The 115,343-nt window shown below is 39.4% G+C and carries 106 protein-coding genes, 1 other RNA gene, 1 pseudogene, 1 riboswitch and 1 other annotated feature (2 of these 110 cut by a window edge); of the genes and pseudogenes, 83 read left to right on the top strand and 25 right to left on the bottom strand.

Features of this window, described 5'->3' with window-relative positions; genetic code table 11:
• Positions 1-1,986 carry the 3' portion of a RelA/SpoT family protein gene (locus QUF78_RS19075; protein WP_289325891.1) on the top strand. The gene continues 213 nt to the left of window position 1, outside the view, so 1,986 of the gene's 2,199 nt are visible here — the last part of the coding sequence; the start codon falls outside the window, past its left edge; it ends in the stop codon at positions 1,984-1,986.
• Positions 1,987-2,001: 15 nt separating this feature from the next.
• On the top strand, positions 2,002-2,445 hold the full coding sequence (dtd, locus tag QUF78_RS19070; RefSeq protein ID WP_289325890.1) for a D-aminoacyl-tRNA deacylase: 444 nt from the start codon (positions 2,002-2,004) through the stop codon (positions 2,443-2,445).
• Positions 2,446-2,532: 87 nt separating this feature from the next.
• Here the strand turns inward: dtd and QUF78_RS19065 are convergent, their stop codons facing one another.
• A complete protein-coding gene (locus tag QUF78_RS19065) occupies positions 2,533-4,302 on the bottom strand; it encodes an N-acetylmuramoyl-L-alanine amidase family protein (protein WP_289325889.1) in 1,770 nt (589 codons plus the stop codon).
• A gap of 129 nt (positions 4,303-4,431) precedes the next feature.
• Here QUF78_RS19065 and QUF78_RS19060 point away from each other — a divergent pair, with 129 nt between their 5' ends.
• The 4 genes from QUF78_RS19060 (at position 4,432) to ssrS (ending at position 8,343) form a co-directional block, all read left to right on the top strand.
• On the top strand, positions 4,432-4,605 hold the full coding sequence (locus QUF78_RS19060) for a hypothetical protein (protein ID WP_289315514.1): 174 nt from the start codon (positions 4,432-4,434) through the stop codon (positions 4,603-4,605).
• Between the two features lie 78 nt (positions 4,606-4,683).
• Positions 4,684-4,922, top strand: a binding site (T-box leader).
• A 94-nt stretch (positions 4,923-5,016) separates the two neighbouring features.
• A complete protein-coding gene (gene hisS, locus QUF78_RS19055; RefSeq protein WP_289325888.1) occupies positions 5,017-6,288 on the top strand; it encodes a histidine--tRNA ligase in 1,272 nt (423 codons plus the stop codon).
• Between the two features lie 12 nt (positions 6,289-6,300).
• On the top strand, positions 6,301-8,070 hold the full coding sequence (gene aspS / locus QUF78_RS19050; RefSeq protein WP_289325887.1) for an aspartate--tRNA ligase: 1,770 nt from the start codon (positions 6,301-6,303) through the stop codon (positions 8,068-8,070).
• 87 nt (positions 8,071-8,157) lie between these two features.
• A non-coding RNA gene (gene ssrS, locus QUF78_RS19045) (6S RNA) lies at positions 8,158-8,343 on the top strand.
• Between the two features lie 63 nt (positions 8,344-8,406).
• Here the strand turns inward: ssrS and QUF78_RS19040 are convergent.
• Positions 8,407-8,535 (bottom strand): hypothetical protein, encoded by a 129-nt coding sequence (locus QUF78_RS19040; protein ID WP_289325886.1) that lies wholly within the window; start codon positions 8,533-8,535, stop codon positions 8,407-8,409.
• A gap of 161 nt (positions 8,536-8,696) precedes the next feature.
• Between QUF78_RS19040 and QUF78_RS19035 the strand changes: the two genes are divergently transcribed.
• From QUF78_RS19035 to QUF78_RS18975, 13 genes are all read left to right on the top strand, one after another.
• Positions 8,697-9,803, top strand: a complete 1,107-nt coding sequence (locus QUF78_RS19035; RefSeq protein ID WP_289325885.1) for a M20 family metallopeptidase — start codon at positions 8,697-8,699, stop codon at positions 9,801-9,803.
• 111 nt (positions 9,804-9,914) lie between these two features.
• A complete protein-coding gene (locus QUF78_RS19030; protein ID WP_230155021.1) occupies positions 9,915-10,676 on the top strand; it encodes a tRNA threonylcarbamoyladenosine dehydratase in 762 nt (253 codons plus the stop codon).
• 185 nt (positions 10,677-10,861) lie between these two features.
• Positions 10,862-12,049, top strand: a complete 1,188-nt coding sequence (locus tag QUF78_RS19025) for an ABC transporter substrate-binding protein (protein ID WP_289325884.1) — start codon at positions 10,862-10,864, stop codon at positions 12,047-12,049.
• A 76-nt stretch (positions 12,050-12,125) separates the two neighbouring features.
• Positions 12,126-13,004 (top strand): branched-chain amino acid ABC transporter permease, encoded by an 879-nt coding sequence (locus QUF78_RS19020; RefSeq protein ID WP_098369668.1) that lies wholly within the window; start codon positions 12,126-12,128, stop codon positions 13,002-13,004.
• A 13-nt stretch (positions 13,005-13,017) separates the two neighbouring features.
• The gene (locus QUF78_RS19015; protein ID WP_289325883.1) at positions 13,018-13,989 is read left to right on the top strand and encodes a branched-chain amino acid ABC transporter permease; all 972 of its coding nucleotides are present in this window, start codon (positions 13,018-13,020) and stop codon (positions 13,987-13,989) included.
• Positions 13,964-14,743 (top strand): ABC transporter ATP-binding protein, encoded by a 780-nt coding sequence (locus tag QUF78_RS19010; protein WP_289325882.1) that lies wholly within the window; start codon positions 13,964-13,966, stop codon positions 14,741-14,743. Before QUF78_RS19015 ends, QUF78_RS19010 begins: the two co-directional genes overlap by 26 nt.
• The gene (locus QUF78_RS19005) at positions 14,743-15,450 is read left to right on the top strand and encodes an ABC transporter ATP-binding protein (RefSeq protein ID WP_289315525.1); all 708 of its coding nucleotides are present in this window, start codon (positions 14,743-14,745) and stop codon (positions 15,448-15,450) included. The genes QUF78_RS19010 and QUF78_RS19005 overlap by 1 nt, the downstream gene beginning before the upstream one ends.
• 554 nt (positions 15,451-16,004) lie before the next feature.
• A complete protein-coding gene (locus QUF78_RS19000; RefSeq protein ID WP_289325881.1) occupies positions 16,005-17,183 on the top strand; it encodes an ABC transporter substrate-binding protein in 1,179 nt (392 codons plus the stop codon).
• A gap of 164 nt (positions 17,184-17,347) precedes the next feature.
• On the top strand, positions 17,348-18,226 hold the full coding sequence (locus QUF78_RS18995; protein ID WP_289315527.1) for a branched-chain amino acid ABC transporter permease: 879 nt from the start codon (positions 17,348-17,350) through the stop codon (positions 18,224-18,226).
• A gap of 13 nt (positions 18,227-18,239) precedes the next feature.
• Positions 18,240-19,202, top strand: a complete 963-nt coding sequence (locus tag QUF78_RS18990) for a branched-chain amino acid ABC transporter permease (RefSeq protein WP_289325880.1) — start codon at positions 18,240-18,242, stop codon at positions 19,200-19,202.
• Complete coding sequence (locus QUF78_RS18985) at positions 19,177-19,956, top strand: ABC transporter ATP-binding protein (protein ID WP_289315529.1); 780 nt, start codon at positions 19,177-19,179, stop codon at positions 19,954-19,956. The genes QUF78_RS18990 and QUF78_RS18985 overlap by 26 nt, the downstream gene beginning before the upstream one ends.
• Positions 19,956-20,663: an ABC transporter ATP-binding protein gene (locus QUF78_RS18980; RefSeq protein WP_063232914.1), complete on the top strand. Its 708-nt coding sequence runs from the start codon at positions 19,956-19,958 to the stop codon at positions 20,661-20,663. Before QUF78_RS18985 ends, QUF78_RS18980 begins: the two co-directional genes overlap by 1 nt.
• A gap of 603 nt (positions 20,664-21,266) precedes the next feature.
• Complete coding sequence (locus QUF78_RS18975; RefSeq protein ID WP_289325879.1) at positions 21,267-23,150, top strand: S8 family serine peptidase; 1,884 nt, start codon at positions 21,267-21,269, stop codon at positions 23,148-23,150.
• Positions 23,151-23,286: 136 nt separating this feature from the next.
• Here QUF78_RS18975 and QUF78_RS18970 read toward each other — a convergent pair whose 3' ends face one another.
• Positions 23,287-23,673 carry a helix-turn-helix domain-containing protein gene (locus tag QUF78_RS18970; RefSeq protein ID WP_289325878.1) on the bottom strand — a complete coding sequence of 129 codons (387 nt, stop codon included), beginning with the start codon at positions 23,671-23,673 and terminating at the stop codon, positions 23,287-23,289.
• A gap of 766 nt (positions 23,674-24,439) precedes the next feature.
• Here QUF78_RS18970 and QUF78_RS18965 point away from each other — a divergent pair.
• Genes QUF78_RS18965 through QUF78_RS18955 form a run of 3 tightly spaced genes read left to right on the top strand, consistent with a single transcriptional unit; the run spans position 24,440 to position 29,144 of the window.
• Positions 24,440-26,305, top strand: a complete 1,866-nt coding sequence (locus QUF78_RS18965; RefSeq protein ID WP_289325877.1) for a BglG family transcription antiterminator — start codon at positions 24,440-24,442, stop codon at positions 26,303-26,305.
• Between the two features lie 17 nt (positions 26,306-26,322).
• Positions 26,323-27,201 (top strand): ketose-bisphosphate aldolase, encoded by an 879-nt coding sequence (locus QUF78_RS18960; RefSeq protein ID WP_289325876.1) that lies wholly within the window; start codon positions 26,323-26,325, stop codon positions 27,199-27,201.
• Between the two features lie 14 nt (positions 27,202-27,215).
• Positions 27,216-29,144: a PTS fructose transporter subunit IIABC gene (locus QUF78_RS18955; RefSeq protein ID WP_289325875.1), complete on the top strand. Its 1,929-nt coding sequence runs from the start codon at positions 27,216-27,218 to the stop codon at positions 29,142-29,144.
• A gap of 422 nt (positions 29,145-29,566) precedes the next feature.
• Here the strand turns inward: QUF78_RS18955 and QUF78_RS18950 are convergent, their stop codons facing one another.
• Positions 29,567-29,758 carry a hypothetical protein gene (locus tag QUF78_RS18950; protein ID WP_095678497.1) on the bottom strand — a complete coding sequence of 64 codons (192 nt, stop codon included), beginning with the start codon at positions 29,756-29,758 and terminating at the stop codon, positions 29,567-29,569.
• Between the two features lie 1,143 nt (positions 29,759-30,901).
• Here QUF78_RS18950 and QUF78_RS18945 point away from each other — a divergent pair.
• Both QUF78_RS18945 and QUF78_RS18940 read left to right on the top strand, forming a co-directional pair.
• Complete coding sequence (locus tag QUF78_RS18945) at positions 30,902-32,491, top strand: hypothetical protein (protein WP_289325874.1); 1,590 nt, start codon at positions 30,902-30,904, stop codon at positions 32,489-32,491.
• Between the two features lie 128 nt (positions 32,492-32,619).
• A complete protein-coding gene (locus QUF78_RS18940; protein WP_289325873.1) occupies positions 32,620-33,792 on the top strand; it encodes an acyltransferase family protein in 1,173 nt (390 codons plus the stop codon).
• Positions 33,793-34,546: 754 nt separating this feature from the next.
• On the opposite strand, the gene QUF78_RS18935 is transcribed toward QUF78_RS18940, so the two are convergent.
• A complete protein-coding gene (locus QUF78_RS18935; protein ID WP_289325872.1) occupies positions 34,547-34,870 on the bottom strand; it encodes a helix-turn-helix domain-containing protein in 324 nt (107 codons plus the stop codon).
• A 470-nt stretch (positions 34,871-35,340) separates the two neighbouring features.
• Between QUF78_RS18935 and QUF78_RS18930 the strand changes: the two genes are divergently transcribed.
• The 17 genes from QUF78_RS18930 to QUF78_RS18850 all read left to right on the top strand — a co-directional run bounded on the left by QUF78_RS18930 (position 35,341) and on the right by QUF78_RS18850 (position 55,368).
• Positions 35,341-36,021: a YveK family protein gene (locus tag QUF78_RS18930; protein WP_289325871.1), complete on the top strand. Its 681-nt coding sequence runs from the start codon at positions 35,341-35,343 to the stop codon at positions 36,019-36,021.
• Positions 36,022-36,059: 38 nt separating this feature from the next.
• A complete protein-coding gene (locus tag QUF78_RS18925) occupies positions 36,060-36,737 on the top strand; it encodes a CpsD/CapB family tyrosine-protein kinase (protein ID WP_289325870.1) in 678 nt (225 codons plus the stop codon).
• Positions 36,738-36,875: 138 nt separating this feature from the next.
• Positions 36,876-37,640, top strand: a complete 765-nt coding sequence (locus QUF78_RS18920; protein WP_289325869.1) for a tyrosine-protein phosphatase — start codon at positions 36,876-36,878, stop codon at positions 37,638-37,640.
• Positions 37,641-37,935: 295 nt separating this feature from the next.
• Complete coding sequence (locus QUF78_RS18915; RefSeq protein ID WP_289325868.1) at positions 37,936-39,756, top strand: polysaccharide biosynthesis protein; 1,821 nt, start codon at positions 37,936-37,938, stop codon at positions 39,754-39,756.
• A 19-nt stretch (positions 39,757-39,775) separates the two neighbouring features.
• A complete protein-coding gene (gene galU / locus QUF78_RS18910) occupies positions 39,776-40,669 on the top strand; it encodes a UTP--glucose-1-phosphate uridylyltransferase GalU (protein WP_289325867.1) in 894 nt (297 codons plus the stop codon).
• Between the two features lie 135 nt (positions 40,670-40,804).
• Positions 40,805-42,058, top strand: coding sequence for a DegT/DnrJ/EryC1/StrS family aminotransferase (locus QUF78_RS18905; protein ID WP_289325866.1), 1,254 nt, complete (start codon positions 40,805-40,807; stop codon positions 42,056-42,058).
• On the top strand, positions 42,051-42,641 hold the full coding sequence (locus tag QUF78_RS18900; protein WP_289325865.1) for a sugar transferase: 591 nt from the start codon (positions 42,051-42,053) through the stop codon (positions 42,639-42,641). Before QUF78_RS18905 ends, QUF78_RS18900 begins: the two co-directional genes overlap by 8 nt.
• 123 nt (positions 42,642-42,764) lie before the next feature.
• Positions 42,765-43,421, top strand: a complete 657-nt coding sequence (locus tag QUF78_RS18895; protein WP_289325864.1) for a PglD-related sugar-binding protein — start codon at positions 42,765-42,767, stop codon at positions 43,419-43,421.
• A 34-nt stretch (positions 43,422-43,455) separates the two neighbouring features.
• Complete coding sequence (locus QUF78_RS18890) at positions 43,456-44,631, top strand: ATP-grasp domain-containing protein (RefSeq protein WP_289325863.1); 1,176 nt, start codon at positions 43,456-43,458, stop codon at positions 44,629-44,631.
• A gap of 29 nt (positions 44,632-44,660) precedes the next feature.
• Positions 44,661-45,830, top strand: coding sequence for a glycosyltransferase family 4 protein (locus QUF78_RS18885; RefSeq protein ID WP_289325862.1), 1,170 nt, complete (start codon positions 44,661-44,663; stop codon positions 45,828-45,830).
• Between the two features lie 109 nt (positions 45,831-45,939).
• Entirely contained in the window at positions 45,940-47,001 is a 1,062-nt protein-coding gene (locus QUF78_RS18880; RefSeq protein WP_289325861.1) for a glycosyltransferase, read from the top strand.
• A 3-nt stretch (positions 47,002-47,004) separates the two neighbouring features.
• The gene (locus tag QUF78_RS18875; RefSeq protein WP_289325860.1) at positions 47,005-48,342 is read left to right on the top strand and encodes an O-antigen ligase family protein; all 1,338 of its coding nucleotides are present in this window, start codon (positions 47,005-47,007) and stop codon (positions 48,340-48,342) included.
• Between the two features lie 400 nt (positions 48,343-48,742).
• Positions 48,743-49,918 (top strand): glycosyltransferase, encoded by a 1,176-nt coding sequence (locus QUF78_RS18870; RefSeq protein ID WP_289325859.1) that lies wholly within the window; start codon positions 48,743-48,745, stop codon positions 49,916-49,918.
• Between the two features lie 47 nt (positions 49,919-49,965).
• The gene (locus QUF78_RS18865; protein WP_289325858.1) at positions 49,966-51,450 is read left to right on the top strand and encodes a lipopolysaccharide biosynthesis protein; all 1,485 of its coding nucleotides are present in this window, start codon (positions 49,966-49,968) and stop codon (positions 51,448-51,450) included.
• Between the two features lie 246 nt (positions 51,451-51,696).
• Positions 51,697-53,073, top strand: coding sequence for a UDP-glucose dehydrogenase family protein (locus QUF78_RS18860; RefSeq protein WP_289325857.1), 1,377 nt, complete (start codon positions 51,697-51,699; stop codon positions 53,071-53,073).
• Positions 53,048-54,079: a GDP-mannose 4,6-dehydratase gene (locus tag QUF78_RS18855; RefSeq protein ID WP_289325856.1), complete on the top strand. Its 1,032-nt coding sequence runs from the start codon at positions 53,048-53,050 to the stop codon at positions 54,077-54,079. Before QUF78_RS18860 ends, QUF78_RS18855 begins: the two co-directional genes overlap by 26 nt.
• A gap of 365 nt (positions 54,080-54,444) precedes the next feature.
• Positions 54,445-55,368, top strand: a complete 924-nt coding sequence (locus QUF78_RS18850) for a hypothetical protein (protein ID WP_483313854.1) — start codon at positions 54,445-54,447, stop codon at positions 55,366-55,368.
• Between the two features lie 191 nt (positions 55,369-55,559).
• On the opposite strand, the gene QUF78_RS18845 is transcribed toward QUF78_RS18850, so the two are convergent.
• The 10 genes from QUF78_RS18845 to QUF78_RS18800 form a co-directional block, all read right to left on the bottom strand.
• Positions 55,560-57,101, bottom strand: a complete 1,542-nt coding sequence (locus QUF78_RS18845) for a glycoside hydrolase family protein (protein ID WP_289327358.1) — start codon at positions 57,099-57,101, stop codon at positions 55,560-55,562.
• A gap of 104 nt (positions 57,102-57,205) precedes the next feature.
• The gene (locus QUF78_RS18840) at positions 57,206-58,252 is read right to left on the bottom strand and encodes a glycosyltransferase family 4 protein (protein WP_289325854.1); all 1,047 of its coding nucleotides are present in this window, start codon (positions 58,250-58,252) and stop codon (positions 57,206-57,208) included.
• Positions 58,253-58,257: 5 nt separating this feature from the next.
• The gene (locus tag QUF78_RS18835; protein ID WP_289325853.1) at positions 58,258-59,061 is read right to left on the bottom strand and encodes a glycosyltransferase family 2 protein; all 804 of its coding nucleotides are present in this window, start codon (positions 59,059-59,061) and stop codon (positions 58,258-58,260) included.
• Complete coding sequence (locus QUF78_RS18830; RefSeq protein WP_289325852.1) at positions 59,003-60,259, bottom strand: O-antigen ligase family protein; 1,257 nt, start codon at positions 60,257-60,259, stop codon at positions 59,003-59,005. Before QUF78_RS18830 ends, QUF78_RS18835 begins: the two co-directional genes overlap by 59 nt.
• Entirely contained in the window at positions 60,240-61,706 is a 1,467-nt protein-coding gene (locus QUF78_RS18825; protein ID WP_289325851.1) for an oligosaccharide flippase family protein, read from the bottom strand. Before QUF78_RS18825 ends, QUF78_RS18830 begins: the two co-directional genes overlap by 20 nt.
• Before the next feature lie 17 nt (positions 61,707-61,723).
• Positions 61,724-62,716 (bottom strand): NAD-dependent epimerase/dehydratase family protein, encoded by a 993-nt coding sequence (locus tag QUF78_RS18820; protein WP_289325850.1) that lies wholly within the window; start codon positions 62,714-62,716, stop codon positions 61,724-61,726.
• A 22-nt stretch (positions 62,717-62,738) separates the two neighbouring features.
• A complete protein-coding gene (locus QUF78_RS18815) occupies positions 62,739-63,290 on the bottom strand; it encodes a sugar transferase (RefSeq protein ID WP_289327357.1) in 552 nt (183 codons plus the stop codon).
• Positions 63,291-63,394: 104 nt separating this feature from the next.
• Positions 63,395-64,018: a CpsD/CapB family tyrosine-protein kinase gene (locus QUF78_RS18810; RefSeq protein WP_289325849.1), complete on the bottom strand. Its 624-nt coding sequence runs from the start codon at positions 64,016-64,018 to the stop codon at positions 63,395-63,397.
• The gene (locus QUF78_RS18805; protein ID WP_289325848.1) at positions 64,008-64,751 is read right to left on the bottom strand and encodes a YveK family protein; all 744 of its coding nucleotides are present in this window, start codon (positions 64,749-64,751) and stop codon (positions 64,008-64,010) included. Before QUF78_RS18805 ends, QUF78_RS18810 begins: the two co-directional genes overlap by 11 nt.
• A 76-nt stretch (positions 64,752-64,827) precedes the next feature.
• On the bottom strand, positions 64,828-66,003 hold the full coding sequence (locus QUF78_RS18800; RefSeq protein ID WP_289325847.1) for an acyltransferase family protein: 1,176 nt from the start codon (positions 66,001-66,003) through the stop codon (positions 64,828-64,830).
• Between the two features lie 1,096 nt (positions 66,004-67,099).
• Here QUF78_RS18800 and QUF78_RS18795 point away from each other — a divergent pair.
• Positions 67,100-67,246 carry an anti-repressor SinI family protein gene (locus tag QUF78_RS18795; RefSeq protein WP_289327356.1) on the top strand — a complete coding sequence of 49 codons (147 nt, stop codon included), beginning with the start codon at positions 67,100-67,102 and terminating at the stop codon, positions 67,244-67,246.
• A 678-nt stretch (positions 67,247-67,924) separates the two neighbouring features.
• On the opposite strand, the gene purF is transcribed toward QUF78_RS18795, so the two are convergent.
• The gene (gene purF, locus QUF78_RS18790) at positions 67,925-69,295 is read right to left on the bottom strand and encodes an amidophosphoribosyltransferase (protein WP_289325846.1); all 1,371 of its coding nucleotides are present in this window, start codon (positions 69,293-69,295) and stop codon (positions 67,925-67,927) included.
• A gap of 791 nt (positions 69,296-70,086) precedes the next feature.
• Between purF and QUF78_RS18785 the strand changes: the two are divergent.
• The 4 genes and pseudogenes from QUF78_RS18785 to QUF78_RS18770 all read left to right on the top strand — a co-directional run.
• A pseudogene (locus QUF78_RS18785) lies at positions 70,087-70,422 on the top strand (ATP-binding cassette domain-containing protein); the annotation flags it as partial.
• 429 nt (positions 70,423-70,851) lie between these two features.
• A riboswitch (cyclic di-GMP riboswitch) is annotated at positions 70,852-70,935 on the top strand.
• 17 nt (positions 70,936-70,952) lie between these two features.
• Positions 70,953-71,057, top strand: coding sequence for a DNA-binding anti-repressor SinI (sinI, locus tag QUF78_RS18780; RefSeq protein ID WP_289325845.1), 105 nt, complete (start codon positions 70,953-70,955; stop codon positions 71,055-71,057).
• Between the two features lie 939 nt (positions 71,058-71,996).
• Entirely contained in the window at positions 71,997-72,128 is a 132-nt protein-coding gene (locus tag QUF78_RS18775; RefSeq protein ID WP_289325844.1) for a YwzD family small protein, read from the top strand.
• A gap of 300 nt (positions 72,129-72,428) precedes the next feature.
• On the top strand, positions 72,429-72,677 hold the full coding sequence (locus QUF78_RS18770; RefSeq protein ID WP_289325843.1) for a hypothetical protein: 249 nt from the start codon (positions 72,429-72,431) through the stop codon (positions 72,675-72,677).
• Positions 72,678-73,144: 467 nt separating this feature from the next.
• Here the strand turns inward: QUF78_RS18770 and tagU are convergent, their stop codons facing one another.
• Positions 73,145-74,074 carry a polyisoprenyl-teichoic acid--peptidoglycan teichoic acid transferase TagU gene (gene tagU, locus QUF78_RS18765; RefSeq protein WP_289315569.1) on the bottom strand — a complete coding sequence of 310 codons (930 nt, stop codon included), beginning with the start codon at positions 74,072-74,074 and terminating at the stop codon, positions 73,145-73,147.
• Positions 74,075-74,228: 154 nt separating this feature from the next.
• On the opposite strand from tagU, the gene QUF78_RS18760 reads away from it, so the two are divergent.
• The 4 genes from QUF78_RS18760 to QUF78_RS18745 all read left to right on the top strand — a co-directional run bounded on the left by QUF78_RS18760 (position 74,229) and on the right by QUF78_RS18745 (position 76,973).
• Complete coding sequence (locus QUF78_RS18760) at positions 74,229-75,017, top strand: hypothetical protein (RefSeq protein ID WP_289325842.1); 789 nt, start codon at positions 74,229-74,231, stop codon at positions 75,015-75,017.
• A gap of 3 nt (positions 75,018-75,020) precedes the next feature.
• On the top strand, positions 75,021-75,398 hold the full coding sequence (locus tag QUF78_RS18755; protein WP_289325841.1) for a GntR family transcriptional regulator: 378 nt from the start codon (positions 75,021-75,023) through the stop codon (positions 75,396-75,398).
• A complete protein-coding gene (locus QUF78_RS18750; RefSeq protein WP_289325840.1) occupies positions 75,395-76,087 on the top strand; it encodes an ABC transporter ATP-binding protein in 693 nt (230 codons plus the stop codon). The genes QUF78_RS18755 and QUF78_RS18750 overlap by 4 nt, the downstream gene beginning before the upstream one ends.
• A 238-nt stretch (positions 76,088-76,325) precedes the next feature.
• A complete protein-coding gene (locus tag QUF78_RS18745) occupies positions 76,326-76,973 on the top strand; it encodes a hypothetical protein (RefSeq protein WP_289325839.1) in 648 nt (215 codons plus the stop codon).
• Between the two features lie 505 nt (positions 76,974-77,478).
• Here the strand turns inward: QUF78_RS18745 and QUF78_RS18740 are convergent.
• The 3 genes from QUF78_RS18740 to QUF78_RS27900 all read right to left on the bottom strand — a co-directional run bounded on the left by QUF78_RS18740 (position 77,479) and on the right by QUF78_RS27900 (position 79,948).
• Positions 77,479-78,750, bottom strand: coding sequence for a replication-associated recombination protein A (locus tag QUF78_RS18740; RefSeq protein WP_289325838.1), 1,272 nt, complete (start codon positions 78,748-78,750; stop codon positions 77,479-77,481).
• Positions 78,751-79,031: 281 nt separating this feature from the next.
• Positions 79,032-79,718, bottom strand: coding sequence for a hypothetical protein (locus tag QUF78_RS18735; RefSeq protein WP_289325837.1), 687 nt, complete (start codon positions 79,716-79,718; stop codon positions 79,032-79,034).
• On the bottom strand, positions 79,619-79,948 hold the full coding sequence (locus tag QUF78_RS27900; protein WP_353957948.1) for a nuclease-related domain-containing protein: 330 nt from the start codon (positions 79,946-79,948) through the stop codon (positions 79,619-79,621). The genes QUF78_RS18735 and QUF78_RS27900 overlap by 100 nt, the downstream gene beginning before the upstream one ends.
• 604 nt (positions 79,949-80,552) lie before the next feature.
• On the opposite strand from QUF78_RS27900, the gene cymR reads away from it, so the two are divergent.
• The 14 genes from cymR (at position 80,553) to QUF78_RS18665 (ending at position 94,129) form a co-directional block, all read left to right on the top strand.
• Positions 80,553-80,972: a cysteine metabolism transcriptional regulator CymR gene (gene cymR / locus QUF78_RS18730; RefSeq protein WP_034308657.1), complete on the top strand. Its 420-nt coding sequence runs from the start codon at positions 80,553-80,555 to the stop codon at positions 80,970-80,972.
• Positions 80,973-81,033: 61 nt separating this feature from the next.
• Complete coding sequence (locus QUF78_RS18725) at positions 81,034-82,179, top strand: cysteine desulfurase family protein (RefSeq protein WP_289325836.1); 1,146 nt, start codon at positions 81,034-81,036, stop codon at positions 82,177-82,179.
• A gap of 29 nt (positions 82,180-82,208) precedes the next feature.
• The gene (gene mnmA / locus QUF78_RS18720) at positions 82,209-83,324 is read left to right on the top strand and encodes a tRNA 2-thiouridine(34) synthase MnmA (protein ID WP_289315576.1); all 1,116 of its coding nucleotides are present in this window, start codon (positions 82,209-82,211) and stop codon (positions 83,322-83,324) included.
• A 121-nt stretch (positions 83,325-83,445) separates the two neighbouring features.
• A complete protein-coding gene (locus QUF78_RS18715) occupies positions 83,446-84,111 on the top strand; it encodes a tetratricopeptide repeat protein (protein WP_289325835.1) in 666 nt (221 codons plus the stop codon).
• Between the two features lie 36 nt (positions 84,112-84,147).
• Entirely contained in the window at positions 84,148-86,556 is a 2,409-nt protein-coding gene (gene recD2, locus QUF78_RS18710; protein WP_289325834.1) for an SF1B family DNA helicase RecD2, read from the top strand.
• 108 nt (positions 86,557-86,664) lie between these two features.
• Complete coding sequence (locus QUF78_RS18705) at positions 86,665-87,234, top strand: LemA family protein (protein ID WP_370017084.1); 570 nt, start codon at positions 86,665-86,667, stop codon at positions 87,232-87,234.
• Complete coding sequence (locus QUF78_RS18700) at positions 87,234-88,007, top strand: TPM domain-containing protein (RefSeq protein ID WP_289325832.1); 774 nt, start codon at positions 87,234-87,236, stop codon at positions 88,005-88,007. Before QUF78_RS18705 ends, QUF78_RS18700 begins: the two co-directional genes overlap by 1 nt.
• Positions 88,008-88,154: 147 nt before the next feature.
• A complete protein-coding gene (locus tag QUF78_RS18695) occupies positions 88,155-88,613 on the top strand; it encodes a PRC-barrel domain-containing protein (RefSeq protein ID WP_370015894.1) in 459 nt (152 codons plus the stop codon).
• Positions 88,603-88,818, top strand: a complete 216-nt coding sequence (locus tag QUF78_RS18690; protein ID WP_063233024.1) for a hypothetical protein — start codon at positions 88,603-88,605, stop codon at positions 88,816-88,818. Before QUF78_RS18695 ends, QUF78_RS18690 begins: the two co-directional genes overlap by 11 nt.
• A 227-nt stretch (positions 88,819-89,045) precedes the next feature.
• Complete coding sequence (locus tag QUF78_RS18685) at positions 89,046-90,122, top strand: AI-2E family transporter (protein WP_289325830.1); 1,077 nt, start codon at positions 89,046-89,048, stop codon at positions 90,120-90,122.
• 307 nt (positions 90,123-90,429) lie between these two features.
• The gene (gene alaS, locus QUF78_RS18680) at positions 90,430-93,066 is read left to right on the top strand and encodes an alanine--tRNA ligase (protein ID WP_289325829.1); all 2,637 of its coding nucleotides are present in this window, start codon (positions 90,430-90,432) and stop codon (positions 93,064-93,066) included.
• A gap of 66 nt (positions 93,067-93,132) precedes the next feature.
• Positions 93,133-93,402 (top strand): IreB family regulatory phosphoprotein, encoded by a 270-nt coding sequence (locus QUF78_RS18675; protein WP_034311358.1) that lies wholly within the window; start codon positions 93,133-93,135, stop codon positions 93,400-93,402.
• Positions 93,402-93,827, top strand: coding sequence for a Holliday junction resolvase RuvX (ruvX, locus tag QUF78_RS18670; protein ID WP_064463555.1), 426 nt, complete (start codon positions 93,402-93,404; stop codon positions 93,825-93,827). The genes QUF78_RS18675 and ruvX overlap by 1 nt, the downstream gene beginning before the upstream one ends.
• An 11-nt stretch (positions 93,828-93,838) precedes the next feature.
• Complete coding sequence (locus QUF78_RS18665; protein WP_034308630.1) at positions 93,839-94,129, top strand: DUF1292 domain-containing protein; 291 nt, start codon at positions 93,839-93,841, stop codon at positions 94,127-94,129.
• A gap of 59 nt (positions 94,130-94,188) precedes the next feature.
• Here QUF78_RS18665 and QUF78_RS18660 read toward each other — a convergent pair whose 3' ends face one another.
• Positions 94,189-94,365, bottom strand: coding sequence for a hypothetical protein (locus tag QUF78_RS18660; protein ID WP_289327422.1), 177 nt, complete (start codon positions 94,363-94,365; stop codon positions 94,189-94,191).
• Between the two features lie 283 nt (positions 94,366-94,648).
• On the opposite strand from QUF78_RS18660, the gene mltG reads away from it, so the two are divergent.
• From mltG to QUF78_RS18620, 8 genes are all read left to right on the top strand, one after another.
• A complete protein-coding gene (gene mltG / locus QUF78_RS18655; protein ID WP_289325828.1) occupies positions 94,649-95,785 on the top strand; it encodes an endolytic transglycosylase MltG in 1,137 nt (378 codons plus the stop codon).
• Between the two features lie 270 nt (positions 95,786-96,055).
• Entirely contained in the window at positions 96,056-96,721 is a 666-nt protein-coding gene (locus tag QUF78_RS18650) for an O-methyltransferase (RefSeq protein WP_289325827.1), read from the top strand.
• The gene (locus QUF78_RS18645) at positions 96,708-97,637 is read left to right on the top strand and encodes a peptidase U32 family protein (protein ID WP_289325826.1); all 930 of its coding nucleotides are present in this window, start codon (positions 96,708-96,710) and stop codon (positions 97,635-97,637) included. The genes QUF78_RS18650 and QUF78_RS18645 overlap by 14 nt, the downstream gene beginning before the upstream one ends.
• A 32-nt stretch (positions 97,638-97,669) precedes the next feature.
• Positions 97,670-98,941, top strand: coding sequence for a peptidase U32 family protein (locus QUF78_RS18640; protein ID WP_289325825.1), 1,272 nt, complete (start codon positions 97,670-97,672; stop codon positions 98,939-98,941).
• A 1-nt stretch (position 98,942) separates the two neighbouring features.
• Positions 98,943-99,581 carry a uridine kinase gene (gene udk, locus QUF78_RS18635; protein WP_144479404.1) on the top strand — a complete coding sequence of 213 codons (639 nt, stop codon included), beginning with the start codon at positions 98,943-98,945 and terminating at the stop codon, positions 99,579-99,581.
• Positions 99,582-99,885: 304 nt separating this feature from the next.
• A complete protein-coding gene (gene greA / locus QUF78_RS18630) occupies positions 99,886-100,362 on the top strand; it encodes a transcription elongation factor GreA (RefSeq protein ID WP_289325824.1) in 477 nt (158 codons plus the stop codon).
• A 124-nt stretch (positions 100,363-100,486) separates the two neighbouring features.
• Complete coding sequence (locus tag QUF78_RS18625; protein WP_289325823.1) at positions 100,487-102,238, top strand: peptidoglycan D,D-transpeptidase FtsI family protein; 1,752 nt, start codon at positions 100,487-100,489, stop codon at positions 102,236-102,238.
• A gap of 87 nt (positions 102,239-102,325) precedes the next feature.
• The gene (locus QUF78_RS18620; protein ID WP_289325822.1) at positions 102,326-103,051 is read left to right on the top strand and encodes a YrrS family protein; all 726 of its coding nucleotides are present in this window, start codon (positions 102,326-102,328) and stop codon (positions 103,049-103,051) included.
• A gap of 64 nt (positions 103,052-103,115) precedes the next feature.
• On the opposite strand, the gene QUF78_RS18615 is transcribed toward QUF78_RS18620, so the two are convergent.
• On the bottom strand, positions 103,116-103,328 hold the full coding sequence (locus QUF78_RS18615) for a DUF2536 family protein (RefSeq protein ID WP_289315592.1): 213 nt from the start codon (positions 103,326-103,328) through the stop codon (positions 103,116-103,118).
• 160 nt (positions 103,329-103,488) lie between these two features.
• Here QUF78_RS18615 and QUF78_RS18610 point away from each other — a divergent pair, with 160 nt between their 5' ends.
• From QUF78_RS18610 to QUF78_RS18585, 6 genes are all read left to right on the top strand, one after another.
• The gene (locus QUF78_RS18610) at positions 103,489-104,127 is read left to right on the top strand and encodes a class I SAM-dependent DNA methyltransferase (RefSeq protein WP_289325821.1); all 639 of its coding nucleotides are present in this window, start codon (positions 103,489-103,491) and stop codon (positions 104,125-104,127) included.
• A gap of 16 nt (positions 104,128-104,143) precedes the next feature.
• Complete coding sequence (gene mtnN, locus QUF78_RS18605; protein ID WP_289325820.1) at positions 104,144-104,839, top strand: 5'-methylthioadenosine/S-adenosylhomocysteine nucleosidase; 696 nt, start codon at positions 104,144-104,146, stop codon at positions 104,837-104,839.
• A gap of 95 nt (positions 104,840-104,934) precedes the next feature.
• Positions 104,935-105,858: a PLP-dependent cysteine synthase family protein gene (locus QUF78_RS18600; protein WP_289325819.1), complete on the top strand. Its 924-nt coding sequence runs from the start codon at positions 104,935-104,937 to the stop codon at positions 105,856-105,858.
• Between the two features lies 1 nt (position 105,859).
• The gene (locus tag QUF78_RS18595; RefSeq protein WP_289315596.1) at positions 105,860-106,996 is read left to right on the top strand and encodes a bifunctional cystathionine gamma-lyase/homocysteine desulfhydrase; all 1,137 of its coding nucleotides are present in this window, start codon (positions 105,860-105,862) and stop codon (positions 106,994-106,996) included.
• Between the two features lie 115 nt (positions 106,997-107,111).
• Positions 107,112-107,378, top strand: coding sequence for a YrhC family protein (locus QUF78_RS18590; RefSeq protein ID WP_289315597.1), 267 nt, complete (start codon positions 107,112-107,114; stop codon positions 107,376-107,378).
• Positions 107,379-107,876: 498 nt separating this feature from the next.
• Complete coding sequence (locus QUF78_RS18585; RefSeq protein ID WP_072273247.1) at positions 107,877-108,017, top strand: YrzI family small protein; 141 nt, start codon at positions 107,877-107,879, stop codon at positions 108,015-108,017.
• 232 nt (positions 108,018-108,249) lie between these two features.
• Here the strand turns inward: QUF78_RS18585 and QUF78_RS18580 are convergent, their stop codons facing one another.
• Positions 108,250-108,438 (bottom strand): hypothetical protein, encoded by a 189-nt coding sequence (locus QUF78_RS18580; RefSeq protein WP_289325818.1) that lies wholly within the window; start codon positions 108,436-108,438, stop codon positions 108,250-108,252.
• 193 nt (positions 108,439-108,631) lie between these two features.
• On the opposite strand from QUF78_RS18580, the gene sigK reads away from it, so the two are divergent.
• Complete coding sequence (gene sigK / locus QUF78_RS18575; RefSeq protein ID WP_289315599.1) at positions 108,632-109,363, top strand: RNA polymerase sporulation sigma factor SigK; 732 nt, start codon at positions 108,632-108,634, stop codon at positions 109,361-109,363.
• A 647-nt stretch (positions 109,364-110,010) separates the two neighbouring features.
• A complete protein-coding gene (locus QUF78_RS18570; RefSeq protein WP_289325817.1) occupies positions 110,011-111,801 on the top strand; it encodes a M3 family oligoendopeptidase in 1,791 nt (596 codons plus the stop codon).
• 65 nt (positions 111,802-111,866) lie between these two features.
• Here QUF78_RS18570 and pssA read toward each other — a convergent pair whose 3' ends face one another.
• Entirely contained in the window at positions 111,867-112,406 is a 540-nt protein-coding gene (pssA, locus tag QUF78_RS18565; protein WP_289325816.1) for a CDP-diacylglycerol--serine O-phosphatidyltransferase, read from the bottom strand.
• Positions 112,407-112,541: 135 nt separating this feature from the next.
• On the opposite strand from pssA, the gene QUF78_RS18560 reads away from it, so the two are divergent.
• Entirely contained in the window at positions 112,542-113,327 is a 786-nt protein-coding gene (locus QUF78_RS18560) for a phosphatidylserine decarboxylase (RefSeq protein WP_289325815.1), read from the top strand.
• Between the two features lie 53 nt (positions 113,328-113,380).
• Here the strand turns inward: QUF78_RS18560 and QUF78_RS18555 are convergent, their stop codons facing one another.
• Positions 113,381-113,521, bottom strand: coding sequence for a sporulation histidine kinase inhibitor Sda (locus tag QUF78_RS18555; protein WP_034311351.1), 141 nt, complete (start codon positions 113,519-113,521; stop codon positions 113,381-113,383).
• A gap of 465 nt (positions 113,522-113,986) precedes the next feature.
• Between QUF78_RS18555 and QUF78_RS18550 the strand changes: the two genes are divergently transcribed.
• Positions 113,987-114,508: a YqeG family HAD IIIA-type phosphatase gene (locus QUF78_RS18550; protein ID WP_289325814.1), complete on the top strand. Its 522-nt coding sequence runs from the start codon at positions 113,987-113,989 to the stop codon at positions 114,506-114,508.
• On the top strand, positions 114,505-115,343 hold the 5' portion of the coding sequence (gene yqeH / locus QUF78_RS18545; RefSeq protein ID WP_483313853.1) for a ribosome biogenesis GTPase YqeH. It continues 271 nt past the right edge of the window; the window shows 839 of its 1,110 coding nt (coding positions 1-839); it begins with the start codon at positions 114,505-114,507; the stop codon falls past the right edge of the window. The genes QUF78_RS18550 and yqeH overlap by 4 nt, the downstream gene beginning before the upstream one ends.

Genomic DNA, 115,343 nt, shown 5'->3' with positions numbered 1-115,343 from the left:
GCGGCAGGTTTTTTACATGATGTTGTTGAAGATACGGAGATCACTCTGAAGGATATTGAAGAAAATTTCAGTCCTGAAGTCGCCATGCTCGTGGATGGCGTGACCAAATTAGGGAAAATCAAGTATAAATCACAGCAAGAGCAGCAGGCGGAAAACCATCGGAAAATGTTCGTGGCGATGGCCCAGGATATCCGGGTAATCTTGATAAAGCTTGCCGACAGACTGCACAATATGCGGACATTGAAGCATCTGCCGCAGGAGAAGCAGAGAAGGATATCGAACGAGACGTTGGAAATCTTTGCACCGCTTGCCCATCGTCTTGGTATCAGCACGATTAAATGGGAACTTGAAGATACTGCACTAAGGTATTTGAATCCTCAGCAGTATTACCGAATCGTTAACCTGATGAAGAAAAAGCGTGCAGAACGTGAAGAGTATCTGGAAGAAGTCATTGATGAAGTGCGGAAAAACGTTGAGGAAGTCAACATTAAGGCTGACCTTTCCGGCAGGCCGAAACATATATACAGCATTTATCGCAAAATGGCTTTGCAGAATAAGCAGTTCAGTGAAATTTATGATTTGCTTGCAGTTCGGATCGTCGTCAATAGCATAAAAGATTGCTATGCGGTTTTAGGGATCATCCACACATGCTGGAAGCCGATGCCTGGCCGATTTAAAGACTATATCGCGATGCCGAAGCCGAATATGTATCAATCGCTCCATACGACGGTAATCGGTCCGAAAGGCGATCCGCTCGAAGTGCAGATCCGTACTTCCGATATGCATCGCATTGCCGAGTTCGGGGTTGCCGCGCACTGGGCTTATAAAGAAGGAAAAGATGTCGGTGAACAGCCTTCATTAGAAGAAAAATTGACTTGGTTCCGGGAAATTCTTGAATTCCAGGATGACGCGACTAATGCCGAGGAATTCATGGAATCCCTTAAAATAGATCTTTTTTCTGATATGGTATTCATTTTCACACCTAAAGGCGATGTCATCGAACTCCCATCAGGTTCCAACCCGATTGATTTCGCTTACCGGATCCATTCGGAAATTGGAAACAAAACGATTGGTGCCAAAGTGAACGGGAAAATGGTACCGCTGGATTATAAACTGAAAACAGGCGACATCATTGAAATCTTAACATCGAAGCATTCATATGGTCCAAGTCAGGACTGGCTAAAACTCACGCAAACATCTCAAGCTAAAAATAAAATCCGCCAATTTTTCAAGAAGCAGCGCCGAGAAGAAAATATCGAAAAAGGCAAAGAGCTTGTTGAAAAAGAAATCAAGGATATGGAGTTTGACCTGAAGGAAATCCTGACTCCCGAGAACATCAGGCGTGTTGCAGATAAATTCAACTTCCTGAATGAAGAAGATATGTATGCAGCAGTCGGGTATAACGGAATAACTGCCCTTCAGGTAGCTAACCGCCTTACCGAAAAATGGCGAAAGCAGAAAATGGTCGAGCAGGAAGCAGATATTTCAGAAGCGGTAGCCGATCTGAAAACCTTCTCCAATTCAACTAAAAAACGTGACTCAGGTGTACAGGTGCCGGGGATTGATAACCTGCTTATCCGTTTATCACGCTGTTGTAACCCAGTTCCTGGAGATGAAATCGTTGGTTATATAACCAAAGGCCGTGGAGTTTCAGTCCATAGACAAGACTGCCCGAACCTGGAAAGCGGGGATTCCGATCATCGCCTGGTACCGGTTGAATGGGAAAGTACAATTAATGAACGCAAGGAATACATCGTTGAAATTGAAATCAGCGGGTATGACCGTCGCGGCTTATTAAACGAAGTGCTGCAGGCAGTCAATGAAACCAAGACCAACATTTCAGCGGTCTCTGGTAAATCCGACAGGAATAAGGTTGCGACCATCCACATGTCGATTTACATTCATAACATTGCCCATTTACAAAAGGTCGTCGACCGTATAAAACAAATTTCAGATGTTTATTCCGTCAGAAGGATAATGAACTAAGGAGTTTTTATTACCATGCGTGTTGTTTTACAACGTTCCAAAGCGGCAAAAGTCGTTGTTGCAGACCAAGTAATCGGGCAAATCGACAGCGGACTCGTTCTGCTGGTTGGTATCACCCATGGGGATACCATCGATGACGCCGTATATTTGGCCGATAAGATTGTCAATCTCAGGATATTTGAAGATGAAAATGAAAAGATGAACCACTCACTATTGGATGTAGGAGGTTCTATTTTATCAGTTTCGCAATTTACCCTGTACGGCGATTGCCGTAAAGGCCGTCGACCGAACTTCATGGACGCCGCCCGTCCTGAAGAGGCGAATGAATTATATGAAGCATTTAACGAGGAACTCCGCAAGAAAGGCGTCCATACGGAAACAGGTCAATTTGGTGCCATGATGGACGTTCAGCTTACTAATGATGGTCCCGTTACATTAATACTTGAAAGCAAAAAATAACCTGCTGCTGCAGGTTTTTTTGTTTGGGTAAATAAATGCCGACGAATGGACAAGCCAGCTTCGACGGGAAGCTGGCTTGTCTTGTCTTTATTTGAAATACCGCGCCAATCCATTATAGATAGCCGATGTGATCTTTTCTTGATACTCATTCGATGTTAACGTCAATTCTTCAACCGGATTACTTAAATAACCAAGTTCAATAAGTGTAGCTACACGTTTGTTTTCACGGGTAACATGAAAATTCCCGTAACGTGATCCGCGGTTGGGCACCTGCATGGTGGAACCGAGTGAATTGGCCAGTGTAGTGGCCAATGAACGTTGGTAGTCATGATAGTAGTATGTAGTTATCCCGCTCGTGATCTGGTCCTTGGTGCTATCATAATGGAGACTGATGAAAGCATCCGCGTTATGGATATGTGAAGTGCCGACCCGGGAAGGAAGTGGAACATAGGTATTGCCGCTTCTGGTCAGGATAACTTTTGCTCCTGCCGCCTGAAGTTTGTCCCGCAGCAACTCAGCCGTCCGGATCGTCAGATTTTTCTCAAGAGTGCCACCGACCCCTACTGTACCACTATCCCTGCCGCCATGGCCGGGATCGATAACGATGGTTTTATCCTTTAAATATTTTTCAACGCCAGGTCGTTGGATCTGTTCGGAATTCCCTTCGATCGTCACGATCCATCCAGCCACATAAGCGGTTTTTCCGCTCTTTAGTTTAATGGAATACCAGTCGCCTTCCTTACCTGATGCGGAGAACGTTTCACCTTCATTGACCTGCTCTACGATTTCCGAGTCACCATCAGGCTCACTTCTAAGGATCGTTCCGTCATGAATGATGGTTATCTTGTTTCCTTTTACATCAATCTTCTTTTCCTTAGTCGTTTGTTCAACATTCTCTTTTTCCAAGTACCAACTCACTACCCAGCCCTTTTTTGAACCGGAAAGCTGGATCTGCGTCATTTTCCCCTTTGTTTGCAAGATGGCGTATGTCTCATCCTTGTTCACCGAACCGATGACCTTGCTGCTGAGAGAGGCATCTTTCCTGACATTTAACCCTTCAGCGGTCACCCTTGCAGTCGCGCCTGCCATACTAATTTTCGTATCATCTTCATCTTCGCTAATTTGTATGTAAGGTTCAGCTACCCAACCCCGGACTCCTTGGAAATCAATTTCAGCCCATTCATTTTCAACCCTGTAAACGGTCACTGCCGTATTTTTATTCAGCTTTCCGAGCGCGGCACTGCTTTTCGATGGTTCCGAACGGACATTGAGCCGGTCCACCAAAGTGACTCCGGTTTTTACGGATTGATTCGTTTCTTTTACCTTAGTAGAATCTTTCTTCGCTGCATTCCCGGATGAGGCGGGAAGCTTAAGGTAGTCAGAAGAGACCCAACCTTCGATATCCGCCGTTTTGACCTTTATCCAATTTTCATTCTTTTCAATAATGTCAACAGCTGTTCCTTTACTCAAGGAACCAACCGTTTGAAATGTAGTTCCGGGACCTGTACGGACGCGGACGGAGCTACCGGATATCATACCTTGTCCGGATTCCTTTTTGACCTGATTGGTATCCGACTCCGATTTTCTCTCCACTAACCAATTGGCGACCCATCCTGTTTTGCCGACGCCAATCCGGATTTCAATCCAGTCGCCATCTTCTTTCAGAATTGGATACGATTCCCCTTTTGCCAGTTTTTTTACGATAGGGAAACTGAGACCTGCACCTTCACGGACATTGACCACTTTGGACGTCACGATAATTTCCCCTTCTTCTTTTCCAAAAGCATGATTGACGGGGAACATTGCTGAGATCATCAGCATCAGGATCAGGCAGAATAAACCCGATTTCTTCTTCATAAGTTGTCTCTCCCTTTTAATGTCTATATGTATGTATTCTCGTTCAATAAAAATTTCCCTCTTTCCCAGTGCAAAAAACATTTTTTTTTGGGAAGAATAAAGCTTATATAACTCGAGGAGGGAACCTACATGAAATTCAGCGAAAAAGATCAAACGAGCTTAAGCGGAGGCAATCAAGTATTAGGTGTCGATTTCCACGATTTCATCCAGAAGGAACAAAGCGCAAACCTGGTTGAATTGGCATCCGAATTCGGAGTCAATGTCCGGACGGTCAAAAATTTGAAAAAACATTTGAACCAATAAAATGCGACAAAATCCTCAGCCTGCCTTGACATTTGATGTTAACGTCCGTATGATTATAAAATATCAGACTTATTACTGCAATAACCAATGATGGAGAAGAGTAATTAAGAAACACATGAAAAGAGAGGAAATGCCGAGGCTGAAAGCATTCCACATGATGACTTAATGAAAGAACCCTCCGTAGGCTTCACTCCGAACGGTATTACTTAATAGGAGATGGACGTAAAACAGGCGTTAACTGTTTTTAAGCGGGGGCACTTATTTTTTGTGCTTCAACTAGGGTGGCACCACGGGATATCCAAACTCTCGTCCCTTGTAACGGATAAGTTACAAGGGGCGGGAGTTTTTTGTTTGGAAAAAATCAGTATAGCGCTGGATAAAGGGCGTTTTGCTTTAAAGGAGGAAACATATATGTCTATTCAGATTCCTAGAGGAACCCAGGATTTATTGCCTAGCCAAACGGAAATTTGGCAGTATATCGAAAAGACAGCGCGTGATATTTGTCACCGTTATCAATATAAAGAAATCCGCACACCGATTTTTGAACACACCGAATTATTTTTACGTGGTGTAGGTGATACAACCGATATCGTACAAAAAGAGATGTATTCATTTCAAGATCGCGGTGAAAGGAATTTAACCCTTCGTCCGGAAGGCACCGCATCAGTTGTTCGGTCATATATCGAGAACAAAATGTTCGGGTGGGCTAATCAACCGGTCAAGCTTTATTATATCGGCCCGATGTTCCGTTACGAACGTCCACAAGCAGGCCGCTTCCGCCAGTTCGTTCAATTCGGCATCGAAGCTTTAGGTAGTAAGGATCCCGGAATCGATGCAGAGGTTCTTTCACTTGCGATGAACCTATACAAAGAACTTGGATTGAAAAAGCTGAAACTTGTGATCAACAGCCTTGGTGATAAGGAAAGCAGGACAGCGCATCGCAATGCTTTAATCAAACATTTCGAACCTCGGATTGGAGAGTTTTGCGGCGATTGTCAGAACCGTCTGGAAAAAAATCCATTGCGTATCCTGGATTGCAAAAAAGATCACGATCATGAATTGATGAACACCGCGCCATCCATCATTGAATATTTAAATGATGAATCCCGTATTTATTTCGAAAAAGTGAAACAGCATCTTACGGATTTGGAAATAGAATTCGTCGAAGATCCTACACTTGTGCGGGGCTTGGATTACTATAATCATACCGCTTTTGAAATCATGAGTGATGCAGAAGGCTTTGGCGCCATTACTACACTTTGCGGAGGCGGCAGATATAACGGGCTGTCTGAAGAACTTGGCGGACCGGAAACACCTGGTATCGGATTTGCTCTTAGCATTGAACGCCTGATTGCAGCATTGCAAGCAGAAAACATCGAGCTTCCGATCAAAAAGGGAATTGACTGCTATCTTGTTTCATTAGGTGAAACAGCCAAGGATTATAATGTCAAACTTGCCCATCAATTGCGGAATGCCGGTTTTACTGTCGAAAAAGATTATCAAGACCGAAAAGTGAAAGCGCAATTCAAATCAGCCGACCGCCTGGAAGCGAGATATGTGGCGACACTCGGGGAAGATGAATTGGCAAATAATAAAATCAATGTAAAGTTCATGGAAACTGGTGAACAAGTCCAAATGGACCTTGCCACATTCGTTGAACAATTCAAAAAGCTACAGGCTTAAGGGGGAAATACCATGTTTGGCAGAACATACTTCAATGGTGAAGTGACAGAAGCAGCTATTGGTGAAAAAGTAACATTAAAAGGATGGGTACAAAAACGTCGGGATTTGGGCGGAGTAATCTTCATCGACCTGCGTGACAGAAGCGGAATCGTCCAAGTCGTTTTCAATCCGGACATTTCGGCAGACGCATTGGCCACAGCTGAAAAGATTCGTAATGAATACGTCCTTGATATCCAAGGGATAGTCATCAAACGTGATGAAGCCAACTTCAACCCGAATGTAACAACAGGTACCATCGAAGTTCAAGCAGAAAACGTTACAATTTTAAACGAGGCTAAAACCCCTCCATTCATCATTGATGAAAGAACGGATGTATCAGAAGATATCCGTTTGAAATACCGTTATTTGGACTTGCGTCGTCCGGCGATGTTCGAAACGTTGAAAATGCGTAACCAAGCAACAAAAGCAATCCGTGATTACTTGGACGGTGAAGGCTTCCTTGATATCGAAACACCTATCTTAACGAAAAGTACACCTGAAGGAGCACGAGATTATTTAGTGCCAAGCCGTGTACACGAAGGTGAGTTCTATGCACTTCCGCAATCACCGCAAATCTTCAAGCAGCTATTGATGGTATCCGGTTTCGAACGTTATTATCAAATTGCCCGCTGTTTCCGTGATGAAGATTTACGTGCTGACAGACAGCCTGAATTCACGCAAATCGATATTGAAACAAGCTTCATGAGCCAAGAAGATATCATTAACACCGCAGAAAACATGATGGCTAAAGTGATGAAGGATGTTAAAGGACTTGACGTAACACTCCCATTCCCTAGAATGACATACAATGAAGCGATGAGCCGTTACGGTTCCGACAAACCGGATACGCGTTTCGGAATGGAACTTAAAGATGTTTCGGAAATCGTGAAAGACAGTGATTTCAAAGTGTTCACCGGCGCTGTTGCAAACGGCGGACAAGTTAAAGCGATCGTCGTTAAGGACGGAAATGCGGATTATTCCCGTAAAGATATTGACGGATTGGCTGAATTTGCAGCGATTTACGGTGCAAAAGGCCTTGCATGGCTGAAAGTTGAAGAAGACGGAGTAAAAGGGCCAATCGCTAAATTCTTCGCAGAAGATCAACAGCAATTAGTATCCGTATTGGAAGCCGAAGTGGGCGATCTAATCTTGTTCGTGGCGGATAAAAAAGGCATAGTCGCCGATGCACTAGGAGCACTTCGTAACAAGCTTGGTAAAGAAAGAGGCTTGATCGATCAAAGCAAATTCAACTTCCTATGGGTGACGGACTGGCCATTATTTGAATACGACGAAGAAGAAGGACGCTACTATGCAGCACACCATCCATTCACAATGCCATTCCGTGAAGACATGGACAAACTGGAATCAGACCCAGCAAGCGTCCGAGCACAAGCGTATGACCTTGTCTTGAACGGCTACGAACTTGGCGGTGGATCACTGCGGATTTTCGAACGCGACGTTCAGGAAAAAATGTTCAAAGTCCTTGGATTCTCGAAAGAAGAAGCAAACGCACAATTCGGCTTCCTAATGGATGCATTCGAATACGGAACGCCACCACACGGCGGAATCGCCCTTGGATTGGACCGTATGGTCATGCTGCTTGCAGGCCGCACGAACCTTCGCGATACCATCGCATTCCCGAAAACAGCAAGCGCAAGCGACCTGCTCGTTGACGCACCGAGTGCTGTAAGTGACAAGCAATTGGCCGAACTTAACCTAAGGCTTGCTGCACTAAAAAAGTAATAAAACTGGGAAAAAATACGAAAAAATACCTAGATGCTTTCTCTTGAAACGGAGTTAAGCATTATGATATGATATCTTCAACAAGTAAGAGTCCTGATGTGTTCGTTCTTTAACCTATAAGTTTTGACCGAACACTTATAGTTACCGGGAGCACTAGTTTCCTGGCCGCGTAAATGCCTCCCTCGAAGAGGACTTACAAACGCGAGGAACCGAGCACCCACCTGCGGAGAGCGGGTTCAAAACAAAGGCGTAAACGGCACAATTGGGACTCTTACACATTACAAAGCAACTCATGTTAAATAACATGGGTTTTTTTGTGCGTTAAAATAGCGTAACTTACGAGTGAAAGCATGATATTGCGAGCGAATGGCGTGGATTCACGAGTAAATGCCGCAAACTCACGAGTAAACGAGCCGAATTCACGAGTAAAAAGCCTAACCTCACGAGTAAATAGCCCAAACCCACGAGTAAACCCCAAAAACTCTCGAATAAACTTCAAATCTCCCCATTTAAGTAACATTCCGCAATATAGATTCGTAAATTATAGTAAGGTTGGAATTATAATCAGCCAATGATAGAAAGTAGTGAGGGCTTTGAAAGATTTATTGAATGTAAAGAGGAACGAAATGCTTCAATTAGTGGAGCAGCTAGTGAATATAGATAGTGGTTCTCATACAAAAAAGGGTATTGATGAAATTGGTTCGATTTTAAAAGCGAAATTTGAAAGCCTGGATTTTATTGTGAATACCGTCGAGCAGCAGAATTATGGAAATCAGCTGGTCATCCAGCATCGTGAGGCGCATCAACCGCATATTCTGGTCGTCGCCCATATGGATACGGTTTTTCCAGAAGGGACAGCGCAAAAACGTCCTTTTAGTGTGAAGGGAAATCGGGCATACGGTCCTGGTATAGCTGATATGAAGGCTAGTTTAGTTGAGCTTTTTTATGCAGTCCTTTGCTTGAAACAGACGGGGCAGACAGGCTATAAGCATATTCAAATCATTCTCAATAGTGATGAAGAGATCGGGTCTCCGTCTTCCGCTTCACTCATATCTGAAAAAGGTGCCAATAAGAAGTTCGCGTTAATTCTTGAACCGGCAAGGACGGATGGTTCACTTGTCACGGCAAGAAGGGGATGCGGTCAATTTAAAGTGGATATAGTGGGGGTGGCAGCCCATTCAGGGATCGAACCGGAAAAGGGTCGGAGTGCAATTGAAGAATTGGCTAATAAGATCATTGCCTTACACCGATTGAATGATCAAAAGAAAGGTATCAGCGTTAATGTCGGCATGATTGAAGGAGGTTCTGCTGTCAATGCCATCGCTGCCCATGCGGCTGCTTTTGTGGATGTACGGATCTCGGAAAAAAAGCAAGAAGCTATCATTCTTAAACAACTGAAAAAAATCTGCGCTGAAACTTATATTCCAGGGACGAAAACGACATTAAGCGGGAAAATGGACCGGTCTCCCATGGAAAAGAACGAGAAAACGAACTTGCTTTTAGAGACTATCCGTCAGGCGGGGGAGGAAATCGGCATAAAAATAACAGATACGGCCACGGGTGGAGGTTCGGATGCATCTATTACTTCTGTATTGGGGATAGCGACGGTAGATGGACTCGGGCCCATTGGAGGGAATGCACATAGTGAAGAGGAGTATTTGGAAATTCCCAGCCTGACAGAACGGACTCTCCTGCTGGCGACCGTCCTTCAGAAATTAGCAAAAATGACCTAGTACACTAATTCCGATTAGACTGCTTATATTTCGCTTGTCATAAATGATGTTTATGATATATTGTTAATTGGGAAGCTAAATAAGAACAGAATTTATTGGAGTTGAATATATATGCTGCATCAGTTTTCACGAAATGAATTAGCAATAGGCAAGGAAGGCATCGATATCCTGAAAAACACGACCGTTGCTGTCCTGGGGGTAGGAGGCGTAGGTTCTTTTTCGGCTGAAGCATTGGCACGCACGGGGGTCGGCCGTATTATTCTTGTGGATAAAGACGATGTCGACATCACAAATGTAAACAGACAGATTCATGCACTATTATCAACAGTCGGTCAACCGAAAGCGGAATTGATGAAAAATCGCATTCAGGACATCAATCCCGACTGCGAAGTGATTTCCCTTAAAATGTTCTATACAGAAGAAACGTTTGAAGAATTCTTCAGTTATGGACTGGACTATGTCATTGATGCATCCGATACGGTCATTTATAAGATGCATGTGATGAAGGAATGCCTGAAACGGAATATCAAGGTGATTTCAAGCATGGGGGCCGCTAATAAAATGGACCCGACACGTTTTCAAATTGCCGATATCTCCAAAACGCATACCGACCCGCTTGCCAAGGTCATTCGTACTAGATTGCGTAAAGAGGGCATAACAAAGGGAATTCCCGTTGTCTTCTCCGACGAAAGTCCAATTGTCATTCGTGAGGATGTCCGAAAAGAAGTCGGCAATGATGAGGCAAAAATCCGTAAGGCCCAAATGCCGCCATCTTCGAATGCTTTCGTACCATCTGTAGCAGGCTTAATTGCAGCAAGCTGGGTGATCAATGATATTTTAAAAGATATTGAAGTACGCCGTGTAAATGATTGATAAGTTGACTGACTCTATACAGGGTCAGTTTTTTTTGTCTAATAGGAGATATTCCCTTTAAATAACTTTTTTATCCATATCATATAGACGGGGTCGAAAGAATGAGATAAACTATTTTCAGAATATTATTTTTTATTCAAATATTCTATTTATTAAAAAGAACATACAAAACAAGGGGGTTTCAAATGAAGAAGAAAAAGCTAGCAGGAGTGTTCCTATCACTTTCTTTGGTTGCAGGGACGCTGGCAGGTTGTAGCGGCGACTCGAAAACTAGCAGTTCAGGCGGGGGTTCATCCAAATCGGGTGACACGATCAAAATTGGGGCCAACCTTGAACTGTCCGGAGGTACGGCATCATTCGGCCAATCGGCTGCCGATGGTTTGAAGCTGGCCATCGATGAAATTAATAAAGAGGGCATCGACGGTAAAAAACTGGAAATCGTCAAGGTTGATAATAAATCAGATGCAGCAGAAGCTACAAGCGGTTCGATCAAGTTAGTCAGCCAGGACAAGGTTGTGGCTGTAGTCGGATCAGCGACAAGCACAAATACATTGGCACAGGTTCAGGTCGCACAGGATAATAAAGTTCCTCTTCTCACACCAACTGCAACAAATCCCGACATCACCAACAAAGCTGGAAAATTAAACGATTATGTGTTCAGAACTTGCTTTATCGATCCATTCCAAGGTACGGTGGCAGCCAATTTCGCATCTGACGAAATAGGGGCGAAGACAGCTGCGATCTATGTGGATAGCGCAAGTGATTATTCTAAAGGATTGGCCGCCGCTTTTAAAGAAGCGTTCACTGCCAAGGGTGGTAAAATCGTGGCGGAAGAAGCTTATGTTACAAAAGATACTGATTTCCGCTCTACATTGACACGTATCAAATCCGCCAAACCAGAGTTCGTTTTCCTTCCTGGTTATTATGAAGAAGTCGGATTGATCTTAAAGCAGGCCCGTGAAGACGGCATAGACCTTCCATTCATGGGTGGAGACGGCTGGGATTCCCCGAAAGTCGTTGAAATTGCCGGAGCGGAGGCTTTAAAAAATACCTATATCACGAATCACTATTCCCCTGAAGATGAAGATGCAAAAATCCAGGATTTCGTTGCAGCCTTCGAAAAGGAATACGATAAAACACCGGATGCCTTTGCAGCACTTGGCTATGATACTGGTTACTACCTGGCTGATGCCATCAAGAGATCTGGAGATGCTTCCCCCGAAAAAATCAGACAAGCGTTGGAAGAAGTCAAAGATCTTCAATTAGTTTCCGGAACGCTTAACCTTGATGAAAACCATGATCCGATCAAATCGGCGACCATCTTGGAATATGTAGATGGCAAACAAACATTCAAGACGAAAATCAATCCATAATACCTTACGTGGATAGGGGGCAAGTCCCCCCTATTCTATATTCACTTAAAAAACACCTTATCGGGGAGAGTGCAATATGGAACTGATTCAACAATTGGTAAATGGCATTTCACTCGGCAGCATTTATGCATTGATCGCGCTTGGTTATACGATGGTATATGGAATCGTCAAACTGATAAACTTTGCCCATGGCGACGTATTCATGGTTGGTTCATTTGTAGGGTTTTACGCCATTACCGTAATGGACTTATCTTTCATCCCGGCTTTATTGATTTCGATGGTCACTTGTGCCATCTTTGGCGTTTTAATTGAACGGATCGCTTATAAACCCCTTCGTAATGCAACACGGATTGCGGCCTTGATAACGGCCATCGGTGTTTCCCTTCTAATAGAAAATGGGCTGATTTACATCCGGGGCGCCCAGCCGGAAGCCTATCCAAATAATGTCCTTCCGATGGATAAACTCGATATATTGGGAGTTTCCATCAGCAGTCAATCGATATTGATCTTATCTGTATCCATCATTTTAATGATCATCCTACAATTCGTTGTCCATAAAACCAAAATCGGCAAAGCGATGCGTGCCGTTTCATTCGATTCCGAAGCCGCTAAGCTTATGGGAATCAATGTGAATAATACGATTTCAGCTACCTTCGCCATAGGCTCGGCTTTGGCAGGGGCTGCCGGCGTCATTTTTGGAATCTACTATATTAAAATCGAGCCGTTGATGGGTGTCCTTCCTGGCCTTAAAGCGTTTGTTGCAGCAGTCTTGGGCGGCATCGGCATCATTCCGGGAGCGATGGTCGGCGGTCTTCTGCTTGGAGTGATCGAGGCTTTGGTCAGTGCTGCCGGTTACTCATTATGGCGCGATGGTGTGGCTTTCGTCGTTCTTATCTTGATTTTGATTTTCTTGCCTCAGGGACTATTCGGTAAAAATAAAAGAGAAAAAGTATAGGGGAGACAAGGCGATGACTACTTTAAAGAATTCAAAGGGTTTTTGGCTCTCAATCGTGCTCGCACTTATTTTTTTCGGAATCATGCAGTACACCATTACAAACGGTATGCTTAATCCATTTTATATCAACACACTCATGTTCATAGGCATCAATATCATGCTGGCAACGAGCCTTCATTTAATCATTGGAATAACCGGGCAGTTCTCGATCGGACATGCAGGGTTTTTAGCGGTAGGGGCCTATGCTTCGGCAGTCATGACAATGAAACTGGAACTTCCTTTCATCATGGCAGTATTGACTGGGGGCATCATCGCCGCAGCTGCCGGCATGGTGATCGGGATACCCAGCTTGCGTCTGAAGGGGGATTACTTGGCGATAGCTACACTAGGTTTTGGGGAAATTGTCCGGATAGTCCTCTTGAATATTGAATATGTAGGCGGGGCAAGCGGGATGCAGGTTTCCCATCTGACTACATGGCCATGGGTATTTGCCTGTGTCATGATCACCGTCATAGTCATCCGGAATTTCACCAATTCGACTCATGGACGTGCATGCATATCCGTAAGGGAGGATGAAACGGCGGCTGATGCGATGGGAATCAATACGACCTATTATAAAGTGGCGGCCTTTGTCATCGGAGCTTTCTTTGCGGGAATTGCCGGATCGCTTTATGCCCATAATTTCTATATTATCCAGCCATCGAATTTCGGTTTCCTAAAATCCTTCGATATACTGATTTTCGTCGTACTTGGCGGTCTTGGAAGTCTTTCAGGTTCGGTTTTGGCTGCCATTTTACTGACGATCGTGACGACATTCCTTCAGGATTATCCGGAAACGAGGATGATCATATACAGTCTTGTCCTGATCTTGATGATGATCTTCCGCCCGCAGGGTTTAATGGGAACAAGAGAAATCACGACATTGTTCACACATAAAAAAACGAAAGGGGGCCCAAAGGATGGAAGCCACAATACCGTTGCTTAAAGTAGATTCGGTGGGTATCCGTTTTGGCGGATTGAAAGCCGTGTCCGATGTGAACATGGAATTATTTCCGGGGGAACTTGTAGGCCTGATCGGACCGAATGGAGCTGGAAAAACGACCTTCTTCAATTTGTTGACGGGTGTGTATGTCCCTACAGAAGGGACGATTGCCTTGAACGGGGAAAATCTAAAAAAGCAGCAGCCTTATAAAATTACCCGAAAAGGGATTTCGAGGACCTTTCAAAATATCCGCCTCTTCAGTGAGTTATCTGTGATCGATAATGTGAAGGTTGCTTACCACTCGCTTGCCAAGCATATGATCCCAAGCTCCATATTCAGGCTACCGGGACATTTTTCCGGTGAAAAGGAAATGGATGAAAAGGCGTTGGAATTCTTGAGGATTTTCAAGCTTGACCATTTTAAGGATGAAAAAGCGAAGAATCTTCCATACGGACAGCAAAGGCGACTGGAAATTGCACGTGCTCTCGCGGCAAACCCCAAACTGCTTTTACTGGACGAACCCGCAGCAGGTATGAACCCACATGAAACGAAAGAATTAATGAATCTCATCGCTTTTATCAGGAAGGAATTCAACCTTACCGTATTGCTCATCGAACATGATATGTCACTGGTCATGGGGGTATGCGAACGGATTTACGTACTTGATCATGGACAGCTTATCGCTCATGGAAAGCCGGAAGAAATCCGCAACGATCCTAAAGTTATCGAGGCGTATCTAGGCGAGGAGGTTTCATGATGCTGAAAATAGAAGACATCAATGTATATTACGGCAATATCCAAGCGTTAAAAGGTGTTTCCATGGAGATTAACGAAGGGGAGATCGTGACTCTGATTGGAGCGAATGGAGCCGGAAAAAGCACGTTGCTCAAAACGATATCCGGGCTGTTAAAACCAAAGCAGGGAAAAGTTCTGTTCGAAGGTGATCCGATTGGAGGAAAAGCTGCACAGTCCATCGTGAAAATGGGCATATCCCATGTACCTGAAGGCCGCCGTGTCTTTGCGAACATGACGGTTGCCGAAAACCTGGAGCTTGGTGCCTATTTGAGAAACGACAAAGAGGGCATCAAAAAGGATATGGAAAAGGTCCATGAGTTATTTCCGAGGCTGCTGGAGAGAATCAAACAGCAGGCCGGCACGCTTTCAGGTGGTGAACAGCAGATGCTTGCTATGGGCCGGGCTTTAATGGCGAAGCCACGTTTATTACTGCTCGATGAACCTTCGATGGGCCTTGCACCGCTGCTGGTAAAGCAAATATTCAACATCATACAGGAAATCAGTGAAGCGGGGACAACGATCCTTTTGGTCGAGCAAAATGCCAACCTTGCTTTATCCATTGCAGATCGGGCTTATGTCGTTGAAACGGGCCGAATCGTCCTTTCGGGCAATGCCGAGGAACTCACTTCAAGTGAAGAAATTAAAATGGCCTATTTAGGAGGCCACTGAACCGCCGTTTGGCGGTTTTTTTGTGGGGAAATGAGGATTGGGATATAAAAAATATACGAAGAAGCTTAAAAATGGGGTGAAGGTTCATGCAGGATTTTATACATTCAAATAGTATTATTCAATTTTGATATAGGAATTAAGACTAAAAAAGAGCAAAGGAACTGGGTTTAATTCCCTATCAAGATGCTTGTATTTTGGTAAAAATGTAATTAATAGGATGATATAAATGAAAGAATGAATAAATTTTTTTGAGTAGTAATAAAGGATTTTACAATATTAATATAGTTAAATTATCAGTTTTTTCTGATTATAACCACTGTTTTCGCAATATTTAAAATATATAAAAATAAAAACGACCTGTACATGCTGTGAAAAATATCCTATTAAGCGGAATCTTCTCGCAATTATTGTATAGACGGAATGAAAATTATGCGGTAAACTATTTTTCGAAATATTAATTTAATTTGAAACATTTCATCTAATCAATTTTTTCTGAAGCATCATGAATAAATATTCATGCATCAGAGCTTGATTACAAAATGGGGGGATTATTTATGAAAAAGAAAAAATTAGCAAGTGCATTCCTTTCTCTAACACTTGCTGCAGGAGTGCTAGCGGGTTGTTCCGGCTCTGGTTCATCAGATAAATCAAGTGGGGACGGTGATACGATCAAGATCGGTGTCAACCTTGAATTATCAGGTGGTGTAGCTTCATATGGTCAATCGATTGCGGAAGGCCTGGAACTTGCGACTGCAGAAATCAATAAAGAAGGCATTGACGGAAAAAAAATCAAACTAATTAAAGTCGATAATAAATCTGAAGCGTCCGAAGCGACAAGCGGAGCGATCAAGCTGACATCACAAGATCAGGTTGCAGCGATCGTAGGTGCAGCGACAAGCACGAACTCGATTGCACAAGTACAGATTGCACAAGATAATAAAGTGCCGGTCATCTCACCTTCTGGTACAAGCCCTGAAATCACTTTCAGCAAGGATAAATTGAACGATTACATTTTCAGGACAAGCTTCATCGATCCTTTCCAAGGGACGGTAGCTGCGAACTTTGCCACTAAAGAAATCAAAGCGAAAAGTGCAGCCATCTATATTGACAGTTCAAGTGATTATTCAAAAGGGTTAGCCGCAGCCTTTAAAGAACAATTCGAAAAAAATGGCGGAAAGATTGTTGCTGAGGAAGCTTACATTGCGAAGGATACTGATTTCCGTTCCACATTGACTCGTTTGAAATCGGCAAAACCTGATTTCATTTTCCTTCCTGGTTACTATGAGGAAGCTGGTCTGATCGTGAAGCAGGCACGGGAAACTGGACTTGACGTTCCATTCATGGGCGGCGACGGCTGGGATTCTCCTAAGCTAGTTGAAATTGCCGGTGCAAAAGCTCTAAATAATACGTTCATCACGAACCATTATTCTTCAGGTGATCCTGATGAGAAAATTCAGAATTTTGTGTCAGCGTTTAAAGCGAAGTACAAAGATAAATCCCCGGATGCATTTAACGCTCTAGGATATGACACAGGATACTTCCTTGCAGATGCAATTAAACGTGCTGGTTCAGCGGATTCAGAAAAAATCAAAGAAGCGCTGGAAAAAACGGCTGATCTTGAGCTTGTAACGGGTACATTCACATTGGATGAAAAGCATAATCCAATCAAATCTGCTACCATCCTTGAATTTAAAGAGGGAAAACAAGTATTTAACACAAAAATCAATCCTTAATTTCGGAGAACAACTCCAACCCTTTCGCCGGCCCTTCATCAATCAGAAGGTGCTGGCGAATTCTCATTTTTCAAGCATACCAGCTCGCTGAACATCCCCTAAGAGGAATGCAAAGAGCCTGGACTTATCACTTATAAAATATAGATTTTCAAGGAGAGTCGAACATGGAATTGATACAACAGTTAATAAACGGGGTTTCACTAGGAAGTATTTATGCCCTTATCGCTCTCGGATATACGATGGTTTACGGGATTGTTAAATTGATAAACTTTGCACATGGGGATGTCTTCATGGTTGGCTCATTCGTTGGATTTTACTCGATAACGGTTCTGGATCTATCATTCGTGCCCGCTCTATTAATCTCGATGACGGTCTGTGCGCTCTTTGGGGTATTGATCGAGCGAATCGCGTACAAGCCATTGCGTAACGCAACGCGTATTGCCGCACTTATCACGGCCATCGGGGTTTCCCTTTTGATCGAATACGGATTCATTTACGTCCGCGGTGCACAGCCGGAAGCTTATCCGAATGATGTATTGCCTGCAGACAAGTTCAATATTTTTGGAGTTTCCATCAATAGTCAATCGGTCTTGATTTTTGGAGTGGCTGTAGTCCTGATGATCATTCTTCAAATCATCGTTCATAGAACAAAAATAGGAAAAGCAATGCGTGCCGTTTCCTTCGACGCGGATGCAGCTAAACTGATGGGAATTAATGTTGACAACACGATTTCTGCCACCTTTGCAATCGGTTCCGCATTAGCTGGGGCAGCGGGCGTCATTTTCGGTATTTACTATATTAAGATCGAGCCGCTTATGGGAGTGCTTCCGGGATTGAAGGCATTTGTTGCCGCCGTACTTGGAGGGATCGGAATCATACCGGGCGCGATGGTCGGTGGCTTATTGCTTGGTGTCATCGAGGCATTGGTCAGCGCCGCCGGTTACTCATTATGGCGTGATGCCGTAGCCTTCGTCGTACTGATTCTTATCTTGATTTTCTTGCCACAAGGCTTATTCGGTAAAAACAAAAAAGAAAAAGTATAGGGGAGACAAAGCAATGACTACAATTAAGCGAGCAAAAGGTTTTTGGCTCTCGATTTTACTATCATTGATCTTTTTCGCCGCAATTCAAGTGTTAATCGGCGGCGGATCGCTAAATCCTTTTTATCAAAATACGCTCATGTTCATCGGGATCAATATCATTTTGGCAGCGAGCCTTCATTTGATCATCGGGATAACCGGGCAGTTTTCCATCGGACATGCAGGATTCCTTGCAGTCGGTGCCTATGCTTCAGCCGTTTTGACCATGAAGCTGCAAATGCCATTTGCTCTAGCGTTGATTGTGGGCGGTTTGGCGGCAGCGTTGGCAGGATTGATCATCGGAATTCCAAGCTTACGCTTAAAAGGCGATTACCTGGCGATTGCAACCCTGGGATTTGGGGAAATCGTCCGGATCATGCTTTTGAATATCGATTATGTTGGCGGGGCGAGCGGCATGCAGGTTTCCCATTTGACCACTTGGCCGTGGGTATTCGCTTCCGTTATCGTTACGATCGTCGTCATCAGGAACTTCACAAGTTCTACCCATGGAAGAGCGTGCATATCAATCCGTGAGGACGAGACGGCTGCCGATTCGATGGGGATCAATACGACCTATTACAAAGTTGTCGCGTTTGCGATCGGTGCTTTTTTCGCCGGAATTGCTGGAGGGCTATACGCTCATAACTTCTACATCATCCAGCCATCGAACTTCGGATTCCTGAAGTCATTCGATATCCTGATCTTAGTCGTACTGGGCGGCCTTGGAAGTCTGTCAGGAGCCGTATTGGCTGCCATATTACTGACTGTGGTCACGACATTCCTCCAGGATTATCCCGAAACCCGTATGATCATCTACAGCCTAGTGCTTATCGTCATGATGATCTATCGTCCACAAGGTTTAATGGGGACAAAAGAAATAACTTCCATGTTCAAACGTAAAGGAGGCAGCAGCCATGAAAATAAAAACACCGCTGCTTAAAGTCGATTCGGTCGGCATCCAGTTCGGAGGGCTTAAAGCCGTTTCCGATGTTAACGTCGAGCTGTACCCTGGGGAATTGGTTGGCTTGATTGGTCCAAACGGAGCCGGGAAAACCACTTTTTTCAACTTGCTGACAGGGGTTTACGTCCCTACGGAGGGAACGATTTCTTTAGAAGGGGAGGACTTGAGAAAAAAGCCTCCATATAAAATTACGCAAAAAGGAATCAGCCGGACATTCCAGAACATCCGCTTATTCAGCGAACTATCCGTGATCGATAATGTAAAGGTGGCCTATCATTCCCTTTCGAAGCATAGCATTTTAAGTTCGATCTTCCGGATGCCGATCCATTTTAAAGGCGAAAAGGAAATGGATGAAAAAGCGATTGAGTTCCTGAAGATTTTCAACCTGGATCAATATAAGGATGAAAAGGCGAAGAACCTGCCATATGGTAAACAAAGACGTTTGGAGATCGCCCGTGCGCTTGCAGCCAATCCGAAACTGCTATTGCTGGATGAACCGGCAGCGGGGATGAACCCCCAGGAGACTCACGAGCTCATGAACCTGATTGCCCTCATCCGTGAGAAATTTGATTTGACCGTATTATTGATCGAACATGATATGCCGCTGGTCATGGGTGTTTGCGAACGCATATATGTACTCGATCACGGACAACTGATCGCTCAAGGAAAGCCAGAGGAAATCCGTAACAATCCAAAAGTCATCGAGGCCTATCTGGGCGAGGAGGTTTCATAATGTTAAAAATAGAGGACATCAACGTCTATTACGGAAACATTCAAGCCTTGAAAGGAATCTCGCTTTCTATTAACGAAGGCGAAATCGTAACCCTGATCGGGGCGAACGGAGCCGGAAAAAGCACGATGCTGAAAACCATTTCCGGCCTATTAAAACCAAAACAAGGGAAAATCATATACGAAGGGCAATCAATCGGCGGAAAGGCAGCACAATCCATCGTGAAAATGGGCATTTCCCATGTGCCTGAAGGACGGCGGGTCTTCGCTAACATGACGGTTGAAGAAAACCTTCAGCTTGGAGCTTATTTACGCAAAGATAAGGCAGGCATCAAGCAGGATATGGAGAAAGTCTATGAATTATTCCCGCGTTTGCTTGAGCGCCTGAAACAGCAATCCGGAACGCTTTCCGGCGGGGAACAGCAAATGCTTGCAATGGGCAGGGCACTCATGGCCAAGCCCCGGCTTCTATTATTGGACGAGCCATCCATGGGACTCGCCCCATTATTGGTGAAGCAAATCTTTCATATCATCGAAGAAATCAATAAAACCGGTACAACCATTCTGCTGGTCGAACAAAATGCCAACTTAGCCCTATCCATCGCGGACAGAGCCTATGTTGTCGAAACCGGCCGAATTGTCCTATCAGGCAAATCAGAGGAACTGACCGCAAGCGAAGAAATCAAGAATGCCTATTTAGGAGGACATTAAACCGCATATGGCGGTTTCGGACTGTAGACAAACTCGAAGAAAAGCGAGTTTGCCTGCAGTTTTTTTAGTTTGTAAAAATCGAACGTTAATTTCCGCTCCAGGCACTCGCTTTCCGCGGGCGGTCCGCCCTCGACGCTTCGCGCCTGCGGGGTCTCCCTTGGACGCGTTTTCCCGCAGGAGTCTCGCACCTTCCGTTCCAATCACCTTTGTTTTAAAATTCAGATAGAACTCCATGTTGCCTGCAGTTTTTTTGTTTGTAAAACTCGAACGTTGATTTCCACTCCAGGCACTCGCTTTCCGCGGGCGGTCCGCCCTCGGCTTGCGCCTGCGGGGTCTCCCTTGGACGTGTTTTCCCGCAGGAGTCTCGCACCTTCCGTTCCAATCACCTTTGTTTTAAAAATTAGATAGAACTCATTTTGTCGACAAACCGCGACCGTTTTATAGCGGTTTTTTTGTTTTTTAAATAAGTTATTTTAACTAGTTAAAAAGGTTAGTAAAACCAAATCACGCGGTATACAATCTAGTTAGGGATAATAGTAGAATGGGTTCATGATCAAACCTCATCCGTAGCTATTGTTAATATTATTTTTTTGGAGTGATTTCATGCACAAACATATTCAGGCCTTACTGCCGGTATTATTGCTGTTTATGATTCTGCCAATCTGCCAGCCGGATGCTGCATCTGCAGAAGAGACCCCGCAATCAGATGGTGTCATCGTCAAATATAAAGAGACGAACGATGAGCCGATCAACGACTTGATAGAAAAGGTGGAGGTTCCTAAAGGGGAAACGACCGACAACCTGATCAAGGAACTTGAAGAACGGAAGAATGTGGAATATGCAGAGCCAAACTATCTTTTCAAGAAGATGGAAAGCCCGAACGATCCAGCCTACAATGACCAGTGGCATCATAAAAAGCTTGGTACGAATGCAGCATGGACAAAATCCATGGGTTCCAAGGAATTGATCGTGGCCATCATTGACGACGGTATCGATCGCAACCACGATGATTTAAAAGGGAAAATCGTCAAAGCCTATGATACTGTAAACAATCGGAAGAATATCATACCAAAAGGTGAACATGGAACGCATATCGCAGGCATCATTGCCGGTTCTGCCAACAACGGCATAGGTGGAACGGGAGTTGCGCCGAACATTAAACTAATGCCGATCAACGTTTTTGATGGGGAGTATGCCGATACTGCCGATATCATAGACGCCATACATTATGCCGTTGAGCAAAAGGCGAACATCATCAATATGAGTTTAGGAGACACCAGTTATTCGGAGGCTTTGAACAAGGCCGTCCAGGAAGCCTATAAAAAAGGCATACTGATCGTTGCGGCAGCCGGTAATGAAGGAGACATGGGGAAAAATGTACAGCGTGTCTACCCAGCTGCATTCAGCCATGTCATTTCCGTTGCCGCCACTGACTCAAAGGACAAGCGTCCCAGTTATTCCAACTACCATTCAACAGTCGATATTGCAGCACCTGGGGATGATATCCTTTCAACCTTACCAGGTGAAAAATACGGCTGGATGAGTGGAACATCGATGGCCACGCCCATGGTGGCGGGTGTAGCGGCACTGATTTGGTCCCATGAGCCCAAACTCAACAAATTGGAGGTCGAATACCGCCTCTATGATTCAGCCGTGGATCTCGGTTCGAAAGGGAAAGACATATACTATGGAAACGGGCGGGTCAATGCCAAGAAAGCGCTGGAAATGAAGACGCTGACCAAACCGGCCGTGACCGCGATTTCCGATAAGGACACCAAGATCAATGGGAAAATCCCAACCGATTTCAAAACGGGGACCGTCTCCATTTATACCGATAAAAAACAACTCGCCACAGTGAAGATCAACGGCGAAAAGACGTTTACAGCAACTATCGCAAAACAACCAGCAGGCACGACCATCTCTACTAGGGTCATTGATAAATCGGGAAATAAAAGCATACCCGTTTCATTTAAAGTGGTTGATAAAACGGCTCCAGCAAGACCTTCAGTAAATTCAGTAGGTGACAATACCGTAAAAGTTACCGGAAAAGCGGAAGCGAGCACTACCGTCACTGTCAAAAATGGCAGCACGATTCTCGGTAAAGCAACTTCCAATAGTGCTGGGAACTTCACCGTAACGATATCAAAAAAACAAAAAGCCGGAAAAGTCCTATCCGTTACAGCAACGGATAAAGCAGGTAATATAAGCTCGATCAAAACAGTGACCGTCACAGACAAAACAGCACCAAGTAAACCGACGGTCAACACAGTGACAACAAAAACGACAAAAGTAACAGGCAAAGCAGAAGCCAACTCCACTGTATCCATCAAAGCATCAGGAAAAGTGATCGGTTCTGCCACAGCAACGACTAAAGGCACATTCTCGGTTAAAATCCCCAAGCAAAAAGCCGGGAAGAACCTATATACCTATGCAAAAGACAAAGCGAAAAACGTAAGTGAATCGAGGAAAGTCACGGTTAAAAAGTGATAAAAAAACGACGGTCCCCAATATTCGATTTGGGGGCTGTCTTGCTGCTATCTTCGTTTTATTTTAAAAATACAAAAAAGGTGCTGCCATTACGTAGCACCCCAGCTTTACAATTTCTAAACGACTTCTTCTTGTTTTATTTTTTCTTTGAATGTAACCAGTCTATAAAGTCATCCCTGAAAACCCTCTTGGACCTTTTTAAACGAATTAAAGGAAAATCGGGATTTCCCATGTATTCATCAGCAGTTCTTTCACTAACATTTAAATAATCTGCCAAATGCTCTACAGTTAATAATTCTGGTAGTTGTGATATCTCATCCATTTCGTTCGTTATTATTTTTTCCCTTCTTTCATGAGTTACGTAATTTATATGCCCTTCTCCAATGCATACTGCTTCTTTCTTAGAACACTTAGGACACGTCAGAGTATCAATTCTATCTTCCATAACAGAAAGACGAGATACTACGCCAAACAGTGTTTGACAATTTTCACATAAATAAGTATATACACCTTCCACTTTCAAATATAACACTCCTTGACTTATCATTTGTTAAACTAACAAAATCTATAAGTAGCCAATCTGATATGTGATAGGCTTAAGCGCTTTTCACTAATCACTTTTCTATTATTGTGCTACCCCGAAGGTACTTCTCCATTGTTAAAGCCCTTCTCTAAATAGAGAGGGGCTTAATTATTAATTGTATAAATTAAAAATTCTTTTGTAGCTCTACTATATTTATTTATATCAGCAATTAATTAAAAAAAGGAATAAACAATTATTCTGAATTGTCTATATTCCCTATATAACATCAAGAAGGATGAATTACATAGCTTTAGTCATTGGAAGAACCCCGGGCTAATTCGTATATATAGGTGATGTCGATCCCCCAATCAATAAACCTACATCATGTATATAAGTTTAATTCGTTCTATTAAAGAATAATCTGAAATGTAAAGTGCACACTTGCAATTTAATAATATGCATATAATCAGATAGTTGTTTTACGGTCCAAACGGCTTTTTTATGTAAAAATCTTTCTACATCTATATCAGAAGGAGATATGACAGACACGCAATGCTAATCTATAAAGTTTTGCGACATTGGCTTCTCGTAAGTGTATACGGAATCGTTTTATTTCCAAATTGGATAGAGTTCATCGACCATCTTACCTTCTTTGGTCTATTATAACATCACCCTAATATTAAAAACTTCCTAACTATTAGGAAAATGTATAGGCTTGGTAAAGGTAAAACGCTTACATTAATATGAGTGTGAGGAGGAAATACTAATGAAAAAACGTTACATTAAGTTATTAGAATATTTAGAACAATATGGTAATGACTATGTAAGTGGAAGCGAGCTTGCTAATCTATTTAATGTAACGACAAGAACTATTAGAAATGACATTAAGGAAATAAATGAAACTTTTTTAGATAAAGTAATAATTACTGGTAATACTCAAAAAGGATATAAATTAGTTGGGGATTTATCAAATATTCAGCAAAATGAAGATGATTACGAAGAACGAGCTTTTCATATAATAAAAACACTTTTATCTGAAACTGATTTTATAACTTATGATGAACTGGCAAAAAAACTTTATTTTTCTACTCAAACAATTAGGAAAGACGTACAAAGATTATTTCAAATAATCCAAGCCGAAAAATGGAACATTGAAGTTGAAGCAATTATCTTCCAAGGAGTAAGGCTTAAGGGAAGTGAAGTAGAGAAACGTCTATTACTAAAAAAATTAGTAACAACAAATTGTTTAAAGAGAATGTCGCTTGATGAAGCGCTGCAATACTATTTTGGTGATTGGTTTAGTCAGTCCTCCATTCAATTAGTATATTCTTGTATTGAAGAAGAAGTCACTAAGTACAATTTGTTACTAAGCTCTGAAGAACTATTCGCAATATGTGTGAACATAATTATTAGTTTAAAACGAGTGGGCCTTCATCAAAAAATTGCTGAAAAAGACATGAGGTTAGATAATACTTGCTTTGAAGAATTAAAAATAGCAAAGTTAATCCTTAGTCGTTTAGCTAAGGAAATGAATGTACAGTTTGACGAATATGAATATCAGTATTTATGCTACCTGTTAATTTCTTTACAAATATTACCGAAGAAAAATGAAGTAACTGTGCATGAACACTCAGATGAAATAGAGGAAAAAGTAAAAGCGGTTATAAAAAATGTTGGGGATCGATATGGTTTTTCAAGTCGAAAGAATGAAAAGTTATTTAATCGCCTATTGGTACATATTACAAAGTCATTATATCCATTAAAATATTACTTTCCTTTAGAGAATCCATTTATTTCTCAAATAAAGTCGGAATATATGAATGCTTATAATATTGCAGTGGTTTTAGCGAAAGAATTACAATTTTGCTTAAATATAAAGATACCAGAAAATGAAATCGGTTACTTGACACTGCATATTATGAATATTGTTGAAAATTCCCAAGAAACAAGGAAAAGAATTGCAATTATTTATGGGAAAAATCCGTTAGTAGGTAAGCTAATAGAAAGAAAAATAAATTTATACTTCCCAAATATTAAAATTGATGGTTTATTTGCAAATCATGAAATCCATTTAATTCCTGAAGAGATAGAAACTATAGTAACTACTAGTGTAATCCTTGAGGAGCAACACCTAAATGTGAAAAATTGTATTCGTGTTAGTGAAATGATTACAAATGAAGATATGAAGACTATTTCTATTCAATTGAATCGTGGCTTACTAAAGTACTATTTATCTCCGAATGATCTTTATTTCTTAGATGAAGAGAATCGAATAGATTTATTAAAAACCCTTACGCAGCTTGGAGATATTCAACACCTGTATACAAGCATTAATGAAAGAGAAAAGATGTCGAGTACTAATATTGGTAATTTAGTGGCCATGCCGCATCCATTTGATTGTGGAAATAACAAAAAATTACGAGTGTTAGTAGCAATAAATAAACAAAAAATTTTGTGGGGAGACAAAATGGCTCAAATTATCTTTCTATTTATCCCTCCAAAAAATCAAAAGGTAAATAATACAAAGTTTTTTGAAGAGATTCATGATGTGTTTAAGCAAACAAACATGACAGAAAAATTATTAAATGTAACCAATTATGATGAGTTTTTGGAAGTTTGGTCTTCCAAATAATATTAGGAGGAATAGAAATGTTAATGAATATGAAAGATTTACTTTTAGTAGCTTATGAGAATAAATTTGCAGTTGGGTCATTTAATGTAGCAAATAGCGAATTTGTCAAAGTTGTAGTAAGTGCTGCAGAGGAGCAAAGATCTCCTGCGATACTTCAAATTCACCCGAATGAAATTAATTTAGTGACTGATGAATTTGTGGCATATGTACGAGAGGCTGCGTCAAAGTCTAAAGTTCCTTTTGTTATTCATTTAGACCACGGGGCAACAATCGAAGATATTACTCGATCTATTAGAAATGGCTATACGTCTGTGATGATGGATGCGTCACATTTACCATTTGAAGAAAATATGGCATTAACAAAAAAAGCAGTAGAACTTGCTCATATGGTAGGTGTGTCTGTAGAGGGTGAACTAGGTACTATTGGAAGTAATGAGGGTAGTTCAGAAGGCGGAGCAGATGAGATTTTATATACGAATCCTGATGAAGCAGCCATTTTTGTTGAAACAACAGGAATTGATACGCTTGCTGTTGCTGTTGGAACTTCACATGGCTTATACCCAAAAACGAAAGATCACTCTATTAAAATTGATCGATTAATGAAGATTCATGAAAAAGTAAACATTCCTTTGGTTCTCCACGGTGGATCAGACAACCCATATGAAGAAATAAGACAAGCTGTGAAACATGGTATTGCCAAAATTAATTTATCAACAGATATGAAAAGAGCGTTTTATAACCAACTAAGAGCTACGCTGGATGAAAATCCAAATGCATACGAACCAGATATATTAATGCCTGAAGCAACGAAGGCGGCTATTGAATTAGTAAAGAAAAAAATGGATCTCTTTGGTTCAACTGGAAAAGCATCACTCTATAAATTAGGAGAAATTTAAGAGGAGGGATATATATGATGACTTCTAGTGTCATAAGGCCAGAAAACATAATATTAGATTTAGTTGCTGAAACGAAAGAGGACTTAATTAATGAGCTTGCAGAAAAATTAAATAAAAACGGCTATTTACATGATCTTAAACAATTTAAACAGGATATTTGGGCTCGTGAAGATCAGGTTCCAACAGAAGTAGGGTTTGGTATTGCTATTCCACATGCAAAATCTGCTGGAGTTAAATCGCCTGCTATTATTATGGGAAGATCTTTAAGTGGAATTAAGTATAGTTCAGAAAAATGTAATTTATTTTTCATGATAGCAGCCGGCAAAGATTCTTCAACTGAGCACTTAAAGACTTTATCTAAAATCTCCACTTTTCTAATGGATGAAACCTTTAGAGCTAAGCTTATTCTTGCCAAAGATAGTCATGAAGTTGTCCAGCTATTTGCAAATGCTGAAGAAAAAATGGTACAAGTAGATACGAATGATAAGAAGTATTTTGGTAAGAAATTGGTCGGAGTTACTGGATGCCCTACTGGAATAGCACATACATTTATGGCTGCAGAAGCATTAAAAAATGCTGCTGAGGAGCTTGGCGTTCAAATAAAAGTTCAAACCAATGGATCGACGGGAATACAGAACAGATTAACTCAAGAAGATATTGATGAAGCAGATGGCATAATTGTTGCTGCAGATGTTAAAGTGGACATGGATGTCTTCGGTGATCGTAAGGTTATTAAAACGTCTGTTAAGAATGGGATACATCATGCTAAGGATTTAATTGAAGATGCTATTTCTGGAAAAGGTAAGGTTTTAAATCAGGGGAACAACAAGTTAAAGGAAGCAAAAGAAAAAACACGATTAAAACAACCTAAAATATACAGCCATATAATGAATGGGGTATCTTTTATGATTCCATTTGTTGTTGCTGGAGGTATATTAATCGCAATCTCCTTTATGTTTGGCATTCATGCTTCTGACCCGAATAGTTCAGAATATAATGCATTCGCTGCTTTTCTAGGTACAGCAGGTGGTAGCGCAGCCTTCGCACTAATGGTTCCAGTACTAGCAGGATATATTGCGTATAGTATTGGGGATCGTCCAGGTTTAGCACCAGGTATGATTGGTGGTATGATGGCAACCCTTGGTGGTTCAGGATTTTTAGGTGGTATGATAGCAGGTTTTATTGCTGGTTATACAATCTTAGGATTGAAAAAATTATTAAAAGGCATTCCAGATTCATTACAAAGTCTTTCACCGGTACTTATACTTCCATTATTAGCTACGTTTGTAACAGCCTTTATTATGCACTTTGTAGTTAATAGTCCGATGGCGTGGATTAATGAGTCGTTACAAGGTTGGTTAAATGGTTTAACTGGTTCGAATGCAATTTTATTAGGAGCGCTTTTGGCAGGAATGATGGCATCTGATATGGGCGGCCCTATCAATAAAACAGCATCAGCATTTGGCTTAGCGATGTTTGCAAATCATATTTACGAACCATCTGCTGCACTAATGGTTGGAGGAATGGTTCCTCCATTAGGGATTGCATTAGCAACAACTCTATTTAAAAATAAATTCTCATTTGAAGAACGTAACGCAGGAAAAGCTGCTTATATTATGGGTGCATCTTTTATTACTGAGGCAGCAATTCCGTTTGCTGCAAGTGATCCATTAAGAATAATTCCAGCAAATATTGTTGGTTCAGCAATTGGGGGAGGGATTTGTATGGCATTAGGAATTTCTTTACAAGCTCCTCATGGTGGAATCTTTGTAATTCCTATTGCTGCAAGCAGTCCATTGTTATACATTGTATGTATTTTAATTGGTTCAATTATTACAGCTTGTATAATTGGAGTATTAAAAAAACCTGTTTACAGAACACAAGATAATACTAGTGAGAAGTCAGGAAATAAAACAGTAGCAATTGAAATTAAAGCAGTATAATTTATACGAGTGAAAATGACATTGGTACTGTACAAAGCTTAGGAAAAGTCTTTGCACAAAACTAAAGGTAGATCCCTTGGGAATTCCCAAGGGATTCTGTCTTTTTTATACTGTCCGAAAAATGGGGCATAGTTCATTTTTGAAAGGCTTTTTTATTTTAGGCACTGTTAACAAGTGTACGAATACTTGCTTACTCGCAGGATTACACCAATAACCTGAATCCCATCACCTTCTCATACCACTTAATCCGCATCCAAATCAGGTATAGCCAATCCAATATGAGTAATTGCTGTCATATGTATCCCCCTGAAAATGAAAATACCCTTTTAAGGTGAGGGGCAAACGGCACTTTTTATGGACAAAAAAAAGAAGCATAGCCAATACTGCTTCTTTGATTACATATATCGACCTCCCGAAATTCTTTAAATTTCACCCTCTTCAAGCCTCCTATTATACTCAACTTTACTGATTAATCCCTTTGCATTACAGGTAAGACAATCAGTATAAATATCGTAGGCACCTGTACCTGCACAAACATGGCATTTAATATGAGTTTCTGGTATATCCTTATGCATGAATGAAAAAACTTTTCCAATATACTGCAGAATAATCATTCCCAAAACTCCTTTTTTTTCTATCATACAACGAAAAAGCGAGAAGGAAACAAGGAATACAATAACATTACTTAAAACAAATAAAACCATAACATACTTTACATTGGGTTAAAAATTTGATGGAAAATCGTGTCTAGTATTAGGATAGTACAGTATTGTTTTTCATGCTCGCAGAGTTTGTCTCAACCAAAGCAAAATAAAAGAGCCTTAGGGCGCTCTAAAATAAACTATTAATGATCAATTTTATCCATCCAATAAAAGAAATCCATAACGGTTGACTTTGTGTATCTGCGATGCGCTGGTTATCCTATCAGCATCCTAACATAGGGGCCCTTATTTATGAGAAGATGAATCTAGATATGGATGTCCGAATTATACGGATTCCAGTTTCCAGAAGAAGTCAAGAATTTTAAACGATGATGTAAAGTGAAATGTGATTTTCTGAATGTGGCAGTTAAGAGGGCAACAGCTGCTCTTCAAAGTGCTCAGACTGAGTTGGAATTTAACAATGGAATCATTACAACATAGTATTGTGGACGGCAGCACTGTTGAAAGTACAAACGAATTCCAATCGACCACAAAAGCTATACAAGATGAAGAATTTTTTTGATTGGTGATTTGCGTACAAATGGAACAGCGATTGAAACAAAAGCGGGGTCCGGAGTAAAACCGTTAGCGAACAATAGGTGATCTAGCACTGATTCCGAGGCGACTGTGGTGGCTACCTTGAAGGATAAGGATGATAAAATTGCTGGAGTTACCATACAGTTTGTCGGAAAATGGATTATGGAGTCCCCTCGAAGTGGATTGCTTCAGAAGGGCATCTCACGTACACATTTGCTAGGGATTCTTATACATTGGGACAAATATCTATGTATTTGTGTACCACAATTACTAGATGCAAACTTTCTTGAAGTCAACCCAACAAGTTTTACATTGTTATGTAACAAAATGAGATACTTGCTGGAATTGAAGTTGTTGCGATTTATAGATAAGTAGTTTCTTAGCTTTATCTAGAAGGCAGTCTTGAAGTATAGTTAATGAGAGGTGATCAATTTGGAACGAAGGAACTTTTTAGTGAACTTATTACTTTGGATACTAGCTTCCTTTTTTGGATACACGATCAAAAAGGAGGGTGAGAACTTGAATTTATCGAAAACAGATGCAAGTATGGTTTTAGATCGAGATGGGAAGAACATCTCAGATAAAATTGGAAATTTAAATAAAAAAGTTAGCTCAATATCTCTTGGTGTAGGGATAATACCTGAACAGTTTCCAAAGTTAACTGGAGAGGTTGATGAAACCCTAATGGTACAAAGAGCTATAGACAGCATACCCGAAGGCGGTAAAATTACTCTTACAAAAATATATAACATAACCACTGTTAATATTAAATCGAACATCAACATTGAGGGCAAAGGTCAAGAGGTTTCCGGCTTTAAATCTACAGCAAATGTCATTGTAAATGTTTTAAATGGAAGTGTTAGGTGGAATTTATCAAACCTTGGAATTTGGGGAAGTGTTACCACAAGTATAGGAATCAATTTAGCCGGCGGTTCTAGAGGGATTGCTGACTTTTCTATCAGGAATCTATACATTAAAACCTGTCTTGTGGGAATGAAAACTTATTTCTCATGGGCTTTTACCGTAGATAGAGTACGTTTCCAAGATTGTATTACAGGCATAGTTATGGAGTCCCAATCAAATCAGGGTAATTTTTTGGCTTGCAGTTTTAAAGTGAAATCTAAATTAGCTGATATTATAAATTGTAGTGCTATTAACTTCATAGGTTGTGAATTCGCAGGGAATAACCATGATGGTTCTATCCCGATATCACTTTACCAGTCCACTGCTATAAACTTTAACGGGAATTATGTAGAGCATTTCGCCCCTAATATCCCATTATTTGAGATTGGTACTGTTACTTCAACCACTTGCAAGGCTATATCCATAACAGGTAACTATATATCGCATGCCACTTCTGGGGAAATGGTTAGGCTCTACACTGTAGGTGGCTTAAATATTTCTAATAATTACATTAGTAAATTTACTATCGGGTATTTAATAGAGGATAAGGTAGGGAATGCAAAAGGAATTGTCATGAAAGGGAACGATGGGTACGAGGTAGAACGTAATCTCACTAATTTTATACCGAACTATGGATTCTTTGCTTGGACTGGGGGAGAAGATGCTTTTCCAGATGAAATGGTAGCAACAAGCTCCAGTGTAACTGGCGCTCGAGGGTCTGACGGAAGTTTACAAATAGTTACAACAGTCGATACACAAGGTTTCTCTTGTTTGGTAAATGAAAGTAATATAGCATATGGGACACTCGAAATTGAAGTAAAGTCCTCTATAGATGTTGTAGTGTATATAGATTTATTGGCTGATAGTGTATACTCCAACGTTGGCATACCTTTAAAGGCGGGAGTGTACACTAAGGTATCTTTAATTAAATACCTAAAAGCAACTTCACTGACGGCCTTAAGGATAAGGTTTAGTAAAATAGGAACACACAACATTAAGAGTATCAGGATGTATAGAGGGGTGGTTGAACTAGAAAGGGATAAGTCACCAGCACTTATCTCTAGTAATAAACCTTCTCATGGAACGTTCAAGAGAGGTCAAATATCAACGAATCCTTCTCCGTCTGCTAACGGTTATCTAGGGTGGATATGCGTAGAAGATGGAACACCTGGAACGTGGAAAGGACACGGGCGAATTGAAGCGTAAATAAACGGTAATTAAATAGCTAATGAATTCGTTTCAATATAAGTGAAAAATTTACTTTTAAGTATTATTTAAGAGTTCCACTTAGTGATACAATAATAAAATAACATTAATTGGAACGAGGTAAAGAGATGAACGGTATTAGATATAATCAGTTAGATTCTTTAAGGGGGTTAGCAGCTATTTCGGTAGTTTTCCATCACTATTTGCTCATTTTCCCACAGTTTTTCGAGAAAACTATTGATAGTAGTGGATACACCTTAGTTAATATTCTAAAATATACGCCTTTGCATATATTTTTTTCTGGTACTCAAGCAGTAACAATGTTTTTTGTTCTAAGTGGATTTGTACTATCACTACCCTATTTGGATAAAAGAAATAACCCTTATCCTATTTATTTAACAAAAAGAATGACGAGAATATATATTCCATATATTGTATCAGTAATATTTGTCTTGGCAGCATTTAAATTTTTTTCTGATGTGTCTTTAACTGGCTTTAGTTCTTGGGCAAATGGTAAATGGAGTGATCCCATTGATTATAAACTAATTTTCGAACATCTTCTTTTAATCGGAGACTTTAAAAATGGTGAATATAACCCAATATATTGGTCATTGGTACACGAAATGCGTATTTCAATAATTTTCCCGTTGATTATGATTGTTGTTATAAAATACGGATGGAAATTTTCGCTTATGTGGAGCCTTCTTATAAGTGGATTTGGGTTTGTCGGTACGTTTATTTTAGGCGAGGTAAATATAGAAACAGACTATTTGCTTAGTTTGTATTATGGACTCTCTTTTGTGATAGGGGCTATATTAGCAAAACACAAAGATATACTAATAAATTTCTTGAAATTTAAATCAAAAGGAATGAAAATATTAATCACGATTTCAGCAATTTTGTTATATACATTTCCTTCTTGGATATTAAACATTCCATTTATTCCAGAACGTTTATTGGGTCCACCCAATACAGTAGCAGTAACTATAGGGGCGGCAATGTTTATCATATTGGCATTAGCCAGTAACATTATAAAAAAAGTATTATTAATAAAACCGATTCTGTTCTTGGGGGACATTTCTTATAGTTTATATTTATATCATTGTATCCCATTGTTAGTTCTCTTGCATCAATTTAGTGGTACAGTGCAAACTTGGATACTACTTGTCATTGGTTTTATAATTTCAATAACTTTAGCTACTTTGTCCTATTATTTTGTGGAAAAACCGTCTATTAAATTAGGAAAGGAAATATCTAAAAAGTTTAACGTTATAAAAAACAATGGTAAACGTAGTGCATAGTAGGAACAAACTGTGCGGTAAGCAAAATTGAATAAATCAATATGAGGACTCCAAGGGAGTTCTCTTTTTAAGTTTAGTACAGAATGCTCATCCGATTTTTAAAATCTACTAATTTATCAAAAAAACTAAATACTTATTTCCTGTATATGGAACTAATGGTATTAAAAACTTTGAACTTTTACACCAAGAAAATCATGAAGGAGAGCATCAATGAAGAAGAAAATTATTTTGGGAGTAATGGTGGTAATAGTTTTAGGAATAGGTATTTTTAGTTTTAAGCTCTATAAATCAAGATTTTAATTCATTGTGAGCTATACTGGATGAGGGGTATATTCCTGCATCGAAAAACTCAGATGAGTATCTTGAGGAATATTCAAGTTTTACTTATGAATTGGAATTAAGTGATTGGCAAGTTCATGAGGGCTTTCAGTGGCTTTTTATTTATACCAAAATAGAAGAGAATAGTTTAGGTTTGAATTATTCTGATTATATTCAAGCGTCCGAGCAGGTCATCAAAACGAATAAATGGACTTTATAAATAGCAAAGAAGATATAGAGAAGAAGCTAAGTTAAAAGAATATGAGATTGGCTGATATACTGACTAATGCTAACATCCATCCCAATGATCAATGGCATTACATATGGTTCGAGGTTATGCAGGAATATTTTAAGTTGAAGAAGTAGTAAAAGGGGGAAAAGTGGTTATATCCACGTTTCCCCCTTTAGTTTCTATTTGCACTAAAAGAAAGCGGTATCAAAGTTTCTCAATCCTTAAGGAAACACTTCTATCTTGAATGAATTCGCGCATTTCCTCTTTCGATATTCCTGACCCCATTACATCCTGCATGATTTCCATCCACTCTTCATCCATGACCTTATCTGCTTGTTCATTCAACAGAGCATCGACTTTAATACAAAGGATTCGAGCGATTTTTTCCAAAACTAAAATAGTAGGGTTTGTTTGAAGGTTTCTTTCCAGTGAGCTTATATAGGATTTGGCAACGCCAGATTTTGCGGAGAGTTCACTAATTGACATTTTCATTTCTTTCCTAAGCGACTTAACTCGGTAACCTATCATTTTGACCACACCTAACCATTAATTTGAAAATTATACTAAACTATCACTTTCAGTTTACACATTTTCCTTTCATTTTTAATGATAACTAGGCACTAAAATACTTGACATTATTGTATGTATAAATGGATTTTTCTGTTTTGGTAGGCATTTAGTTAGGTTATTTTCAAGGAAATATTGTAAATCGAATAAATCGTATAAGAAAGATTGGGATTTAGTGTATACTTAGGTTTATTGAAATTTGAGTCGCAAATATTCTGGAAAATGGGTTATATATATGTGATTAATGCAATATTTTAAAAAATAGAAATTATTTCCTTTGTATTGCTGTTTTCTTTTTTGTAAAATTACTTTGGCATTTGAAAAGTATTCTTACATTGTAAGTTTCATGTAAATTTCCTTGAAAATACATAATAATAGGTAATATTATGGTATAATGCAATAGGTCATTTTTAACATATCAGGAGGATGAAATGGAAGAAACTATTAGTATTAAAGATATTTTTAAAACATTAAAGAAACGTTGGAAGCTAATCATGCTGCTGACAGTAATTGCCGCTTTGGTTAGTGGATCAATTTCTTATTTCTTATTAACACCCGTTTACCAATCTTCAACACAGATTCTAGTTAATCAGAAACAATCAGAAAACCAATTGGACTCTACACAAATCCAATCTAATATCGACATGATCAATACATACAGTGTGATCATAAAAAGCCCTGCCATTTTGGAGAAGGTCATTGATGAACTTGAACTAGACCAAAGCGTAGATCAACTTAGTCAAAAAATTACGATTAACAGTCAAGAAAATTCGCAAGTCTTCTCATTAACGGTTCAAGATAGTAATCCTGGCAAGGCAGTAGAGATTGCCAACACGGTTTCTTCAATTTTTCAAAAGGAAATCAAAGATATTATGAAAGTCGACAATGTTAGCATACTTGCTAAGGCAGAAGTTAAGGAAAATCCTACTCCTGTAAAACCTAATCCATTATTGAATATCGCTATTGCAGTTGTGGTGGGATTGATGGCTGGAATAGGCTTGGCATTCCTACTAGAGTATTTGGACAATACGATTAAGGACGAGGATGATATAGAGAGACTCCTTGATTTGCCATTACTTGGATCTATTCAAAAAATATCGCAACATAAATAAAGAATCATTCAGTGACATTAAGAAAGGAAGTGGGATTTTTGAGAAGTAAAGATGAAAAACAAGTGAATTTAATTGCGCAGACTAATCCTAAATCGCCTATTACTGAACAATATCGATTAATTAGGACAAACATACAATTCTCTTCAGTAGATAAAGAAATCAAAACGATTGTGGTTACTTCATCGGAGCCTAATGATGGGAAATCGACTACAGCTGCCAACTTAGCGATTGTTCTTGCTCAAGAAGAGAAAAAAGTATTACTTGTGGATGCGGACTTAAGGAAACCATCGGTTCATTATGCTTTTAACCTTAGTAATATACATGGACTTACTAGCGTATTGACAAAGAAAATGGACTTAAGAAAAACTATCTTGAATTCAAATGTTTCAAATTTAGACATTTTAACAAGTGGGCCGATACCACCTAATCCTTCAGAGTTATTAAATTCCAAAGCGATAGAAACAGCAATTGATGAATTAAAAGGAATGTATGATTATATCATTTTTGACACACCGCCCGTTCTGGTTGTGCCGGATTCCCAGATTGTATCCAATAAATGTGATGGCGTGATCATGGTAGTGGCGAGTGGCAAGACAAACAAACAAAGTGCAGTGAAAGCTAAGGAACTTTTAGTGAAAGCTAATACATCCTTGCTTGGAGTCGTTTTGAATGGCGTTGAAACGGATAACAGCAATTATTATTACTATCAATCTTAATGAAATAAAACAATTTTCGACAAAATAACACCCTGTTTAATGGCAGTTTTATATGCTACTATTAGTCAGGGTATTAATTCCTATTTTTAGAGATTGGGCCCTTTTTCCTATTAGTTTTATAAAGGAAGTGTATGAAATTTGATCGACATACATTGTCACATTCTCCCGGGGGTTGATGATGGATCTTCGGACATGATGGAAAGCTTGAATATGGCAAGAAAAGCCGTAGAAGCAGGAATCACCCATTTATTTGCCACGCCACATCACTTAAATGAGAAATATGTAAATGTTAAAAGTAACATCATTGACCGTGCAGTGAGGTTAAATGAGAGTTTACACCAAAACAATATTCCTCTTACCATTCATCTCGGACAAGAAGTAAGAATACACCGGGACATATTTACTTCACTTGAAATGGAAGAAATCCTTACTCTTGACGATAACGGTACGTATTTACTGTTAGAGCTCCCATCGGGAAAAGTTCCTTCGTTTACACAAGAAGTGATTTATGAGCTTCTGCTTAAAGGAATCAAACCGATCATCGTACATCCGGAGAGAAATAAGGAATTGATAGCGAATCATAAACTATTATTTGAATTGGTCCAGGAGGGCGCGTTAACTCAAATTACCTCTGGCAGTATCATCGGGAATTTCGGTAAAAGTATTCAATCATTTTCAAAAAAGATAATCGAACATAATATGGCTCATTTTATTGCAACAGATGCACATAATATAGGATCTAGAGGCTTCACGTTACAACAAGCCTATGAAACAATTACCAAAGCACATGGGATAGAACGAACATTTCATTTCAAAGAAAACGCTGAACAGCTATTAAAGGATCAAAGTCCTATTGTTGAAAAACCAGTGCCATTCAAAAAGAAAATTTTAGGTATCTTTTAGAATGGTAGAAAACCAAGAAACGCTTACATTATAATAAAAAAATTTTGTCTTCATGATAAATTTCTACATTATATTGGGATAAACATTATAGATTGATAAATTACCTTCATTTTGGAAGTGACTTGTTAAACGACAAATAGCCCTTAGGTTATAAGGACATTTTAAAAAGTTGTAAAGGGGATATACAGCATAAATCATTCTAATATTAAAAATTATTACATGTGAAATAAAATACAATTCATTAAAACTTTTTTTATAGAGCGTAAATCAAACAATATTAAAGGGGGAAATCTGGTTGGCCTACCGAAAACGATTAACACTTCTGGCTCTATTAGATTCATTAATAGTATTATCGGCCATTTATGTAAGTTATTTATTCTTGTATCCCTATTTGGAAATATTTAAATTACCAACACTCTTGGTCACATCAGTCTCTCTATTAATTAGCCATCATTTTTTTGCATCTATTTATAAGCTGTATAAGAAGGCCTGGGAATATGCGAGTATTGGAGAGTTACTGTCCATTGTTAAAGCAGTAAGCTTATCGGTTATCACAGTTATTGCCATCCAATTAATTGTTTTTCAAGATGTTTATGTAAGAGCCATGGCATTGACGTGGATGATGCATGTTATCCTAATTGGCGGTTCCCGCTTTTCTTGGAGAATGCTGCGTGACCGTTTGATAAATAGCCAAAAAGAAACCAAGAATACATTGGTTATCGGGGCGGGATCTGCTGGAACCATGGTTGTACGTCAACTTCTTAATAATCATGATACGGAACTTAAACCAGTTGCATTCATAGATGATGATCCGAAAAAAGATCAGCTAGACATATTAGGAATACCCGTTGTGGGTAATTCTACACATATCCCTGAAATGGTAGAAAAATACCATATAGATAATATTGTCATTGCGATTCCTTCATTAAGTAAAAAAGAATTGAAGGTCATCTTTGATGAATGTGTGAAAACAAATGCAAAAACACAGATCATGCCGATGATTGAAGATATTATGTTAGGGAAAGTAGCTGTTAATCAGTTTAAAGAAGTGGAAGTGGAAGATTTATTAGGAAGAGAACCAGTTGAATTAGATATTAATAGTATTTCGGAATATGTAACTGGTAAGACCATACTAGTTACTGGAGCTGGAGGATCTATTGGTTCAGAGATATGCCGTCAGATATGCAGATTCTCTCCGGGAACTCTCATAATACTAGGACATGGAGAAAATAGCATTTATCAAATTGACATGGAACTGAAAAAGCTATACTCCGATCAAATTGAAATCTTACCAGTCATCGCAGATATTCAAGACCGGGATAGAATTTTTGAAGTGATGGAAACATACCGACCTGATGTTGTTTACCATGCGGCTGCACACAAACATGTACCACTAATGGAATACAATCCACGTGAAGCTGTTAAAAATAACGTTTTTGGCACAAAGAATGTTGCAGAAGCGGCAGATACTTTTGGTGTAGGTGCGTTTGTAATGATATCTTCTGATAAAGCCGTTAACCCAACAAACGTTATGGGATCAACCAAGCGGATTGCTGAAATGATCATCCAGCAGTTAGCAAAAAATAGCTCAACAAAATTTGTTGCGGTTCGTTTCGGAAATGTTTTAGGCAGCAGAGGGAGTGTCATTCCTTTATTTAAAAAACAAATTCAAGCCGGTGGACCAGTAACGGTCACCCATCCAAATATGACAAGGTATTTTATGACTATACCCGAAGCATCGAGATTAGTTATTCAGGCTAGTTCTTTGGCTCGAGGCGGAGAAATATTCGTTCTTGATATGGGTGAACCTGTTAAGATTGTTGAATTAGCAACAAACCTTATCCAGTTATCAGGTTATTCAATAGACGAAATTGGGATTGAATTCTCAGGAATCCGTCCTGGTGAGAAAATGTATGAAGAGCTACTAGGGGAGAAAGAGGTTCATAGTGAAGCTGTGTTCCCTAAAATCTTTATAGGTAAAGCGGTATTGGAACAGGAAGAGGAAATACAGTATCTTTTAAACTCATATGACGATTTTTCCATAACAGAACTTAAAGAATTCGTAATAAATTTAGCAAATCGAAGAAAGAGCGAGACTTTCTCAGCAGTTAAATAATAATAAGGAGGACTAATAAGTGAAGAAAATCACAAAAGCAATCATTCCTGCAGCAGGGTTGGGCACTCGTTTTTTGCCTGCTACTAAAGCGATGCCAAAAGAGATGCTGCCAATCGTTGATAAACCAACAATTCAGTACATAGTGGAGGAAGCCGTTGCATCAGGAATAAAAGATATAATAATCGTAACTGGTAAAGGCAAACGTGCAATTGAGGATCATTTTGATTACGCTCCTGAACTCGAACAAAACCTATGGGAAAAAGGAAAATTAGAGTTGCTCAATAAGGTACAATATTCCTCTAAACTTGCTAATATCCATTACATTAGACAGAAGGAACCAAAAGGATTAGGTCACGCTGTATGGTGTGCACGTAAATTCATTGGGGACGAGCCATTTGCCGTACTTTTAGGTGATGATATTGTCCAGAGTGAAACTCCTTGCTTAAAGCAGTTAATTAATCAGTTTGAGGAAACAAACAATTCAATTATCGGAGTTCAAACTGTACCTGAAGAAGAAACAAACCGCTATGGAATAATAGACCCCGCTTTTCAAGATGGACGACTATATCAAGTTGAAAACTTTGTAGAAAAACCAGTCTTAGGAACAGCTCCTTCCAATTTGGCAATAATGGGAAGATATATCCTTACTCCTGAAATTTTCAGTATGCTTGATCAGCAAGAAGCTGGTGCAGGCGGGGAAATTCAGTTAACAGATGCGATTCAACAGTTAAACCAGATACAACAAGTTTTTGCTTATGATTTTGAAGGAAAACGATATGATGTAGGAGAGAAGTTAGGGTTTGTTAAAACAACGATTGAGTTTGCACTACAGAATGAAGAAATTAAAGATGAGCTAGTAGAGTTTTTAGAACAAACGGTTAAGGTAATTTCTACAGAAAAGATTAATGCATAGGAATAAGATGACCTTTAATCAGTCATTTGACTCGGTAATTGTTTTTCTGCCTTCCTGAATTGGCTAATTAAGAAAAATTCAAAATAATAATTTTAAATAATAAAACCTAAACTTAAAAAAAGCGAGGAAACCAAAGTGGTAGACATACAAGTAAGAAACATACCATTTTCTCCGCCAGATATTACAGATGCGGAAATTGGAGAGGTCATAAAAGCAATGAAATCTGGTTGGATTACTACCGGACCAAGAACAAAAGAGTTTGAAAAAAAAATAGCTGAATATGTTGGGACAAATAAAGCGGTTTGTTTAAATTCCGCAACAGCAGCAATGGAGCTTACTCTTCGTATTTTAGGAATTGGCCCTGGAGATGAGGTCATTACTTCTGCATATACTTATACAGCATCTGCTTCTATTATTGATCATGTAGGTGCAAAAATTGTGCTGGTTGATACAGCGCCAGATTCCTTTGAAATGGATTATTCAAAACTTGCTGATGCGATTACTGAGAACACAAAAGCAATTATTCCTGTTGATATAGCGGGAAAGATGTGTGATTACAATTCCATATACGAAATAGTTGAGTGTAAAAAAGAATTATTTAAAGCAAATAATGAACTTCAAGGGTTATTTAACAGAGTAATAGTAATGACTGATGCAGCTCATGCTTTTGGTGCTGAGATGAATGGAATGAAATGTGGCCAAGTTGCTGATTTTACTTGCTACTCTTTTCATGCAGTTAAGAATCTGACTACAGCTGAAGGTGGTGCAGTTGTTTGGCGAAATGACCTAGGAATAGATGATGAGTGGATTTATAAGCAATTCATGCTTTATAGTCTTCATGGCCAGTCTAAAGATGCATTGGCAAAAACCCAGAAAGGCTCTTGGGAATACGACATTGTTTATCCAGCTTACAAATGCAATATGACTGACATTATGGCAGGTATGGGTTTAATTCAGATAAATAGATATGAAGGACTTAAGAAAAGACGTAAAGAGATTATAGAGATGTATGATAAAGCACTTTTGCCTTTAGGTATACAAAGCTTGCAACATTATGGGGAGGACTTCGCTTCTTCTGGGCACCTTTATTTGACGAGGATACCAGGAATTGGAGAAGAAGAAAGAAATGAAATAATAGTTAAGATGGCGGAGGCTGGGGTTTCGTGTAATGTCCACTATAAGCCATTACCGATGTTTACGGCTTATAAGAATTTAGGATTTGATATTAAGGATTATCCTAATGCTTTTGGAATGTATAAGAATGAGATTACATTGCCGCTTAATACATTGCTTAGTGAGGAAGATGTGGAGTATATTATAGAGATTTTCAAAAAAACTATAAATAAAGTCTTAAATATTGATTCTCTAGTGGGGCGAAATAATGTATAAGTTCTTTTTTAAAAGAGTAATTGATTTAATTCTAGCAGTAATAGCTTTGCCATTTTGGCTTATTATTTTAGCTATTATTAGTCCAATTATTTACTTTCAAGACAAAGGGCCAATTTTTTATAATGCGACAAGACTTGGTAAGGGTGGAAAAGTTTTCAAGATGTACAAGTTTCGGTCTATGAAAGTGAACGCACCGGATATAAGAAATGAAGATGGTTCTACATTTAATGCAGAAAATGATTCTAGATTAACTAAGATTGGGGCTATTATTCGTAAAACCAGCATTGATGAAACACCTCAAATTTTAAATGTTATTAAGGGTGACATGAGCATTATAGGGCCACGTCCAGATTTACCAGAGGCTATAAATAGATATAATGCCAATGAAATAAAAAAGCTAGAGGTTCGACCAGGTATTACAGGGTATAGTCAGGCATATTATAGAAATTCAATAGAAATGATTAAGAAATTTAAAAATGATATTTTTTATGTGGAAAATTTGTCATTTGTGCTAGATGTTAAGATATTTTTTGTTACTGTTTCAAGTATATTGTTTAAAAAGAATATTTTTAATAAAAAATAAATCGAGTTTCATTATTAAGTTAAGAACTATGTAAATATGATTTGAAATTCAAAAAAATGTTATTAACTTGTTGATATTATAAATTTTTTGAAAACGAAATGTTTATTAAGGGGCAAATAATTCATGAAAGATTTAGTAATATTCGGAAATTCTAATTTTTCTAGGTTACTTAAATGGTATATTGATCATGATGATGAGAGAAAGGTTGTAGCTTTTTGTACAGAAAAAGAATATTTAATTGAAAACAGGTTTGAAGGATTACCGGTTATAAGTTTTGAAAATATTACAAAAAAATATCCCCCTGAAAATTACGATATCTTAATCGGGATAGGTTACAGAAACATGAATAATATACGTAAAAGAATATATTATTTATGTAAAGAAAAAGGGTATCAGATAGCTTCCTATTTTCATTCATCATCATTAATTGAAACTAACGATATTGGGGAAGGGAATATTGTTCTGGAGCAATCGTTGCTAAGCCCTTTTGTTTCCCTTGGAATTTGCAACTTAATTTGGAATAATGTTTCAATTGCACATGACGATAAAATTGGTGATTTTAATACGATATCTGGAATGTCAGCAGTAGCTGGTAATGTTATCATAAAAAATAATTGTTTTTTAGGAAAAGCAAGTGTAGTCAGTGATCACATAACAATAAATGACTACTCACTAATCGGTGCGGCAGCTTTTGTAGGACGAGATATAGCTCCATATTCAGTTGTAGCTGCAACAAAAGGTGTTGTTCTTAAGGGAAAGAAGAGTACAGATTATCTATAAAGGAAAGTGAAGTATCTTGAGAAAGAGTAAATTGATGATTCTTGGAGCTAGTATATTGCAACTTCCAGCTATTTTAAAAGCAAAAAAAATGGGACTGCATGTAATTGCTGTAGATATGGACAAGAATGCAGTTGGTTTTGAACATTCAGATGTTTGTCTTAATATTAGTACGATAGATATACCTAAAATTGTTGATGCTGCTAAGTTGCATGAAATAGATGGAATTATGACACTTGCGAGTGATTTGCCTATAAGGACTGTAGCCGCTGTTTCAGAAGAGTTAAATATAGTTGGAATTAGTAAAGAAACAGCAATTAATGTAACTAATAAAGCTTCAATGAGAGCAATATTGAATCAGCATAGTGTTCCTATACCAATGTTTTTTAGGGTAGTTACTCAGAATGAATATCTTAATGCTATACAATTTTTCCAAAATGAGTTTGTAGTCAAGCCTGCAGATAATTCGGGAAGTCGAGGGGTAATTTTAGTTGATGATATAAATAACGAACAGTTTATTAATTATGCCTTTGAGTATAGTAAAAAGTACTCTCGTAGTGGTGAAATTATTGTAGAGGAATTTATGGAAGGTCCCGAAGTAAGTGTAGAAACGTTAAGCTTTGACGGCCACACTCATATTATTGCAATTACAGACAAAGTAACAACAGGGTCACCAGAATTCGTTGAAATGGGACATTCTATACCATCACAATTATCTATTGATACCAAGTTACAAATCGAAAAAGTAGTAATAGCAGCCATAAAAGCTGTAGGAATCAATAATGGACCTTCTCATACTGAAATTATTATTACCAAAGATGGACCTAAAGTTGTTGAGTTAGGAGCTCGATTGGGTGGGGATAATATTACAACACACTTAGTTCCTTTTGCTACTGGAGTGGATATGGTAGAGGCCTGCATTGAAATTGCCTTTGGTAATAATCCAGTTCTTAATAAAAGAATCTCTATGGGTTCAGCAATACGTTATTTTAAAACAAAAAAAGGTAAGATTTTGAATATTTATGGTGAACAAGAAGCAGAGAAACTACCTGGGATTAAAGAAATTACTTTCACCAAAAATATTGGAGATAATATTGAGGAAATAAATAGTAGCGTTGATAGAGTTGGGTATGTTATTGCTCAATCTAAAGATGCTGTAGAAGCAATTAAGATATGTGAAGAAGCAGTTGAAAAAATGATAATAGAAATTTGATAACTATTAGTAGGGATGGGAAGCAAAAAATGAAAAAATACCTTTTTATTTCTAATAGTACAAAACCCACTAAAGATCAACAGATTAGTAGAGAAAAGGTTAAATTAACAAATGTAAGTTTACCTTGTATTGAAGCTGTGATGAATATGGGGTACGAAGTGTATATGGGTGTAAATAGAAGTAATGCAGAAGAACTCGATTGTGAATATGACATAAATTTTTATAACTCAAGTACTTATAGAAGTTTAACAGATATTAAAAGTAATTTTACAGCTTTTAGAAATCTTATGACACTTTTGAAAAGAGAAAAAATACAGGTTATCCACTGCAATACTCCAATAGGTGGATTGGTGGGGCGAATCTGTGGGAAACTAGCAAAGGTACCAAAAGTAATTTATACTGCACATGGGTTTCATTTTTATGAGGGTGCATCATTTATTAATAGAACTGTTATAAAGTTTGCTGAATTGTGGATGGCACGGTACACAGATGTAATCATAACAATGAATCTAGAAGATTATAAAGCAGCCCAAAAATTTAAACTTCGTAATGGTGGAAAGGTCTATTATGTACCAGGAGTTGGCGTAGATACAAAGAATTATCAACTTGAGTATGATAATAATGAAAGTCTAAGAAGATCTCTTGGATTGAGAGAAGATGATATTATCTTAATTTCAATGGGGGATTTAGTTGACAGAAAAAATTATACTGCCTCTATTAATGCAGTTGCTAAATCGAAAAATCAAAAACTTCATTTCTTAATATGTGGGAGAGGGCCAGAATTAGACTCTCTTCAGAAGCTAGCGAAGAGATTAGGGGTAGAGAGAAACATTCACTTCTTAGGGTTTAGGACTGATATTAAGGAACTATTAAGTGTTTCTGATATATTTTTATTGACATCTTATCAAGAAGGTCTTCCGCGATCAATGATGGAAGCGATGGCTACAGGATTGCCATGTGTCGCTTCAAAAGTACGTGGAAATACAGATTTGATTGAAGCTAGTAAAGGTGGATACTTGTGTAATCCAGATGATATTGACGGACTTGCAGAGTGTATTTCTAAACTAGCATTGAATGAGCAACTTAGAGGTGAAATGGGTCTCGCTAACTTAACATCTATAAGAGAGTATGATGTAGAGAATGTTAAAAAGATAATAAGTGATATTTACTTAAAGGAATTAAGTAATGTTAAAGACTGATTTAAGTTTATATCTTACTTTTGACCAAAAATATAGTCAATATGGTTACTTTGTCAAAAACAACTGGCGGGATTATTTGGCAATTGGAGTGGGGAATGAGGGTTGAATTATGAGTGATAAAATCAAAGTATTACACTTATTGCAAAGTGACAAATTTTCAGGTGCAGAAAACGTTGCATGTAAAATAATTGAAATGTTTAATGATGATACAAACTTTGAAATGGCTTATTGTAGTAAAAGTGGCCAGATAAGCGATGTATTACAAAAAAAGGGTATTATGTATTATCCAATGAGTAATCTATCTATTAGGGAGGTAAAACGAGTAGTTGACTTATTTGAACCGGATATAATTCACGCTCACGATGCGAGTGCAAGTGTCATAAGTTCTATGCTATCTAAAAGATATCCTATTCTTAGCCACATGCATAGTAATCCGCCATGGATTAAGAAGATGGGTAAAAATTCTATTTTATACTTTATTTCTAGCCTTCGATTCAGGAATGTTTTAACTGTTTCTAGTTCAATAATGGAAGAATATGTTTTTGGGAGATTTTTGACAAAAAAAACAACAATAATTAAAAACCCAATTGATATAAATGCTATAAGAACTAAAGCTAATGCCAATAATTCGGAAAAATTGTATGATATCGCTTATATTGGAAGATTGGCTACACCGAAAAATCCTATGAGATTTATTAAATTAATAAATAAATTAAAAAGTAACATTCCTCATATTTCTGCTGTCATGATTGGTGATGGAGTCTTAAGAAAACAGTGCAAAGATTTAATTGATAATTTAGGCCTTAATGGAAGTATCACTATGGTAGGTTTTCAGGAAAATCCTTATAGTCTTTTAGAGAAAGTAAAAGTACTATGTATTACTTCTAAATGGGAAGGTTATGGATTAGTAGCTGTAGAAGCAATGGCGTTGGGACGCCCAGTTGTTTGTACTCCGGTAGGGGGGTTGCCAATGTTGGTAAATAGTACATGTGGGAAAATTTGTACTTCAGATGAAGATTTTACTAATGAACTAGAGAAATTATTGATTGATAAAGAGTATTGGAAGGGTAAATCAAATGGCTCAATTATTCAAGCGAACTTATTAGATAATATTCCGTCATATAAGAAGAATATCGATGAAATCTATAATAAGATGCTTGGAGTGAGATAACAGATGATCACAAACGGTCCACAAATTCATAAGAATAAAAATATTGAATTTGTCGAAGTTATTATGATAATCCTATATAACGTTGTTATGTTATTTCATGAAATAATCAGTAAACCGATAATTATAGCTATAGGGGTTTTATGGTTTGTATGGTTCCTTTCTAGAAAACGGAATAAGTGGAATGTTGTACAAAAACTAGCCTTCTTGGCCTGCATATACGTCCCAACTTCGTTTGTTTCAGTCTTAGGTACAAGTTATGGTCATTTTCCATTGACATGGTATCATTTGGCATTAATGTTTGCCTATATCCTGATTATCTTTAAAGGTTTTAGTGCAGGTTTTTATTTCTACTCTCCATTCTTAATGTTGTTTTTTGGCATACTAACATTATGGACAAGTGTGGGCATAACAGACTCTATAAAACAATTGTTAACAATTGTTTTATTTATAATATCATTTTTTATTGGAGAGCAAATATCTAAATTTTCTAATGAAGAATTTGAAGCAAAATTAAAAAGCTTTTATTTAATTAGCGTATTTTCTTTTTCATTAGTAGTTATTATACAAAGAGTATGCGCTGATTATTTACAACTTGTGGTCGGGTATTATGATGTTATTGGAGAAAATCGAATTGTTAGTGCAGGTTTAATGAATGATTACAGTTTTGCGACATTATATATAGCTACTGGTGCTATCTGGCTAGTTATTGATTACGTTGATAATAAACTAATTAATACATGGAAATTTATTATGTGTGAAGCTTTTTTATTAATGTCAATTTTATTAGTAAATTCAAGAACAGGTCTATTTGCATTGGTTATTGCAATGTCATTTTACTTATTTGTGAAAATGGTACAAGGCAAAGTTAAATCAATTTTTATAATAATGGGTATCTTATTAATTATTCCTTTTGTCACACAGTATATAGTTGAAAATCGTGGAGGTCAGTTACTATTTGAGGGATCTGGTCGTGGAAAATTAATTGACTCTGCTTTCCAAGTTTTTTTAGAAAACCCAATTTTTGGTATAGGGTTAGGGACGAGTAATTGGGGTACACTTACCGGCCTTTGGTTGCCACATAATATGATTACTCAATATTTAGCTCAATTAGGCATTGTAGGATCTATACTTTTATACTTAAACTTTTTGGTGTTGGCTTATAAGTATTTAAAATATAAAACCGGTTTATTCTGGGTGTTACTAACTGTTTTAATTGGGGCAATGGCTATACCAGATATAGTTAGCTCTCGATTTCTATCCGTATTAATTATGATTACAATAATATCATCGGCTAATAAGAAGCTGCAAAGAAAAGAAAACAGAGTTAATATTACAAGCTGAAACAGTATTAATAAGTAGTAAAAATACTTAAAGTATGTATTTACGAACTATAATTTATTCTAATTTAAGTAGGTTTTTGATTCTGTCTTTTAATATTTGAATAATTGAATCAATGTCCCGGCCAATAAAATTAATTTTGGTAGTAATAATCCAACCGCTTTAAATTGATTATTAAAGAGAGTGTTCAGAATACCGATTGTTCGTGAATTATACCACTTTAACATGAATTTCTGACTTTTCTTGATATTGACCCAGGATGTTTGGAAAAACTCAAACGATGTGCCTCCTCCTTTCTTTAATATTTCTAATCATTTAATTGGGGAATTTTTAGAGAGATAGGAGATAGAACAATTGGATATTCTTTTTAATTTAAAATTACTAATATACGAGGAGAAAGAAAATGAAAAAAAAAAAGGTAGTATTATTAATAACAGGTTTATATTATGGTGGTATGGAAAGAGTAGCTTTTATTGCTCATAATTTACTTAAGGAACAGTATGATGTATCTGTGGTGACTTTGTATTCTACAGAAGCAGATTATAAACCAGAGTTTAAATATATAGATTTAAATTGTCCACCAAAATCAAATAAGTTTTTAAAATTACTTAATATAGTAAAAAGAACTTATGCTGTTAGAAAAATGAAAAAAGAAATAAAACCAGATATTGTAATGTCTTTTGGTACATCAGCTAATTTTGCTAATGTTTCTTCAAAAGGGAAAGAGAGTGTAATTGTTGGAATAAGGTCTTATGATTGGCTAACTGATTATTTTGCGACTTTCACTATTGATAAATGGATATATAATAAAGCAGATTTGGTTGTATCGGTAAGTAAGGTAATAGCGGATAAGGCTGAAAAAACTTTCAATATAGAGAAATCCAAAAGTAAAGTTTTATATAATCCGTATGACGTCAAATATATTCGGAAAAAGGCAAAGGAACAAATTACTGAAATAGATATACCTAATAATGGTAAAGTTATAATTTCCGTTGGAAGATTAGTTAACCAAAAAGGATTTAATCATCTAATTAAAGCTTTTTCACTGGTTTTAAATGAATTTCCAGATGCAATGTTATTAATTGTAGGTCATGGAGATAAGGAAAGTAAATTAATAAAGTTAATTAGTGATCTAGGGGTAGATGACAATGTAGTTTTACTAGGTGGCCAAGACAATCCGTATAAATTTATGCAGATCGCTAACCTTTATGTTTTGTCTTCTATAACAGAAGGATTTCCAAATGCAATGGTTGAAGCGATGTCTGTAGGACTACCTGTTTTGGCAGTGGATTGTAAATCTGGACCTAGGGAAATATTATCATTATCGGACCACAACGAAGAGGCTCAGGGTTTAGAGAAAAATGAATATGGTATTATTTCACTTGAAGCTAGTAAAAGTTTCGATTATGATGCACAAAACATTGAAGAGTGTGACTATGTTTTAGCAAATGGCATGAAAATGTTATTAAATAATGCTGATTTAAGAAGCCATTATTCAAACAAGTCATATGAAAGGGCACATGAATTTACATATGAAAAATTCAAGTGTAATTTAGTTAGCATTTTTGATAGTTTGTAAATAGATTAATATAATTGTAAAGATTCGTATTTATAGCAGGTGATGAAATGGAAAATAAAGAATTATCTAAAAATATAGCTAATGCAACAAAATGGTCCACAGTTACAGAATTTGTTGCAAAGATTTTTATACCTGTTACGAATATGATTTTAGCAAGGTTACTAACTCCCGAAGCTTTTGGAGTAATAGCTACTGTCATTATTGTAATAAGTTTTGCGGATATGCTCACTGATTCTGGATTTCAGAAGTACCTGATACAACATGAATTTGAAACTAACAGAGAAAAAATACAAAGTATAAATGTTGCATTCTGGACGAATCTACTAATATCATTTTTTTTATGGTTTGTAATAATAATTTTTAGTGAACGAATTGCAACACTGGTTGGAAATCAAGGTCTTGGAGCTGTTATTTCTATTGCCGGTATTTCTTTGCCGTTAACATCGTTTTCAAGTATCCAAATGGCTATATATAGGAGAGATTTAGATTATAGAACCTTATTTAAGGTAAGAATCATTAGTGTTTTTATTCCATTTATTGTAACTATACCTCTAGCAATTTTAGGTTATAGCTATTGGTCTTTGATAGCGGGTACTATATGTGGGAACTTAGTAAATGCAGTGTTTCTAACTATAAATTCTAAATGGAAGCCAACGCTGTTTTATAGTTTCTCCATTCTAAAAAAAATGCTATCTTTTAGCCTTTGGTCTTTAGTAGAGGCCATTTCAATTTGGTCTACCTCGTATATAGGTACTTTTATCGTAGCCGGTGCATTAAACAATTATTATCTAGGACTATATAATACAACAATGATAACGGTGAACGGTATTTTAGCTATTATCGTAACAGCAACAACATCAGTTCTATTTTCTTCTTTATCTAGGTTACAGAACAATGAAGATGAATTTGTAAAGGTCTTTCTAAAATTTATTCGTCTTAGTGCTATGATAATTTTACCTATGGGAATGGGGATTTTTATATATAGAGAATTATTGACCGATATTTTGCTAGGAAAGCAATGGCATGAAGCTAGTTTTTTTGTAGGTCTTTGGGGATTAATGAGTAGTATAACAATAGTATTTGGGACTTATTGTAGCGAAGTCTATCGTTCGAAAGGGAGACCTAAACTCTCTTTATTAGTACAATTCTTGTATTTAATTGGTCTTGTACCGACTTTAATGATCAGCGTAAAGTATGGCTTTGATACTTTAGTTTATGGTCATTCTATGATAAAAATTTATCACATCTTGGTTAACTGGGTAGTAATGTATACTGTATTTAAAATGTCTCCGTTGTTGATGATTAAAAATGTTCTTCCATCAATTTACTGCACTTTGATGATGGGAGGGGTAGCATTAATGTTACAATTAGTTAGTGATAAATATATTTGGAGCTTTCTATCAATAGGTATATGTATTATTTTCTATTTTGTCATATTGATGCGGTTTCCAAAGAGTAGAAAAGAGCTTGTGGCAATTATAGCAAGTTTTAATATTCCACATAAAGAAAAAATATTAAAAGTGAGAAATTAGAAGTATTTAATATAAAGATTATACGTGGCGTTGATTGGTTTTGTCTCACTTATAAATCTTGAAGGCCTTGTTATGGAAATAATAAAGGCAATGAAATCGACTATTAATATGTTTGATGCTATGGTTCAGGAAGATATAGATTGCGATTAATAAAAACTATTCTTGGGAATTTTAAAATATATTCAGAAGTTGAACAGGTACTTAACCGATTCAATTTTTAATAAAAGAGCAAAGGTAGGCATAACAATGTACAAAATAGCAGTAGCAGGAACAGGCTATGTCGGCTTAGTAGCAGGTGTATGTTTTGCCGAAGTGGGTCATCAAGTAACCTGTGTTGATATAGATGAAAATAAAGTAAACGTAATGAAGTCTGGAATTTCTCCTATCTATGAAGCTGATTTGGAAGAATTGATGCAGAAGAATTATGCTTCAGGAAGAATTGATTATACAACAGATTATAAATCCGCCTATAAGGATGCCGATGCAATTTTTATCGGTGTCGGTACTCCAGAGCAGCCAGATGGTTCTGCAAATCTTTCATACATTGCAACAGTTGCTAGGCAAATTGCTGAATCGGTGGAAAAGGATTGTCTAGTAGTCGTGAAATCTACAGTCCCAGTTGGCACGAATGATAAAGTCGAGCAGTTTATACAAGACTTTTTAGTTAATGATGTAAAAGTGGAAGTTGTATCGAACCCAGAATTCTTGGCACAAGGATCTGCCGTACATGATACACTGCATGCAGAACGGATCATTATCGGAACAGAGAGTAAATGGGCTGAAGAACTGATGCAGGATATCTATGAGCCATTTCATTTACCTGTTGTCTCAGTCAATAGAAGATCTGCAGAAATGATCAAGTATGCATCAAATGATTTTCTTGCCCTTAAAATCTCTTATATGAATGATATTGCAAATCTATGTGAATTGGTAGGTGCGGATGTTCAGGATGTCGCAAGAGGAATGAGCTTCGATAATCGTATCGGAAGCAAGTTTTTAAATGCGGGTATTGGTTATGGCGGTTCATGTTTTCCAAAGGATACTAAAGCATTGGAGTATCTGGCAAGACAAAACGGTTACGAGCTTAAAACCGTCAAAGCCGCCATTGATGTGAACAAGGACCAAAAGACGATGTTATATAAAAAGGCTAGTAAAAGACTCATTACTTTTAATGGGCTGAAAGTAGCAGTGTTAGGGTTGACTTTTAAGCCCGGTACTGACGATTTAAGAGAAGCTGCATCTCTTGAGAACGTGCCTTTATTATTAGAGCAAGGTGCCGATATCTATGCTTTTGATCCTGTTGGGGCAGAGAATTTTGCTAGAGTGTATCCAGAAGGTAAGAATGGCAAAGGCAGTATCACGTATGTTGCGAATATAGAGCATGCCCTAGAAAGTGCAAATGTCTGTTTTATTTTTACTGAATGGGGAGAAGTGAAAGCATTAACGCCTGAAACATATAAGAAGTTGATGAGGACTCCTTTAGTATATGACGGAAGAAATATCTATAGTGTTGAAGAGATGCAAAAATCAGGTGTAGAGTATCACTCTATTGGAAGAAAACCTGCAAGTAGAGAAGTCATAAAGGAGTCGAAACACGTTGAATTACAAATCCCTAGATTCTAGTAAAACATACCTAATCACTGGAGCGGCAGGTTTCATCGGATTTTTCTTATCAAGGAAACTATTAGAACAAGGCTGTAATGTGATCGGTGTTGATAATATAAATGATTACTATGATGTGAAGCTTAAATATGCTCGTTTGGAGCAACTTAAACCTTATGAGAAATTTACCTTTATCACAGGTGATATCTCTGACAAAGCGATCATCAACAATATTTTTGAAGAATATAAGCCTAATATTGTAGTAAATCTGGCTGCCCAAGCTGGTGTGCGATACTCGATAGAAAATCCGGATGTGTACATTCAAAGTAATATCATTGGTTTTTACAACATACTTGAAGCTTGCAGGCACAATCCTGTGGACCATCTTGTATACGCATCATCTAGTTCTGTTTATGGAGCTAACAAAAAGGTTCCATTTGAAGAAACAGATTTTGTAGACAACCCTGTATCGCTTTATGCATCAACTAAGAAATCAAATGAATTGATGGCCCATACATACAGTCATCTATATAATATTCCTGCTACAGGACTCCGTTTCTTTACGGTTTATGGCCCTATGGGACGACCGGATATGGCCTACTTTGGATTTACTGATAAGTATTTTGCTGGTGAACCAATTAAGATCTTTAATAATGGTGATTTTGAAAATGACTTATATAGAGACTTCACCTTCATTGACGATATTGTCGAGGGAATAGAACGTCTTTTATCCAACCCTTCAGTAGGAGATAATAACGTTCCTCACAAAGTATTTAACATTGGAAATAACAATCCTGAAAAGTTGATGGCTTTCATTGGAGCTTTGGAGAAATGTTTAAGTAATGCTCTAGGTAAAGAGATAGAATTTGATAAGGTTTTTGAACCAATCAAACCTGGAGATGTACCTGCCACTTATGCTTCTACTGATATGCTGCAGAAGGCTGTCGGATTTAAGCCGGAAACTTCGATAGAAGAGGGTTTGCAAAAGTTCGTAAATTGGTATGTGGAATATTATAATAAAAAGTAACAACAGTAAATCAGATTAATGGCGGAAAACATCTTTTTATTTTGGATGCCTGTCAACACTAAGAATTCCACTAAAGATTAATACAGACAGAGAGCTTTTGAAAGCTCTTTGTCTTTTTATTAACTTGGATAAGGGATTCTTCTACTATTATATATACCTCATTTTCACCTACACTTTCTTCGATTAAAATTCACAAACATTTAAGTCATAATTTGTAAAAATGAAACACATATTTTTAGCTGTCCCTTTAAATTGACAGCAACTAAACAAGAGTATTATGCAAAAATACTTATGAGGAGACTCTTATCTCCTGTAGGAGAATTCACAGCACCTAAATAAAAAAATTTAAAAAAGGGATGTGTTTCATGAAAAAAATTATCGGTTTTTTCTTCTGTTTTTTGCTTATTGTTTTCTTCATTTTTCAGCAGAAACATTCTCTATCTAACCATAAAGAAAAAGTATACGTTGAAGATTTTAAAGGGGCTAATGATTCTGCGAAGATTCAGGCTGCGATTGATCATGCAAAGTCCAATAAGTTAAAGACGGTAATGCTGGATGACAGGGAGTATACGATTTCATCACCAATCATAGTTAGGAAAGGTGTTAAGCTGCTATTCGGATACGGAACGAAGTTTATTGTTGAGGGAAACTTCAGGGTGCTTGAGCTTGAGCAGAATGCTTCCATTGAAGGTGCTTATGTAGTGATAAATGATGCTGAATTTAATTCAGAGGTCATTTACTTAGATGGTAAGTATAAATATTATAATACCTGGAACAAAACGCAAGTGAAGGATGTCAATATTATTAACTGGTCTGAGAGTAATCGGGGTACAGGGATATCTTTATATGCTGGCGGTAAAGAACATGAGATTTCTTTCGTGAACTTTGAAAATGTCAAGGTTGCAGGAATGAAGACTGGAGTAAAGCTAATAGCTGAAGAACCGTCTTCTGGTAAGGCCTGGATCAATGCTAATCGTTTTTTGAATCTATCTTTAGAAGATTGTGTGAATATGATTTACATAGATAGTAACTCTACCATACCGAATGAGGTTAGTGGTAATCAATTTACCAATTTACAGATACAGCCCTCAGGCAAAACAAAGAGCATTTTGAAGGTAACGGGGCAATACAATAAGTTTGAGGGTATGGTTTGGGATTTGGATAAAATCACACTTCAAAACGATGTTATTGAACTTAAGGATAATAGCATGGGTACCACCATTGATATTCCATCCTTGCCTATGAGTCGAATCACTGACAGAGGTCAGGTTAATATCTTGAATCAATAAATAAAAGCGAAAGGGTTTAAATTAATTATAAAAGGGTGATTATCTAATAGATATGCACTCACCCTGTAATGTAAATTGGAGATAACATTAATGACCATTAATGAACTGGTTCTATTGATCTTTATCTATGGGGAATAATCCTTTCCTCTTTGGATAACGAGTATATATGCCAGTTTTTTTATATTTAATAGTCATAGCTTTGAAGTGATAATTTGTCCTTGATCATTAATACTCACTTTCCACTTTGTTCCGTTTGATGAAGCCATTGTCACTGCTTTCCCTTTTTGAAGTTCTAAATCTCCATATACTGTTCCGCCTGTAGTTGGCAACCAAGCAGCACCTTGCTGTAACGATGATCTTGCGAAGATCCGATTAATCCGGAATCGTTTGTGCTCTTGTGTATACCCGCTTAACGTCAGTTTAATTTTATACAGCGTTTCTGCTCTTGCTTCTGAGATAACAGTGTTACCGGCATTAAATGGAAGATTTTTCGCAACTGTCCAAGGTCCATTTAAGCTTTGTTGATATTCAATCAATACGCGACTGGGACTTTCATTCCATCCAAAATAAATACCAAAGCAATTTAGCATTTTAATAGGCTGTTTTGTAAAATCCAATTCAATCACAACCGGTTGGGAACTGGGAACATCGAGGTAATTTACACTTTGCTCATCGAGTAAATTGAAACAGTTATTGATATTTCCTCCATAAGGAGCTTTTCCGGAAAGCTGACGTACAGCGTAGCGGACGTTTGCATTTACTAAGATATCGTCTTGATTCCCGACCAGATGGGCTTTTCCTAAGGCAAGAGGTGGATATACTTGGAGCGATTCTTCATGAGGAGATGTGCATCGATTGTATTGGCCGCGATCAAGGATGGATGTCGATACCTGATTCGAACTTAGGTAGTTGTGATGGGAGGTGGAGGAGAATTCAATGACGAGCGGGGGAGCATCCATACGGTAGGTATCCCATATGATTCCTTCAAATATGTTATATGCACCTGAGCATCGAATGACTTTCTTCGTTTGTTTTCGACTTTGAACTTGAATGCCAGTAAAGGTGTTGCCGGAAATTTCGTAAGGCAGATCACTGTTTCCCACAATCTCGATACCGTACTGGCAGCCATCTATAAAAATGGACTCGAAGGAGTTCGCGTTAATCCAACACGGGGTATCTACATTTAAAAGTTTTTCGGTTTTTAAATAGAGTGCTGTATGGAAGTTTGTGATTTGGAGGGAGCTTGCCTGAAAGAAACTGATGAAATCCCATGCTTTGTTACAGTATAAATGGATGGCAATACCTTGATACGTGGTTGTACGGTTAATAATATTGATATTGGATATAGCTGTATGATTATGAATTTCTATTTGCTGTGCCCCGGAAAGAAAAATGACGGATGAATTGAAGCTATTATCGACTACTTCAATCGTCCCACCGGAGAGGGAAGCATCCTTTTGTAGCTCAAAAACCTGGAAATTACCTTTAACTATTAATGTTACCGTCGGATCAATTTCAAGATGGACATTTTGCTTAATGACAATGGGGGAGGATAGGGTATATTGTTTCTTCCCTGTAATGATGACTTTAGAGTAGTTATTATCTACACAATAATCAATCGCTGCTTGAATGGCTGGTGAATTATCCACTAGATTCGGATTAGCGCCAAAACAATCAATATTAGCAACATCCCTATTCTGGCAATCCTCAGGGAGGTTAATTGGGTCTGCCATATATATCACTCCTTTTATGGTGACGTTATATAGCATATGCTTGTCCAAAAAGTATGTATAGGCATAAAAAACAAAAACAAACGAGGCCATCGTTTGTTTTTTGTTCATTGATAGGTTTTCAGTGTAGAATGAATCATATTCGAGAGGGAGAAGGATTCTTCTACTTTTTGTCTTGCTTTGCTTCCCAAGCGTTGTCTTAAATCCTCATTATCTTGAAGGGATTTAATTTGATTGGCAAATTCTTGTTCTGAATGATGTGAAATGAGAATCCCAGTTTCATGGTCCACAACGGCTTCTTTAATGCCGCCTACATCCACTGACATAATTGGCGTACCAGCTGCCATTGCTTCCAGGACGACCATTGGAAAGACTTCTCTAAGTGATGTTAATAGAAGTAAGTCCATATTGCATATAAATTCATACGGATTGGAGGCATTGCCTAGGAGCATCACTTTGTGGTGTAACTTTAAGTCTTTAATCATTTTTTCTACAAATTCTCGCTCCGGTCCATCACCGGCAATATAAAACATCACATTAGGTACATCCTTTAACTCATTAACAATTTTCAAGAATAGTTCATGATTTTTTTCTTTTGATAAGCGGGCTAAAATTCCCACATTGAATGTTTCTTTAGGCTGTATTTGTTTAAAAGAAAAGTGCTCCACATCCACGCCGTTGTAAATCGTCCGAATAAGCCTCTTCCTAACACCCAATTGAAGTAAGTTATCTCTTTCAAAATTACTGACCGCAATGATTTGCTCAACATGCTTGTTCAGCACCCTTTTAAATAGAAAGGGCACCTTTTTTTCTAGAATCGTTACATTATGCTTGGTGTACACCAGTTTGATATTTCTTCTGGTTAGTTTCTTAATGGCTATCGAATATAGCAGCATTCGTAAACTATTGGCATGAATGACATCAATGCGTTTTAAGCTAACTTGTTTAGTTAGTATTTTAAGATTGGCGAGGTGATTCTTTAAGCTTAAAGGAATGAATTGTTGTTTGTTATGGATTTGCTTGTACAATTCACCCGTCGCAGCAGCAGAGTAAAACATCATGTTTTCATCCTGAAGATGGTTTTCCAATTTGCAAAAATACATCTCAGCTCCGCCTATTATGAGTTTATCTGTAAGTAGCAGGACATTGTTCATATTTCTTATTTCCCTCCATTTAGTAAAGAGGCAGGCTGTGAACCTCTGTTTTTGTTGTAAGCGTTATAGGCGTATTTGCTAAAATAAAAGTTTGCTTTAATAAAGTTTAACTTTTCCTGGTTTCGTAACAGCTTCCAATATCGGTAAGCAGCTTTAAATTTATTCCTGGAAGTAGAGTTACTAACAATACGATATTTGGATAAGACTTTCGGTAAGCCATGCGCTTTATATCCTTGTCGTAACAGTAACAGCCATAAAGCAGTATCCTCTGGCTGAATATCGGGCATTTCAATATGCTTGATTTGCAGCTTATCCAGCATCACGGTTAAACAGCCAATTGTTGTATTTCCAATCAGATACTTATAATCCACCGCTTTAGGTGCCTTTACTTCAACATCAAGAGACTTTCCTTCTTCATCTATTAAAGAATAGGAGGTGAAAGAGAAAGCAAGATTTCCCTTTTGCATAAATGTGACTTGTTCTTCCAGTTTAGTTGGGAGCCATAGATCATCACTATCAAGAAATGCAATATAATCTCCATGTGCTTCTTTAATGGCTATATTCCTAGCACGGGCAGCCCCGACATTCTTAGATAAGGGGATAAGTCTGATCCTTGAATCCTTATCTGCATAAGATTTAATGACATGAACCGAGTCATCCTTTGATTGATCGTCAACAATGATCATCTCCCAGTTAAAGTAGGTTTGATCTTGGACAGTTTTTATGGTTTCTATAATAAAAGACGAGCTGTTATACGAGGGAGTTATCACCGAAACCAGGGGTCTGTCGTCCTTTTTGCTGTAGTTCATTACATTCCACCTCTTTTCTTTCATATACGGAAATATATTTTAAAGCTAGTGCTAAAAAGGAAAAAAATGCCTCATTAATCATGAGTGAAAGGGACATCATCTGTATCAAGAAAGCAAAAAGGGTAAGTACAATGAAAGGTTTTTCTTTATGTAATTTAGACTTAAATAAGGTGATGAAAAGCATCAATAAAAAGGAAAGGTAAAAAAGAAAACCAATGATTCCAGACTCTACTAAAACCTCGAGATACGTATTGTGAACATATAGCTTTTCATTATGCTCGAAAGCGTAATAATCGGAAAAATTAAAAGCGCCAATGCCAAAAAGGGGATTGGACATAAAGTAGTTGATCGCCTGCCCCCATAATTCAAACCTGCCGCTGCCCCCATCAGTTGAAAAGTCAGTAATGCGGCTCGTGATGATTTCATTGAAATCTATTTTGATAAGAGATCCAGCAACAAATATTACCGTTAGAAATAATAAGGAAACGGCTAACATTTTGATTTTTTTTGAGAAATTAGCTAACAGCATGTACAAAAAGACCACCAGTACAAGCGCTAAAATTCCACCTCTTGAAAAAGTAAGAAGGGAAGTAATCATACATAGGAGGAATCCAATCGAATTCTTGAATCCCTTTAAATTGGTTAAATAAAAGGAAAAAAAGATTGTGTTAAAAAAAATGAAGATGTTTGGATCATCCAGCAAACCGATTAATCTTGGATAATCCCGGTCCAATAATAATCCATATGAAGTAATCTCGACACCAGTCGGAAATCTTCCTGTCACCTTTATGCCGATGATGTACAATAAAAGGCTAATGACGTTAAAGATGATCCCGACATTTGCAATCGAATTCTCAATGGCACTTAATGTTGTTAGCTCCAGTACATATCTCATGATGAAATAACAGCCAAGTACGAGTATCACTCCTAGGATGACCCGAATGCTTGATTCAGGATATTGAGAAAAAGCGCCGCTCAGACAATAGGTAAAATAAAATAAAAGCAATAGGATTTCATAATGATAAAGGGTTTGGAAATAAAAATCCCGAAAATGAATGCAGAAGAAAATGGCTAGAAAAATCATGTAAATTTTTAAAGAAAAACCGATGGAGATATTATATTTACTGAGTGTAATAAAAAATAACAAGAGAAAGACTGACCACATAGAGGTGTTTTTATTAATTAGCAATCTTTCCATTCTCTTTTTGTCTCCCATCTTGTAAATGTTTGGTTTCATTTTTCTTTTTTATGAAGCCAACGATTAGTTGCTTAATGCTCTTATCGAGCAGCATAATTAGAGCAGTGACAAAAATGATGCTAGAAATCATCGCTATAAAAGGATACTTGGATAATAAGTTGTGCATCAGGATGAAACTAATAGAAAAGAAGGTACCATACGGAAGGATCACCTTGAAGAAAACCATTCTTTTTTCTGGGTTGGCAGCGACATAGCCAATGAATGAGACGATTTCCATGGTTAGCACGGCAAAAGCTGAACCAGCTACTGCATAGTTGACGCTCAAAAAATAAAAGGAAACCAAACCAACGGTGATGGTTATAAACTGGACAATTGTACGCCGGTTCTGTAATCCCCTTGTCGTGAGACCGTCAGCAATGGCAATGTTAAAGCCTTGCAGAACGATTATAAAGGCCAATATTTTTAAAGGCTGAACCGCAGATCCCCACTCGGCTCCGAATAAAATGGTGACGAGATAAGTAGCCAAGTAGAATAAGGTTATAGTCATGCACATACCGATATAGGACATGATTTTCATTTGCAGGATATTCAATCTTGTGTGTTCTGCAAGCTCACCTTGGTTGTATCGCTTAAATAAAAGCGGAAAAAAAGCGCCTGCAATTACCCCAGGTATTTGGTATAAAGCAGAAGGAATCCGATAGGCTACTGCAAAGAGACCGACCAGCGCTAAAGGCAGTGTTTTTTCTAGCACTAATGGGCCCAATTGAGGGGTTAGCATAATAAATAACCCACTTATTAAAAACGGACTAAGATTAGTTAATAATTTTTTTTCAAAAGGAGATTTCCATTTTATTTTCGCTTTTTTCAGCAGTAAATAAAGGCTGTAAAATCCACCTGCTAAATAAGAAAATCCATATAAAAAGGCTGCTAGATGCACATCCACTTTTAAGCCCATACTCACTGTGGTTGAAAGTATTAAAGCAAAAGAAGAGCAGATTTTTATCGATGCAATGAATTGCATCCTTTCAATTAATTGAAAATAGGTGATCCCAATACTTTGCATCGCCAGGCCAATGACCATCGGGATCATTAGGCTATATATCATATAAAGAATTTGTTGTTCTTGATAAAGAATACGTATACCGGCAAAGAAAACAAAAAAGGTTAAAAGGGAGCAAACAAGCCGAATCTTTATATAAGAAGAAAACGTTCTCCCTAAGTTTTCCTTCTTCGTTCCTTCCCTTAGAAAAGTATTACTTGTCCCAAGGTCCGTAAAAAAGTTCATGACCATGGCAAGAGCTAGTGCTATACTAAAAATCCCATAGTTTTTTGAGTTAAAATAATTAGCTAATAAAATGAGGGTGGCCGCATTTAGAACATTGGAAAGAATTGTGCTGTAAAATAAATGGACAATGTTTTTTATAATAGAGTTCTTCTTTGTATTCACTTTTTTTGCTCCCGATATTATGACGATAAAGTCGTTGGCTTGAGTATTGGTGCAGGTGAATGAAGTGTCTTGGTGGTTAAAGAAGGCTGATTTTGATTTAAATAATATTCATATGTGCTAGCAAGACCGCTTTCAAGTGAATGAACGGGGTGCCAACCCAATTTTTGAATGGTCGTTTTATTACAGAGTAAGCTTTCTTTGATATCCCCATTTTTGGCTGGCTGATAAATAGGAGCTAAATCATGGCTGCCAAAGGATTGAATAATCGAGAATAATTGTTTGATGCTTGTACTAGTGGTTGATGAGACATTGAAGGTGCCGCTTCCTTCAGATTCCAACGCTTTCAGATTGGCATCAGCTACATCCTTTACATAGATGAAATCTCTCGTTTGCGTGCCGTCCCCATAAATAACGGGCCGCTCATTATTAATGACTAGATTAGTGAAGATAGATATAACACCGCCTTCACCGCTTGCTGTCTGTCTTGGTCCATAGACATTACTGTATCGAAGGTTCACATAATTTAAGTCGTATAATTCTTTAGCAAGCTTTAGATAATCCTCTGCCGTTTTTTTAGATGCACCATATGGTGATAATGGAGAAGTAAGATGTGATAGGGTAATTGGCATAACATCAGCATTTCCATATACAGCCGCTGATGAGGCAAACACGATCTTTTTTACGGCATACTTGTGAGAGAGTTTAGCGATGTTTATAGTTCCCATGATATTGATCCGTGCATCATTCGTAATATCCGAAATTGATTGTTGTACGCTAACTTGTGCAGCTTGATGAATGACATAGTCAGGCCTAAATGTCTCCATCGCTTTTTCAAGTAAGACCTCATCTTCAACATTTCCAAAGAAGGGAGTGACTTTTGCATGGACATTCCCGATAGATCCGGTAGATAGGTTATCATATATAGCCACTTCATAATTATTACGGATTAATATATCGACAATATGAGAGCCAATAAAGCCAAAGCCCCCAGTTACTAGTACTTTATTCATTTTTCACTACCCCTTTTTTAGATTATCTAGCTCCATTACCAGTAAAGACTATGGTCAATGTTCGGAACAAAATCTTGATTTCCATAGCATATGAGCGGTGTTGAATATAATAGAGGTCAAAATCCAGCTTTTCTTTTGGCGTTAAATCATACCCCCCATTTACTTGTGCCCATCCTGTTATTCCTGGTTTTACATATAAACGGTTTTTAAAGCCAGGCAAAAACTTTTCGAATTCTTTATAGAAATATTCTCTTTCAGGTCTTGGACCGATGAGTGACATATCACCCTTTAAAACATTTATTAGCTGAGGGATTTCATCAATGCGTGTTTTTCGTATAAAGGCTCCTATTCTTGTAACCCTAGAATCATTATCACTTGCCCACGTCGGTCCATTTTTTTCGGCATCGATGCCCATGGAACGCAGTTTAATCATATTGAAAGGCTTTCCATCCAATCCCAGTCTTTGTTGATAATAAAAAGGGGAGCCAGTTGAATCAATAGGGATAAGAATGCAAAATAAAAATAAAATAGGTGCTGTAAGTATCAGCATAAAAAAAGAGATGATAAAATCCATTGTGCGCTTTAGATTAAAATATGATGATGTCGATAGGTGTTTTATCAGGATTTCTTTCTGTCTATCGACTCTGGCTTTCGAATCCACTTATTACCCTCCCTGATTTAAGAAATGATCATTGATCCAGAAATTTCAAGATTTGCCCGTTCAAATTGCATTTTCACACCTGATATTTTCTCTAACTTATCTCTTCCTTCTTGTATCGCTAAAATTATGCCATCACAATATTTAGCAACGATATTTGCATCAGGTTTATTTAAACTGTCCGATGTATGAAATAAAATGAGGTCAAAATTCTTTTTCCACTCTTCAATCAGAGTGGGAAGGGTCTCTAATGTTAATAATGTTGCAGGTTCATAAATGACTTCGCTTGTAGGTATACAGAATAGATGACCCTTTATATGTATAGCATGTTCGTTAAAATTGGGCTTCTCATTTAAAAGCAAATTGGTCAAACCGAATGAATTATCGATATTAAACACCTGATGAAGCGAAGGTTGACGCAGATTAGCATCCACAACCAGCACTCGTTTACGCTGCTCAGAAAAGGCAAGTGCTAAGTACGCGGTAGCATTGGCAATATTCTGTGAATGTGATATGGATGTAATCATTAATATTAAATTGTCTTTATGAAGGTTGGACTCGATATTGTTACATATCGAATAAAATTGCTCTTTATTGATTTCATTTAGGTAAAAGGATTGTTTCCTTGAAAATTTAATACTCACTATATTCACCCCGTTTTGTGGAAGGTAAGGTTTTATAAGTTATTTTACGTTTTCTGTTTAATCTTTTGGTATTCAAATCCAGCCTTCCTAATAATGGAATTCCAAGAAGTTCAAGCTCTCTATCGGAGTAGGTCGAATCATCAAAATGTTCTCTAAGAAGTGCTAAGCCTATTCCAGCGAAAAAGCCTATTACGATTGAAATGGCTATGATGAATTTCGGTTTTGGGAAAAGAAGTTCTGCTTGTCCCATTTTATTATCATTGAGAATACTAATCTGTTTAACGTTTGTAAGGTCTTTAAAATTAGATATCGAATGCCTCGCGACTGTCTGGGCAATGTCCTTAGCAGATTCAGGATTCGAATCCTTGACGGTAATCGTGATGATTTGGGAATTATCTCTATTTGTAATGGAAACTTGCTTAAGTAAGTCATAGCTTGAAGCCTTAAGGTTCAATTCCTCTTTAACCCCTATCATGATCTGCGGACTTTTAATGATGTCCATATATGAAAGGGCAAGCTGTCTGTTTTCTTGAACTTTGTTTATGGAAGCTTCCTTTTCATCCATGCTTAAAGATCCTGCCAGAACTTGAGTGGAATACTGATAAGTTGGTTTCATAAGGTACATGGACGAAAAAATAATGAAACCAGTAATACAAAGTGTAGAAAGAATAATGATAAATATTCGCTTCTTTAAGATTCGTATAAAATCTTTTATTTTTAACTTTTCATTCATCGATTTCACCACTTTTTTTAGAGATAGTAAGAATATGTTCTAAACTTGCTGAGAATTTTTATAGAATAGTAAGCAATTATCCTATTTTGCGTTTTAGAGCTATCGGATCTTTGGTTATTACTGTTTTTTGTTTGTTTCTCGTGAAATACGATCCAAGGCTCATGCATGGTTTTTCCACTAATTGATAGGACACTGTAGAGAGTAACAAAGAAAAGAAAAAGGAAAAAATCAATATTAAACCGGTAGGTAGCTTATTATAGAATAGGTACATGAATGAGAATAACGATATAAGATGGTACAAATACAAACTATATGAAATTTTACCGAGAAGAGTTAGCAAACTTGACCTTAAGAGCGTTGAAATTTTTTGGGAAGATACGCTCATGATAATAAATATGCAAACACCGATCGAGACCACATAATCCCTGAAAATATAATTGTTCAATAAATCCACTTCGCCAATGATGCCTTCGTACATAAAACAGATAATTGCCCCCAACAACAATGCAATTTTTACAGGTTTTTTCATTTTCAAGGTATACGCAAAAAGTTCATGGCGATATTTCGCCAATATAGCTCCCATTAAAAAAAGAGTACTATAGTGGAAACTTAGAAGAATGCTGGTTATATCCACACCGGAACCAACTAAATATAAACAAAAAGTCGATGAAAAAATTAAAACAAAAAGCCATAATAAAGAGTATTTAAGCTTTTTTCGTACAAATAAAAAAATCAGTAAAGGAAATATAATCGAAATTCTCATCTCGTGAACAAGGGACCAGATAACATTGTTATAGGCGTCTGTATTGTAATGCCCAATAAACAAAAGATGTTCTATTAATAAGGAAGGAGTATCCAGGCCTGTCCAAGATTTACTAAACCAGTCAGTGATAAAGGGCAAATCAATATGGCTTAAAAGTATTTTCGCCAATATAGCCGCGCTTATTGCTACTAGATATGGTATATAAATTCGAAAGACTCGTTTTATTAAGTATGTAGAATAGTGGAATTTAGCACTATTAACTGATAAATACAAAACAAAACCACTCAATACAAAGAATAGAATGACAGACTCATTTCCACTACTGAAAAAAAGGCGTAGAGGAGTTTCCTTGAACAAATAAATCAAGTAGGAGCTGTTTGAATCATACTGATAATTAGCATATGAAGGATATACCATCAAATAATGCCCGATTAATACAATGAGAGCGGCTAAACCCCTTAATGAGTCAAATTCCTCATATCTAGTCATATCCTCCTCCATATAAACCGTTTTTTTTATAATATAGCACTTGTTCTCAATAAAGTATAGTTAGTTCTTTAAAACAAACATAAATAGACAAAAAAATATTAAGTTAGCCATCATATCCTAATTTTCAAGCTCGTTTTTGAAATGTTTAATGGTCGAATAAAAGCTACTGGCAATTAATAAAAAGGAGAATAGTTGAAAGTAGGAACACATCATGCCCTAGAATAAGAGATTTCAGGCCTTTGGCCAATGGATAAAACCTATTCTTACTAACCTAAATTTACTTTAGATATGGCAGTTTGGGGATCAGCTAGCAAGTTAAGGATTAGACATACAGGGGATGTTTATTATTCCTGTAATGAGGGAAACAAATTACTAGATATGCAAATAGTTTTAATAATGAAACCAATTGACATAATAATGTAGAGATGGTAAGTTCAATTTAATTTTTCTTTATAAAGAACGGCTTGTTCGTTAAGGGTTATGAAGTAACCTGTAAATTCTATCGCAGGATATAAAATAAAGTACAAAAAATGTAAAATAATAAATTCTACTATTTATATATATACCTATTAAAAGCAAAAGCTCAATTAATGAGTTATAGAAGAAAGGATGATTTTTAATGCCTTTATACCAAATGAGAGAAATATGGACACCTTTAAAATTAGTTGGAGTTAAATTTTTTAAAACAGAAGAAGGAAGTATTTTTATGAAAGTTTTTAATAAACGTCGAAGAAAGTTAAAGTAATCAATTATTTAATATTATTGCGCGGTTAAGCTTGTTTGTGATGAATCAAAAATTCCTAATAATTAGTTGTTTTTTTTTTGAAGAATATTGTAGAATGATGACGGAAATTAACAAAAAGTATTTTAATTAATCGAAAGATTTTTAAGTATAATTAACATGAATATAGTATTAAATACTTAGCAAAAAATGTCGTGGGGTATGTCGACTTCATAAAAAGTTAGAATCGCAGATTTTGTGCCATGAAACTAAATTGGAAAATCATAATGTTAAATATTCTTGAGAAACGCAAACCTATTGAAAAAAATTACAGGTCTAAGGCTATGCTCAGACGGCTGTGTTACCACAAATAGGGTGAAAAAGAAGATATGCAGAAAAAAAATTGATGCAGAATGGGTTAATTTAATTTTGGAAGCAAAAAGTTTAGGTTTTTCCATTCAAGAAGTGAGAGATTTTATTCAGAACGAACAGAACTTGATTAATCAGCTCCACAAGAATTAGAAAAACAAAAAATATATATACTTTTGATGGCTGTCATTCAGCTTTTTTTTGAACTGGATTCTACTGTTCACTTTTGTTATAACTTAAAAGCTTGTGGTTGTAGCGATGTTATCAACAAAATTATTCATTTGTGTGGGCTGATACCTAAGAGTTCCTTTTTAGTTAGAAAAAAATTGTTCTAATCTATAGTATTGTTCGGAAATTGTAAGTATGGAGTTAGTAAAGTGTGAAGGTCACATTCTAAATAAGTTGGAAGTGGTTGTTGTAAAGTAGAAGAGACACATTACGCCGAGTCTTTTATTCATAGTGTTTTGCCTGCAGGTAAGTGGGCTATAGGATGCAGGTCCTGAACAGTGAAGACAATAGTAGCTATATCTTAAGACCAAGAGTAAGGCAGGGTGACCTTCATATCTGAAGGCAGTCGGCGGCAAAATTCCGCCCCTAGTAACACGAATGTCTTAAATCCCGGCTCAGCATAAACACCTTAAAAAAGTTGTATAGATAAGTGGGGCCTATCCATTTGTAGAGAGAAAGAAAGAGAGAGGTAAATAATTGTAAGTGGTATGAGAAAACAGTGACAAATTCCAAGGTTTAATAGTAGGAAAATGGCAGGAATCACACAAAGACGGTTGTTTTTGTGCGGTGCTGCCATTTTTATCCTACTTAAGCTGTATCATTTCAAATATTAGTTGGGTAAGCACCACTAAAACAGGCTATACAGCGGCTGCTAGTTTCTCCAAGATCTACATCTACTGCCTCTAATAACCCATCGGTGCTTAAAAAGGCTAATGAATCTGCCCCGATAACCTTTCCCATAGCTCGTTCGTGTTCGTGTTTGTTGGCAAATAGTTCTTCCTTAGTTGGCATATCCACTCCATAAAAACAAGGGTTTCTAACCATAGGTGAACTAATTCTTACATGGACTTCCTTGGCACCTGCTTGCCTAATCAATTGGACAATGCGCTTGCTTGTCGTTCCCCTAACAATCGAATCATCGACTAATACCACCCTTTTTCCTTCCAAAATTTCTTGCACAGCGCTTAATTTCAGTCGAACAGCTAAGTCGCGCAATTCTTGCGTGGGCTCAATAAATGAACGACCAGCATAAGGGTTTTTAATAATCCCCATTTCATATGGAATTCCTGATTGTTGAGAAAAACCAATGGCGGCAGGGACGCTTGATTCGGGAACTGCAACGACAACATCAGCTTGTGTCGGATGTTCTCTTGACAGAATTCCACCTAATTCCTTCCGGATTGTTAAGACACTTCTTCCTTGAATAACGCTATCTGGACGGGCAAAATAGACAAATTCAAAGGAACAAAGGGAAACCTTACCTTTTTCCGCAAATCTTCCAGTTTGGATTCCATTTTCATCTATAAGAAGCCATTCCCCTGGTTCAACTTCCCGCCAGAACTTAGCATCAACCGCATTTAAAGCGCATGTTTCTGAGGAGGCGATGATTGATTCACCAATTTTTCCAAGGCTAAGCGGACGTAACCCATGACGATCCAGGGCAATTAGCATTTGTTTTTCAGTCATTATAATCAAGGCAAATGAACCGTCGAGACGTTTAAGAATATCAGGTGCGCTTTCTGCGAAATGCTTTTTACTTGAACGAGCTATTAATTGAGCAATAATTTCAGTATCAGTTGTTGTTTGAAATATGCTTCCCTGCTGTTGTAACACATCCCGTTCTATCCTTGCATTTACGAGGTTGCCATTATGAGCAACAGCCAGGTCCCCCTCGCTATATTTAAAAACGAGAGGTTGTGCGTTTTGCAATAAACTTTCACCAGAAGTTGAATATCGTACATGACCAATGGCCATATTTCCCCTTAATCCATCAAGGATGTCCCGTGAAAATACTTGGGTAACTAATCCCATTCCCCTGTGATTCCTGAATGATTTCCCATCACTAGCCACAATTCCTGCACTCTCCTGACCACGGTGTTGAAGTGCATGAAGTCCATAATAAGTTAATTCGGCTGCTTTGGAGTGATTAAACACTCCAAATACCCCGCATTTCTCCTGCATTTCTGAATCCATTTTTCTCTTCCTCCCGTTGATATCCTTTTTGTTATTTTTGGCAAAAGGTGAATTTCTATCCTTTTTATTTACTAATCAGTAAATGGATAGGGATTAATCAAATTGCAGCTCTAAAAATAGTTCTATGCAACAGGTAGGGATATTTGCTTTGCATTATTGAATTGATATCTTGGTATAAAAGACTTTTGGGTATAATGGAATATATTGAATTAATGTATTTTGTATGATTTATAGTAAACTATATAGTAAAGAACTGATATTAATTTATAAAATCTAGCTCAGTATAAAAATAGTGAATAATACAGTTAATATTTTTGCCGTTTGGTCGATACTTTAATATGAAGATCAAGCAAAGGGACTTCGCTGAAAGCGTTGTCAGATAGCTGCCATCAAAATATAAGGAGAATATTTGATGACAAAAAACAAATTTATTACGTTCGAGGAAGCTTATGAAAAGAAAGAAAGAAGTAAGAAAATTTTTATTGGGTCTTATATTACTATTATTTTAATTTTGATTTCTTTATTGACTTTTTTTCTTGGTAAATCATAACGGATGTAAAATAGGGCTGAGAAATCAGTCCTTTTTTTGTGTTAAGAAGGTGAATGAGGAAGTATGCAGGAAGCTCTCCTTTTGTCTAAATGGGTAGTCAAAGGAGCTAAGAGTCCTAAGACTACAAAAGAGAAGATCTTTATTTTCAGAAGTTCTTGTTGTGGGACTACTGTGGGGAACGCTTTTAAGCTTTCCGTTGTGGTTGTTATTTCTCGGTTAGATCAGTTTTATAAGATAAGAAATTATCGGAGATCGAGGTGTCCGACTATCGGGAGGAGAAAGGCAGCGTCTGGTACTAGACAGAGCGATTTTACGCAAACCGGCCATCCTGGTTTTGGATGAAGCAACAAGTGCTTTGGATACGGAGAACGAAGCGAAGATTCAATCCGCTATTGAAAGATTAAAAGGAAAAATGATCGTCATAGCTCATCGATTATCGACGATTCGCAATGCCGATCAAGTGTTGGTCATGGAACAGGGAGAAATCATTCAGGTCGGTGAATATAACCAGTTGGCGAATGAAAAAAAAGGGATGTTTAGCAATTTATTAGGTATCCAAAGGGAATCAAGTGTGTAAATATTTACTAGAGTTCACGAACAGTCAGGTTACAGGCATATTATGGTTTGTAATGCTGGCTTTATTCTTAGTGGAAATAAATTAAAACTGAATCACTTCGCCCACTTAATTCAAAATATTATTTTTTTAGAATAGTAAATTCGAGCAAATTATAGTTATTATAAATCTATTTTTAATAAAAGAGTTGTAAAGAAAGTGCATTATACCAGTGTTTTTACATTGTGATGTCACTTTGTGATGAAAGATGTTGAAAAATGGCAGAAAAAAACGAATAATATTAAGTGCTATTATTACGTTTTTAAGTATAATTAATATTAATATAGTTTTAATTAAGGGTAAATTCTTTGAGGGCATGATGCTTTATTTAGCACCAAGGAATCATGGATTCAAGAGATTTATTAATCTTGGTTAATAATTAATGTGAAATATTCTTGAGAAGGGCAAACCTATTGAAAAGTAGGGACGCAAAATTACAGGTCTAAGGCTAAATGCTAAGACGGCTGTGTTACCACAAGTTGGGTGGATTTATCATGGAAGCTAACAATGAACGGGAAGAATGGGTTTATCTAATTTTAGAGGCTGAAAATTTAGGATTATCTATTGAAGAAGTGCGGGATTTCATAAAAGGAAAATGAACTGGAAAAAGCAAATCAGGGGATAAAAATTACGTTAGGGAAGGCTGTTATTCAGTCTTCTTTTTTTATTTTCAATATCGGGAAAATTACCGTAAAAGGTATCTAGAATAAAGAACATGGGGACAATTATAAAAATGCAACCTAATTGAGAGGGATTTTTATTATGGATGGACTTAATGCTTTTATAAAAGGATTAATGTGGAGAACTTTATTCAGTGTACCATTATGGTTGTCATTTTTCGGTGGATAAAAATAATAATGAATTTTATAAAGTAAGCGCTTAATAAATTCAGATTATTTAAATGGCTAGGCAGGATTTACCATAATGGTCATTGAATTTACTAAATGTACATAATGTGTTTTCAAGTTGACTTAACCTTATACAGATTTAAGAAATATAGCCTATAAAAAAATAGTTAATATTACCTAAATATCATTGGTTATGTGCCGATACTACACTATAAAGATCAAGCTAAGGGACTTCGCGGTAGGCGATGTCAGATAGCTGCTATCAAAGTAAAAGGAGATATTTGATGAAAAAAATCAAATTCATTACGTTCGAGGAAGTTTATGAAAAGAAACAGAGAAGCAAGAAAATTTTTATTGGGACTTATATTACCATTACGTTAGTTTTAATTTCATTAATGACTTATTTTATGGGACGATCATAATTCGGGGTATCGAAGGGGCTGAGGAATCGGTCCTTTTTTTGTTTTCTTTTATCCACACATATTGACTAGTAGTATTCCTTCCCACTCTGATTATTAAGGGAATGTTAATTTTTAGTTACTTTTCTGATAATATAGTAGATTCCGCTTGCCAATCCCTACTATATATGTGATTATCAAATAAATGAGCTATATTCCTTATTTTTGAAAAAAGGATTAGGACAACAGTATGAAATGGTGGCTCAATTATATATTGGAGTGGAAATTTCTAATGGATTTTTTTGATATTTTAAAAGACACTTTTGCCAAGGGTGAGTCTGGACAAGATGTTACTGTAAATGAACTTGTGGAGGAGCTTAAGGAGAAATTAAGCGGGATCATTGAAGAACCTAATAGTATATGATTGGTAGATCTTCATCTTTATGGCAGGATGTCATGCTGGACACGTTTGGCGGTTTGCTAGGGATCTTCTGTTTTCTTTTCTTTTATCGGAGAAGGCGTCATAGAATCTAGAAATCTTTTTCGGTACATATACGTAAGGAGCATGTCTACCAACATGCTTCTTTTTTGTCGTTATCCTTATATATAAATGAATGATAACCTGTGAGGGCGATGAGGTGAGGAGACAAGGTAAGATTCCTATAGGAGTATCGGCGAGCTTGTATCATTTTTTTGGAAGTCCGGGGATTTGTTAAGCTTTGAAGTGAAGTTTCGGTTTTCCGAACCTGCAGATCTAAAATCGGTCCAGCGCCAGCATATGGAAGTGCAGACCTTTCAGTATGATGTAGGCCAATTTAAGAAAGTGAAGAACTGGAGGCTGGATAAGGATGGGAGGCAGCATAAAACGGCCTATGAAATTCCAGTTACACAGGTCTTCAATTCTCGCTTTGGGATGTTTACATGCCGTGAAAGAATAAGGCGAATGGCGTTTGTTATGGGATCACCAGATTGAATAGATTCCTCTCCTTTTTCAGGCTCAAGTTCGTTTTATTGAAAAGGGAGAGGTGATGCTCTCGTGTAGCAATGATAAGATCTATTTCTCATGAAACATATTTCATTCTTGAACGATCACTGATGGCTTTAAGAATAAACATTTTGTCCTGTGTGCTTAGCATAGCCCAGCTGCCTGCTTTGATTTTCATGTAAATCCGCTCCTTTTGTTTAGGATTATTTATTATAGTTGATGAATGGTGGTTGATGGAATTCCGGGTCCATAGAATAATAGGTCAAGTGATTTAAAGGGGCAAGGGGAAGATGGAATTTTCAGCTCATATTAGATTATACCGTCTTTTCATGCCTAATAAACAACAAAAATTCCAACAAATCTCTACAATTGGTGTTCGTTTTTTGTCAGAATATTGGACGGGGAAAATGAAAAAGCTGTCAGGATGCGGGTCCGGACAGCTCTTTCATTTTTTCTTATTTGATGGATAATTGTTCTTTTAATTCGGATTGAACCTTTTCTTTTTGTTCATCCGACACAATATTATAGTAGACTCCGTCGATTTTCGTTCCATTTCCTGGAATGGTTGCTTGGGTTATGCTTTTGCTTGCGTCCCTGTAGTTCTTTTGGATGTCCATCATGTCATCAAACGTCAAATTCGTCTGGATATTTTTACTTAATGCAGCGAATACATCATCGTATTTCGTCAATGATGAAAGGCTAGCGCCTTCCTTGATGACAGCCTCGATGATGGAACGTTGTCTGGATTGACGGCCATAATCACCATTCGGATCTTCATATCTCATTCGCGAATATTTAAGTGCATCTTCCCCATTTAGATTAATGCTTCCCTTTGCAAAATGGACGCCTTCATAGGTGAAGTCCAAATCGTTTTGGACAGTCACGCCGCCGACTGCGTCAACGATATCCTTAAAGCCTTCCATATTGATCTTCATATAATAGTCGATCGGGATATCAAGGAAGTTTTCAACGGTATCCATGGACATTTTCGCGCCGCCGAAGGCAAATGCATGGTTAATTTTATCCTGTGTACCATGACCGACAATCTCGGTCCGTGTATCACGCGGAATGCTTAGCATTTTGACCGATTTCTTTTGTGGATTGACTGTCAAGACGATCATTGTATCTGAACGGCCTTTGTCGCCATCACGTTCATCGACACCGAGCATGAGCATCGAGAATGGCTCCTGATCTGATAGTGCAAGGTCTTTGGTTCGTTTATCCGTGGTACGGTCTATTGGTGTATGCATCGTGTCAACGGTTTTTGTCAGTGAATTCCATACGGAGTAGGCAAAGGCTCCGCCTGCTAATATAAAAAGTAGGACAATTATACCAACTACCTTCAGCCATGTCCGTTTCTTTTTCTTCTTTTTTTCATGTCTCATATTTTACTTCCTTCCTCAATTTGTAACCACTTCATCCATTATATTTAATTTCAATATAAAATAATAGTATATTTTACTATTTTATAATACCTTTGACATATTTTGGTGTAACTGTGTACTATGTAACTAGAACAATTCTGAAGGGGTTGGGAAGTTGAATTCATTTAAAGGTTTAGTGCAAAAGGAGTGGTTGATCGGGAAATCCGCACTTCTGTGGTTGTTGGTTGCGCAAGTTGGCTTTGTGTTCATTTCTTTTTTAGCATCCAAGTTTTTGGAAGTTGCAGGTCTTTTTTATATGTGTACATGGGTGATCTTGTTCTTACAGCCATTTATTATGTTCTCTTTGATTTTTGGATGTTTGAATTACGATGGGAAGACGCAATTGTGGATTCACAATCCCCAGTCTGCAGCGATGTTGCTTGGAAGTAAATTATTGTCAAGTGTGCTGTTTCAAGTGGTTTCCATTTTATTTGCCAGCTGTTTAGTTTTTGTGGCTTTTAAGGTTCCGACTAGTTATTTTCAGCAAGACTTTCAGGTGAGGAATATTACGGAATTAGGTAGCCTGTTACAGTTAGGAGGGGCTATGACGGCGGTTAGTATTGTCATAGCTGTGCTTATGATGTTTTTATGGGTAGTGTATCATGCACTCGCAAGGATTCAACTTATTAAAAATATTCGTTGGCTGTTAGTGTCTCTTCTGTTTATAGGAATGGTTTTGTTGAAAAATTGGGTTGGTCATACAATGGTATATCGGAACCTGGATGATATATGGGCTGTACCGGCTTTTAGCGGTTCGTCGTTTAGCTTTTCTCAAGCCAAGTTGGAGGTTTATATAGAAGGCGGGGGAAATATTTCACTTTTGACAAGCGGGTTGGATGTTATTGGATTAGTGATATTGTTCCTTGCTTCATGTTGGTTGCTGGACCGAAAGATTGAGGTGTAAAGGATGTCAGAGGATTTTCATGCATCAAAGCCGATTTATTTACAGGTTTCGGATCGAATTTGTTATTCAATTGTACGGGGTGAAATAAAGAGTGGGGATAAATTGCCATCGGTCCGCGAAATGGCTGTTGAAATGGGTGTCAATCCGAATACGATACAGCGTACTTATAGCGAGATTGAGAGGGATGGAATTGTGGAGACGAGAAGGGGGCAAGGTACATTCGTTAAAAATGATCCGGCGCTGATTGCTTCACTGCGTACCCGGATTCAAACGGAAGTTATTGAGACATTCGTTGAGAACATGAAAGAAATTGGCTTGTCGAGAGAAGAAATGCTGGCGGCGGTACAGCAATTTCTGAAGAAGCAGGGGGATGCGGAATGACAGTTGAGCTGCATGATGTAACGAAAAGGTATGGAAGCATTGCTGCCCTTGATGGTGTATCACTCAAGTTTGAAGTGGGGCAGATTTATGGGGTGTTGGGAGCCAATGGTAGCGGTAAGTCAACATTGCTCAAACTGATTGCGGGTCTCGCGAAACCGGATCATGGTGAGGTGACGGTCGCTGGGATGCCGGTAAGCAGGAGGACAGCTTCTGTTGTTTCTTATCTGACAGAGCTTGATTTTTTCTATCCCAATTTTACGGCAGGTCAGTATATTGAATTTCATGCATCGCAATTTGCTGATTTTAATCGGGATAAGGCAATTGAAATGCTGGCATTCATGAAATTGGATGACCGGAAGAAGGTCCGTACGATGTCGAAAGGTAATCGGGGAAGGCTTAAATTAGTGCTAGCCCTTTCTCGTGAGGCACCGGTCGTATTATTGGATGAACCATTCTCGGGGTTGGACGTTATGGTCAGGGAGTCGATTGTACGGTGTTTGCTGTCTTCTATCGATTTTGAAAGGCAAATGGTTATTATGGCGACTCATGAAATTGAGGAAATCGAAAACATCCTTGATGAAGTCATTCTGATTAAGGATGGCGAGATCATTTCCAAGGAAAATGTCGAGGACCTTCGCGAAAGTAGTGGGAAATCGGTGGTCGGTTGGCTAAAGGGACATCATAGCTAGTATGAAGGGAAAAATGTAAAGTAGCTTCGATTCCGAGGCTATTTTTTTGTTTGCAAGGAGAAAAAACTTTGAATCTAATTAAATTGACCAGGTAAAATTGAATCGCCAAATTTTTATAAGAGAATGTAGTTTTACCTTAAAATGGGTGATAAGCAAAGTCCCTATTAGAAAGAAGGCGCATATATATGCAGTACGGATATCCCTAAAGATTAAATAAATATTGGAGGTTAAAAAATAAATGGAATATTCAACTGAAAGTTCATCGTATGAAAGTAATTCAACGGAAAGCTCATCGTACGAGAGTGATTCAACGGAAAGCTCATCGTACGAGAGTGATTCAACGGAAAGCTCATCGTACGAGAGTGATTCAACGGAAAGCTCATCGTACGAGAGTGATTCAACGGAAAGCTCATCGTACGAGAGTGATTCAACGGAAAGCTCATCGTACGAGAGTGATTCAACAGAGAGCTCATCGTACGAGAGTGATTCAATTGAGATCTCTACAGAGGAAAATAGTACAACGGAAAGCCCGTCGTACGAAAGTAGTTCAACGGAAAGTTCATCAGATGAAAGTAGTTCAACAGAAAGCTCATCATCAGATGAAAGTAGTTCAACAGAAAGCTCGTCATCAGATGAAAGTAGCTCAACGGAAATTTTAGCAGATGAAGGCAATTCGAATGAAATCCTTTCCGACGAAATCCTTTCCGACGAAATCCTTTCCGACGAAATTGGTACAAATGAACTCACCGCAGAAGATAATGATTCTATAGAAAATTCAGCTGAGGGTGAAGAGAATGGCAGTCCCCGTCGTGTGAATATATTTAAGAAAATGTGGCTGGAAAATATGATTAAAGCATCGAAGGGTATCTATAAAGAAGAAGATTGACCACACAGGTACAGCAACCAAAAAGTTGTTGTGCCTTCTTATGAAAGTGGACATGCCGCTAGCAATCGTAATTGACATATCCGCTTACTGGATACGAGGAAACCTAATTTATCTGCGCTAAAAGTGCGCGGATTGCAGTCTGCAATAAGCTAAGATTAAATGCTGTAAAAGTTATCGGGCTAGAATCAAATATTGAAATGTTGTTTCTGCCCTTGATGCGGACTGATTCCCGGGGGAAATTGGCCAAGCAAGGTGATTCAAAGGGAATTTAGCCTAAGCGTTCCGGTTGTTAACTAAGAAAGGTCTAGCCGGAGCGTTTGGCTGGCAGGTGTACATACAAACCAATAAACTGGTCGTGCTCAATTTAGTTATGCATCCGCAGAATATTGGAATGAGTAATACGGTTGATGAATGCTCATGAGGAGGCGGTCTTTGTCAATCTGAGGCATATTAAAAGTTTTCATTTCCCACAATAAAAAAACTCCGGGTCTGAAGTGATCCGGAGTTATTTCTTTTTCTCGATATTTTCATAGACCGAGGCAAGGGCTTGTTCAAATTTTCCACTCTTTTTAGGTTTGTAATATTTTTTGCTGCGCAGTTTGTCCGGTAAGTATTGCTGCTTCACCCAGCCATTCTCGTAGTCATGCGGATAAAGGTAGCCGATGCCGCGTCCGAGGTCAGTGGCGCCTTTGTAATGGGCATCCTTGAGATGATCTGGTACATCTCCACTATGGCCGCTGCGAATGTCGGATAGAGCTGCATCAATGGCGACAATGGCCGTATTCGATTTCGGTGATAGGCATAACTCGACCACTGAGTTGGCAAGTGGAATCCGGGCTTCAGGAAACCCAAGTCGTTCAGCGGCTTCGACGGCAGCGAGTGCCCTGGGACCAGCCTGGGGATTGGCAAGACCTATGTCTTCGTAGGCAATGACCACCATACGGCGGGCAATGCTGACAAGATCACCAGCTTCGACCAATCGCCCCAAATAATGAAGGGCTGCATTCACATCACTTCCGCGAATTGATTTTTGGAAAGCCGACAGAACATCATAATGGGCATCTCCGTCCTTGTCATGTGAGAAGCTTTTTTTCTGCATGCATTCCTCGGCAATTTGTAGATCTATATGAATCGTTCCGGACTCATCGGTTTCGGTGGAAATGACGGCGAGTTCAAGAGCGTTAAGGGCACTGCGGACATCTCCGTTGGAAGCAGTCGCGAAATGGGTAAGGGCATCAAGGCTGACATCGGTTTTATACGCACCAAGCCCCCGTTCTTCATCATGAAGTGCCCGTTCCAGAGCTTTGGTTATATCATTGGTTTCCAATGATTTGAGCTCGAAAATCTGGCACCGGCTTCTGATGGCCGGATTGATTGCATGATAGGGATTGCTGGTCGTTGCACCGATCAAGGTGATCATCCCGTTTTCAAGATAAGGCAATAGGAAATCCTGCTTCGCCTTATCGAGTCGATGAACCTCATCAAGCAGCAGAATCACTTTCCCGGACATCTTAGCCTCGGCTGCCACGATTTCCATATCCTTTTTATTATTGGTCACCGCGTTCAGCGTCCTGAAAGCAAACTTCGTGCTTCCGGCAATCGCACTTGCAATCGATGTCTTGCCAATTCCCGGCGGACCATACAAAATCATGGAAGAAAGCTGCTTGGCTTTCACCATCCTTGCGATAATTTTTCCTTCACCGACCAGATGCTCCTGCCCGATGATCTCATCAATCGACCGAGGCCGCATCCGGAAAGCAAGCGGTTTAATATTCATTGCGCACCTCTCCTTTTTATATAAGGTATCACAACTGATGGGGGAAATGCGCTGATTATGCTGTAAAAGAGGGCGAATTCCTAATATAGTAGTCCGTTTGGGGATTTAATTTATGCTTGTAAGGTCGATAATTGTCCTATCCACGCAAAAATCAAGTCCTACATAAGTATAAATCGACCTACGAGCACGCTAATTCGTCCTACCAAGGGATATATCGACCTACCGGGGGAATAATCCGACCTAAAAAGAATTAATGCGACCTACCAGCAGAATAATCCGGCCTATCCTTCTAAGAGAGAATCTAATAGATAAACTCTGCCTCTAGTATGGCCGGAATGATTCAGTTTCAGTGAAAGTAATAGTTTTTTTGCACTGGATGGGGATTGGAGTTGGACGAAGTTTCGAAATTCGCTGTTTGTAATGGTAGGTTTAACGAGGTATAGATAATCATAAAGTGCCGAAATGTGAGCATCAAGGGAAATATCCAAACAGGTACAGCAAATCCACTTTTTTGATTTCCGCTCCATGGTAAATGCAGAACACTTGTGGCAGAATATTCCGGTTTGGAGGGCGGTAATCGGAATTCTGTAATTCTCTAGCGGTTTAGGAATATAAGGGATGTGTCCATCGAGCAATAGATTCGATAACCGTTTCATTGCTCTAGTAGAAAGGACCGCTTCGCCATACTTGTAATTTAATTCTTCAATTTTAAGAAGAATACGATCCTTTCTTATTACTTTTCTATTAATATCCTTATTCACGGCCCGAATGATCGTTGAAGTATTGGCACTGACAACGAGGGTTTCAACTGGAAGGTTGTTTGTTCTTTTTGTTTTTAACCAGTCTAACAAGTGCTGGCGCTGCCGGCTCACTTGCAATATGGGATCATCAAAAGCTTCGGTATTTCCATCTGTATTAGTACGGATAAGTTGATTGAAGGCATCGTCGAAAAAGATTTCACCAGCCATGTTTTGACTTCAAGGATTAAGAGGAAAGAGGATGTGAGAATGAGGATGTCGATTTGGAAGGGAAAAGGTGATCCGATTAGACGGAGGTCATGAAAGAGTAGATACTCCTTTTCAGGAAGTGCTATAAGAGATTGGAAGACTCTGTATTCACCGTTGTATCCTGCCTTGATTTTCTTGATATCTGCAATTATTGCCGGTTGCTTCGCATGTCCAGGGGGTAAGCGTCTCATCAGGGCTTCGAGCATGTCTATCTTTAAAGGCATCTTGCAGTTTTTAATGATCATGATAACCACTCCTTATAGATTTAAGTGAAGTATTCTCGGTTAATAAAGTGATTTCCTGTATTTTAGTGAAAATAAATGTGGCATGGAACGAACTTTTATATAAATCGACCTAGCACCCAATAATCCGGCCGTTCAAGCGAAAAATTTGACCTAGCGCCCAATAATCCAGCCGTCCAAGCGAAAAAATCGACCTATCCACACAATAATCCGGCCGTCCGAGCGAAAGATTCGACCTATCCTCACAATAATCCGGCCGTCCGAGCGAAAGATTCGACCTTACCGCCTAATAATCTGGCCGTCCGAGCGAAAGATTCGACTTATCCCCACTATCCGACTGTCCGTACGAATATCCGTCCTAACCCAAAATTCCGTCTCCACTGGAAAAAAATCCGTCATCCGATCGGTTATATTTCATTCTTTTTTTGCATTATCCTACCTCTCCAATTAGGATAATTTGACAAATGAAGGGCGGGTGAATGCATTTCCGGCGGGAATATGCTATAATTTCAAAAGAATTTAGAAACGGATAAATAATTTGAGGTGTATATGTATGAAGATATCTACTAAAGGCCGTTATGGTTTAACGATTATGATCGAGCTTGCTAAACATTATGGAGAAGGCCCGAAAAGTTTGAAATCGATTGCCCAGACGCATAATTTGTCGGAGCATTATTTGGAGCAGTTGATTGCGCCGCTTCGTAATGCAGGGTTGGTGAAGAGTGTCCGCGGTGCTTATGGCGGGTATGTCTTGTCTAAAGATCCTCAGGAGATCACTTCGGGTGATGTCATCCGCGTATTGGAAGGGCCGATTACTCCGGTTGAAGGAATTGAGGATGAAGAGCCGGTTAAGCGCCAGCTTTGGATCCGGATTCGCGATGCTGTGAAGGATGTATTGGATAATACGACGCTTATGGATTTGGCTAGCTACAAGGATACGGGTGAAATCGATTCTTATATGTACTATATTTAAGTGATTAGCAATGCGCCTATTATGTAGGCGCTTGCGTTTTTTTAATGGAGGCGACAAAAAAGTGGACAGAATATATTTAGATCATGCTGCGACTTCACCGATGCATCCGAATGTGATCGATAGGATGATGGTAGTCATGAGCCATGACTTTGGCAATCCGTCGAGCATTCATGCTTTCGGGCGGGAGGCGCGCCATGTTTTGGATGAGGCGCGTTCGAGTATTGCTACGAGCATAGGTGCCGGGCGGAATGAAATCATTTTCACTAGCGGTGGAACCGAGGCGGATAATACGGCGATCATTGGTGTTGCCAATGCTTATAAAGAAAAGGGAAAGCACATCATCACGACGGAGATTGAGCATCATGCGGTCTTGCATACGTGCCAATTCCTTGAGAAGTCTGGCTTTGAAGTCACATATTTACCTGTGAATGAAGCGGGGCTTATTTCAATTGCCGATTTAAAGTCTGCATTGCGGGACGATACGATTTTGGTTTCGGTCATGTTCGGCAATAACGAGGTTGGAACGATCCAGCCGATTGCTGAAATTGGACAGCTGCTCAAGGGCCATCCAGCCATTTTCCATACGGACGCGGTCCAGGCATATGGTTTGATCCGTATTGACGTTCGTGAGTTGGGGGTGGATCTGCTGAGTGTATCAGCACATAAAATCAACGGTCCCAAAGGAATCGGCTTTCTATATATGCGTGAAGGCTTGAAGCTGAATCCGCATTTATATGGCGGGGAACAAGAACGCAAACGCCGTGCAGGTACGGAGAGTGTGCCGGCAATTGCCGGTTTTTCAGAAGCTGTTTTACTTGCACAAAGCACGATGGAAGAGAAAACGGAGCAATACAAGCGATTTAAAGACGTATTGCTTGCTGTCTTTGATGAGGCGGATGTACAATATGAAATTAACGGATCTATGGAACAGTCGCTGCCACATGTGCTGAATGTTAGTTTTCCGGGTACGAATGTGGAATCTATGCTCGTCAATTTGGACTTGGCAGGTGTTGCGGTATCGAGCGGATCCGCTTGTACAGCCGGGTCAATCGATCCGTCGCATGTACTTGTGGCGATGTTCGGGAAAGCTTCGGAGCGGACGAAGAATTCGATTCGTTTCAGCTTCGGTTTGAACAACACGGAAGAGGACGTCAGGCAGGCAGCTGAAACCACCGTTAAAATCGTTAAAAGATTAGTGGGAAGATAATTCCTTCTTTAAATAAATGAGGTGACAGAATGAATAAAGCACCAAAGGACACCCGCGTTGTCGTGGGCATGTCAGGAGGCGTGGATTCTTCTGTGTCAGCCCTGCTATTGAAGAATCAAGGCTATGATGTGGTCGGGATTTTCATGAAGAACTGGGATGATACAGATGAAAACGGAGTTTGTACGGCAACGGAAGATTACAATGATGTAATTGCCGTATGTAATCAAATCGGCATCCCTTATTATGCGGTCAATTTCGAAAAGCAATATTGGGATAAAGTTTTTACTTATTTCTTGGATGAGTATAAAGCGGGCCGTACTCCGAATCCGGATGTAATGTGCAATAAGGAAATCAAGTTCAAGGCCTTTCTTGAACATGCGGTAAGTCTTGGTGCTGACTATGTGGCTACAGGTCATTACGCACAGGTTGAATACCGGGATGGCGAATACAAAATGCTTCGCGGCATCGATAATAATAAGGATCAAACGTACTTCTTGAATCAACTTACTCAAGAACAATTGGAAAAAGTCATGTTTCCGCTTGGACATATTGATAAGAAGGAAGTCCGTGAGATTGCGAAAGAAGCGGGTCTTGCTACGGCAACGAAAAAAGATTCTACAGGCATCTGTTTTATCGGTGAACGCAATTTCAAAGAGTTTTTAAGCAATTACCTTCCAGCTCAGCCAGGAGATATGGTCACGATGGATGGCAAGGTCATGGGCAAGCATGACGGATTGATGTATTACACCATCGGTCAGCGTCACGGTCTGGGGATTGGCGGCAGCGGCGATCCTTGGTTTGTTGCGGGTAAAGACTTGAAACGCAATGTTTTATATGTGTGTCAAGGGTTTGATAATGATGTGCTGTATTCCAATTCGCTTCGTGCAGTGAATGTTAGCTGGGTAGCGGAACATATACCTGCGGATGAATTTACATGTACGGCAAAGTTCAGGTACCGTCAAGAGGATAGCGGTGTTAAGGTGAAGGTCTTGGAAAATGGTGATGTCGAAGTCATCTTTGACGAGCCAGTCCGCGCGATCACACCTGGACAAGCAGTCGTATTCTATGATGGTGAAGTGTGCCTTGGTGGCGGTACGATTGACGAAGTATTTAAAAAAGGTGAAAAACTGACTTACGTAGGGTAAAATAAGCATGTCCCCAGCTGTGTTTGCGGTTGGGGACTTCTTTTGGATTGCGGGTGTGCTGTCTGAATTCGACTACTGTTATGCTATACTTTTTAATATAAAAATGGAGTGTGAAATGATAATGGATAAGAATCAACAAGGAATTGAGTTTATGCAGCAAGGGAAATACGAAGAAGCGGCGAAAGTTTTTAATGAGGCGATCGAGGAAAATCCGAATGAGCCTGTTGCCTACATAAATTTCGGGAATGTATTGACTGCCGTTGGTGAAACGGATAAAGCGGTCAAGTTTTACAGAAAGGCGATTGAGCTGGATGAAAATGCAGCTGCGGCTTATTATTCATTAGGTAACTTATACTATGAATCCGATTCTAAATTAGTCGAAGCGAAGGATATGTTTGAAAAGGCAATCCGCTTGGGACTGGAGAACAGCGATGCTTACTTCATGCTTGGATTGACATTGATGGCGTTGGATCAACCGAAGTTGGCGATGCCTTATTTACAGAGAACGGTGGAGCTGAGCCCAGAGGACGTTGACGCGAGATTCCAATATGCACTATGTCTTGCCAATGCGGAATTATACGATGAGTTGATCAATCAACTGAATTTAATTGTGGAGCAGGATCCGGGACATGCCGATGCTTATTATAATTTAGGTGTTGCGTTTGCCGGGTATCGTGAAGATGCGCAAGCAGCGATCGCTTATTTTGATAAGGCTTTGGAAGCACAGCCTGACCATATGCTTGCTGCACACGGTAAGAAACTGATGGAAGAAATGAATGCTGAGTAAATAGTCGGCATATGCATGGAAAGGTGGGGAGTAGCGTTGAGCCAGCAAGATTCGTTGGATTTGTTTTCAGAGGAGAAAATGTTCATGAAAGGAAGTCATTTAGTGACGATCTTTCATAATGAAGAAAATATGTACTCGGTTGTAAGAATTCGTGTGCATGAAACGAATCTGAATTATGAAGAGAAGGAAGCTGTCGTAACAGGTTATTTTCCAAGGATGCATGAGGATGAGATCTATATTTTTTATGGGGCGATGAAGGAACATGCGCGTTTTGGCCTTCAATTTCATGTGGAGCATTTCCGTAAGGATTTGCCTCAATCCAAGGAAGGGATCGTCAGTTATTTATCCGGTGATCTTTTCAAGGGCATTGGGAAAAAAACAGCCGAAAGCATTGTTGAGACCCTAGGGGAAAAGGCAATTTCCAAAATTCTGGCTCAGCCTTCGTTACTTGATGATATCCCGAAGCTATCAGGGGAAAAGGCAAAGGGCCTCTATGATACATTAGTCGAGCATCAAGGTTTGGAACAGGTGATGATCGCCCTGAATCAATATGGCTTTGGACCACAGTTGTCGATGAAGATTTATCAAATGTATAAACAGGATACGATCACGATGGTTCAGGGAAATCCTTATAAGCTCGTGGAGGATATTGAAGGGATTGGTTTTGGACGGGCGGATGAGCTTGGGCATCAGCTTGGCATTTCCGGCAGCCATCCCGACCGAATCAAGGCTGCGTGCTTGTATACACTTGAATCACAATGCCTCCAGGATGGAAATATCTACATAGAAGCCGAGCAGCTATTGGAAGCGGTCAAGCGACTGCTTGAGGAAAATAAACGGGATCGCATTGAATTCACAAACATTTCCTCGGAAATAATCGAATTGACGCAAGAGGGAAAAATAGTTGTCGAGGATCAACGAATTTATCCGCCTTCACTATTCTATTCCGAAAAGGGAATCGTCATGAACATCAAGCGGCTGCTTGCTCAAACGGAGTATGAGGACCAGTTCCCGGAATCGGAGTTTTTGCTGGCACTTGGGAAGCTGGAAGAGCGGCTTGATGTTTCCTACGCCCCAGCCCAAAAGGAAGCGATACAAACAGCCCTGCAGTCCCCCATGTTAATCTTGACGGGGGGGCCTGGTACCGGTAAGACGACGGTGATCAAAGGAATTGTTGAGCTTTATGCGGAGCTGCATGGTGTATCCATGGACATTAACGATTATAAAAAAGAAGGAAGCGATCCATTTCCATTCGTACTTGCGGCTCCTACTGGCCGAGCAGCGAAACGCATGGCCGAATCGACTGGACTTCCCGCTGTTACGATCCACCGTTTGCTGGGGTGGAACGGGAGTGAAGGCTTTTCCCATGATGAGGATAATCAGTTGGATGGCCGGATCGTGATCATCGATGAGGTTTCCATGGTTGATACGTGGCTGGCCCATCAATTGTTTAAAGCCTTGCCGGAAAATGTCCAAGTGATATTGGTGGGTGATGAAGATCAGCTGCCATCAGTCGGCCCTGGGCAGGTTTTAAAGGATTTGCTTGCATCGGATTGTGTACCGACTGTCAGTTTGGAACATATTTACCGTCAAGCTGACGGCTCATCGATCATTGAATTGGCCCATGACATCAAAAAAGGAAGACTCCCGGATGATGTTACGAAGCAGCAAGAAGATCGATCGTTCATTCGCTGTCAGACCGGGCAAATCGCCCAGGTAATCGAGAAAGTGGTTGCGAATGCCAGGACAAAGGGTTTCACGGCCAGGGATATACAGGTACTGGCTCCGATGTATAGGGGGCCTGCCGGGATTGATGCACTGAATAAAATGCTTCAGGAAGTGTTCAATGGCAATGCGGATGAAAAGCGGCGGGAAATTAAATTCGGTGACGTGATATACAGAACGGGTGATAAGGTGCTTCAACTGGTGAACCAGCCAGAGGAGGGTGTCTTTAATGGCGATATGGGTGAAATCGTGTCCATACTGTTCGCTAAGGAAAATACCGATCATGTCGATAAAGTTATCATTTCTTTCGAAGGTATCGAGGTGACCTACACGAAACAGGACTTGAACCAGATTACTCATGCATATTGCTGCTCCATTCATAAGTCGCAGGGAAGCGAATTCCCCATTGTCATTTTACCTGTAGTGAAAAGTTATTATCGGATGCTTCGCCGAAATTTATTGTATACGGCAATTACCCGCAGTAAAAATTTCTTGATCCTTTGTGGTGAAGAGGATGCATTCCGTTTAGGGATCGAGCGTAATGATGAGATGCGCCGGAAAACGACTTTGCGTGAAAAGCTGCGGGAGATTTTGAGTGAGGAAGATAGGCCGGTTGAAAAGGGAGATGTACATGCGCCAGAGGCAAGTTATCTTGATACTCTCATGCATGCTGACCCGATGATCGGGATGGAAAGTGTCACCCCTTATGATTTCATGTAGCTGGTGATCAATGTTTTGTTTCTTCATTTGATGAATTTTGTTTATAATTCATAGTTTTGGTGGAACTAATATAGAATATAACTTATATGTGAAAGAGTAGGGGGGAAACTGATGAAAAAAGGTTGGATACTAGGAATAGTCGTTGTCGTTTTGCTGGTCATTTTTGGGGCATCTTCGTACAACGGCCTTGTAAGTGCAAGTGAAGATGTCGACAATAAATGGTCACAGGTGGATAACCAATTGAAACGAAGGGCGGATTTGATTCCGAACCTTGTTGAAACGGTCAAGGGTTATGCTTCGCATGAAACGGAAGCCATTAAAGCGGTGAGTGATGCACGCTCGAAGCTAGCCGGCGCCAACTCGACTGAAGATGCAATTGATGCCGATCAAGAATTGAGCGGGGCCTTAAGCCGTCTTTTGGTGGTTGTCGAGAACTATCCGGATTTAAAGGCCAATGAGAACTTCAAGGGTCTCATGGATAGTTTGGAAGGAACGGAAAATCGACTGACAGTAGCACGAAAAGACTATAATGATGAAGTTACAAACTATAATAAGATGATTAAACGCTTTCCGAAGAATATGATGGCAGGAGTGTTCGGGTTCGATGCTAAACCATATTTTGAAGTGACCGATCAAGAAAAAGAAACGCCAAAGGTTGATTTCGGGAGCGATAAATAATGAAAAAACTAGCTGTGTTTGCGCTATTCTTCATTCTCACGTGCAGTTTAGCAAACGTGGTCGCAGCACAACCTAACATCCCTGAACCAGTTGGGGATATATATGTTCAGGACTTCGCCGGAGTCCTGGATGATCAGGAAAAATCCGAACTCATCGAACTTGGGAAACGATTGGATGATGCTACAAAAGCACAAATTTCCGTTTTGACGGTTGATTCCATGGAAGGATCCGAGATCGAGGAGTACTCGGTCGAGGCATTGAGATCATTCAAACTGGGTGATTCCGAGCTGAACAATGGAGTTCTAATTGTTCTAGCCATGGAAGAACAGAAAATCCGTATTGAAGTGGGTTACGGTTTGGAAGGGGCCATTACCGATATAAAATCTGGTCAGATTTTGGACAATGTGGCTATCCCTGCGCTGAAAGAGGGTAAATATGATGTTGCCCTGACGGAAACCTATAAGGCCGTATATAACGATGTCATGAAAGAATACAACCTAGGTGACGAGTTTTATCAAGATCTCTCCGTTCAGCCTGAGTCAGAAAACTTTCAGCCATCAGGTTTACAGATTTTCCTCATTATCCTCGTTGTCATCATCGTATTCATCCTCGATGCCAAGTTCTTTAAAGGATTTTTCCTCCAAACGCTAATCAATATCCTTTTGATAATCATCAGTCGCGGAGGCGGCGGTGGCCGTGGAGGCGGCAGCGGCGGTCCACGTGGAGGTGGCGGAGGAAGTTCCGGTGGCGGAGGTGCCAGCAGGGGATGGTAAAACAGGTGAATCAGACCGGGAAACCGGTCTTTTTTTTATGCCTGTTCCCTGTATTTCCGGAAGATGGAGCAACAATGGAAAACCTTTCAGCACATCTATTTTCAGTAGTAAAGAGATAATAAAAATGTTCGGAAAGGCGGGATGACCTTGCGGACGTTTTCATTATTGAAAGGGATGCCGGTTTTTACAATCAAAGGAGAAAGAGTCGGCACGGTCCACGATTTATCAATTTCTGAAATGGGTCAGGTAACAGGCTTGGTCGTTCATCAGCAAGCATTGTTCAAAAGAGCTTTTCATTTGAAACTTGACGATATTTCTTCATTCGGTCCAGATGGGATCGTCATCATGCAACAGGATTCAAACTTAAGGAAAGTGCCTGCGGATTCCATATGCCTATCGAAGGACGAATTATTGGGTCGCATGCTTTTTTCAGAAATGGGCGAAGAACTGGGTTTACTGCAGGATGTATATTTCAAGGAGAAAATGGGCACGATTATAGCGTATGAAACAACGGATGGGTTTTTCTCGGAGTCGACAGTGATAGAATCAAAACAGCCGCCTGCATTAGGGAAGGATACCATCATTGTTTCAGTTTATGAACAGTGAGGTGTCCATTTTGGAAATTAAATGTCCGAATTGCCGCAGTAAAGATGTTGGGAAGATTGGCGTGAATCAATATTATTGTTGGAATTGCTTTATTGAAATGACCTTATCCGAAGGGCTCATTAATACGCACCAAGTCGAGGAAGATGGAAGTTTAAGCTCATTGGACGATTTGTTTGAGGAAAATGACCGCCGCTTCAGTATGTAATTTAACGGAAGAGGTGTTTGCAATGGCTAGACGTTCACGCAATACTCTAATGAATATGGGTTCGGACTTGATGAACTCGAAGATGATCAAACGGAACATGAAGAAAATACGCAAAAGATTAAAGTCATTATTATAGCGGGAATGGGTGTCCTGATAATGAGGGCACTCTTTTTTATGTATGAAAACCTTCCGCCTTTCGAAGAATAAATGAGCGGGAGGTGTTTAGTGTGAGTATTCGTCTGAAGTGGTTTTATCGCCTGGGTTTTTTATTGCTCTTATTTTTCGTTATCTATATTTTTATGAAACTTAAGCCCATGTGGGGACCTTTCGTTACTGTATGTGTGACGGTACTGCTGCCTTTTTTGATTGGTGCGTTCATCAGTTACTTGCTGCATCCGGTAGTGGAATATTTAAATGAGAAAGGGCTGCGTCGCTGGCTTTCGATTACGATTATCTATTTGTTGTTTTTCGGAGGGATTGGCTTTGCCGTTTATAAAGGTATTCCAGTGATTGTCAGCCAGGTTCGCGAGCTGTCGGAAAGCGTCCCAGAACTGGTTGATCAGTATCGGAGCCGGATAGATAAGCTCAATCATCAAACGGCAGCATGGCCGTTCGGAATTCATGAAAGGTTCGAAGAAGGTGTCACCCTTTTCGAAGGCTGGCTGAAGCGTATTCCAGAGAAGGCGATGGAGTATGCAATGAAGATGATTGATTTCATCGTTCTGATTGCTTTGATTCCATTCATTGCTTTTTATATCCTGAAAGATTTCACTGTTCTAAAAAAAATGGCTTGGTATATGACCCCGAAAAAATGGCGCAAGCAGGGACGGGCATTCGTTCGTGATGTGGATGCGTCGCTGGGCGGCTATATTCGCGGACAAATCATTGTCTGTGCCTTGGTCGGGTTGATTTCCTCGCTGCTTTTCTGGATAGTCGGAATGCAATATCCGCTGCTATTGGGAGCGATAATCGGAATAACGAATGTCATTCCGTATTTCGGGCCTGTAATTGGGGCCATCCCTGCAGTGATCATCGCCGCGACCATGTCAGTGAAAATGGTGGTGATCATCGCGGTCATCGTGCTCCTGCTTCAATTTCTCGAGGGAAATATCCTGTCGCCGTTTATAGTCGGTAAAAGCCTCCATATGCACCCGCTTTTCATCATGCTCGCATTATTGGCCGGAGGTGAAATAGGTGGTATCACGGGCATGGTCCTTTCGATTCCCATTTTGGCTGTGTTGAAAGTTTTTGTGCTTCATGCCCGCGTTCACTTTAGAAAGAAGCCGCCCCTTATTGACAAATAAAAGTCTTGTGAATATAATCCATTACATAAGATAATTCGTTGAAGGATGAAGTATGCTGAAGTCCATCTAAAAGAGAGGGGTCCCCCAGGCTGAAAGGGACTGCAAGGTGAAGAGCAGCAGAAAGCTAGTCCTGAGAGCAGCTAATACCTGCCGTCATGCCGCGTTAAGGCTTTTATGAAGGTGATGGACCCGGGAATTCCTGCGTCCATAATCAGGGTGGTACCGCGAGTTAACTCTCGTCCCTGTTTTTGGGATGGGAGTTTTTTGTGTGCTCAAAATTACATAATTTTAAAAGGAGGATATATATATGAAGTATTTAACCGGTGCTCAAATCCGCCAAATGTATTTAGATTTTTTTAGTGAAAAAGGCCATAACATCGAACCAAGCGCGTCATTGGTTCCTCATGAAGATCCATCATTGCTTTGGATCAATTCCGGGGTGGCGACGTTAAAGAAATATTTTGATGGACGGGTGATTCCCGAAAATCCAAGGATTACAAATGCACAAAAGGCCATCCGTACAAACGATATTGAAAACGTGGGGAAAACGGCACGTCATCATACGTTTTTCGAAATGCTCGGCAACTTCTCCATTGGTGAATACTTCAAAGAAGAAGCCATCACATGGGCATGGGAGTTTTTGACGGATGAAAAGTGGATTGGGTTCGACAAAGAGAAATTGGCTGTGACAATCCATCCTGAAGATGATGAAGCCTTCGAACTCTGGAATAAGAAAATCGGTGTTCCAGCTGAAAGAATCATTCGCCTGAAAGAAAACTTCTGGGATATCGGTGAGGGTCCAAGTGGCCCGAATACAGAGATTTTCTATGACCGCGGACCAGCATATGGCGATGACCCGAATGATCCGGAACTATATCCAGGCGGTGAAAATGAACGGCATCTAGAGGTCTGGAATCTTGTGTTTTCTCAATTCAACCATAATCCGGACGGTTCTTATACACCGCTTCCAAAGAAAAATATCGATACGGGCATGGGTCTTGAACGTATGGCTTCCGTCGTTCAAGATGTAGAGACTAACTATGATACGGATTTATTCATGCCGATCATCCGGGCAGTCGAAGAGATCTCCGATGTGAAATATGGTGTTGATGCAGAAAAAAATGTTGCTTTCAAGGTCATTGCCGACCATATTCGTACGGTTGCCTTTGCGGTAGGTGACGGGGCTCTTCCATCCAACGAAGGCCGAGGCTATGTATTGCGCCGTTTGCTTCGCAGAGCGGTTCGTTATGCTAAGCAAATCAACATCAATCGACCATTCATGTTCGAACTTGTGACGGTCGTCGGCGAAATCATGAAAGACTTCTACCCTGAAGTCCTCAATAATAAAGAATTCATTGCAAAAGTTATCAAGAATGAAGAGGAACGCTTCCACGAAACCCTACATGATGGACTGGCCATCCTTTCTGAAGTCATTAGAAAGGAAAAGGAAAAAGGCGGTACAACCATTCCAGGCAGTGATGCATTCCGTTTATATGACACATATGGTTTCCCGATCGAGTTAACGGAAGAATATGCAGAAGAAGAAGGCATGACGGTCGATCAAGCCGGTTTTGAAAAAGAAATGGATGCACAGCGTGAACGTGCCCGTTCAGCACGTCAAGATGTTGATTCCATGCAAATCCAAGGCGGGGTATTAGGCGATATTAAAGTTGAAAGTGAATTTGTCGGCTATGATCAAGTTGCGGTTGAAGCAAAAGTTTCTGCCATCATTAAAAATGGCGAGCTTGTTACGGAGGCACAAGAAGGTGAAGAAGTTCAGGTAATCTTGAACAAGACTCCTTTCTACGCGGAAAGCGGCGGGCAAATAGCTGATAAAGGAACGATGGCTAGTGATGCCGTGAAGGTTGATGTCCATGATGTTCAAAAAGCTCCTAATGGCCAAAATCTGCACCGTGTAACAGTGGCTGCCGGCACTTTAACATCAGATTCCGATATCGTTGCTGCGGTAGATCAAGAAAACCGCATCCATATCACGAAAAATCATACTGCGACACATCTTCTGCACCAGGCGTTGAAAGATGTGCTTGGTACACATGTCAATCAGGCTGGTTCACTCGTACAAGCTGAGCGCCTTCGCTTCGATTTCTCTCATTTTGGCCAGATAACGGCGGAAGAGATTGAGCGGATCGAAACGATTGTAAATGAAAAGATTTGGCAAAGTTTACAAGTGAATACGGACTATAAAAACATTGAAGAAGCTAAAGCGATGGGTGCAATGGCCTTGTTCGGCGAAAAATACGGCAAGATTGTCCGTGTCGTTCAAATAGGCGATTATAGTCTTGAACTTTGCGGGGGTGTCCACGTCCCGAATACAGCGGTGATCGGCTTGTTCAAAATCGTTTCAGAAAGCGGCATCGGTGCAGGGACTCGCCGGATAGAAGCGGTAACGGGTGCCGGGGCATACAAATTGATGACTGATCAAATCGGTGTCTTGAAAGACGCGGCTGCTAAGTTGAAAACGAACTTGAAAGATGTACCTTCAAGAATTGAAACGGTCTTAGCTGAAGTGAAGGATCTTTATCGTGAGAATGAAAGCCTGACTGCAAAGTTAAGTAATATTGAAGCTGGAAGCCTTGTTTCTAACGTAAAAGACATAAATGGGGTTCAAGTATTGGTGGCAAAAGTTCAAGCTACCGATATGAATAATCTACGTGCCATGGCTGATGATTTGAAACAAAAGCTCGATTCTGTCATTATCGTATTAGGATCCGCCCAAGGTGATAAAGTCAATTTGATTGCTGGGGTTACCAAGGATTATATCGATCGCGGTTTCCATGCTGGTAAATTGATCAAAGAAGTTGCTTCCCGTTGCGGCGGAGGCGGTGGCGGACGTCCAGATATGGCCCAAGCCGGCGGAAAAGACCCTGAAAAATTGGATGCAGCACTTAATTTTGTTGAAGAATGGGTCTTATCGATTTCATAATCAATGAAAAGTGTTGTACAATGTAGGTAATAGTGGATTCTGGACGCTGAGGAGAGGTGCATGTTAATGAGTTCCTTTGATAAAACGATGAAATTTAATTTTCCCGAAGAACCATTCGAAAGAGATGTACAAGAAGTATTGTCTCAAGTTTATGTTGCTCTTCAGGAAAAAGGTTATAACCCGATCAACCAAATTGTCGGTTATCTATTATCTGGTGACCCGGCCTACATCCCGCGCCATATGGACGCTCGGAACATTATTCGTAAGCTTGAACGCGATGAAATCATCGAAGAATTGGTTAAGTCGTATCTTAAGAATCATCGAGAGGAATACTAATGCGCACAATGGGACTTGATTTAGGTTCAAAAACCATCGGCGTTGCCGTGAGTGACGCGATGGGTTGGACTGCACAAGGATTGGAAACGATCAAAATTAACGAAGCTGGAAATGACTTCGGCTTTAAACGTCTCAATGAAATTATAAAAGAGCATGAAGTTTCTAAAATTGTCCTGGGTTTACCTAAAAATATGAATGGTACTGTTGGACCGCGAGGCGAGATCAGTCAAGATTTCGCTAAACGATTAGAAAAAAAATTCAAGCTGCCGGTGTTTCTCTGGGATGAACGGTTGACAACTATGGCGGCTGAACGTGTCCTTCTTGAGGCGGACGTGAGCCGAAGCAAACGCAAGAAAGTCATTGATAAAATGGCTGCTGTCATGATTCTGCAAGGATTCTTGGACAGACAAACAAATTCAATATGAGGTGAATACAAATGGAACACGGCGAAAACAACATTACAGTAGTAGATGAAAACGGAAACGAGCAGCTTTGCGAAATCCTTTTCACATTCGACTCAGATAAATTCAACAAATCTTATGTACTTTACTATCCGATGTCTGCAGAAGATGAAGAGGAAGAAATTGAAATCCACGCTTCATCATTCGTACCAAGCGAAGATAATAAAGATGGTGAACTTACACCCATCGAAACAGAAGAAGAATGGGATCTAGTCGAAGAAATGTTAAATACATTCCTTGACCAAGAAGAAGCTGAAGAAGAATAATATCAGAAAAAACCGACCTCGATCGAGGTCGGTTTTTTCATTTATGTACCAGTAAACCCTTATCTTTTCTCTGCGAATAAAAGAATAAAAGTAGCGAGCGGACCCAAAAATAATGAGAGCAAGAACCAATTCAGCCCCGTTCTATTTTTACCTTGAGCAAGTCCTGCGTTAATGAGTGCCAATGTCCCCCAACCTACAAAATAAGAATTATCCAACTCCTTCACACCTTCCTTCATCTAAAAATTAATAATGGCATCGTTACATGATATTCCTGTCATTGACTGAAATGCCTAACACATGCAGGGAAACAAATTTAAGGGCTTTTTCTATTAAATAATACCTGAATATTGACAAAACTAGTGCTTTTTTGCCATAAATAGAGTAGTAATGAATGTAGTTTTGCAAAAACCATGTAATTATTTGTTGATTTTAGTATAATGTTCGAAGCAAAGTTTAATTAGAGAAAGCATCATCGAGAAACCATTCTGTAGTTGGTGTGAGTTTGCAGGGGGAATGAAAATGGATGAAAAAGATAAAAATTTATCTAAAAAGGAACAAATCCGTATGAAATTGTTAGAACAGCAAGGAGAAGCCAGGCTGGTTCGTAAAATCATCATGATTACGATAGCTTCGCTTATTGTACTAATTGGGATAGTAGGTCTTGTGGGCTTTTTGTATATCAACTCAGCCATGAAACCAGTCGATCCTGATGATGATACCATCAAGAAAGTGAAAATCCCAATCGGTTCTTCCGTGAATGGAATTTCAACACTGCTAGAAGAACAGGGAATAATCAAGGACGCACGTGTATTCAAATATTACATTAAGTTCCGCAATGAATCCGGTTTTCAGGCAGGTGAGTATAAATTATCGCCTTCGATGCCAATTGAAGATATTGTCACTAGCATCAAAACCGGGAAACTCATGAAAGAAGCTGCATTGAAGATAACCATTCCTGAAGGAAAGCAGCTTATCCAAATTGCCGATATCATCGCAGTGAAGACCGGTGAAGATCCGAAAAAGGTCTTTAAGGTATTGAATGATAAGAAATTCGTCAAGTCCATGCAAGAGAGATTTCCGGAGCTCTTGACGTCGGAGATTGAAAATGAAAAGGTATTATATCCGCTTGAAGGGTACCTTTTCCCAGCTACTTATGACTTTTATGAGGAAAAGCCGACCATGGAATCCATAGTCATCGAGATGCTGAAGAAAACGGAAGAGACATTACAGGCATACGAGACCCAGATGGACAAAAACGATTATTCCGTACACGAGATGCTGACCTTCGCTTCGCTTGTCGAAGAGGAAGCGACGGCACAAGTCGATCGCGGAAAGATAGCTTCCGTCTTTTACAATCGTATCGAGGAAGATATGCCGCTTCAAACGGATCCGACTGTTTTGTATGCAAAAGGTTCACATAAGAGCAGGGTATATTACAAAGACCTTGAGGTGAAATCCCCTTATAATACGTATAAGAACAAGGGGCTGCCGCCAGGACCGATTGCCAATGCCGGAACGACATCGATCGATGCGGTATTGAAACCTGAGAAAACGGATTTCCTATACTTTTTGGCAACACCTGAAGGGGAAGTCCTGTACTCCAAAACCTTGGATGACCACAATAACAAAAAGGCAGAGCATATTTCCAATAAATAAATAAAAAATGCAATGCGACTGAGGGGGGAGGGATATTACTTTCCCCTTGTTTTTATGATAGAATAGTACAAGTGAATTTTAGATCCGATTTTTATCGGTGACGTAACTCGGCGAATGCCGGGTTTTATTTTGAAAGATAAGGAAATGTAGATCGTCAAGCATACTTGTTTCAGCTCCTTGTGAAAAATTGTAGGCAATAGTTTTTGACCGATCAATTTCTTCATGCACTGACCAAGCGCTTTCGTTTTTCTTATAATTGGAGGAAACGTTTTGAACGGAAAAATAGAACAATATCTTCATTCCTTAATTCCGGAGCGTACGGGTTTGATTAAGGAGTTGGAAGATTTTGCAATGGAAAATAATGTGCCGATCATGGAGCCAGAAGGCATTGAGGTGCTGCTTCAGATTTTAAGGCTCCACCAGCCTAAGGCGATATTGGAGGTTGGTTCGGCGATTGGCTATTCGGCCATAAGGATGGCTGAGACCCTTCCGGAGGCTAAAATCGTCACACTTGAACGGAATGAAGCCCGCATTGAGCAGGCAAGAGCTAATATCAAGAGGGCTGGGCTTTCGGAAAGGATTACCCTCATTGAAGGGGATGCCCTTGAAGCAGGACCGAAAGTCATGGAACATGGTCCGTTTGATATCATCTTTGTTGATGCAGCTAAAGGGCAGTACAAGCGATTCTTTGAACTGTTTGAACCATTCCTTGCTGATGCTGGCATTATCATTACTGATAATGTTTTATTTAAAGGCTTGGTTGCCGAAAACATTGAAGAAATGGAAATGACGAGACGAAAGCGAGCTCTCATCAAAAAAATCAGAGACTTTAACATCTGGTTACATGACCATCCTCATTTCGATACGGTAATTTTGCCGATTGGTGATGGTGTGGCCATAAGTAAACATAGAGGTGACAAAAATGAAAAAGCCTGAATTACTCGTGACTCCGACAAGTGTCGATCATATAAAAGAACTTATCGATGCTGGAGCTGATGCCTTCGTCATTGGCGAACAACGTTATGCGCTTAGGCTGGCAGGGGAGTTCAAACGTGAAGACGTCAAGAAGGCGATTGAGCTTGCACATGCCGCAGGCAAGAAAGTATATGTATCCATGAACGCCATTTTTCATAATGAAAAAGTGGACGAGCTTGAAGGGTATGTCACATTCCTTAAGCAGGCTGGTGCTGACCGGATCATATTCGGTGATCCAGCTGTCTTAATGGCTGTCCGTGCCGTGGCCCCTGATATGCCCCTGCACTGGAATACAGAGATGACGGTAACGAACTGGTACACATGTAATTATTGGGGGAAACGGGGTGCTGTCCGTGCCGTGGCTGCCCGTGAGATAAGTCTGGACGAGATAGTGGAAATGAAGGAAAATGCCGAAGTGGAGATTGAAGTGCAAGTGCACGGCATGACATGCATGTTCCAATCCAAGCGGACGCTTCTTGGTAATTACTTTGAATACCAAGGCAAGGCATTGGAAGTGGAAAATCGGAAGGAACATAGAAATATGTTCTTGCATGATAAGGAACGTGAAAATAAATACCCGATTTATGAAGATGAAAATGGTACACATATCATGAGTCCGAATGATATGTGCATGATCGATGAACTTCAGGAATTGATTGAAGCGGAAATTGATTCCCTAAAAATCGAAGGGGTATTACAAACACCGGAATATATCAACGAAATGACAATGTTGTATCGGGAAGCGATTGACGTTTGTGCAGAAGACCCTGAACGTTATGATGATTTGAAAACGGAACTTTTTGAAAAAGTAAAAGCGGTTCAGCCGGATAGCCGTGAGTTGGATACAGGATTCTTCTTTAAGGAATCGGTTTATTAAAGAAAAGGGTAAGAGAAAGAGGAGGAATAGCCTTGAATGCTATTGCTGATAAAATTTCCAAGATCGTTGATGGAAAGAGAGTCATTGTAAAAAAACCGGAATTGCTGGCTCCGGCTGGCAACCTGGAAAAATTAAAAATTGCCGTCCATTACGGTGCGGATGCCGTGTTCATTGGCGGTCAGGAATATGGCCTTCGTTCCAATGCCGGCAACTTCACGTTTGAGGAAATGCAGGAAGGCGTCGAATTCGCTAAAAAATATGGCGCTAAAGTATATGTAACAACCAATATCTTCGCACATAATGAAAATATCGATGGTCTGGATGAATACCTGGAAGGCCTTCAGGAGGCTGGAGTTCATGGTATCATCGTCGCCGATCCATTAATCATCGAAACGTGTAAACGGGTCGCTCCGAACGTCGAAATCCATTTAAGCACGCAGCAATCGCTATCGAACTGGAAGGCTGTTCAGTATTGGAAAGAGGAAGGCTTGGAGCGGGTTGTTTTGGCCCGTGAGACGAGTGCTGATGAAATCCGTGAGATGAAGGAGAAGGTCGATATCGAAATCGAGGCTTTCGTTCACGGGGCCATGTGCATTGCCTATTCGGGACGCTGCACCCTTTCGAACCATATGACGGCGCGGGATTCGAATCGCGGCGGCTGCTGTCAGTCTTGCCGTTGGGATTACGATTTATATGAGTTGGATCAAGACGGGGAAAAGGAATTATTCGATAAAGAAGATGCTCCATTCGCAATGAGTCCAAAAGACCTGAAGCTGATAGAATCCTTGCCAGGCATGATTGAAATTGGCATAGATAGCTTAAAAGTCGAAGGAAGAATGAAGTCCATTCATTATATTGCTACAGTTGTCAGCGTTTATCGTAAGGTGATTGATGCGTATTGTGCCGATCCTGACAATTTCAGGATTAAACAAGAATGGCTGGAGGAGCTTGATAAGTGTGCGAACCGTGAGACGGCATCATCGTTCATGGAAGGGGAAATTCCTGGGTATAAACAGCAAATGTTCGGGAATCATACCGTAAAGACTCGCTTCGACTTCGCTGGTTTGGTGCTTGATTACAACGAGGAAACTCAAATCGCCACCATGCAGCAACGTAACTTCTTCAAGCCTGGAGATGAGGTGGAGTTTTTTGGACCGGAAATCGAAAACTTCACTCAAAAAATCGGTACGATCTGGGATGAGTCAGGTAAGGAGCTGGAGGCAGCCCGCCATCCGCTTCAAATTGTCCGCATTCAAGTAGATAATCAAGTATATGTGAACAATATGATGCGGAAGGAGAATTGACATGACAAGGAAGAAACCAGTGGTCATCGGAGTTACCGGAGGGTCGGGATCAGGTAAAACAAGTGTTACCCGTTCCATTTTTGAATTCTTTCAAGGACATTCGATCTTGATGATCGAACAAGATTATTACTATAAAGATCAAAGTCATCTGCCTTTCGAAGAGCGGTTGAAAACGAACTATGATCATCCGCTGGCATTTGATAATGATTTGTTGATCGATCACCTTAACGCATTGCTGCGTTATGAAACGATAGAAAAACCAGTTTATGATTATTCGATCCATACACGTTCGGAAGAAGTCATCACAGTTGAGCCGCAGGATGTCATCATCCTTGAAGGGATCCTTGTACTGGAAGATGAGCGCCTTCGAGACCTGATGGATATGAAACTATATGTTGATACAGACGCAGACTTGCGGATACTCCGTCGGATGACCCGTGATATTAAAGAACGTGGACGTTCCATAGATTCAGTCATCGAGCAATACATCAGTGTCGTTCGCCCGATGCATAATCAGTTCATAGAACCGACGAAGCGTTATGCCGACATCATCATTCCAGAAGGCGGTCAGAACCATGTGGCGATTGACCTTATGGTGACAAAAATTCAAACAATCCTTGAACAAAAGTCTTTTTTGTAATAACATAGCATAAATAATGATAGGTGCCATTTTCCTCCGTTTTTTAAATAATCCCATTTATTTATTGGGAAAGACTGGACAAATGCTGGAAAACGCAATACTCTATTCTTGATACAGAACGAACCGGCTGCCACCGCAGTCGGTTTATATACTAAGGACCGAGTTGTTCCTTAGTATAAATGCGCGTACTTTTTAAGTCGTGCAAATATATATTTTGACTCGAGTTTTAGAGTTAAGCATTATATACTACATAAACTTGTCACAGCGAAAGCTTGCTGTAAAGAATTAGAAGGAGTGAAGGGTTTTGGCAATCGAAAAAGAATATCCAATGACTAAAGAAGGTAAGTTAAAGCTTGAACAGGAACTGGAACAATTAAAAACGGTTAAACGTAAAGAAGTTGTGGAGAGAATTAAAATCGCCCGCAGTTTTGGGGACCTTTCCGAGAACTCAGAGTACGATTCCGCAAAAGAAGAGCAGGCATTCGTTGAAGGACGTATTACAACAATCGAAAACATGATCCGTAATGCAAAAATCATTGAAGGCAATGATTCGAATACAGATACAGTTTCACTTGGAAAGACGGTAACATTCGTGGAACTTCCAAATGGTGACGAAGAAACATATTCCATCGTAGGAAGTGTTGAAGCGGACCCATTCGATGGGAAAATATCAAATGATTCTCCAATCGCGAAAAGCTTAATAGGGAAAAGGGTCGGCGATAAGGTATCGATTCAGACACCTGGCGGCGAAATGAGCGTCAAGATTGTATCCATCAGCTAATTAACGGCTTAAGAGGATGTCCATACGGGCATCCTCTTTTCATATCGGAAAAACGCCGCGTTAAATTTGTTCATAATTGTTTAAAAATTCGCACCTCGTCAACAATGGTTACGAGGTGTATTTTATGAAAAAGAAACGAATGAGATTGCTGGCTCTTTTTTTGACCACTTTTATGCTGATGCTCATTGGCAGGCTTGCCTACATCCAACTTGTATCGACAGAATCTTTTTCGAAGCATGATGTGAACCTGATAGAAGCAAGTGTGAATCAGCGTTCACAGATATTAAAGATTGATGATGGGCGTGGAAAGTTTTATGACAGAAATGGGGAACCACTTGCACATGAAGAAATCCCAACACTCGTCCTATTTCCATTTTTGAACAAAATGACATGGCCTATAGATGAAATTGCCTCGATCATAGGCAGATCGGAAGCGGAGCTGAAACGAGCAATTGAACAAGCGGATGAACCATTCGTATTTGGCGGAGATGAACCGATAGAGTTGACGCCCAGCCAATCGAAGGCAATCAATCAATTGAAGATACCCGGGGTCTTTGCGGTGAACGAGAAATTATATCATGATCAAACCCCTGCAGCCCAATTGATCGGCACAACGAATATATCGGATGCGGAAAAGAAAAAACGTTATCCGGACATGAATTTATCTCCTGAAACGAAAATAGGAAATACGGGACTGCAAAGGACCTTTGATGAGTTCTTGCTTTCCGCTGGGGAATCAAAGCTCGTATTTCACGTAGACGCCAGTGGGGGCCCCATGTTCGGTGTCGATGTAAAATACGTAGAACCTGCTAATCCTCTTTACCCAGTGAAAGTCGTGACGACGATAGATAAAGAAATTCAGGAAAAAGCGGAGAAGCTCGTCGATGACCGCGGGATAAAAAAAGGCGGTCTCGTACTCATCGATATCGAAAAAAGTGAAATCGTCGCCATGGTATCACGTCCGGCGCTAAATATAAAAGATCCGAATGGCGAAGGGGCCGTCAATATGATGTTGACTCAAAAAACGCCGGGTTCCGTCTTTAAAACGGTTACGGCTGCAGCTGCCATCGATTATGAAGCGGCAAGTCCCACAAGGACATTTAATTGTAATTTAACGATTGACGGCAAAACGGATAAGCAGAGGGAACTGGGCATACTTAATTTTGAAAATAGTTTTGCCCAAAGCTGTAACAGGACATTTGCCGAATTGTCCCAGGAAATAGCTGAGAAGGATCCCGAATTTTTGGATAAATATGCAAAAATGTTAGGGTTGGTTGGCGAAACGGGCTGGCAAGGGGACGTTTATCACACGGAAGTTACTCAGTTGCATCATGAACAAACCGGGAAGGTCTGGCATGATGACGACTTAAAAAAAGATCCCAAAATGATTGCCAAAACAGCCATTGGCCAGCAGGATGTTCAAACGACACCGCTCGCGATAGCGAATATGATGGCCACGATTGCCCGCGGTGGCAAGAAGGAACAGGTCAAAGCCGTTTCCAAGGTCGAATTTAACAATAGTACGACCGTAGTCGATTTCCCCAATCAAAGTATTGGCGGCGAAACGCTGTCTCCATATACAACGATGAAGATGCAGCATCTTCTGAGGAAAGTCGTAACGGAGGAGAAAGGGACTGGGGCTTCTTTGAGAGATTTACCTGTGGAGGTCGCTGGCAAGTCTGGAACAGCTCAGACGAATATTAAAAAAGGAGAGCTCAATAAATGGTTTGCGGGCTACTTTCCATATAAAGATCCAAAATATGCTCTTGTTACCGTAAGTTTTGAAACAAAGGAAAACAGTTCCAGCATGACGCCGCTTTTTTCAGATATTGTAAAAGTCCTGTACTCCAAGAACCAGGACAATAGCGAGAATTGACGAAAAGTGTAGGAAACCCTTCCCTTCTATCTCTAGCTAAATCATGTTAAAATGAGGCAGTAAGAAATGGTAAGGGAGGAATGGACCTTGGGCTCACGTTTCAATCAGAGAGATCAAAAAAGAAAAGTAAATAAAATATATAATATTGCAATCACCATCGTTTCCATTTTAATCGTCATTGTCGCAGTCACGATTTTCTTAAGTGATGATGGCACCGAATCAAAGAAAACCACGACCGAACCTAATCAAATTGCCGAAGAAAAGGGAAAAGTAGTGGACAAACCTGCTGGGAAAGAGGAAGAAACGGATTCAGAGAAGGTAGAGGCAGAAGAGGATAGTAAAGCAACAGAGGAAGATGAAGAAGATAGTAAAGCAACAGAGGAAGATGAAGATAGTAAAGTAACAGAGGAAGATACAGAAGAGAAGGCTGAAGATGGTTCAGACTCAGAAAAAGCTGGGGATGCCGAACTTGTGGAAGTGGAAGGCAGCGGAGATGGCAATGTCGCGGCTACATATACGAGTGAGGGCTGGAAACCAGTTGGAACTGAGCAATCCGGGGAACACACTACAAGCTTCGAAAAGGACTCGGTCGATTGGAATGAAATGAGAAAAGCCATTGCTAATGGCGCTGGATTCGATGAAGGAAGCATGAAGCTATGGTGGCTTCAAAACGGCGGTTCGCCGAACACGGCAATCGGTACCGTTTCTGAAGGGGACAATCCTAAAACCTTCCGAGTCCATATTGAATGGGTGGACGGATCAGGTTGGAAACCTGTAAAAGTCGAAGAGCTGAAGACAAACGATAAAAGGTAATAGTTAAAATTATCCAAACTAAAAACCCCCGAAAGGAATCTTTTCGGGGGTTTTTTCATGGAGATTACTTTTGGGCTTTAAAGTGAACGACTGCGCTATAAAATCGTCTGCCTTCCTCACTAACATACATTTGGTGTGACACGGATTGAACCTGAAGCATGATCGCTTTATTGATTTCAATTTGTGATTGGATTTTTTCTTCAAGATTCTTAATGCTTTCTGCCTCGAAAAATTCTATTTTATCTTCGAATAATTTTAAGTCGAGTTGAAAACCCATGATTGTTCCCCTCCAACATTTAGATACTGTTAGTTTAACACACCTTTTTGTTTGTATCTGAACCTAATGAAGGATTTGCCTAAAAAACAAGAACTGTTTTTGTTTTTAATTCATATTATGCTTATAGGTTTTATTATTCCATCATAAAAAGGTGATTAAAATGGGCAGAGAATTTTTAGATTTATTCGAAGAATGGTCAAAATCGTATGATGATACTGTTGGTGGACACGATATTGAGTATCAAGAAGTTTTTAAACATTATGATAGGATATTGGACAGCGTCACGTATCGGGCTCAGGGTCACGTGCTGGAGTTCGGCGTAGGTACCGGGAATTTAACGGAAAGGCTTTTGAAGAAAGGCCTAAAGGTATCGGGAATCGAGCCTTCACCCGCCATGAGGAAAATAGCGGTAAGCAAAGTGGGCGGAAAAACGGAAATTGTAGATGGCGATTTCATCGATTTTCCGAAGCCGGAACAGGTGGATTCGATCGTGAGTACGTACGCGTTTCATCATTTAACCGATGAAGAAAAAGAAAAAGCGATAGCCAACTATGGAAAGTTACTGAATACTGGTGGTAAAATAGTGTTTGCGGATACGATGTATCAATCAAGGGAAGCGCATGAACGAGCGATTCTAGATGCAAGGCAGGCAGGCTTTCATAATTTGGCGAAAGATTTGCAAACGGAATATTATACTACGATTCCTTTTTTGGAAAAAGTACTTGAAGAAAATGGATACAAAGTGAACTTCGAGCGCTGCAATCAATTTGTCTGGATTATGGAGGCGGAAAAATTATAGGAAGAGGTTTTTACTAATGAAAGTAGCCATAATCGGAGCAATGGAAGAAGAAGTTACGATTTTACGTGATAAATTGGAAGGTTTGGAACAGGTGACCATTGCCGGTTCCGAGTTCAATACAGGCACACTGAATGGTGTTGAGGTCATTTTGCTTAAATCGGGAATCGGTAAAGTGAATGCGGCAATGTCCACTGCGATCCTTTTAGAAAAATTCAAACCGGATGCTGTCATCAATACTGGCTCTGCCGGCGGTTACCATCCAGCACTTAATGTCGGGGATGTGGTCATATCCACGGAGGTTCGCCACCATGATGTCGACGTGACGATTTTTGGATATGAGTATGGTCAAGTCCCTCAGCTGCCGGCAGCTTTCATTCCGGATGAAAAGCTTTTCGCAATCGCAGAAGAAGCAGCTAAAGAAATCGAGGATATACAAGTGGCGAAAGGGTTGATCGTGACAGGGGATTCTTTCATGAACGATCCTGATCGGGTTGAATTCGTCAGAGGGAAATTTTCGGATTTATACGCGGTGGAAATGGAAGCGGCAGCCATTGCTCAAGTGGCCTTCCAATTTAAAACACCGTTTGTCATCATTCGTTCCCTTTCGGATATCGCAGGTAAGGAGTCCAATATTTCCTTTGATAAATTCCTGGAAACTGCGGCTCTTCATTCAGCGGCACTGATTTTGAAAATGGTTGAAAAAATGAAATGAAATGTTAAGTGATCAGCGGAAGACTTTCCGCTGGTTATTCTTTATTGCATAAACCTCATTAAATTGGTAGGATAACTATGAAAGGATGTCCGAATATGAAAGTCTTTCAAAATATTCATGAGTTGATAGGAGAAACGCCGATGATGGAAATCACCCATTTCCCGCTTCCGGATGAAGTCCGTATCTTTGCCAAACTGGAATACTTTAATCCGGGAGGCAGTGTGAAGGACCGGCTTGGTCAAGAACTGTTAGCCGAAGCTTTACGGACTGGGAATGTAAAAAAGGGTGGGACGATAATCGAACCGACTGCCGGAAATACTGGGATTGGCTTGGCGTTGGCGGCGATAAACAGTGGAGTGGACGTGATATTTTGTGTTCCGGAGAAATTCAGTGCCGAGAAACAGGAATTGATGCGTGCCCTTGGAGCAAAAGTGATCCAGACCCCGACAGAGGAAGGAATGAAAGGAGCAATCGCCAAGGCTAAGGCGCTGCTAGCTGAAATTCCGGGATCCTATTGTCCCCAACAGTTTGCCAACCCATCCAATCCTGATGCATATTATAAAACGCTGGGACCTGAAATATGGGAACAGATGGATGGCGATGTGGATGTGTTTGTTGCCGGTGCCGGTACGGGGGGGACATTCATGGGAACATCGCGATATTTAAAAGATAAGAATGCTGCCGTCAAAACGGTCATTGTCGAACCAGAAGGATCGATTTTAAACGGTGGCAAAGCAGGACCCCATAAAACCGAGGGGATAGGGATGGAATTTTTGCCTGCCTATATGGATGAAACGTATTTTGATCAAATTCATACGATAAGCGATCATGACGCTTTCCATATGGTGAAGGAATTGGCGATCAAAGAAGGCCTGCTTGTCGGCAGTTCTTCCGGAGCGGCATTTGCAGCGGCCATGAAGGAAGCGGCCAAGGCTACCCGGGGTGCGAATATCGTCGTCATATTTCCGGATTCCAGTGAACGATACTTAAGCAAAAAAATTTATCAGGGAGGTATATGAAATGAGGAAAAAAACACAATTGATCCATGGCGGTATTTTTGGTGATGAAAAAACAGGAGCGGTTTCGGTGCCGATCTATCAAGTGAGCACTTATAAACAGGATGGTCCGGGGAATCACCGGGGATATGAATATTCCCGTACAGGCAACCCCACCCGCCATGCACTCGAGGAATTGATCAAGGACCTGGAGGAAGGAAAAAGAGGATTCGCCTTCGGATCGGGAATGGCAGCGATGACGGCGGTTATGATGCTGTTTAATCAAGGTGATCATGTATTGATGACCGATGACGTTTATGGTGGTTCTTTCCGGGTCATCACTAAAGTGCTTAACCGCTTTGGGGTGGAAGCTACGTTCATCAATACGAGTGACATACATTCGATCGAAAACGAGATCAAGGACAATACCAAGGCACTGTTCATTGAAACCCCGACGAATCCATTATTGAAGATTACTGATCTAGAAGCGGTATCAAAAATAGCTAAAGATAACGGCATCCTTACAATTGTGGACAATACCTTCAGTACGCCATATTGGCAAAATCCACTTACACTTGGAGCCGATATCGTACTTCATAGCGCTACGAAGTACCTGGGGGGACACAGCGATGTTGTAGCGGGTCTTGTCGTGGTGAATGATGAAAAACTTGGCAATGACCTTCATTTCATCCAAAACTCTACAGGAGGCGTGCTAGGGCCCCAAGATTCATGGTTGCTGATGCGGGGCATTAAAACGCTGGGAATCCGGATGGAAGAACATGAAAAAAATACATCTCGGATCGTCAGCTTCCTATCCGGGCATAAAGACGTTTCCAAGATTTATTACCCAGGTCTTGAAAACCATCCGAACCATGATATTGCAAAAAAACAATCGCGTGGCTTCGGCGGTATGGTTTCGTTCGATGTCGGCAGTGCCGAAAAAGCCGAATCCGTTTTGAGTAAAGTGAAATTCTTCACACTGGCTGAAAGCCTAGGGGCAGTGGAGAGCTTAATTTCAATTCCAGCCTTGATGACACATGCCTCGATTCCGGCAGAGCGCCGTGCAGAGCTTGGAATAACCGATGGGTTGATTCGTATTTCAGTTGGTCTGGAAGACGTTGAAGACTTATTGGAAGACTTGGAACAAGCGCTAAAAGGATAAATCGGAAAAGGAACCGCTTCATAGCTACCTGCCATTATTTACACCCTGTCATTTGGAATAAATATGGTAGAATGAGATATCGATATCTTATTAGCTTGAAAGAAGGTGGAATGGCATGAAAAACCGCAAAAAACAAACGGCGGCAATGCTCCGTTCGAAAATGGTCGATTTTAAACAATTTGCGATCACATTGTTATGTGTGGGCTCGTTCTTCTATTTAGGAACCATCCTTCCCTCGGGCGACAAAACGATGATTGACACATATGTCTATATGGGAGCGACAATTATGTTCCTTGGCATATCCATAGTATTTTTCCGATTATCCAATAAATATAAAAGGACCCTGGCGGAAATGGATGACCAGGATTCTTTACAACAATAGAAGCAAACCTGATTCTTTCAAGAATCAGGTTTTTTTTGTTTTTTCTTACGTTTATGCCCGTTGTATGGGCAGATATATCATACTCATTACCTCCTTGAGGTAATAGTTGCTTTTGAAAATGGGAAAAAAGAATGAAGTTTTAAAAAAATAGGCAAAAGCCGTTTACAAATATCGAATTTATGGATATACTTACCAGGTAATAAAAAATATTCCAAAGGGAGGTCGAAGAAAATGAAGTTGTACCTATATGATGGAATCGTTACTGATCAGATTAGCCGGTCCGTTTCAAATGACAATCACATACAATTCGACCTGTGCCAAGCGGAATATTTCTAAAGCAATTTTTTGGCTTTATTAATCATTCACATAGCGGCCGCAGGGAGAAGTGTTTTATCCTGCGGCGTTTTATATTTTCTAAAAAATCCCGCAGGAGGACGTAACTTTCTGCGGCCTTTTTATGCCTTTTTGTTGGGCCGCTCCCTTAAAGGAGGTGATATTATGACACTGAATATGCTTTTTTTTACAATCACGATAAAAATGAAAAAAATGACTGCTGAGGAATGTTTGCAACAGGAGAGAATCCACAAGATTAGAGAAGAACATCTGGACAAAGCGATGAAACATCGTCCTTTTTTCTAAAGACATAAGAGGTTGGTATCCCGTTAATATTTTAAGAAAGGTGGAGGTTAATATGTTGAATCTGGTGTACGTAAAAGGAGAGAAGCGTTGCTATTGTCAGGAGAAGGATACCGGCTAACGGCCGGAACTGTGATAGCCGTTTATGTTGTTGTCGATCAGTTGCTGCGCAATTTGAAATGAATAGTAAAAAAGGAAAACTCGGCTCTCGGGCCGAGTTTTTTCTTTGCTTGCATCAGCAGCACGGACCTGATCCGCCATAACCAAACCCACATCCGGGGAACCACCAAAACCCGAAAATGAGCAATAAAATCAAGAGGACGATAAACAGGCCATAACCAAACCCGTAACCGGATCCGGCATAACAAGGTGCAGGAGCAGGATAACCATAGCTGCACCTGTATGGTCCATAGTTATATCCCATCCTAAAAACCCCCTTTCCTTAAAAATTCACTTTCATTATATGAACGTTTGCCCGTGTCCGTTTGGGAATTCAACCAGTCTGGTTTGAACATTTAATACTTTCATGATTTCTTTTAGCGGGACAGACACGAACAAGCCCATTGCTGCATAGGTATGTATGAATAGGGAAACCAAAGAAACGGGGGATGAAACCAATGCCCGGAATACTTACAGTTGTCGGTTACATTATCAAAGAATTTTACTTATTTGTTTCCTATGTGAAAAACAACGCTTTTCCCCAGCCCTTGTCATCTCAGGATGAAAAGAGGTATCTGAAGCTAATGAGTGAAGGTGACGGTGATGCCCGTAACATCCTGATCGAGCATAATCTCAGGCTTGTTGCCCATATTGTCAAGAAATTCGAGAATACGGGCGAAGATACAGAGGATTTGATTTCGATTGGGACAATTGGTTTGATAAAGGCCATTGAGAGTTATTCGGATGGAAAGGGTACGAAGCTGGCCACATATGCGGCGCGTTGCATTGAGAATGAAATCTTGATGCATTTACGGGCGACTAAGAAAACGAAGAAGGATATTTCCCTGCATGATCCGATCGGTCAGGATAAAGAAGGAAATGAAATCAGTTTGATCGATGTGCTGAAATCGGAATCGGAAGATGTCATCGATACGATTCAGCTCAATATGGAAATTGAAAAAGTGAAAAAGTACATTGATATTTTGGATGAACGGGAAAAGGAAGTCATTGTAGGCAGGTTCGGACTCGATTTAAAAAAGGAAAAAACCCAGCGGGAAATCGCTAAAGAGCTGGGCATTTCCCGCAGTTATGTATCAAGGATCGAAAAACGTGCCTTGATGAAGATGTTCCACGAATTTTACAGGGCGGAAAAAGAGAAGGAAAAGAAAGCTAAAGGATATGAAAAGTAAAAAGAGTGCGGGGAGCTTTCCCCGCACTCTTTTTTTAATATTTATTTCTGATCAAATCTGCAAATGCATGATAAATCTCGATTCCCTGAGAAAGGAACAGACGTGAAGCGGTTAAAGAAAAGACCCCTATCATAATCATTCGGAACCACATATGAATCACTCCTCCATTTTATTTTTTATAAAATGTCAGAGCGTAAGGCTACGTAATTCGCCTGAAAAAAAACAGGACTGAGATATCGTAGGCGGAGATTTGAGTGAAAATAAAGAAAACTCAAAATGGAAAATTCGAAAATGAGAATAATGATAAGTGACTGCCAGGAACTGAAGGAAGGCACCAAAGGCTGTTTCTTGTCGGCCTTATCCCAATGGTGAACATCGGTATGTTCTTCAATGGTTAGCTGCTGTGCAGGGTGATGGAACTGTATGGACAGTGTCCAAAGGAGCAGGATGATGGCAGACATGTGAATAAAGAATTTCATATGAATCAACCACCCCTTTCCCAAGAATATGAATATATTCATCATAACATGCTTTTAATCCGGGATATAGAAAAATGTTCTGACAAAATACTGAAAATTCCTTTTAATTAGAAAAATTTTGAAAAAACCTCTATAATAGGATTATTGATAAAAAGGGGGCAATAAAGTATGGGATATTCTTTGACATGGGATTTGGATATCTTTTTTAAAGGAGGAAGTTCTTCCAAGGAGTTCCTGCTTTTTTTAGATGAAATTAACGAAGAGGTACAAGAATTAGACCGACTTGTAAGCAATATCAATCCAGAAGGAAATGATGAAAGCAGTTTAATCCAGGCATTTGATCTTTTAAAAAACACTAATATGAAATCATCACAGGCCGGTGCTTTCATCGGGTGCCTGGAAGCTCAAAATGCGCAGGATAAAAAGGCAGGTCAGCTGCGGATCAAACAAATGAAGATAGTCGCTTCACTAAAAATGGTGTTAAGCAAGCTGGATGAAAAGTTGTTGCAGCTTGATGATGCGTTTTTTAAAAAAATCCTCGAAAAAGAACCATTGAATGAATTGAAATTCGTATTGAACGAACGTCGGGAAAGGGCAAAGGAAAAGCTTTCCGTAAAGGAAGAATCATTAATCACTCAATTGTCCATGGACGGTTTCGAAGGTTGGAGCCAAATGTATGATACGATCGTTGGTTCAATGACCATCCCTTATAAGGGTGAAAATCTTTCTGTAGGCCAAGCGGCGAATAAATTTTCTGATCCCGATGGAATGGCCCGAAAAGAATTATTTACTGCATGGGAACAGGCTTGGGAGGGAAAAAATGACCTTTTTGCTCGGACTTTGAACCACTTGGCGGGATTTCGTCTCAGCGTGAATGAAAAAAGGGGCTGGGATGATATTTTGAAGGAGCCTCTTGAAATAGGGAGGATGAAAAAAGAAACCCTTGAAAGTATGTGGAATGTAATTGCCGACCATAAGGAGCCGCTTGTGAGGTTTTTACAAAGGAAGGCAGAGTTACTGGACTTGGATAAATTAAGTTGGGCGGATTTGGATGCACCGCTAGCTGTCACAGCCGAGTCCAAAGTGATGGATTATCAAGAAGGTGCGGACTTCATCGTTCAGCAGTTCTCTAAATTTGGCACTCAATTAGCAAACTTCACCCAAAAAGCTTTTGAAGATAGCTGGATTGAAGCGGAGGACAGACCAGGTAAGAGGCCAGGAGGTTTTTGCACGGGCTTTCCATTAAATAAGCAGTCAAGAATTTTCATGACGTACTCGGGCACCCCTTCCAATGTATCGACATTGGCCCATGAATTGGGGCATGCATTCCATTCTTATGCGATGAGGGATATCCATCCATTGAATCGATCATATGCAATGAACGTGGCTGAAACAGCCTCTACTTTTGCTGAAATGGTCGTATCGGATGCAGCTGTGAAGGAAGCGGCCAGTGAAGAAGAAAAGCTGGTTCTTTTAGAAGATAAAATTCAGCGTTCCGTATCATTATTGATGAATATCCATGCCCGTTTCTTATTCGAGACAAGATTTTATGATGAGAGGAAACAGGGATATGTCAGTGCCGAACGGTTGAATGAACTGATGGTTGATGCACAAAAAGAAGCTTATGGTGATGCGTTAAGTGATTATAATCCAACATTCTGGGCATCAAAGCTACATTTCTATATTACAGGTGTACCATTTTATAATTTTCCGTACACCTTCGGATACTTATTCTCATTAGGCATATACGCCAATGCCCTGAAAGAACCGGCAGGATTCGAAGAAAAATATATCGCCCTATTAAAGGATACCGGTTCCATGAAGGTCGAGGATTTGGCGGAAAAACATTTAGGCGTCGATTTGACGACCCGGGATTTTTGGGAAGAAGCGGTTAAGGCCTGTATGGAGGATGTAGAAGAATTCATACGTTTGACTGATCCCCTTGTCCGAAAGGCATAAAAAGCTTTAGGCTGAATATGAACGAAAAAAGGCGGATGTCCGGTTTAGGACATCCGCTTTCCTATTTAAACTTTCCTCATTTTAAATGGACTGACCATGAGTAATGATAATATAATCATAAGGGATAAGAAAAAGACCGGATGGAAATATGGGATGGCGAGATAACTTAAGGTAGCTATGCAGCCGGCAACCGTAATGGGAACTCCTGTAAAATACCCATTGCTTTCACTTATATTGAAGCGGGCGAGGCGAAATGCGCCGCAGCCGATATAGAAAACCGTGAAGATTGTGCCAGGTGCTCCGAATTCTATTAATATTCCTTGGTATAATAATAGAGCTGGTGCGACGCCAAAAGAAATGATGTCACACATGGAATCAAGTTGCTTACCCAATTCCGATTCAATGTTGAACTTCCGTGCAACCATACCGTCAAAGCGATCTGCAAGGGCAGCCAGGAAGATTAAAAGCAGGCTTAAATTCAATTGGCCGTGCATCACGGCAATTATCGCAAATCCACCAAGGGATAAATTCATTAAAGTAAGTATATTTGCTGTTTGTGCTTTCACTTTTTTAATGGTTTGATCTAGGGCGTGTAATAAAAACATCTTTTCACTCCTTTCAAATGAAACAAAATAAAACAAAATATAGTAAACATAAGTATTTATTATATAATAATATTTTATTTAACACAATTTATGCAAGTCATTTTTGAATAATTTTACAATTTGGAGTGGTTTTATTTGTATCAGTCTTTGTATCGCATTCTTATTGAACTGACGAATGGTCGGTATTCATCAGGTTTATTAAAGCATTTTAGCCAATCACGTTGGAGCAGGCCCTTAATTTTACTATATGTAAAAACTTTCAACCTTAATCAACAAGAATTTGGTAAGGATTTAAAAGGGTATACGAACCTGCATGATCTATTTACAAGGCGGTTAAAGGCGGACGCCAGGCCCATCACTGCCGTTCCTTCTGCAGTGGCTTGTCCCGTGGACGGTATACTCGAGGATTCAGGGGAGATATACGCTGATAAAAAGATCATCGTTAAGGGAAAGGTATATTCAATGGAGGAGATGCTTGGGGATGAGCTTTATTTGGAAAAGTACCTAGGCGGCAAATATCTCGTGTTATACTTAAGCCCAAGTCATTACCATAGGATCCATGCACCAATCAAGGGTTCCGTAGTCAAACGATGGACGCTTGGAAGGAAATCGTACCCCGTTAATAAATGGGGGATGAAATATGGAAAAGAGCCATTGTCAAAAAATTACCGTACAATAACTGAACTTCAAAATGAAGCTGGAAGCCTGGCAATGGTGAAAGTCGGGGCCATGTTTATAAATTCAATCGTCATTACTGATGAATCGGATGAATTGGAAAAAGGACAGGAATTTTCATATTTCAGCTTTGGGTCGACAGTGGTACTTCTTTTTGAAAAAGGCAGTTTTGAACTTGAAGGAAACTTATCCATTCCGGCAGATGTCCGTGTCGGTGAAACAATCGGATTCATGAAAGCCGTCTAACTCCAAATGAAAATAAGAAGGCTGACATTTAATGTCAGCCTATGTATTTCATATTAAAAAATTGATCGGATTTTATGTGTTAAGGATCTTCGATGAATTTCCGTTTCTATGAGGCGGATGAAATCGGTACTTAACTTTAAATTCTGCGCTTTAAAATAGGATTCCAGCAACAGGTCATCAGATAGTTTTTGCATCAGAACGCCATTTACGGCTGCTCACCTCCAGTAGGTATTGCGGGGAATAATTTGGTTTTCACTTGCATATATTGATAAGTCATCCTTGATGTACCCCTACTGTATCAGAAATAAACGTGGAGAACAATCGTTCTGTTATCCACAGTTAAAAGTGGATAACCTGTGGTTAAGTTGTTTACAAGGTGGACGAAATGGCGCACATCAGTATGGAAAATGTTAGTAAAGTTATCCACAGGTTGAACAAATGAAATTTTTGTCGAAATCTTTTAGGAATAATTAGTTCTTTGGTTCTGGTCTACCTGCTAATTTCCCATTTCTTAATAAAAAATGCCTTTCCATATCAGAAAACATACATTATGATGTTTTTTTACCGTCAGCCTTTCTTTCCTAATTTTTTTTGAAAGTAAGCCGAAAATTCGATATGATGGAGACGGTAAATTTTAATGAAAATACAGAGGTGTCAATATGCTTAAATTATTTTTGCCGAGTGAACATGTTAAAAGCATTTTTAATATAGATCCTCAAGAATTGAAAAAAAGAGGGATTAAGGGAGTCATTACCGATTTGGATAATACTCTCGTTGAGTGGGATAGGCCAACTGCCACCCCCGATTTAATCAAATGGTTCGACAATATGAGGGATCATGGGATTTTAGTGACGATTGTATCCAATAATAATGAAAATCGGGTTCGGTCTTTTTCCGATCCGCTTCACATTCCGTTTATCTTTCAGGCAAGGAAACCGATGTCAAGGGCTTTTCATAAAGCACGTAAGTCAATGGGATTGAAATTGGAAGAAACGGTTGTAATCGGCGATCAGTTATTGACGGATGTATTGGGAGGAAACAGAGGCGGGTTCCATACGATCTTAGTGGTCCCTGTCGCACAAACCGACGAATTCAGAACGAAAATCAATCGTTATTTTGAAAGAAAGATCATGGCGTTTTTTAAACGAAGAGGAATGATAGAATGGGAGGATCACAATTGAACAATCATCAAGAATTAGTGTGCATCGGCTGCGGTGTGAAAGTCCAGACTGAAGATCCGAAGGAGTTGGGCTTTGCCCCTACATCGGCTCTGGAAAAAGAGAGCATCGTTTGTCAGCGCTGCTTTAAATTGAAACATTATAACGAAGTTCAGGATGTATCCTTAACAGACGATGACTTCTTGAAAATCTTGAATAAAGTAGGCGAAACTGATTCTTTAATCGTCAAAATCGTCGATATTTTTGATTTCAATGGAAGTTGGCTGCCTGGCCTGCATCGATTTGTAGGAAGAAACGATGTTCTTCTGATCGGTAATAAGGTCGACTTATTGCCTAAATCAGTAAAACCGAACAAGTTGATTAATTGGATGAAGCAATCGTCCAAGGAATTGGGGCTTAACCCGGTTGATGTCCTGCTTGTCAGTGCGGAAAAGGGAAAGCACATACTTGAAGCGGCTGATGCGATTGAGCGGTATCGCAAAGATAAGGATGTCTATGTGGTGGGCTGTACGAATGTAGGTAAATCGACTTTCATCAACCGTCTTATAAAAGAAGTGAGTGGTGAAGGGGATATCATCACGACATCCCATTTCCCAGGCACAACATTGGATATGATCGAAATACCTTTGGATGATGGACAAGCATTGATCGATACACCAGGAATCATCAATCATCATCAAATGGCTCATTATGTGGACAAACGGGACTTCAAGGTGATTATGCCGAAGAAGGAAATCAAGCCGAGAGTGTACCAACTGAATGAAGCGCAGACGCTATTTTTCGGAGGGCTGGCCCGGCTGGACTATATCTCAGGCGGAAGGCGTTCGCTGACTTGCTA

The organism is Peribacillus sp. ACCC06369 (assembly GCF_030348945.1).
GTDB lineage: Bacteria > Bacillota > Bacilli > Bacillales > DSM-1321 > Peribacillus.
The sequence above is the reverse complement of the archived record's forward strand: the minus strand, read 5'-3'. Positions and strand labels throughout refer to the sequence as shown.

What these genes read in the sequence shown, in the direction of transcription:
- QUF78_RS18965 (WP_289325877.1), top strand. Translation starts at nt 24,440, where the DNA reads ATGAAAAAACGTTACATTAAGTTATTAGAATATTTAGAACAATATGGT.
- QUF78_RS18930 (WP_289325871.1), top strand. Translation starts at nt 35,341, where the DNA reads ATGGAAGAAACTATTAGTATTAAAGATATTTTTAAAACATTAAAGAAA.
- QUF78_RS18600 (WP_289325819.1), top strand. Translation starts at nt 104,935, where the DNA reads ATGAAAGTCTTTCAAAATATTCATGAGTTGATAGGAGAAACGCCGATG.
- QUF78_RS18875 (WP_289325860.1), top strand. Translation starts at nt 47,005, where the DNA reads ATGATCACAAACGGTCCACAAATTCATAAGAATAAAAATATTGAATTT.
- QUF78_RS18800 (WP_289325847.1), bottom strand. Translation starts at nt 66,003, where the DNA reads ATGACTAGATATGAGGAATTTGACTCATTAAGGGGTTTAGCCGCTCTC.
- QUF78_RS18885 (WP_289325862.1), top strand. Translation starts at nt 44,661, where the DNA reads ATGAAAAAATACCTTTTTATTTCTAATAGTACAAAACCCACTAAAGAT.
- QUF78_RS18990 (WP_289325880.1), top strand. Translation starts at nt 18,240, where the DNA reads ATGACTACAATTAAGCGAGCAAAAGGTTTTTGGCTCTCGATTTTACTA.
- QUF78_RS18700 (WP_289325832.1), top strand. Translation starts at nt 87,234, where the DNA reads ATGAAAAAACTAGCTGTGTTTGCGCTATTCTTCATTCTCACGTGCAGT.
- QUF78_RS18690 (WP_063233024.1), top strand. Translation starts at nt 88,603, where the DNA reads ATGAACAGTGAGGTGTCCATTTTGGAAATTAAATGTCCGAATTGCCGC.
- QUF78_RS18735 (WP_289325837.1), bottom strand. Translation starts at nt 79,718, where the DNA reads ATGGCTGGTGAAATCTTTTTCGACGATGCCTTCAATCAACTTATCCGT.
- QUF78_RS18860 (WP_289325857.1), top strand. Translation starts at nt 51,697, where the DNA reads ATGTACAAAATAGCAGTAGCAGGAACAGGCTATGTCGGCTTAGTAGCA.
- mtnN (WP_289325820.1), top strand. Translation starts at nt 104,144, where the DNA reads ATGAAAGTAGCCATAATCGGAGCAATGGAAGAAGAAGTTACGATTTTA.
- QUF78_RS18675 (WP_034311358.1), top strand. Translation starts at nt 93,133, where the DNA reads ATGAGTTCCTTTGATAAAACGATGAAATTTAATTTTCCCGAAGAACCA.
- alaS (WP_289325829.1), top strand. Translation starts at nt 90,430, where the DNA reads ATGAAGTATTTAACCGGTGCTCAAATCCGCCAAATGTATTTAGATTTT.
- QUF78_RS19030 (WP_230155021.1), top strand. Translation starts at nt 9,915, where the DNA reads ATGCTGCATCAGTTTTCACGAAATGAATTAGCAATAGGCAAGGAAGGC.
- dtd (WP_289325890.1), top strand. Translation starts at nt 2,002, where the DNA reads ATGCGTGTTGTTTTACAACGTTCCAAAGCGGCAAAAGTCGTTGTTGCA.
- QUF78_RS18570 (WP_289325817.1), top strand. Translation starts at nt 110,011, where the DNA reads ATGGGATATTCTTTGACATGGGATTTGGATATCTTTTTTAAAGGAGGA.
- udk (WP_144479404.1), top strand. Translation starts at nt 98,943, where the DNA reads ATGACAAGGAAGAAACCAGTGGTCATCGGAGTTACCGGAGGGTCGGGA.
- QUF78_RS18645 (WP_289325826.1), top strand. Translation starts at nt 96,708, where the DNA reads ATGAAAAAGCCTGAATTACTCGTGACTCCGACAAGTGTCGATCATATA.
- QUF78_RS18610 (WP_289325821.1), top strand. Translation starts at nt 103,489, where the DNA reads ATGGGCAGAGAATTTTTAGATTTATTCGAAGAATGGTCAAAATCGTAT.
- tagU (WP_289315569.1), bottom strand. Translation starts at nt 74,074, where the DNA reads ATGAGACATGAAAAAAAGAAGAAAAAGAAACGGACATGGCTGAAGGTA.
- QUF78_RS19005 (WP_289315525.1), top strand. Translation starts at nt 14,743, where the DNA reads ATGCTGAAAATAGAAGACATCAATGTATATTACGGCAATATCCAAGCG.
- QUF78_RS18615 (WP_289315592.1), bottom strand. Translation starts at nt 103,328, where the DNA reads ATGGGTTTTCAACTCGACTTAAAATTATTCGAAGATAAAATAGAATTT.
- QUF78_RS19025 (WP_289325884.1), top strand. Translation starts at nt 10,862, where the DNA reads ATGAAGAAGAAAAAGCTAGCAGGAGTGTTCCTATCACTTTCTTTGGTT.
- QUF78_RS18960 (WP_289325876.1), top strand. Translation starts at nt 26,323, where the DNA reads ATGTTAATGAATATGAAAGATTTACTTTTAGTAGCTTATGAGAATAAA.
- QUF78_RS18850 (WP_483313854.1), top strand. Translation starts at nt 54,445, where the DNA reads ATGAAAAAAATTATCGGTTTTTTCTTCTGTTTTTTGCTTATTGTTTTC.
- QUF78_RS18815 (WP_289327357.1), bottom strand. Translation starts at nt 63,290, where the DNA reads ATGGATTTTATCATCTCTTTTTTTATGCTGATACTTACAGCACCTATT.
- QUF78_RS18985 (WP_289315529.1), top strand. Translation starts at nt 19,177, where the DNA reads ATGAAAATAAAAACACCGCTGCTTAAAGTCGATTCGGTCGGCATCCAG.
- QUF78_RS18590 (WP_289315597.1), top strand. Translation starts at nt 107,112, where the DNA reads ATGAAAAACCGCAAAAAACAAACGGCGGCAATGCTCCGTTCGAAAATG.
- QUF78_RS27900 (WP_353957948.1), bottom strand. Translation starts at nt 79,948, where the DNA reads ATGAGACGCTTACCCCCTGGACATGCGAAGCAACCGGCAATAATTGCA.
- QUF78_RS18805 (WP_289325848.1), bottom strand. Translation starts at nt 64,751, where the DNA reads ATGAATGAAAAGTTAAAAATAAAAGATTTTATACGAATCTTAAAGAAG.
- QUF78_RS18580 (WP_289325818.1), bottom strand. Translation starts at nt 108,438, where the DNA reads ATGGGATATAACTATGGACCATACAGGTGCAGCTATGGTTATCCTGCT.
- QUF78_RS18870 (WP_289325859.1), top strand. Translation starts at nt 48,743, where the DNA reads ATGAAAAAAAAAAAGGTAGTATTATTAATAACAGGTTTATATTATGGT.
- QUF78_RS18715 (WP_289325835.1), top strand. Translation starts at nt 83,446, where the DNA reads ATGGATAAGAATCAACAAGGAATTGAGTTTATGCAGCAAGGGAAATAC.
- QUF78_RS18830 (WP_289325852.1), bottom strand. Translation starts at nt 60,259, where the DNA reads ATGGAAAGATTGCTAATTAATAAAAACACCTCTATGTGGTCAGTCTTT.
- cymR (WP_034308657.1), top strand. Translation starts at nt 80,553, where the DNA reads ATGAAGATATCTACTAAAGGCCGTTATGGTTTAACGATTATGATCGAG.
- purF (WP_289325846.1), bottom strand. Translation starts at nt 69,295, where the DNA reads ATGGATTCAGAAATGCAGGAGAAATGCGGGGTATTTGGAGTGTTTAAT.
- QUF78_RS18940 (WP_289325873.1), top strand. Translation starts at nt 32,620, where the DNA reads ATGAACGGTATTAGATATAATCAGTTAGATTCTTTAAGGGGGTTAGCA.
- QUF78_RS18745 (WP_289325839.1), top strand. Translation starts at nt 76,326, where the DNA reads ATGGAATATTCAACTGAAAGTTCATCGTATGAAAGTAATTCAACGGAA.
- hisS (WP_289325888.1), top strand. Translation starts at nt 5,017, where the DNA reads ATGTCTATTCAGATTCCTAGAGGAACCCAGGATTTATTGCCTAGCCAA.
- QUF78_RS18585 (WP_072273247.1), top strand. Translation starts at nt 107,877, where the DNA reads ATGACACTGAATATGCTTTTTTTTACAATCACGATAAAAATGAAAAAA.
- ruvX (WP_064463555.1), top strand. Translation starts at nt 93,402, where the DNA reads ATGCGCACAATGGGACTTGATTTAGGTTCAAAAACCATCGGCGTTGCC.
- QUF78_RS18625 (WP_289325823.1), top strand. Translation starts at nt 100,487, where the DNA reads ATGAAAAAGAAACGAATGAGATTGCTGGCTCTTTTTTTGACCACTTTT.
- QUF78_RS18555 (WP_034311351.1), bottom strand. Translation starts at nt 113,521, where the DNA reads ATGCAAAAACTATCTGATGACCTGTTGCTGGAATCCTATTTTAAAGCG.
- QUF78_RS19065 (WP_289325889.1), bottom strand. Translation starts at nt 4,302, where the DNA reads ATGAAGAAGAAATCGGGTTTATTCTGCCTGATCCTGATGCTGATGATC.
- QUF78_RS18665 (WP_034308630.1), top strand. Translation starts at nt 93,839, where the DNA reads ATGGAACACGGCGAAAACAACATTACAGTAGTAGATGAAAACGGAAAC.
- QUF78_RS18755 (WP_289325841.1), top strand. Translation starts at nt 75,021, where the DNA reads ATGTCAGAGGATTTTCATGCATCAAAGCCGATTTATTTACAGGTTTCG.
- sinI (WP_289325845.1), top strand. Translation starts at nt 70,953, where the DNA reads ATGGAAGCTAACAATGAACGGGAAGAATGGGTTTATCTAATTTTAGAG.
- QUF78_RS19015 (WP_289325883.1), top strand. Translation starts at nt 13,018, where the DNA reads ATGACTACTTTAAAGAATTCAAAGGGTTTTTGGCTCTCAATCGTGCTC.
- QUF78_RS18740 (WP_289325838.1), bottom strand. Translation starts at nt 78,750, where the DNA reads ATGAATATTAAACCGCTTGCTTTCCGGATGCGGCCTCGGTCGATTGAT.
- QUF78_RS18595 (WP_289315596.1), top strand. Translation starts at nt 105,860, where the DNA reads ATGAGGAAAAAAACACAATTGATCCATGGCGGTATTTTTGGTGATGAA.
- QUF78_RS18550 (WP_289325814.1), top strand. Translation starts at nt 113,987, where the DNA reads ATGCTTAAATTATTTTTGCCGAGTGAACATGTTAAAAGCATTTTTAAT.
- QUF78_RS19020 (WP_098369668.1), top strand. Translation starts at nt 12,126, where the DNA reads ATGGAACTGATTCAACAATTGGTAAATGGCATTTCACTCGGCAGCATT.
- QUF78_RS18955 (WP_289325875.1), top strand. Translation starts at nt 27,216, where the DNA reads ATGATGACTTCTAGTGTCATAAGGCCAGAAAACATAATATTAGATTTA.
- pssA (WP_289325816.1), bottom strand. Translation starts at nt 112,406, where the DNA reads ATGTTTTTATTACACGCCCTAGATCAAACCATTAAAAAAGTGAAAGCA.
- QUF78_RS18865 (WP_289325858.1), top strand. Translation starts at nt 49,966, where the DNA reads ATGGAAAATAAAGAATTATCTAAAAATATAGCTAATGCAACAAAATGG.
- QUF78_RS19060 (WP_289315514.1), top strand. Translation starts at nt 4,432, where the DNA reads ATGAAATTCAGCGAAAAAGATCAAACGAGCTTAAGCGGAGGCAATCAA.
- QUF78_RS18835 (WP_289325853.1), bottom strand. Translation starts at nt 59,061, where the DNA reads ATGAACTACAGCAAAAAGGACGACAGACCCCTGGTTTCGGTGATAACT.
- QUF78_RS18845 (WP_289327358.1), bottom strand. Translation starts at nt 57,101, where the DNA reads ATGGCAGACCCAATTAACCTCCCTGAGGATTGCCAGAATAGGGATGTT.
- QUF78_RS18975 (WP_289325879.1), top strand. Translation starts at nt 21,267, where the DNA reads ATGCACAAACATATTCAGGCCTTACTGCCGGTATTATTGCTGTTTATG.
- QUF78_RS18660 (WP_289327422.1), bottom strand. Translation starts at nt 94,365, where the DNA reads ATGAAGGAAGGTGTGAAGGAGTTGGATAATTCTTATTTTGTAGGTTGG.
- QUF78_RS18890 (WP_289325863.1), top strand. Translation starts at nt 43,456, where the DNA reads ATGATTCTTGGAGCTAGTATATTGCAACTTCCAGCTATTTTAAAAGCA.
- QUF78_RS18775 (WP_289325844.1), top strand. Translation starts at nt 71,997, where the DNA reads ATGGATTTTTTTGATATTTTAAAAGACACTTTTGCCAAGGGTGAGTCT.
- QUF78_RS18950 (WP_095678497.1), bottom strand. Translation starts at nt 29,758, where the DNA reads ATGATTATTCTGCAGTATATTGGAAAAGTTTTTTCATTCATGCATAAG.
- mltG (WP_289325828.1), top strand. Translation starts at nt 94,649, where the DNA reads ATGGATGAAAAAGATAAAAATTTATCTAAAAAGGAACAAATCCGTATG.
- QUF78_RS18880 (WP_289325861.1), top strand. Translation starts at nt 45,940, where the DNA reads ATGAGTGATAAAATCAAAGTATTACACTTATTGCAAAGTGACAAATTT.
- aspS (WP_289325887.1), top strand. Translation starts at nt 6,301, where the DNA reads ATGTTTGGCAGAACATACTTCAATGGTGAAGTGACAGAAGCAGCTATT.
- QUF78_RS18995 (WP_289315527.1), top strand. Translation starts at nt 17,348, where the DNA reads ATGGAATTGATACAACAGTTAATAAACGGGGTTTCACTAGGAAGTATT.
- QUF78_RS18900 (WP_289325865.1), top strand. Translation starts at nt 42,051, where the DNA reads ATGTATAAGTTCTTTTTTAAAAGAGTAATTGATTTAATTCTAGCAGTA.
- mnmA (WP_289315576.1), top strand. Translation starts at nt 82,209, where the DNA reads ATGAATAAAGCACCAAAGGACACCCGCGTTGTCGTGGGCATGTCAGGA.
- QUF78_RS18750 (WP_289325840.1), top strand. Translation starts at nt 75,395, where the DNA reads ATGACAGTTGAGCTGCATGATGTAACGAAAAGGTATGGAAGCATTGCT.
- sigK (WP_289315599.1), top strand. Translation starts at nt 108,632, where the DNA reads ATGCCCGGAATACTTACAGTTGTCGGTTACATTATCAAAGAATTTTAC.
- QUF78_RS18840 (WP_289325854.1), bottom strand. Translation starts at nt 58,252, where the DNA reads ATGAACAATGTCCTGCTACTTACAGATAAACTCATAATAGGCGGAGCT.
- QUF78_RS18935 (WP_289325872.1), bottom strand. Translation starts at nt 34,870, where the DNA reads ATGATAGGTTACCGAGTTAAGTCGCTTAGGAAAGAAATGAAAATGTCA.
- QUF78_RS19010 (WP_289325882.1), top strand. Translation starts at nt 13,964, where the DNA reads ATGGAAGCCACAATACCGTTGCTTAAAGTAGATTCGGTGGGTATCCGT.
- QUF78_RS19000 (WP_289325881.1), top strand. Translation starts at nt 16,005, where the DNA reads ATGAAAAAGAAAAAATTAGCAAGTGCATTCCTTTCTCTAACACTTGCT.
- QUF78_RS18895 (WP_289325864.1), top strand. Translation starts at nt 42,765, where the DNA reads ATGAAAGATTTAGTAATATTCGGAAATTCTAATTTTTCTAGGTTACTT.
- QUF78_RS18980 (WP_063232914.1), top strand. Translation starts at nt 19,956, where the DNA reads ATGTTAAAAATAGAGGACATCAACGTCTATTACGGAAACATTCAAGCC.
- QUF78_RS19035 (WP_289325885.1), top strand. Translation starts at nt 8,697, where the DNA reads ATGCTTCAATTAGTGGAGCAGCTAGTGAATATAGATAGTGGTTCTCAT.
- QUF78_RS18820 (WP_289325850.1), bottom strand. Translation starts at nt 62,716, where the DNA reads ATGAATAAAGTACTAGTAACTGGGGGCTTTGGCTTTATTGGCTCTCAT.